The organism is Dactylosporangium cerinum, assembly GCF_042653625.1.
In the GTDB taxonomy this organism is placed as follows: Bacteria; Actinomycetota; Actinomycetes; order Mycobacteriales; family Micromonosporaceae; genus Dactylosporangium; species Dactylosporangium cerinum.
Window position 1 is genome coordinate 144778 of sequence record NZ_JBHSIU010000009.1, and the last position, 107861, is coordinate 252638.

The following is a 107861-nucleotide window of genomic DNA, read 5'->3' on the forward strand; positions in this document are numbered from 1 at the left end:
CGGATGGCGGTCGCGTCGGCGACGGCGTGCGCCACCGCATCGGCCTGGCCCTGGTCCGCCGGGCTGAACGTGACGCCGCCGCCGGTCCGCCGGTGCGCCACCAGCGCCGCGATCCGGCTCCAGCCGTCGTCGAGCAGGTCCTGGCCCCGGCGCAGCAGCGCGGCCATCGCCTCGTAGCGGGCCGCCGTGGCCGGGGCGAGCCGGGCCACCGTGTCCAGGTCACGGCCCAGCCGGCCGCGGTGCCACTGATAGCTCTCGGCGGCGTCGCCGGTCCACGCCGCGCCGGTCACCGGCCGGGCCGCCGTGTCCAGCAGCGCACGTGCCGCGGCGGCGTCCTGACCCGTCGCCCGCCACACCCCGGCCGCCGCGTCGAGCCGGTCCGGCCGCGCCTCCAGCCGCCACAGGTCGCCGACCGCGACCGCCTCCACCATCGCGGCCGTGGTCATGCCGACGCTCCCCGGGATCCGCCCATGCGCAGGTCGGCGTGCCGGTCGGCCTCGCGATACGCGAACGCGGTGCGCAGCAGCCGCTCGGCGTCGCCCTCCAGGACCGCGACCAGTTCCGTGACCGCGGCCTGCACGTCCTGCAGCACCAGCGTGCAGGTGCCGTGGATCGCGGCGGCGCCGCCGAGGGTGCCGAAGACCGACACGGGCACCGGCAGATGCCGGTAGCCGGTGCGGAAGTGGTCGCCGAGGCGCTCGGCCGCGGCCAGGTTGGCATCCGCCAGATCGCTCAGCGCGCCGGGATCGGCCCGGATCTCCTTCGCCATATCGCGCAGGGTAGCCACACGGGAACGATCAGGTGGTCCCGTCAGCCGGAGTAGTCAAGACCGACCTTTACCCGTACAACATCCAGAACGGTCAAAATGTCCAGCGTTTCGGCAAGGGGGACCAGCGGGCTCTCGGTGCGCCCCTCCCGCAGGCAGCGGTGCACCTCGGCGGCCTCGAAGTGGTAGCCGGCACCCTCGAACGGCAGGTCGATCTGCTCCGCCTCGTCGCCGTGCCAGACGGTGAACCCCTGCGGGTGGAAGAAGTCGCGGGCGACCTCGATCCGGCCGGTCGTGCCCGTGATCGTCGCCCGGCGCGCGGTGTCACCGACCAGCCCGCAGGTCAGGGCCGCGACCGCGCCCGAGTCGTAGCCGAACAGCATGCCGGTGTTCTGGTCGACGCCGCCGTCGGTCATCCGCGCCCACGCGTGCACGCTGGACGGCGCGCCGAGGAACAGCTGCGCGAACGTCACCGGGTAGATCCCGACGTCATAGAGCGCGCCGCCGCCGAGGGTCCGCGACCACAGCCGGTGCGACTCGTCCCGGGGCACCTGCATGCCGAAGTCCGCGTGCACGGCGGTCGGCTCGCCGATCGCGCCGCCCTGGACGAGCTCGACCATCCGCCGGACCGCCGGGATGCAGCGCATCCACATCGCCTCCATGAGGAACACGCCGGCGGCGCGGGCGGTGTCCACGAGGACCTCCGAGGACGCGACATCGAGCGTGAACGGCTTCTCGGTCAGCGTCGCCTTGCCCGCGGCCAGGGACAGCATCGTCGCGTCGAAGTGCGCCGTGTGCGGGGTCGCCACGTAGATCGCGTCGACCTCGGGGTCGTCGACCAGCGCCTGCCATGAGCCGTGCGCCCGCGGGATGCCGTGCTTCGCCGCGAACCGTTCCGCGGAGGCCGACGTCCGCGAGCCGACAGCGCTCACCACGGCGTCCGGCAGCAGGCGCAGGTCTTCGACGAACGTGCTCGCGATGCTGCCGGTGGACAGGATGCCCCAGCGAATGCGGTCGGCCATGACGTTCAATCTAGTGCCGCGCGGGGTACCCGACGCGGGTGGGATCTGATGCGCAACACCGCAGGCCGGACGGGGTTTCCGGGGCCACCGTCGAGGCGCTGGGCAAGCTCAGCGAGGCGCTGGAGACCGTCGAGCGGGCCCGCGGGCGCCTCTATGATCTGCACCAGCTCGTCGGTCACGCCGACCTGATGCTCGACGAGGCAGTCCAGCTCTTCCGCGACGCGGGCCACGCCACGCTCGCCGAGCGCATCCAGACCGAGCTCGTGGGCCGCAACGTGATCGCCGGCCGCTGGACGTTTCAGCTCGTCGAGGAGTTCGACGACGGCTACTACGCCCTGTTCAAGGAGATCGACCGGACCGCCCGGGACGACCTCGCCCAGGGCCGCCGGCACCTCTTCGAGGCCGAGATGAAAGAGCGCCGCCGCACCCACGGCCACCCCGGCCACGAAGCCACGCCCTAAGGTGACGTGATGGTCGAGTTCCGTCTGCCGCCCGCTCTGGCCGAGCAGGCCCGCCGGTTCGCCGCGGAAGGTGGTGTGCCGGTGGAGCCCCGCCTTGCCAGCACCGTCGTGCTGCTGCGGGAGCCCTTCGAGGTGTACCTGCTGCGCCGGGTCCCCACGATGGCGTTCGCCGCGTCGATGTATGTCTTTCCCGGCGGGGGCGTCGACCCGCGGGACGCGGCCGTCCAGCCCGACTGGGCCGGGCCGTCGCCGGCGCAGTGGGCGTCCCGGCTGCGGCTGGAGGAGTCCGTGGCGCGGTCGGTCGTCTGCGCGGCGGTCCGGGAGGTGTTCGAGGAGTCGGGGGTGCTGCTGGCCGGCGCCGACGTGGACACCGTCGTCGGTGACGTCAGCGGCCCTGACTGGGAGCGGGCCAGGCTGGCGCTGATCGCCCGGGAGCTCGGCTTCGCCGAGTTCCTGACCCGCAACGGCCTGGTGCTGCGCTCGGACCTGCTGGTGCCGTGGTCGCGCTGGATCACGCCGGAGTTCGAGCCGCGGCGCTTCGACACCTACTTCTTCCTCGCCGCACTGCCCGAGGGGCAGGTCACGAGGGACGTCGGCGGCGAGGCCGACGACACGGTCTGGTGCGCGCCGGCCGAGGCCGCGGACGGCCGCTTCACGATGCTGCCACCGACCACCTGGACGCTCACCGAGGTGGCCGAGGCGGGCAGCATCGAGGCGGCCCTGGCGGCGGCGTCGGGCCGGGATCCGGCCGACGCCATCCGCCCTGTGTGACGCTCAGCCGAAGCGGCCGGTGATGTAGTCCTCGGTCTTCTTGACCGACGGGTTCGTGAAGATCTTGGCGGTGTCGTCGTACTCGATGAGCCGGCCCGGGTCGCCCGTCTTCTCGATCGAGAAGAAGCCGGTGCGGTCCGAGACGCGGGCCGCCTGCTGCATGTTGTGCGTGACGATCACGATCGTGTACTGGTTCTTCAGCTCGGTGATCAGGTCCTCGATCGCGAGCGTGGAGATCGGGTCGAGCGCCGAGCAGGGCTCGTCCATCAGCACGACCTGCGGCTCGACCGCGATGGCGCGGGCGATGCACAGGCGCTGCTGCTGACCGCCGGACAGGCCGGCGCCGGGGCGGCCGAGCCGGTCCTTGACCTCGTTCCACAGGTTGGCGCTGCGCAGCGCCTTCTCGGCGATCTCTTCGAGCACCGACTTCTTGCGCACGCCGTTGAGGCGCAGGCCGGCGACGACGTTGTCGAAGATCGACATGGTCGGGAACGGGTTGGGCCGCTGGAAGACCATGCCGATCATCCGGCGGACCGCGGTGACGTCCACGTCGCGGTCGTAGATGTTCTGCCCGTCGATGAGGAGCTGCCCCTCGATCCGGGCGTTGGGCAGGACCTCGTGCATCCGGTTGATCGACCGCAGGAACGTCGACTTGCCGCACCCGGACGGGCCGATGAGCGCGGTCACCGACTTCGGCTCGATCGTCATCGAGACGCTGTCGATCGCCTTGAACGATCCGTAGTACGAGGTGACACCGTGGGCTTCGATGCGCTTTGCCATGTGAGGCGCTCCAGTGAGGGTCATCGGGCGAGCTTGTTTCGGCGGGCCAGGAGCTTCGCCGCGACGGTCAGGACCAGGACGAGGACGACCAGCGTGAGCGCCGCCGTCCAGGCGCGGCCAGGGGCGAACTTCGAGGCGACGCCGGCCTGCTCGAACACGAACAGCGACAGCGACGACTGGTTGCCGCTGAACACGTTGAAGTTGATCGAGTTGAGACCGCCGGCGACGAGCAGGACCGGCGCGGTCTCACCCGCGGCCCGGGCGACCGCCAGCATGACGCCGGTGACGATGCCGGGGCCGGCGGTCGGCAGCACGATGCTGACGATCGTCTTCCACCGCGCCACACCGAGCGCGTAGGCGCCCTCCCGCAGCGCGCTGGGCACCAGCCGCAGCATCTCCTCGGTCGAGCGCACCACGGTCGGCAGCATCAGGACGCTGAGTGACAGCGCCGCGGCGAAACCGGAGTAGCGGGCCTGGCCGTTGTTGAACAGCGGGGTGACCGTGAAGACCCAGAAAGACAGGATGAACAGGCCGGAGACGATCGAGGGGATGCCGGTCATGACGTCGACGAAGAAGCGGATCGCGTTGGCCAGGAAGCCGCGGCCGTACTCGACGATGTAGATCGCGCCGAGGATGCCCAGCGGCACCGTGATCAGCGTGGCGATCCCGGCCTGCTCCAGCGTGCCGATGATGGCGTGGTACGCGCCGCCCTTCTCGTCGAACGCGCCGATGTTGTTCATCGACGTGCCGAAGAAGTTGCCGTCCAGGCGGGTCGTGCCCTTGCTGATCAGCGTCCAGGCGACCGAGATCAGCGGCGCCAGGGCCAGCAGGAACGCGCCGTAGATCAGCGTGGTGGCCATCCGGTTGCGGGCCGACCGGCTGCCCTCGACGATCGTCGCCGCGATGCCGAGGAACACCACGAACAGCACGGCCGCGACGACGCCGGTGAGCACCGCGCCGCCCCAGGACGTCAGGTACACCAGGACGAACGACACGACCAGTGCCGCCGCCGCGACCGCCCACGGCGACCACGACGGCAGGGTCTTGGTGCGCAGCTGCTGGGCGTTCTGCAGGCCCACCCGCTCGGTGGTTTGCACGCTCATCATGCGCTCCCGACGAACTCGCGGCGCCGGTACACGATCGCGCGGGCGGCCATGTTGACGACCAGGGTGATGGCGAACAGCACCAGACCGGAGGCGATGAGGGCGCTGCGGCCGAACTCGTCGGCCTCGCCGAACCGGTTGGCGATGTTGGAGGCGATGGTGATGCCGCCGGGGCCGAGGAAGTCCCAGTTGATGGCGAAGACGCTGCCGAGGGTCAGCGCGAGGGCGATCGTCTCGCCGAGCGCGCGGCCCAGGCCCAGCATGACCGAGGCGATGATGCCCGCCTTGCCGTAGGGGATCACGGCGGTGCGGATCATCTCCCACTTGGTGGAGCCGAGCGCGAGCGCGGCCTCCTGGTTCTCCCGGGGGGTCTGCAGGAACACCTCGCGGGACAGCGACGTCACGATCGGCAGGATCATGATCGCCAGGACGATCGAGCCGAGCAGGACCGACTTGCCGTAGGGGCCCTCACTGCCGAAGATCGGCAGCCAGCCCACCGTGTCGTGCAGCCACTTCGACAGGTTGGTGACCGGCTCGTAGAAGTAGTCGCGGCCCCAGAGGCCGAACACGACGCTGGGGACCGCGGCGAGCAGGTCGATGATGAAGCTCAGGGTGGTCGCGACCCGGCGGTGCGCGTAGTGCGAGAGGCACAGCGCGATGCCCAGCGCGACCGGCACCGCGATCAGCAGTGCCAGCGCGGCCGTGAGGACCGTGCCGAAGGCCGTCGCCGCGATGCCGAACCTCGGCGTGTCGCCGTCGGTGAACCACTCTTTGAAGGTGAAGAAGTTCTCGGTGTCGTCCTGGAAGGCGGGGATGGCCTTCACGACGAGGAAGACGGCGATGGCGGCGATGATGATGAGCACCATCGAGCCGGCGAACGTCGCGGTGCCGCGGAACAGCATGTCGGCGCCGAGTCGGCGGCGCCTCGGAAGACCGCCACCTCCGCCGGGCGAACCGGCGGAGGTGGCAGGCAGAGTCTGCTGGCTCAAGGAGAGTCCTGTCAGGCCAGGTTCTTGATGGAGGCAGCGACCTTGGTCTGGACCGACTCGGGCAGCGGGGCGTAGCCCAGCTTGTCGAGGACGGCCTGGCCCTCGGTGCTCGCGGTGTAGCCGAGGAAGCCCTTGACCAGCGCGAGCTTGTCAGCGGCGGTGCCCTTGCTGCAGACGATCTCGTAGGTCACCAGGACGATCGGGTAGGCCCCGGCCTCCTTGGTGGCGTAGTCGATCGACAGCTTCAGGTCGTCGCCGGTGCCGGTGATCTTGGCGCCCGCGACGGTCTTGCCGGCCGCGGCACCGGTCAGCGCGGTGAACTCACCGGCGCCGTTGTAGATCTTGGCGGTGCCGAGCGAGTTGGCCTTGGCGAACGACCACTCGACGTAGCCGATCGAGCCGGCGGTCTTCTTGACCGCGGCCGCGACGCCGTCGGAGCCCTTCTCGGCCTGGCCGCCGGTGGCCTTCCAGACCTTGTCCTTGCCGAACGTCCAGGCGCCGGCCGAGGCCTTGTCCAGGTAGCCCGTGAAGTTCTCCGTGGTGCCCGAGGAGTCCGAGCGGTGCACGGCGAGGATCGGCGTCGACGGGAGCGTCGCGCTCGAGTTGTCGGCCTTGATCGCGGCGTCGTCCCACTTGGTGATCGAGCCGGCGAAGATCTTGGCCAGGGTCTCCGGCTTGAGCTGGAGGTCCTTGACGCCGTCGAGGTTGTAGGCGATCGCGATCGGGCCCGTGACCATCGGCAGGTTGAGCGCCGGGTTGCCGCCGCAGCGCGCGGTGGCCTTGGTCGTCTCGTCGCCGTCCTTGAGCGCGGAGTCGGAGCCGGCGAAGTCGGCCGTGCCACCCGAGAAGGCGGTGATACCGGCACCGGAGCCGGTGCCCTGGTAGTCAATCTTGGCGTCGGTGCACTTCTGCTGGTACGCCTTGATCCACTCGTCCATCGCGTTCTTCTGCGCGGACGAGCCCTGGGCCGTCAGTGAGCCCTTTGCGCAGGTGATGGCGGAGGCCGGGGCGCTGCCGCCGTTGCTGCTCGTCGTGCTGGGGGTCTCGTTATCCGAGCCGCACGCGGTGAGCGCCAGCGTCGCGGTGAGCGCGATGCCGGCCATGATGCCGTGCCGCTTGAAGTTCACTGCGGTCCCTTCGTCGGGGTGCTGCCGACGGGGGTCGTCGACTGAGAGGGACGCTAAGAGCGCCAGGTAACCGGTCCTCCGGGGACGGGTGAACGAGGGGTGAACAGGTCCCGGGAGAAAGGTGACGCCTGGTCGGAGGCCAGTTTGCCAATGGGTGAACTGCCCATTGGAGATAGCCGGTGCCCGTTTTGTGTCAGCCGCCGCGGCGGAAGTTCACATCGGTCGCCCAGCGCACGAAACCGAGCCGCTGATACAGCGCCACCGCGCGCGGGTTGTCCTCGTCGACATAGAGCATGACCTGCGAAAGCCCGCGCGATCGGAGGTAGCGGAGGCCGGCCAGGGTCAGCGCCCGGCCCAGCCCGCCGCCGTGCGCGCCGGGTGCCACGCCCAAGACGTACACCTCGCCGATCGGCTCATGCGCATGATCCCCGAGGTCGCCATGGATCTTGGTCCAGTGAAAGCCGATGAGCTCGCCGCCGCGGATCGCCAGCAGGAAGCCCTCCGCGTCGAACCACGGCTCCCGCAGCCGGACACGCAGGTCGTCGAGGGTCCACCTGCCCTGCTCGGGATGATCGGCGAACGCGGCCGCGTTGACCGCCAGCCAGGCGGCGTCGTCCTCGCCCGGCCGGAACGCCCGCAGGGTCACCCCGTCGGGCAGCGCGACCTCGTCCAGCGGCGTGAACAGCGACCGCCGCAGCTGCAGCAGCACCCGCGCGCGGTCGAAGCCGAGGCTGAGGGCGAGCGCCGAGGCCGAAGGGTGGTCGCCGTGCGCCCACAGCCGCAGCCGGCCGCCGGCGCGCTCGTCGGCGACCGCGATCGCCGCCGTGGCGAGGGCGCGGCCGACCCCCCGGCGCCGGTGCAGCGGATGCACCACCAGCTCGGCGGCGGCACCCGCGACCGCCTCGGTCGTGTCCACGTGGGCATAACCCACCACCGTGCCGCCGGCGTCGCGCGCCAGCAGATGGACAGCCTGCGTCTCGCCCCCGTGCCGCAGGTGCAGCACCACGTGCTCGGACAGAGGCAGCGCACCGTCGGTGTCGCCGGCCGCCTGGCTGATGGCGAGCACCTGGTCGACCTGATCGGCAGAAAGGTGGTCCAGATGCTCGATGGTCACGGGTGAATTCTAGGTCAGACCCTTACCGGCTCGGACTCGTGCAGCGGGCGGGACGGCGGAACGACGAACTTGTAGCCGACCTGGCGGACCGTGCCGATCATCGACTCGTACTCCGAGCCGAGCTTCGCGCGCAGCCGCCGGACGTGCACGTCGACCGTGCGGGTGCCGCCGAAGTAGTCGTAGCCCCAGACCTCGCGCAGGAGCTGGTCGCGGGTGAAGACCCGGCCGGGGTGCTGCGCCAGGAACTTCAGCAGCTCGAACTCCTTGTAGGTGAGGTCGAGCGGGCGGCCCTTGAGCTTGGCCGCATACGTGTCCGGGTCGATCGTCAGCTCGCCGGCCTTGATCATGCCGCCGCTCGCGGCGGCGGCGGAGTTGAGGCGGCCGACGGCGAGGCGCAGGCGGGCCTCGATCTCGGCGGGGCCGGCGGTGGCCAGGATGACGTCGTCAAGGCCCCAGTCGGCGTGCAGGGCGACCAGGCCGGCCTCGGTCACGACGGACAGGAGGGGGACCCCGAGTCCGGTGGCGTGCAGCATGCGGCAGGTCGCGCGGGCGTCGGCCAGCTCGGTGCGGGCATCGACGATGACCGCGTCGGGGCTCGGTCCACTCACCAGTGTGCGGACGTCACGGGGGGCGGTGCGCACCGTGTGGGGCAGCAGGTCCAGACCTGGCAGGACCACCTGGCCCGCGGGAGCCGCGGTCAGCAGCAGAATCTCCACGAGTCACCTCCGTGGCCGCGGCGCACCTCTCGCAATGGGCGCTGTGGCGCCCCTTGGAAGGGCGGCGGCTCTGTTACGTCCCGGCCACACTGACGGGAGGGGTTGTGGGTGTATCTGAAGCAGAAGAATATCTGAGTATTCACGTTTTGCGGCTGGCGGGAATCCATTTCGAGACAGTCGGGTGAGCCACACCCCACCGTTTCCGCCAGCGTGCTATGCGGTTTCCTCATCCCGGTGCTGTCCGGGTCGGGGGCGTTCTGGCACCATCGGGGCGTGCCTCCTACCCCGCCCTCCGCCGAGGATCCCGGCGCCTGGCCCCCGGCCGCCGACCAGGCGCCCCGCCGCCGGCGCCGGGAGGAGGCCGACCCGGTCGACGTCGCGGACGACGGGGAGGTGCCCGACCGGTCCGAGTCGTGGCCGCCCGTCCGGCGGCTGGTCTCCCTGGGCATCGCCGGGTTCGCCGCGCTGCTGACCGTCGGCCTCGTCGTCGGCGCGCAGACCAGGCACGAGTCCTACGCCGTGGTGATCTTCGGCGTGCAGGTGCTGTTCGTCGCCGTCTGGGTGGTCGCCAGCCGCCCGCCCGCCCCGCGTGTGGTCGCCGCCGTCGGCATCGCCGTCGCGATCGGCACCGACGTCGCCGCCGTGCTCACCCGGCCGGCGTCCCTCGCACCGTTGGCGTACGTCACCGCCGCCGGGTTCATCGTCGGCGTGGTCGGCCAGCTCACCCGCCCGGCCGGCCGGCAGCGGGTCACCGAGTCGCTCGGCTCGTCGCTGGTCGTCACCCTCGGGGTGGTCGCCTTCGCCAGCGTGGTCGTCCTCAGCCGGGAGGTGCGCGGCACCCAGGCGATCGTCGCCTGCATCGCCGCGGCCGGCATCGCGATCCTCGTCGCCCGGCTCACCGACGCCGTGGTCGCGCTGCCCCGCATCGCGCCGCAGGTCCCACGCGGTGGTGCCGGCGTGGTGCTCGGTGCGATGGTCGGCACGGCCGCCGCCGGCGCCATCGGCAACCTGCTCGACGGCATCACCCCGCTGTGGAGCGCCCTCGCCGGGCTGGCCACGGCCATCGTGGCGCTCATGGCCGACCTGTCCGTCGGCTACGCGGAGGCCAGCCGCCGCATCGACGGTGACGAGCCCGCGCTGTATCTGGCCCGGCACATCCAGGGCCCGATGGGCGCCTTCGCCTTCGCCGCCCCGGCCGCCTACGTCGCGAGTGTGCTGTTGCTGCTGTGACCGCCTTCGAGCTTCGGGGGTTGCCAGGGTACGAAATCCTGGTGGTTGGGTACGTTCGGTAACAACCCACCCGGGTGCGGAAGGAGTGCTGTGGCGGCGAGTCGAGGGGCCAAGATCGGCATTGTCCTGGTCGTGCTGGCGGTGGTCCTGGTCGGTGTGCTCTTCGTCGCGGACCGTATCGCCGCGAGCACCGCGCAGGACCGCATCACCGAGGAGACCCGCAAGCAGCTCGCGGCCAACTCGGTCACCTACGAGGGCGACCCGTCCGTGAAGATCGCCGGCTTCCCGTTCCTGACCCAGGTGATCGCGGGTGAGTACGAGAAGATCACGATCGGGCTGACCAGGCCGCAGATCGAGAAGGTGAACCTCGAGACGCTCACCGTCGACGCCAAGGCGGTCAAGGCCGACGCGCGCGACCTGATGAACGGCAAGGGTGAGGTCGTCGCCGGCGAGGTCACCGGCCAGGCGACTATGACCTGGGACAACGTCCGCAAGCTGCTGGAGTTCACCAACCTGCCGCAGGGCGTGGACCCCTCCGCGGTGGACGTCAAGGTCGTCAACAACAAGATCGTGCTGCGCATCCCGTTCCAGTACCAGGGCTTCAAGGCCATCATCATCGCGAACGGCAGCATGGTCGTCGAGTCGGGCAAGGTCCGGCTCAAGCTGGAGTCGGTCACCACCGACCAGGGTGACCTGCCGAAGATCGTCAACGACCTGGTCCAGGCCAACAAGGGCCGCCTCCAGGTCACCGTGAAGCTGCCCGGCCTGCCCTACAACCTGGTGATCAACTCGGCCGAGACCACCGACTCGGGCCTGCGCGTGATCGCCTCCGCCAAGGACGTCCCGCTGTCGAGCCAGTGACACCCCGCCGCCGGGCCGGTGGCGTCCCAGCATGTGGTTGGGCCGTCCCGCGCGGAGTCGTCCATAGGTGCATAAAGCCGCCGCAGAAGGATGCAGTGACTCAGCGGACCCTGGGCCGGTCCGCGCGGCGGTGCTAGGCTGCCTGACCATGAGCATGCTGCTCACCAGACGGCGCGCGGTCGACCTGTGCCGCGTGGCCACCTGCCTGTGTTGCCGCCCCTAATGGTGCGGCCCTGCAGCGTGCTCTTCTAACGGCTCGAGGCAGCGGCGCCCCAGACCGATGGGTCTGGCGGGCGATTTCCAGTCCGCGGCAGTTTCCAGACCCATCGCCGAAACCGTGATCCGTCCCCTCGGGTCGCGCGCGGCGTGGTGCACACCCCGACCCGTGTGTCGACTCGACCCGCCCCAAATCGTTCCCTGGGAGAGAAAACACTCATGAGTCGCGAGAGCGCCCTGGTCACGGCCGACTGGGCCGAGCAGAACATCGGTGCCGACAACGTCGTCTTCGTCGAGGTCGACGAGGACACCGCCGCCTACGACGGCGGGCACATCGCCGGTGCCGTCAAAATCAACTGGAAGACCGAGCTGCAGGACCAGGTCCGCCGGGACTTCGTCAACAAGGAGCAGTTCGAGGCGCTGCTGTCCAGCAAGGGCATCGGCAACGACGACAAGGTCGTGCTCTACGGCGGCAACAACAACTGGTTCGCCGCCTACGCGTACTGGTACTTCAAGCTCTACGGCCACGGCGACGTCAAGCTGCTCGACGGCGGGCGCAAGAAGTGGGAGCTCGACGGGCGCCCGCTGACGAAGGACGAGGTCAGCCGCCCCGCGACCACCTACGTCGCGGTGCACGACCAGGACCTGTCGATCCGCGCGTTCCGCGACGACGCCGTCAAGGCGATCGGCGTGCAGAACCTCGTCGACGTCCGCTCGCCCGACGAATACGCCGGCCGCCTCCTCGCCCCCGCGCACCTGCCGCAGGAGCAGGCGCAGCGTCCGGGCCACATCCCGACCGCCGTGTCGGTGCCGTGGAGCAAGGCCGCCAACGAGGACGGCACCTTCAAGTCCGACGACGACCTGCGCGAGCTCTACACCGCTGCCGGCCTCGACGACAGCAAGGCGACGATCGCCTACTGCCGCATCGGCGAGCGCTCCTCGCACACCTGGTTCGTGCTGAAGGAGATCCTCGGGCACAGCGACGTGCGCAACTACGACGGTTCCTGGACCGAGTACGGCTCCCTCGTCGGTGTCCCCGTCGCCGTTGGCGACGAGCCCGGTAACGCGTGAAAGGCAGACCATCATGAGTGCTGTTGACAGCTGCGGCGCGCCCGAGCAGAGCGCACCGATCCCGGCCTCCGTGGACGTGGAGAAGGAAACCGTCATCACCGGCGTGGTCAGCTCCGGCGACGGTCCCGTCGGCGGCGCCTACGTGCGCCTGCTCGACTCGACCGGCGAGTTCACCGCCGAGGTCGTCACCTCGCCGGCCGGCCAGTTCCGGTTCTTCGCCGCGCCCGGCAACTGGACCCTGCGCGCCCTGTCCCGCCAGGGCAACGGCGACGCCAGCCTGGCCGCTGACCGGGGCATCAACGAGATCGCCGTCGCGGTCGCCTGACCTCCGCCCGCAAGTGACGCCGCCCTCCGGGCCCAACCCCGGAGGGCGGCGGCGTTGTCCGTGGCTGCGAGGATGTCGGCCGTGAAACGTCGCTGGATCATCGCCGGAACGGCCGCCTGGGCGCTCGTCGTGGGCGGATTCGCCTACTACTCCTCGCGCAACGATCCGCCGACGTCCCGCGACCAGACCACGATCGCCGACGGCCTGCCCGTGGTGGACGAGGCGCTCGGCAGGGTCGCCGCCGCGCTGGACCCGGCCACCTCCGTCGCGGCCCTCGGCGGCTACACCCGCACCGACAACAGCTGCCGGGTCACGTCGGCACGCGAGGGCACCCGTTTCGAGCGGGTGTTGCTGGTGTACGTCAAAAAGGACGCCGAGTCCGCCGTTCTCGAGCGGGTCCACGGTGCGTTGCCCCCGGCGTACGAACCCCACCTGGTGAGCGGACCGAAGACCAACCTGATGACCGCGGACGCCGGCCACTTCGTCACACTGCGCGGCGCCGTCGTGCAACCAGGACAACTGCGCTTCACCGCCGACACCGGCTGCCGGGTCCAGAACGCCGCCGTCGAGGAGGCGACCCCGCAGTCGCAGACCGCCAACCGGGCTCCCGTCCAGGCGGTCCTGGACACCCTCAAGCAGACCGCGTCGCAGTGGCGGACCCACCGCCTCACCTGCCCGTCCGGCGGCACCCTGTGGACCGTCGAGGCGGTCACCACCGGCGACGGCGCGGCGTCACGCACCACGGTCCCCGCCACGGCGGTGATCCTGGACGAGCCGAAGGTCTTCGCCTTCCGGGCCGGCGAGGCCGGTGTCGCCCTGCGCGCCGACGGCGACGAGCTGCACATCACCTCGACCGTCGGCTGCTAGCGCCCTTTCCCATGATCCGGAAGACCTCGGGTACCCCTGGGTGCGCGAGGTCTTCCGGATCATGGGAAAGGTCAGTAGACCAGCGCCTGGGCGCCCTCCTGGAGGGACTCTTCGACGAAGACCGCGGCGCCGGCGATCCGGATGCCGGGGATGACGTCGTCGGGGCCGATGTCGCGGCGGGCCGCGCACTGGGTGCACAGGGTCACCGTGCCGCCGGCCAGGATCGCCTCGAGGAGGTCGGCGAGCGGGGCCGCGTGCGGCAGCTCGAACTGCGCGGCCCGGCCCGGCAGCGCGAACCACGCCGACTCCCCGGTCAGCCACAACGAGGTGACCACCCCGCCGGCGAGGGCCGTCGCGGCCACGGTGAACGCCTGCGAGCAGCGCTCCGGTGCGTCCGCACCGGCGGTTGTCTTGACGACCAGAGAACGTGCCATACGTCGCAGCATAGGATTCAGGGGATGGTTACCGAGATCGGGTTCGTGAGCTTGCTGGTCGCCGGTATGGGCGCCCTTGCCGGCGGCCTGATCTACGTCGCGGTGAGGGTGTCGAGGGGGCGTTGGTGACAGAGGTGCAGCCACCGTGGGCGGGATTGGCCCAGGTCGGGGAGTATCCGTATGAGGAGACGCACGACCTGCGGGTCGGCCCGGATCTCCACCCCGCGCTGCTCGGCCTGCTGCCGCTGGTCGGGGTGTGGCGCGGGCGCGGCCAGGGCGACTACCCGACGATCGAGGGCTTCCACTACGCGCAGGAGATCCGGTTCAGCCACGACGGCCGGCCCTTCCTGTTCTACGAGTCGCGCGCCTGGGTGATCGACGTCGACGGCAACCCGATCAAGCCCAGCAACCGGGAGACGGGCTGGTGGCGGCCGGTGCTCGCGGACGGCAAGGCGACCGACGAGGTCGAGGTGCTGCTCAACCAGCCGACCGGGATCATGGAGCTCTACATCGGCCAGGCCAAGGGCACCACGCAGTGGCAGATGGCCACCGACGCGGTGGTCCGCACGTCGACCGCCAAGGAGGTCCGCGGCGGCCAGCGGCTCTACGGCATTGTCGACGGTGCGTTGCTCTACGCGTTCGACCTCGCCGCGGTCGGCGAGAAACTCCAGCCGCATCTGTCGGCCCGGCTGGAGCGTGTCGGGGGATAGGCGGCCCGCGCTCGGACAAGGATTTTCCGAGGTCGGGATACGATATTCATCGTGGGTTTCGATGATCTGGCCGCAGTGCTCCGGTCGCGGGGCCTGCGGCTGACCGCGCCCCGGCAGCTCGTGCTCGAATCGGTCTACCGGCTGCGGCACGCGACACCGGACCAGATCCACGCCGACGTCAGCGAGCGGGCCGCGGGGGTCAACATCACCACCGTCTACCGCACGCTGGAGCTCCTCGAGGATCTCCAGCTCGTGACGCACGCGCATCTGTCGCACGGCGCGCCCACCTATCACCCGCTCGGCGAGCACCAGCACGCCCACCTGGTGTGCCGGGGCTGCGGCGACGTGCAGGAGCTGCCGTCGCCCATGCTCGAGGGTCTCGCCGGGGACCTGCGCACGACCCGCGGCTTCCGCCTCGACATCGGCCACGTGGCCCTGTTCGGTGTGTGCGGCAAGTGCGGCACCGAAGAGGAGTAACCGCTCGTGAATCCCGTCTCCGTGGCGTCCATAGATCCCTCGTCCGTCGACGCCGGCGCGGTCGCGCACTACGGCGACCCCAGCCGTGAACAGAAGATCCTCGACACCGAGGCCGGCCTGGTCGACCGCTCGCACCGGGACGTCCTCGCGGTGCCGGGCGTGGACCGGCTGACCTGGCTGCACAGCCTCACCACCCAGCACCTGACCGGCCTGCCCCCGATGACCGGCTCGGAGCTGCTCGTCCTGTCGCCGCACGGGCACGTCGAGCACCACGCGGTGCTCGTCGACGACGGCACGACCACGTGGCTGGACCTGGAGCCCGGCGCCGGGGCGGGGCTGCTGACCTTCCTGTCGCGAATGATCTTCATGACGCGGGTCGACCCCGCCGACGCGACCGCCGACCGGGCGGTCCTGTCGATCGTCGGGCCGCAGACCGACGAGGCGCTCCGAGCGCTCGGGGTCGGCGCACTCGCGCCCGCTGACGTCGTGCCGGTGCCGCCGGCGAAATTCGCGACCGGTGTCGTGCCGCCCCGTCCGACCGCGAAATATGCCGCCGCGGCGCTGCCCGGCTTCGACGGCCTCGTCCGGCGGGTCGAGGGCGGCGCGGACCTGCTGGTGCCGCGCGCCGCGGTGCCCGACGTCATCGCCGCCGCCGCACTCCCGCCGGCCGGGATCTGGGCGTATGAGGCGATGCGGGTGGCGGCGCGGCGGCCCAGGTTCGGCTTCGAGACCGACCACAAGACCCTGGCGGCCGAGGTGGGCTGGACGGCGCAGGCCGTGCACCTGGAAAAAGGCTGCTACCGGGGGCAGGAGACGGTCTCCCGGGTGCATCACCTGGGCCGGCCGCCACGCAAGCTGGTCCTGCTGCACCTCGACGGCATCGCCACCGACGAGCTTCCCGCGCCGCACACCGAGGTCGTCAAGGACGGCCGGGCGGTCGGGTTCGTCGGCACCGCCGTCCGGCACTACGAGCTCGGCCAGATCGCGCTCGCCGTGGTCCGGCAGAACGTCAAGCCCGACGACGGCGGTCAATTGCAGGTGGGCCCGTCCACCGCCGCGATCGACCCGCTGTAGAAAGAGCCATGACAACAGCGACGTTGATCACGGTGGCGCCCACCGGCGCCGAGTCCCGCAAGTCCGACGTGCCAGCCCTGCCGGTGACCCTGGCCGAGCTGGTCGCGACCGGCAAGGAATGCCAGGCGGTGGGTGCCAGCGTCATCCACGTGCACCTGCGCGACGACGACGCCGAGCCGACCCTGGACCTGGGCCGGCTCAAGGAGGCCGTCGCCGCGCTGCGGGCCGAGACCGACCTCATCGTCCAGCTCTCCAGCGGCGGCGCGGTCACCGACCCCGAGGACGACCGGCTCCGGGTCCTGGACGCCGGGCCCGACATGGCCTCCTGCACGATGGGCACGGTCAACTTCGGCGACGACGTGTTCCTCAACCGGTGGGCGTTCGTCGTCGAGCTGCACACCCGGATGCGCGACCGCGGGATCGTCCCCGAGTACGAGATCTTCGACCTCGGCCAGCTGACCACCCTGCGGCGCCTGCTCGACCGGCACGGGCTGCCCTTCGGCGGCCACGTCCACCTCGACCTCGTCATGAACGTGCCCGGCGGGATGCCCGGCACCGCCGAGGCGCTCGTCGCGTGCGTCCAGGCGATGCGCGACCTGCCCGAGGGGACCACGTTCTCGGCGACCGGCATCGGCCGCGGCACGCTGCCGGTCCTGCTCGCGTCGCTGTCCGCCGGCGGGCACCTGCGGGTCGGCATGGAGGACACCGTCACCTACGCCAAGGGCGTGCCGGTGGAGAGCAACGCGCAGCTCGTCGCGCGTGCCTCCGCCTTCGCCCGGCTCGCCCAGCGCCCGCCGATGACCCCGGCCGAGGCCCGCGCGCTGCTGGGGATCGCCGCATGAGCGGCCAGCGGAGCGGCTCGGGCCGCTCATCATGTGACGGGTTTGGCTCGGGCCGACGCCGGAGCGTAGCGGAGGTGGCGGCGTGAGCGGCCAGCGGAGCGGCTCGGGCCGCTCATCGTGTGACGGGTTTGGCTCGGGCCGACGCCGGAGCGTAGCGGAGGTGGCGGCGTGAGCGGCCAGCGGAGCGGCTCGGGCCGCTCATCGTGTGACAGGTTTGGCTCGGGCCGACGCCGGAGCGCAGCGGAGGTGGCGGCATGAGCGACCGCTATCTGGGCGGCGAGCCGCTCGCCGAGGTGGTCCGCAGCGGGTTCGTGGAGAGCCGGCACAGCGGGTCGGTCGTGGTCCTGGACGCGGACGGGGAGGTCACGGCGTGGGCCGGCGACGTGCTCGGCCCGGTCTTCCCGCGCTCGTCCAACAAGCCGATGCAGGCCGTCGGGATGCTGGCGGCGGGGCTCGTCGCCGCTCCCGCCGAGCTGGCGATCATTTCGGCCAGCCACCGTGGTCAGCCGGTGCACCTGGACGCGGTCCGCGGCGTCCTCGGCCCGCTGCCGGTCACCGCGCTCGGCTGCCCGCCGGACTATCCGCTCTCCGACGACGCACGCGACGACCTGGTCAGGGCGGGTGCGTCGCGGCAGCCGCTGTTCATGAACTGCTCCGGCAAGCACGCCGGGATGCTGCGCACCTGCGCCGCGAACGGCTGGCCCCTCGCCGGGTATCTCGACCCCGCACATCCCGTGCAGGTCGCGATCCGGCACGGGGTCGAGTCCCTCGCCGGCGAGCCGGCCGCCGCGGTCGGGGTCGACGGGTGCGGCGCGCCGCTGCTGGCGGTGTCGCTGCGCGGGCTGGCGGCGGCGTTCCTGCGGCTGGTGTCCGCCGCGCCGGGAACCGCCGAGCGGCGGGTCGCGGACGCGATGCGGGCACATCCCGAGCTGGTCTCCGGCACCGATCCGGACGGGCACGACACGCACCTCATGCGGGCGTTCCCGGGGCTGCTGTCGAAGGTCGGCGCCGAGGGGATCCTGGCGGTCGCGGTCCCCGGTGTCGGCGCGGTGGCGCTGAAGATCGACGACGGCGCGGCGCGCCCCAGGCTGCCGGTGCTCGGCGCGGGGCTGTCCCGGCTGGGCTTCTCCTTGGGGACGTACGTCGATATGCCAGTTTTGGGGGGCGGTTCCCGGGTAGGTTCGGTGCGCGCGGTCTGGTGACCCGGTTCACGCTAGCTCCTGTTAGCGTTTTGCTTGCAAGAGTTAGCAGGGCGAGCTACCGTCGGTAACGTGACTGAAGAGCCGCGCGACCTGGGTGGGTTCATTCGTGACCTGCGCCGCAACGCGCGCATCTCGCTCCGCCAGCTCGCCGAGCAGGCCGGGGTCAGCAACCCATATCTCAGTCAGATCGAGCGTGGCCTGCGCAAACCGAGCGCCGAGGTGCTCGCGCAGCTCGCCGGTGCGCTGCGGGTGTCGACCCCGCTGATGTACCTGCGGGCCGGCCTGCTCGAGCGCGAAGGGCACGAGGTGCTGGCCGCGATCGCTGCGGACAGTGATCTCACCATGGCCCAGAAGCAGTCGCTCACGCAGATCTACGAGACGTTCCGGCGCGAGAACACGCGCAACGACCTGGACGGCGCCGCCTCGGGGGCGGGGCTCGACGCCGATCCGGAAGCCACGACGAAGTCAGAGGAGTCACCATGACCACCAGCACCACCACCCGCAAGATCCCCACCCCGCTCTACGCCGCGGCCGGCGCCGGTGACCTGGCCTACCAGCAGCTGCGCAAGCTGCCCGCGCAGGTCGCCCAGCTGCGTGCCCGGGTCGAGGAGTTGCGCCCGGCGGTGACCGACGCGGTCACCGAGACCAACCTGCGCGCTGACCTGACCGTGGCCGCCGACCGGCTGCGCAACGCGGCCCGTCGCAACACCAGCTCGCTGCTCGCCGGCGCCCAGGTCGCCCAGGACAAGGCCGTCGCCGTCTACACCGAGCTGGTCAACCGCGGCGAGAAGGTCGTCGCCGGTGGCCGCACCGCTGAGGCGAAGATCGAGATCGAGCCGGCCACGAAGACTGTGACCACTGAGGTCGCCGTCACCCCGACCCCGGCCGACGTCGCACCGGCCGTCACGCCGAAGCCGTCGACCACCACGCCGGCCGCCGCCGGGACGCCCGCGAAGAAGACCACCGCGGCGAAGAAGACCGCGGCCGCGAAGAAGTAACCGGGAGTTTGTCGGGAGCCCTCCGGCACCGTCTCGCACGGGCCGGGGGGCTTCGGAATAAGCTCGTGGGATGGTGACTGCAGTGCCAATGTTCTACGAGACGGTCGAGCTCTACATCGACGTGGCGGTGTGGATCTTCTGCCTGGTGCTCGGCGCCGCGGCGTTGCTGCATTGCCTCGTCCAGCGGGCCGACGCGTTTCCCGCCATCGGCACGATGTCGAAAACGGTCTGGCTCGCCCTGACCGGCGGTGGTTTGCTGCTCACCGCCCTGGCGCCCCAGCTGCGGATGGGCTACCTCAGCATCTTCCTGCTCATCGCCGCCGGCATCTTCGCCGTGTATCTGCTCGACATCAGACCCGCGCTGCGCGACGCGGTAGACGGCCACGGCTCGTGGTGATGGCGGTTCGTTGATGGACTTCCGCTGGCCGCCGCCGCCCGACGGCAGGCCCGACCGGTTCCGCCCGCCCGTGACCCGCGGGCCGCAGACCGGCCGGCCAACCCTCCCCGCACCGCCGACGGAGCAGATCGCCACCCCGCACGGCGTCGAGCTGGAATGGCTCATCACCGGCGACGGCAACCCCGTCACGGTCTTCGCGCACGGATTGGGCAGCGGCATCGCCGAGACCCGCCCGCTCGGCAGCGCCGTGTCCGGCCGCAAGGTCTTCTTCCAGTTCCGCGGGCACGGCCACTCCGCCTCGCCAGGTGGCGTCTGGACCTACGCCGACCTCGCCCGCGACCTGCGCGCCGTCGCGGACCTCTCCGGTGCCACCCGCGCGCTGGGCGTCAGCCTCGGCGCCGGCGCCCTGTGCCGGCTGCTCGCCGACAACCCGGGCCGCTTCGAGCGCGCCGTGTTCTTCCTGCCCGCCGTCCTCGATACGGCGCGGCCGGCCGCCGCGCAGGAGCGTCTCACCGCGCTGCTCGAAGCGATCGAGGCCGGAGACGCCGCCGCCGTCGCCGACGTGATCTCCATGGAGGTCCCCACCCAGGTCCGCAACTCACCGCCGGTCTGGGCCTTCCTGCGCCAGCGACTCGACCAGCTGATGCGCGACGGCCTCGCCGCCGGCCTCGGCAGCCTGCCGGCCCAGGTCGCCGTCGAGGACCGGTCCGACCTCGCCAAGGTCACCGCGAAGTGCCTCGTCATCGGCTCCCGGGGCGACGAGCTGCACCCCGTCGCCGTCGCCGAGCAGCTGGCCGAGTCCCTCCCGGATGCCGAGCTGCACATCTACGACCGCCCCGGCGTCGTCTGGACCCAGCGGGCCGACCTGCGCACCCGGATCTCCTCGTTTCTGAACTGAACGAGCCGTTTGCCCGGTTCCCGACCCCAGTTCTGACCGAACGGCTGATGCTCGCTGCGTATCAAACACCGCCGCCGGAGCGTCTGTCCTACCGAAGGTCTTTTTCTACGAGCTGCTTGGGGGGATCGGACCATGACCGCGCTGCGCCGCTGGGCCGGACCGACATAGAGTTCCGGACATGGGTGTCACGCAACACGGCAGGACCGCCCGTCTCGACCTCGCGGACCCGACACTGCGCGAGTGGACGTGCGTCGTCCTGCACGCCGATGCCACGGACGGCATCGTGCTCGACCGCTCCGCCTTCTACCCCGGCGGCGGCGGCCAGCCACCAGACCACGGCGTGCTGCTGTGGCAAGGGGTACAGACCCGGATCGCCGGCACGCGCAAGGGCGAGGACCTCTTCCTCCTGCCGGCCGAGGGCGACCCGCTGCCGCCCGTCGGCACCGAGGTGATCGGCGCCGTCGAGGACGACCGCCGCACCAAGCTGATGCGCACCCACTCCGGCCTGCACGTCCTGGGCGGGGTGGTGTTCCGCGACTTCGGCGCCCTCGTCACCGGCGGCTCGATGGAGCCCGCCGAGGCCCGCATGGACTTCAACCTGCCCGAGGTCCCGGCCGACTTCAAGGCCAGGCTCGAGGAGCTCATCAACGCCGAGGTCGCCGCCGACCGCAAGGTCGTGACCAAGGTCCTCGGCCGTGACGAGGCGCTCGCCCTGCCCGACATCATCCGGACCCAGTCCAACCTGATCCCCGCCGACGAGCAGGAGATCCGCATCGTCGACATCGTCGGCCTGGACGCGCAGGCCGACGGCGGCACGCACGTCGCGTCGACCGCGCAGATCGGGCGGATGCAGGTCGTCAAGGTCGAGAGCAAGGGCAAGGCCAACCGCCGGGTGCGGGTCCGTCTCAGCGACTGACCCGTGGCTGGTTGCCGCGGGTCCGCCGCCAGCGCCGCCAGTGCCGTCGGTGGCCTCAGGGGCCGACGCGCAGCTGGTGGGCGCCGGCGGTGAAGATCTGCTGCTGCCCGCCGGCCCGGGTCACCTCCAGGATCGGCTCGCCCGGGTCGATCCCCAGGTCCCGCCGCTCCGGATCGGTCGGCATCCGCCCGATGACCTCGTCGCCGGGCCGCAGTTCGACGACCGTGCGCTCCAGGACGGGCCGCACCTGCGTCCGCGCGCCCCGGGCCGAGACGACGAGCCCTTCCTGCCGCAGCACCGACACCGCGTTGCGGACGGCGGGGCGCCCCAGGGCGTACTCCTGCATGAGGCTGCTCTCCGACGGGACGAACGCCCCCGGCGCCAGCTGTCCCGTCTTGATCTGCTCACGCAGCAGGTCCGCCAGCTGCTGGTACAGCGGCCGATCCGAACTCCGGTCGATCATGCGACAACCGTAGATAGGCCCCCGATCTTGTCATCTTGCCGCCCTATGCGCACAAGGTTGCACGCGGCCCGGCGCGCGGTTCCGGGGTCGGCTGCCTGTGGGCTCCCGGGATCATGAAAAATGGCGGAGTGGCGCCGCTGAGGACGATGTGGGACGAGTTCGCCGAAGGTGCGCGGCTGCTCGGCCGGGGGCTCGCGATGTACGGGCGCAGTCCGCGCCTCCTCCTGCTCGGGCTGATCCCGGCGGTGATCTCCTTCCTGCTGCTCGGCACGGCGTGGTTCTTCCTGCTGTGGTTCATCCGGGACCTGTCGGCGGCCGCGACCTGGTTCGCCGACGACTGGGGCGCACCGTGGCGGGGGCTCACCAGGTTCGGCGCCGGCGCCGGGATCGTGATCGTGTCGGCGCTGGTGTCGGTGTTGACGTACACGGCGCTGACACTGCTCATCGGGGACCCGTTCTACGAGGTCATCTCCGAGCGGATCGAGGAGCGCCTCGGCGGCACACCCGGGATGAGTGACCTGCCGTGGTACCGCACGATCCTGAAGAACGCCGCCGACTCGATCAGGTTGATCGCGCTGGGGATCGTGGTGGCCGTGCCGCTGTTCGTGCTCGGCTTCGTGCCGGTGCTCGGCCAGACGGTCGTCCCGGTCCTCGACGCGGTGGTCGGCGGCTGGCTGCTCGCGGTCGAGCTCACCGGCGTGCCGTTCAACCGTCGCGGCCTGCGGTTGAAGGACCGCCGCGCCATGTTGCGCGCCAACCGGCCGATGGCGCTCGGCTTCGGCATGCCCGTGTTCGTGATCCTGCTGATCCCGTTCGCCGCGATCCTGGTCGTGCCGGCCGCGGTCGCCGGCAGCACGCTGCTCACCCGCAAGCTGTTCGGCCTCCCGGTGGACAAGCCGGCCCCCCTTGCCGGCAAGCCGCCGGTCGTCGTGCGCGGGTAGGCCCCAGCCGCTGAGGTTCACCGCCGGCCGGTCCGGCCCTCCGTCCCGCTGCGGCTCCCCAGATCCGCGTCTCCGATCGTGATCGGGCTGATCCAGGTCGTTCCGTGGTCGTGTGGGTGGCCGGTGGGCGACTTCGATCACGAGGACCGCGAGGACCGCGAGGACCGCGAGGACCGCTGGATCGCGCGTGGTGTGGGGGCGCGGTTCAGCCGGCGCGGAGGCCTTCGAGCAGGCCGGTGTCGCCGCTGACCAGCAGGGTGTCGAAGGCGACCCGCCCGAACAGCGCCAGCACCAGGTCGCTGGCCGGGCCGCTGGCGGTGGCGCGTTCGTGGTGGTCGTCGGAGTCCAGCAGGGTGTCGGTGTCCAGGAGGGCGACCCCGGCACCGCGGAGGCGGACATACCAGACCTGGTCGACGTCGGTGGCGTGCAGGGCGATCATGCCGGCGCGGTTGGCGGGGCCGCTGCGACGGCCGGCGGGCAGCCAGCTGTCGAGGACCTCGGTGACGCCGTCGCTGGCGAGTTTCGGCTCGATGGGCTCGCTGAGGCCGCCGGCCATCTGGGCGTCCCAGCGGTGCACCGAGGTCTCGTGGGCCATGCGGCGGTGCCAGAAGGAGGCCTTCTTCGCCTGCGGGGCCCAGTTGAACGCGGGCAGGTCCGGGTCGACGGCGTCGAGGGTGGCGAGCAACTCGGTGAAGGCGTCGGTCCAGGCGGCCACGGGGTCGACGCCGGCCGGGAGGGGCTCGTCGGGGCGCGGGTCGGGGCGGTCGGTGACGCCGCGGGGGACCAGGGCGTTGACCCAGACGTAGACCTGCGTGAGGTGCCAGGCCAGGTCGCGCAACTGCCAGCCGGGACAGGTGGGCACCGGGGCGTCCAGCGGCGTCTCGCCGCTGAGCGCGGCCCGGAAGGCGTCGCCCTCGGTGCGCAGCGCGGTGAGCCAGAACTCCTTGGTGAGCTGAGGCTTGCTCATCGGTGATCCCTCTTCCGGTCCGGACGCTGCACGTCCAACATTAGGCCACGCCTTACTCTGGTGCGGTGCCCGAAGCAGCCACGCCAGTGTCCCGCCTTGCCGAGCTCACCACCCTGCGCCTCGGCGGCCCAGCCGATCATCTGGTCGAGGTGACCTCGGATGAGGAGGCCGTGGCCGCGGTGCGCAGCAGCGGGAAGCTTCTGATTCTGGCGGGTGGCAGCAACGTCGTCATCGCCGATGAAGGATTCCCGGGGACGGTGGTGCTGCTGCGGCAGCAAGGCATCACGGTCACCGAAACGCCGGCCGGGAAAGGGCTGACCGTCGCCGCGGGACACCCGTGGGACGACGTCGTGGCGACCGCGGTCGCCAACGGCTGGTCGGGGATCGAGTCGCTGTCGGGCATTCCGGGGTCGGCGGGCGCCACCCCGATCCAGAACGTCGGGGCCTACGGGCAGGAGGTCGCCGAGACCATCGCCGAGGTGCGGGTCTACGACCGGGTCCGGGACGAGATCGTGGTCATGCCACGGGACGCGTGCGGGTTTGCGTACCGGACGAGCGTCTTCAAGCACAACGAGCGGTTCGTGGTGCTGTCGGTGACGTTCGAGCTGGCCGAGTCGCCGGTGTCGACCCCGATCCGCTACGCGGAGCTGGCCCGGACGCTGGGCGTGGAGCAGGGCGGGGCGGCGCCGCTGCAGGAGGTCCGCGACGCCGTGTTGCGGCTGCGGGCCGGCAAGGGCATGGTGCTGGACCCCGCGGACCGGGACACGTTCTCGGTCGGGTCGTTCTTCACGAACCCGGTCGTCGCCGCCGAGGCGGTCGACGCGGTGCGTGCCGCCGCCGGCGAACCCCCCGCCTGGCCGGCGCCGGACGGCATGGTCAAGCTGAGCGCGGCGTGGCTGATCGAGCGGGCCGGCTTCGGCAAGGGCTACGGCGACCCGGCCGGCGGCGTCGCGCTGTCCAGCAAGCACACCCTCGCGCTGACCAACCGCGGCACCGGCACGACCACCGCGCTGCTGGATCTCGCGCGCGAGATCAGAAACGGGGTCCAGGCGAAGTTCGACGTCGAGCTCCATCCGGAGCCGGTCCTCGTGAACTGCGAGATCTAGACCAGGCAGGAGTAGGGGACGGTCAGCTCGCCGAGGCGCCAGCGGGCCGGGCGGTCCAGGACCGGCCAGCCGGCCGCCCTGGTCGCCTCGACCGCGTGCCGCCAGCGCTGGCGCGGCCCGAAGGTCGACAGCGGCGCCGCGGCGCGCCAGGCGGTGTCCAGTGTGGACAGCAGGGCGTGGATCGGCCGGCCGGGCACGTTGTGGTGGATGAGGCATTTCGGCAGGCGCTCGGCCAGGGTCGCGGGGGTGTCCAACGTGGACAGCCGGCTGGCGAGCGTCAGCGTCTGCGGGACGCCGGCCGAGACGGTCACCCACGACGCCAGGCGGCCCAGCTCGTCGCAGGTGCCCTCGACGAGGATCGCGCCGGTCGCGGTCATCGCGGCCCACGCGCCGGGGACGGCGTCGAGGTCGTACTGGCGCAGCACGTTGAACGCCCGCACCACCGTCGGGGCGAGCCCGGCCAGCTCGAAGCCGCCCCGTTGAAAGGAAAGCCCGGGCGGGTCGGCAAACGGCTGGGCGACCGCGACGCGCTCCGGGTCGATCTCCAGGCCGACGACCCGGACCCGGGGGCCCGGCAGCCGGAGCAGGCGGCGGCGCAGTTCGAGGGTGGTGACCGGCGAGGCGCCGTACCCGAGGTCGACGACGAGCGGGTCCTCGGCCCGGGCGAGCACCGCGCCGAGGGTCACCGCGATCCAGTTGTCGACCCGCCGGAGCCGGTTGGGGTTGGTGGTGCCCCGCGTGATGGCACCGAGCGGCCGCATCACGTCACCCGGTGCACCTTGTGCTGGGCGGCCTGGGCCAGCGGGCGGACGACGATCCGGTCGATGTTGACGTGGTGCGGCCTGGTGGCGGTCCACGCGACGCAGTCGGCGATGTCGTCGGCGACCAGCGGGAACTCCACGCCCTGGTAGACGGCCGCGGCCTTGGCGGCGTCCCCCTCGAAGCGCTTGAGGGCGAACTCGTCGGTCTTCACCATGCCGGGGTCGATCTCGACCACGCGGATCGGGCGGCCGTTGAGCTCCAGGCGCAGGGTCTCCGCGACGGCGGTCTGCGCGTGCTTGGCAGCCGTGTAGCCGCCGCCGCCCTCGTACACGATGAGCCCGGCGGTGGAACTGATCACGACGATGGTGGCCCGGCCCGACGCTGTCAGCAGTGGCAAGAGCGCCTTGGTGACCCGGACCGTGCCCAGGACGTTGACCTCGAACATCCACTGCCAGTCGGTGAGGTCGGCCTCCTCGACGGTCTCCGCGCCGATCGCCCCGCCGGCGTTGTTGACCAGCAACTCGACCGGCCCGCCCAACGCGGTCACCTCAGCGACAAGTCGTGAAATGTCGGCATCCGAAGTGATATCAGCCACAACGGCGGTGGCCGCGGGGAGGGAGGCAACCAGCGCGGAGAGGTGTGCGGCGCGCCGCGCAACGGCCACCACATGGAAGCCCTCAGCGCCGAGCCGGCGGGCGGTGGCTGCACCGATGCCACTGGAGGCACCGGTCACCACGGCGATAGGAGAAGACATGGGACCAATCCTGCCGTAAACCTCAACCGGCGCAGTGACCAACGCAACGGTGGGTAGATGGCCGCCGGCGAGGGAACATGGACGGTTGGGAAGATGTAACCGTCCGGCAACAGCTGAAGGAGCACCGACGTGGCGCGGGTCGACTCGCTGCACAGGCACACCCCGCAGTCCCGTCGCTCCCTTCCTCGGAGGGTCGCGACGCTGTCGGTGCACACCTCCCCGCTGGATCAACCGGGCACCGGTGACGCCGGCGGCATGAACGTGTACATCGTCGAGGTCGCCGAGCGCCTCGCCAGAGCCGGTGTCGAGGTGGAGATCTTCACCCGGGCCACCTGCAGCGAGCTGCCGCCGGTCGTCGAGATGGCGCCGGGCGTGCTCGTGCGGCACGTCATCGCCGGCCCGTTCGAGGGGCTGGCGAAGGAGGACCTGCCGGCCCAGCTGTGCGCGTTCACCAACGGCGTCCTGCGGGCCGAGGCGTCGCGGGCGCCCGGTTGGTATGACCTCGTCCATTCCCACTACTGGTTGTCCGGTCAGGTCGGCTGGCTGGCCAAGGACCGCTGGGGCGTGCCGCTGGTGCACACCGCGCACACCCTGGCCAAGGTGAAGAACCAGCTGCTCGCCGACGGTGACAAGCCCGAGCCGATCGCCCGGGTCATCGGCGAGGAGCAGGTCGTCGCCGCGGCCGACGGCCTGGTCGCCAACACCCCGGCCGAGGCCGCCGACCTGATCGAGCTGTACGCCGCCGACCCCCGCCGGGTCAGCGTGGTGCCACCGGGCGTGGATCTGGACACGTTCACCCCCGCGGAAAGCCGCGTGGGAAACCCGAGGCGCCGCAACAGGAAGAAGTTCGGGCTGCCCGAGGACGCGCTCGTGGTCGCGTTCGTCGGGCGGATCCAGCCGCTGAAGGCCCCCGACGTGCTGTTGCGCGCCGCCGCCGAGCTGCGCGCCCGCGACCCGGAGCTGGGCGCCAGGCTGATCGTGGCGGTCTGCGGCGGCCCCAGCGGCTCCGGGCTGGACCGGCCGACCGCGCTCATGGACCTCGCCACCGAGCTCGGCATCGCCGACTGCGTGCGGTTCCTCGCCCCGCAGCCGCGGGAGGACCTGGCCGAGCTGTTCCGCGCCGTCGACCTGGTCGCGGTGCCGAGCCACAACGAGTCGTTCGGCCTCGTCGCGATCGAGGCGCAGGCGTGCGGCACGCCGGTCGTCGCGGCCGCCGTCGGTGGCCTGGTGACCGCCGTGCGCGACGGGGTCTCCGGGATCCTGGTGGACACCCACCGCCCGGCGGACTGGGCCGCGGTCCTCGGCGACCTGCTCGCCCACCCGGCCCGGCGCGAGGAACTCGCCAAGGGCGCGGTGCGGCACGCCCACGAGTTCTCCTGGAGTCACACCGCGAGCGGCCTGCTCGCCGCCTACCGGGACGCCTCGATCACGCACCGCGAGACCGAACTGCTGGCGGCGATGTCATGAGCGGGGACGTCGAAGATGTCATGAGCGCGGACGTCAAAGGCCTGATCGAGCGCGTCTGCGCCGAGCGCGAGATCGTCTGGGAGAAGACCGGCGACAACGGCTACGTGGTGGTCCTGCCCGGCACCCACAAGCAGAAGACCAACTGCAACCTCATCGTCGGCGAGCACACGCTGCGCGTCGAGGCGTTCGTCATGCGGCACCCCGACGAGAACCGCGAGGAGCTGTGGCAGTGGCTGCTGCAGCGCAACGCCCGCATGTACGGGGTCGCGTTCAGCGTCGACAGCGTCGGCGACGTGTACCTGATGGGCCGGCTGCCGCTGCACGCCGTGACCGAGGAGGAGCTCGACCGGCTCCTCGGCGCGGTCCTGACCTACGCCGACGAGAGCTTCGACCCGATGCTGGAGATCGGTTTCGGCTCCGCGATCCGGCGCGAATGGGCGTGGCGGGTCAAGCGCGGCGAACCCCTGGACAATCTCAAGGCGTTCACGGCCTTCGTGGAGCGGACCAGCTAGCTACCCTGTGCGGGTGATCGATGGATCGCCCAGCATCCAAGAGGCCGGCGTCGAAGCGCCCGACGGCCAGAAGTTCGCGTGGAAGCCTGTCGGTGCGGTGGCGGCCACGGCCGCCGTCGCGCTCCTGCTGACGATCAACCGCTACGACTACCACCGCGACGAGCTGTACTTCCGCATGATCGGCGCGCATCCCAAATGGGGCTACGTCGACCAGCCGCCGTTCACGCCGTTGCTGACCCGCGCGTGCGTCGAGGTGTTCGGCGACTCGGTGTGGGCGATCCGGTTGCCCGGTGTGCTGTTCCTGGTGGCCACCGTCTTCCTGCTCGCCCTCATCGCCCGGGAGGCCGGCGGCGGCGCCGTCGCCCAGACCCTCGCCGCCACCGGTGCGATCACCACGTTCGCCCTGGTCTCCACGCACCTGGCGCTGACCACCGGGCCCGATCTCGTGGTCTGGCTGCTCGTCGTCCTGCTCATCATGCGGGCCATGCTGCGGGAGCGGCCACGGTGCTGGCTGCTGGCGGGCCTCGTGGTCGGGCTCGCGCTGTACAACAAACACCTCGTGATCCTGTTGCTGCTGACGTTCGCGGCCGGGGTGCTCATCCTCGGGCCGCGCAAGATCCTGCTGTCGCCGTGGCTGTGGGCCGGGCTCGGCATCGCGGTCGTCGTCGGGCTGCCGAACCTCCTGTACCAGATCACCAACGACTTCCCGCAGCTCGACATGGCCGCGGCGCTCGCCGAGAACAAGGGCGACGACGCCCGGATCACGATGATCCCGTTGCAGCTGGCGTGGCTGGGCCCGTTCTTCGTGCCGGTGTGGATCGCGGGGATCGTGACCCTGCTCCGGAACCCGGCACTGCGGCCGGTCCGCGCGCTCGGCCTGGCGTATCCGCTGATGCTGGTCCTGTTGTTCGTCGTCGCCGGCCAGCCGTACTACACGGTGGGCCTGCTGTCCGCGCTCTTCGCGGTCGGCGCGGTGCCGGTCGAGCGGCGGGTCACCCGCCGCTGGATCCTGGTCGCCGGCGCGGCCGTGAACGCGGGGTTCGCGATCCTGACCTCGCTGCCCGTCCTGCCGGTGGACGTCGTGGGCAGGACCCCGATCCCCGCAATCAACCAGGGCATCTCGGATCAGATCGGTTGGCCGCGGTACGTCCAGCAGGTCGCCGCCGTCTACGACGCCCTTCCGGCGGCGGACAAGCCGCACACGATCCTGCTCACCGGTAACTACGGCGAGGCCGGCGCCCTGGACCGGTACGGCCCGGGGCTGGGCCTGCCGCCTGTCTACAGTGGACAGAACGAGCTGTGGTGGCTCGGCCCGCCGCCGCCGTCCGCGACCGTGGTCGTGCTCGTGACGCAGGGCGACCCGGCCCGTTCCACGGCGTTCGGATCGTGCGAGCACAAAGCCGATCTCGACAACGGTTACGGCGTCGAGAACGAAGAGCAAACAGCTCGCGTCTTCGTCTGCCGGGAGTTGACCGGCACGTGGTCCGACCTGTGGCCGAGCTTTCAACATTTCGATTGATTTCAATTATTTCAGTTGTGTGAGCGAGCCGACAGTCCCGTTACTTGTCGCTGCATTTCCTCGCCGCGTACCGTCAATGACGGATCCGGCGATTCCTGAAGTTGGGGAGCGACGGGGGTGTTTCTGGGCCGTTCGCGGCCCACTCGCGGTGGCCTGTCCGGGCGGGGCGGCCACTGCAACCGGCGGCACCGCGCGGTCGAAAGACTGCAGCAGAGCGGGTGGTCGTGGACTGGGGGTGCACGCCACCCGCTGCCGCCGGCACGAGACCCCAAACTTAAGTCGCGCGTAAAGACGCGTGAGGTCGCAAAGCCGTAGTTTCCTCGCATGCGGATGCGGGGCGCTGTCGCCGGTCTCCTACTCGTCGTCGCATTGACGGGTTGCGGCGCTAAATCTGACACAACGGATCAGCGGTCCGATGTCGCGGCGACCGAGCAGGCATCCGGCGACCCGGCCGGCACCGCGGACGCCGACTCGGCGCAGGCCGCGCTCGCCGCCGCCGGAGCGGCGCCATCGGCATCCGCTTCGAAGAGCGCCGCGCCACCCGCGGTCAAGGCGCCCACGCAGACCTTCGCCGTCGGCGTCAGCTCGTTCATGTTCACCCGGTCCGGCCGGACGCTGCGCACCCTGGTCTTCTACCCGGCGACCGGTTCGGCCGGCGGCTCGCCGAAGAGCGGCGCGGCCGTCGCCGCCGGCCGGTTCCCCCTGGTTCTGTGGAGCCACGGGCTGCACGGCTCGCCCGAGGGATACCAGGGCGTCAGCGCGAAGATCGCGGCGGCCGGGTTCGTCGTGGCGGCGCCGGCGTATCCGTTCACCAACGACAAGGCGAACCCGTTCAACCAGAACGACATGGGCAACCAGCCCGCCGACGCCTCCGCCGTGATCACCGAGGTGCTGAAGCTCGACACGAAGGCCGGCGCGCCGCTCGCCGGGCACATCGAGACCAGCCGGGTCGCCGCCGGCGGCCATTCGGCGGGCGGCTACACGACCGCTGGCCTGCTGTCCGGCTCGGGCCGCGACAGCCGCCTCAAGGGCGGCATCATCGTGTCCGGCGGCGGCATGGGCGGGAAGTTCAGCGGCGCGGCCACCCCGGTGCTGTTCGTCCACGGCGACGCCGACGGCACCGTGCCCTACAGCAGCGGGCGCTCCCTGTACGACGGCTGCACCTGGCCGAAGGCGTTCCTGACCCTGCTCGGTGGCGATCACGGCGGCGGGCTGTTCGGCTCCGCGCCCGCGAACCAGGCGGTGTCCAGGACGATGCTGGACTTCCTGCGCTTCGCCCTCTACAGCGACGGCGCGGCGAAGGGCCGGCTGCGCGCCGACGCGACCGTCAGCGGCGCCGCCAAGTACGACGGCACGCTCTAGACCGTTTCCGCGAGCGCGAACACGTCCAGCAGTCCGGTCAGCCGGAGTTGGGCGTAGGCCAGGGGACGCGGGTTGCGCAGGCGCAGCGTGCAGTTGTGGTCCTGGGCCAGCTTCCAGCAGCCGACCAGCGCGCCGATGCCGGCCGAGTCGAGCACCGACACGCCGGCCAGGTCCACGATGAGCACCTCCGGCCGGAAGATCGGCAGGACCGCCCACACCGCTTCGGACAGGTGGTCGCGGGTGGCGAGGTCGAGCTCCCCGTCGAGCCGGATGACGACCGTGCCGGAATCCGGCGCCTCCAGCCTCGCCGACAGACCGTCCACTTCGCCCCCTGTCATGTCGAAAGGCGGCGTCTACCCCGCCACGGGGATTTCTAACCTCTCCCGTTCCGCGCTGACCCGGCGCTCCCGGGCCGGCTGGATCAGCAGGTGCCCGGCCGCCGCGACGGCGCCGAGCCCGCCGCAGATCACCCAGTGCCAGTCGCCGAGGAACTCCAGGCTCGCTCCGCCGGCCGCGGGTGCGATGAAGCTGGCCGCCGGGAAGATCAGGTAGAAGACGCTCTGGTACCGCCCGCGCAACGCCTCCGGCGACAGTTCCGCGATGACGGCCGCGTTCGGCGGCGCGGCGAGCATCGAACCGACCGTCCACACGGTCGCGGCGAGCAGGTAGCCCGGCACGTCGGCGGCGAGCGCCACGCAGGCGAACCCGAGCCCGAGGAACACGTTGGCGACGGCGAGGGTGGTGCCCTTGCGCCACCGGTCGATGAGTTTCGGCACGAACAGCTGCCCGGCGACGATGAGCAGCCCGGCGTACGCGACGACCGAGCCATACACGGTCGGGCGCAGCCCGTCGGCGGTGATGGCCAGCGGCAGGATCGTCGAGCTCTGCAGGGTGACGATCGCGAGGAGCAGGCTCAGCCCGACGAACGACAGGAACGCGCGGTCGGTCAGCGCCGTGTGCAGCCCGCCCTGCGGCTCCTCCGCCTCCTCCGGTGCCGCCGGCCGGGCCGGCGGTTTCGTCTCGTGCACCTTCCACAGCAGCAGCACCGCGGTGACCAGGGTGCCGGCCGCGTCGACGGCGAACAGCAGCGCGAAGCTGACCTCGGCGAGCAGCCCGGCGATGAGCGACGCCGCGGCCATGCCCAGGTTGAACGCCCAGAACTGCAGGTTGAACGCCCGGCTGCGGTCCCGGTCCGGCACCACGTCGACGATCGCGGCCACGAACGCGGGCCCGGGCATGGCGTGCATGAGGCCGAGGAGCGCGGCGAGGGCCGCAATCGTGGGGATGTGCGTGGTCAGGGCGAGCCCGGCGAGGAACACCACCGCGCCGAAGTGCGCGAGCAGCAGCGTCGGGCGGCGCCCCCACCGGTCGGCCAGGACGCCGCCGAGCAGGACGCCGGCGATGCCGCCGATGCCGTAGAGGCCCACGACGAGCCCCGCCGCGCTGGGCTTCAGGCCGCGGTCGGAGGTCAGGTACAGCGACAGCACCAGCGCGACGAACCCGCCGACGCGGTTGATCAGCATGCCGGTCCAGAGGAACCAGTACATCTTCGGCAGACCGCCGATCGTGGAGCGGTACCAGGTGCGCAAGCGTTGCTCCAGGATCGGTAAACGTTCTTAACAGTTAGATCGTAACCAGGTCTTCCCGGGCCTCGGCGGCGGCCGTCACGGCGGCCACCCGGCACTCCCTGGCGCGCGCGGCGAGCAGGCCCCACGCGGCCGAGGCGAGGGCCAGCCCGAGGCAGCCCAGCCACAGCGCGCTGTTGCCGGCGAGCTCGCGCACCGCGCCGCCCAGCGTCGGCGCCAGGAACGCCGCGGCCTGCCACGACAGCCCGTACGCGCCCTGGTAGCGCCCTCGCATGTCGACGGGGGACAGCCCGGCCAGCAGTGCCGCGTTGGACGGGGCGCTGAGCATCTCGCCGACAGTCCAGAGCAGCACGGTGGCGCCGTACCAGACCGGGGTGTGCGCGAACGCGGTCAACCCGAAGCCGATCCCCACCACCACCGCGGCCACCGGCGCGACCAGGGCCTCGCGTCGGGTGGCCAGCAGCCGGGTGACGAGTGGCTGGCCGAGCACGATGAGCACCCCGTTGAGCGCGATCACGACGCCGAACGTCTTCGGGCTCAGATCGTCGTCGATCATGGCGAGGGGCAGCATCGCCATGTGCTGCAGCAGGACCAGCGCGATCAGCAGGTTGCACAGGACGAAGCCCAGGAAGACCCGGTCGCGGGCGAGGGTGCCCAGCCCCGAGCGCTCCAGGGTCTTCGTCGTCACGGCCGGCCTGGTCTCGCGGGTCTTCACAGCGAGGAGCACCGCCGCGGCGGCGGTCGTCGCGGCGTCGGCGATGAACAGCGTCAGGTAGCCGCTGCCGGCGGCGAAGCCGGCCAGGACCGCCGCGGTCGCGAAGCCGAGGTTGATCGCCCAGAAGTACACGGAGAAGGCCCGGCCGCGGTCGGTGGCCGGCACCAGGTCGGCGATCATCGCGCCGAGCGGCGGGCGGGCTGCCTCTGTCGCCATGCCGAGCGCCAGCGTGCCGACCATGATCGCGGGGCGGCCGTGCGCGAGCCCGAGGCACACCATCAGCACCGACGCGGATCCCATCGCCAGCAGCACGGTCGGCCGCCGCCCCCACCGGTCGGTCAGGTGGCCGGCGACAGTGACGCCGATCGCACCGCCCAGCCCGTAGAGGCCGAGGACCAGGCCGGCCGCCGCCTCGCTGAACCCCCGCTCCGTCGACAGGTAGATCGTCAGGAAGATCCCGACGAAGCCGCCGGCCCGGTTGATCAGCGTGGCGGTCCAGACGATCCAGAACTGGGATGGTAAGCGGTGCTGCACGCCTGCATCCTTACATCGGAGGTCCGGTGCTGTCGAAGTGATTCGGTGCGGGAAGATTGCGGCATGAGTGAAGTCGGGACACTGGTGCTCTTGCGGCACGGTGAGAGCGAGTGGAACGCCAAGAACCTGTTCACCGGCTGGGTCGACGTGGACCTCAGCGCCCAAGGAGAGGCCGAGGCCCGTCGGGGCGGCGAGCTGCTCCGTGAGTCCGGTCTGCTGCCGGATGTGGTGCACACGTCAGTGCTGCGCCGTGCGATCCGCACCAGCGAGATCGCCCTGCACGCCGCCGACCGGCACTGGATCCCGGTCCAGCGCAGCTGGCGGCTCAACGAGCGGCACTACGGTGCCCTGCAGGGCAAGAACAAGAAGCAGACCCTGGAGGAGTTCGGCGAGGAGCAGTTCATGCTCTGGCGCCGCTCCTACGACGTGCCGCCGCCGCCGATCGCCGACGACGACGAGTGGTCGCAGGCCGCCGATCCGCGCTACGCCAATCTGCCGCCGGACATCCGTCCCAGCACGGAGTGCCTGAAGGACGTCGTGCAGCGGATGCTGCCCTACTGGTACGACCAGATCGTGCCCCAGCTGCTGGCCGGCACGACGGTGCTGGTCGCGGCGCACGGCAACTCGCTGCGCGCGCTGGTGAAGCACCTCGACGGCATCTCCGACGAGGCGATCGCCAAGCTCAACATCCCCACCGGCATCCCGCTGCGCTACGACCTCGACGCGGCGCTGCGGCCGGTCACGGCCGGCGGCACCTACCTGGACCCGGAGGCGGCCAAGGAGGCCGCGGCCGCGGTCGCCAACCAGGGCCGGTAGTTCCGACGAAGAGGGGGCCGCTGTCGCGGCCCCCTCTTCCGTGCGGTGTCACGCCTGTTTCGTGCGGTGTTATGCCTGGGCGGTGTCGAACGCCTCGCCCGTGACGAGGAACACCACGTGCCGGCCGGCGTTGACGGCGTGGTCGGCGTAACGCTCGTAGAAGCGGCCGAGCAGCGCCGTGTCGACCGCCGCCTGGGTGCTTTCGGTCCACTTCGGCCCGAACATGGTCTCGAACAGGCTGGTGTGCAGCCGGTCCATCTCGTCGTCGTCACGGTCCAGCTGCCCCGCGGCGACCACGTCGAGGTTGGAGATCGCGCGCGAGATCTTGCCCGCGATCCGGTCGGCGACGACCCCCATCTGCTCGAACGTCTCGGTCAGGATTGGCGGCACGGCCACCTCGGGCAGCCGGCGCAACGCCGTCTTCGCGACGTGGTCGGCGAGGTCGCCCATGCGCTCGAGATCCGTCGCGAGGTGCAGGGCGGTCAGCACCACCCGCAGGTCGGAGGCCACCGGTGCCTGGCGGGCGCACAGGTCGTACACCTTGTCCTCGACGAGCCGGTAGAGGGCGTTGACCTCCGCGTCGCGGGCCACGACCTCCTCGGCCTCGGTCTGGTCGGCGGCGAGCAGGGCCTTGGTGGCCCGGATCATCGCGCTGCGCACAGCGTCAGCCATCGATACCAGCAGACGGTTGACCTGCAGCAGGTCGGCACGGTATTCGTCGCGCATAGTTCTCCTATCGTGGTGTCCCTCACGGTAGGTCGCTCATCGACGCGCCCGGTGAACTTCATCCCGCCTGAGGGTGAACACTGGATGATGTGAGCCCGTTTCGTGCCCTGGACCACCGTCCGTCGGGTAAGCGACCTCCTACGATCAGATCGTGGATTGGAAGTTCCGGCAGTCGAAGGCCGACAGCGCGACAGCGGGGGCGGCGATGACCGAGATCCTCGACGCGCTGCTCGTCGGGGTCGTCGTCCTCGACGACACCGACCGACCCGTGCTGGTCAACGCGGCGGCCCGCGAGATGGGCCTCATCCGGCAGCGCCAGGGCGCCGAGGAGGAGGCGCACACCATCGTGCGCACCCTCGCCGGCCAGGTCCGGCGCAGCGGGCTGACCCGGGTGGTCGAGCTCGACCTGCCGCGCCTCACCCACGGCGACCCGCTCGGCGTCAACGTGCGGGCGGTCGCCCTCGACGGCGGCCGGGTCGCGATCGAGGCCGCCGACGTCACCGAGGCACACCGGGTCGCCCGGGTTCGCCGCGACTTCGTCGCCAACGTCAGCCACGAGCTCAAGACCCCGGTCGGCGCGCTGCAGCTGCTCGCCGAGGCGCTGCTGGACGCGACCGACAAGGACCCCGCCGCGGCGATCCGCTTCGCCGAGCGGATCAAGCACGAGTCCGCCCGGCTCGGCCGGCTCGTCTCCGAGCTCATGGAGCTGTCCCGCCTGCAGGGCGCCGAGCCGCTGCCCGAGCCGGAGCCGGTCGACGTCGACAAGATCGTCGTCGAGGTGCTCGACCGCACGAAGACGCCCAGCTCCGCCAAGCACATCGACGTCGCGTCGCTCGGCCCGCACGGGCTGGTCGTCTACGGCAACGAGAACCAGCTCGTCACCGCCGTGGTCAACCTGGTGGAGAACGCGATCGCCTACTCGCCCGAGTCGACCACGGTCAGCATCACGACCAGCATCTCGGCCGGGGACGAGACGGGCCACGAGGCCGGCTACATCGAGATCGCCGTCGCCGATCAGGGCATCGGCATCGAGCCCCGTGATATCGACCGGATCTTCGAACGGTTCTACCGGGCCGACCGGGCGCGGTCCCGGGCGACCGGCGGCACCGGCCTTGGCCTGGCCATCGTCAAGCACATCGCCACCAATCACGGCGGCCGGGTCGACGTGGCCAGCACCGTCGGAGTTGGCTCGACGTTCACCTTGCGGCTGCCCGCACGTCCAGCGGAGGCCGCCATGGCGCTACCGCCGTCCGTTGAGATCGGAGGCACCCCATGATTGTGACCCAATCGCAACATCAGACCCGCGGTTCGCAGCGCAGTGCGGCTCCCCGGCAGCTACGAAAGGACAGCACGTTGGCGCGCGTACTCGTGGTCGAGGACGAAGAGTCCATCTCCGACCCGTTGTCGTACATGCTCCGCAGGGAGGGCTTCGAGGTCTCCATCGCGGCCACCGGCACCGAGGCCCTCACGGAGTTCGACCGGACCGGAGCGGACATCGTCCTGCTCGACCTGATGCTGCCGGAGATGTCGGGCACCGAGGTCTGCCGCCAGATGCGGACCAAGTCCAACGTGCCGATCATCATGATCACGGCCCGGGACAGCGAGATCGACAAGGTCGTCGGCCTGGAGATCGGTGCCGACGACTACGTCACCAAGCCGTATTCGCCCCGCGAGCTGGTCGCCCGCATCCGCGCGGTGCTGCGCCGGCAGGTCGACGCGGTCGGCGAGCTCGCCCCGCCGACCCTGTCCGCCGGCCCGGTCCGCATGGACGTCGACCGGCACGTGGTCACCGTCGCGGGCGACGCCGTCCAGCTGCCGCTGAAGGAGTTCGAGCTGCTCGAGCTGCTCCTGCGCAACGCCGGCCGGGTCCTCACCCGCGGCCAGCTGATCGACCGCGTCTGGGGCGCCGACTACGTCGGGGACACCAAGACCCTCGACGTGCACGTCAAGCGGCTGCGCTCGAAGATCGAGCCGGAGCCGTCGGCGCCGCGCTTCATCGTCACCGTCCGCGGCCTGGGCTACAAGTTCGAGCCGTAGGAGTTATCCGGCATTGGCCACGGACTCCCGGGCTCTGCGGCGCTCTTCCATCTCGCGCCGCAGGACGTAGCCGCGGATGGCGCGGCCCATGCCCTCGGTCGTCTCGTACGTGATGATGACGTCGAACGAGGCGTTCTCCGGGTCGCGGCGGACGAACAGCACCGTGCCGCGGATCGCGATCGTCTCCTCGTTGAGCGCGATCCGCAGGTCGACCCGGTCGTCGCGGTCGAAGCGGTCCTCGTGCATCCGGCAGCGAACCCCGCCCTCGGAGAGGTCGATGACCCGGCCGCGGAACGCGGTGCCGTCCTTGGTGACCTCGACGCCCTCGCCGCCCCCGCCGCGCACGTAGTTGCGGCGGGTCTGCAGCCGCACCGACCCGACCGCTTCGAGGGACCAGCGCGGCGGCTGCTCCTTGCTAAGCCCGACCAACCTGACGTCGACGGCCTGCCGCCGGTCGCCCGCGACCCAGGCCAGCTCGACGGAGGTGCCGATCCGGGGCATGTCGGCGCTGTTGACACCGAACGGCGCGGCGACGGTCAGCCGCTTGCCGGTCATGTCCTCGACGCGGGACTGATAGGCCTCGCCGTCCATCAGCACCACGTCGACCAGAGCGTTGATCGCGGGCAGGGTCACGCCTACACGTTCGGCCGATCGCCCGCCGACTTGAGACCCCCTGCCGTCAGGAGTCGAGTGCTTCGCGCCACTCGTACGGCTTGGCGAAGTGCCCCGGCGCGCACACCAGCTCAGACGTCTTGCGCTTCTCCCGCGCCGGGCTGCCCGCGACGACGGTGTCCGGCGCCACGTCCCGGGTCACCACCGACCCCGCCCCGACCAGCGACCGGGCCCCGATCCGCACGCCCGGCAGGATCGTCGCATTGCCCCCGATCGAGGCGTCGTCCTCGACCGTGGCGCCGCCGACGCACTCGTCGTAGCGGGGGCACGGCGGGTGCGGGTCGTCGGTGAAGACCACCCCGGGCCCGAGGAACACCCGGCGCCCCAGCGTCACGTTCTCCAGGAAGCAGTGCGAGTGGACCCTGGTGCCGTCCCCGATCCGGTTGCCCGGCTCCAGCACCGCGTTGGTGCCCACCGAACACCCGTCGCCGATGACGTTGTTCTCGCGGATCATCGCCCCGTGCCCGGACTGGAACCGCGCCCCGATCCGCGCACCCGCGTAGATCACGGTCCCGGACCGGATCCTGCTGCCCGGCCCGATGATCGTCGGCAACTCGCCGGGCGCCGCGCCGCGCGGCGGCACCCCGATCCGTGCACCGGGCTCAACCACGGTGCCCTCACCCAGTTCCACCCCGGGGAAGATCTCTTCGGTCACCGCATGAACCTATTGCACCGCGGGGCGGTTGCACGGCCGGGTTCCCGCGTTGTCACACACTCGACACCACCGACCCCGTAGCGTTTCCGGGGGTGCGCAGCTTCAACTCCGGCACGGCCGGGACGCTCATGATGCTGATCGGCGTGCTCCTCGCCGCCAGCTCGACCTGGACCGCGATCTTCCGCGCCCGGTGGCCCGAAGCGCTGCCCAGCATCCTCATCGGGCTGTCCTTGACGGCGGTCGGCTATTCGCTGTTCGCCCGGTCCCGTCGCACCCGCGCCGACCCCCGCGACGGCGAGTCCTGACCCCCCGGCCACCTTTTCCATGATCCGGTAGGGCTTGTGCAGCTATAGGTACACAAACTCTACTGGATCATGAAGAGTCAGGCGCGGCGGGTGGGCAGGAGCTTCAGGGCGACCGTCGTAGCCGGGTGAGGAGCGATCATCCCCTGCTTCGCCCGCTCCGCGCACAGCTCGGCCAGCTTCGTGTAGGCGGCCTGGCCGATGAGGGCGATCAGCTCCGGCGCGTATTCCTGGTAGAGCCGCTTCGCGCCGACGTGGGCGTCGGGGGACGACGTGCACCACCAGTGCAGGTCGTGACCGCCTTCGCCCCAGCCGCGGCGGTCGAACTCGCCGAGGGTGGACACGAGCACCTTGGTGCCGTCGGGGCGCTTGCGCCAGTCCTGGTCGCGGCGCACGGGCAGCTGCCAGCACACGTCCGGCTTGTATTCGAGGGGGTGGACACCGTCGCGCAGGGCCTGGCCGTGCAGGGCGCAGCCGCCGCCGCCGGGGAAGTCGGTGTCGTTCTGGAACACGCAGCCGGCGCCGGGGCGGGTGGCGGTGCGCAGGGCCTTGGACTCCCCGTCGATGGTGTCCCATTCGGTGTACTGCTTGAAGCCGCGACGGTAATGCTGCCAGTGCTCGGGGGAGAGGCGCTTGGCGGCGGCGCGGACCCGCTTCTCGTCGTCGTCGTCGGTGAAGAACGCGCCGTGGGAGCAGCAGCCCTCCTCCGCTTTGCCTTCGATGATGCCGTGGCAGCCCTGGCCGTACACACACGTCCAGTTGGACAGCAGCCAGGTGAGGTCGGCGCGGACCAGGTGGTCGGCGTCGGCGGGGTCGGAGAACTCCAGGAACTCACGCGGGAAGTCGAGGTCGACCTCGCGGTCACGCGGCGTCTCGGGGTCGCTGATGCTGTCGACCGCGACGTGAATGTCCATCTGACGAAGGGTACGCGTGCAGCCGCGGCATTACGGTGAAGGGATGCGGCTCGGTGTGCTGGATGTGGGTTCGAACACGGTCCACCTGCTGGTGGTCGACGCACATCACGGGGCCCACCCGTGGCCGGCGCATTCACAGAAGGCGGAGCTGCGGCTCGCTGAGAAGATCGGCAAGGACGGCGAGCTGAGCCGGGCCGGCGCGGACAGCCTGGTCGCCGCGTGTGCCGAGGCCCGGGACGCGGCGGCGGCGCTGGAGACCGAGGACCTGCTCGCGTTCGCCACGTCGGCGGTGCGGGACGCGAAGAACTCGGCCCGGGTGCTGCGGCGGGTCCGCGACGAGACCGGCGTCGACCTGCAGGTCCTGTCCGGCGAGGCCGAGGCGATCATGACGTTCCTGGCGGTGCGCCGCTGGTTCGGCTGGTCGGCCGGGCGGCTGCTGGTGATGGACATCGGCGGCGGTTCGCTGGAGCTCGCGACCGGCATCGACGAGGAGCCCGACGTGGCGCTGTCGGTGCCGCTCGGCGCAGGGCGGCTCACCCGGGAGCGGCTGGACGGCGACCCGGCGAGCAAGGCGTCCGTCGACGCGCTGTGGGAACACGCGGAGGCCGAGGTGGCGAAGGCGGCCAAACGCCTCATGGACAGCGGCTGGGACCGGCCGGTGGCCACCTCGAAGACGTTCCGGACCCTGGCCCGGCTGGCTGGCGCCGCGCCGTCGAGCGCGGGACCGCGCGCGCCGCGGCGGCTGACGCGCACGGGGCTGCACCAGGTGCTGTCGTTCATCCGCAGGATGCCGTCGGCGGCCCTCGCAGAGATCGACGGGGTCAGCCCGGGGCGGGCGCATCAGATCCTCGCCGGGGCGGTCGTGGCCGAGGTCACGATGCGCAGCCTGGGCATCGACGAGGTCGAGATCTGCCCGTGGGCGCTGCGCGAAGGGGTGATTCTTCGCCGGCTGGAGGTGTTGGAGTCGAGTTGATCGACAGGAGACGCTAGGTCCCGAGGGCTAGCCTGGTGGAGTGAGCCCACGAGTGCCGGTCCTGTTGTCCACCTCGTCCGTCTTCCCCGAGCCGACCGCGGCGGGGTTCGAGATGGCCGCCGCGGTCGGCTATGACGGCGTCGAGGTGATGGTCTGGTCCGACGCGGTGAGCCAGGACGCGGGCGCGCTCGCCGGGCTGTCGAAGCACTACGGCGTGCCGGTCCGCTCGGTGCACGCGCCCTGTCTGATGGTGACCCAGCGGGTGTGGAGCCCCGACCCGTGGGAGCGGCTGCGCCGGGCCGCGGTGCTCGCCGACACGCTCGGCGCGCCGGTCGTCGTGGTGCACCCGCCGTTCGCCTGGCAGCGGGACTACGCCCGGACGTTCGAGACGGGGCTGGCCCGGCTGGGCAAGGCGTTCCCCGGGATCCGGTTCGCGGTGGAGAACATGTTCCCGCTGCGCGGGGTCGGGCGGGAGTTCGTGCCGTACGCGCCGGGCTGGGATCCGACGATCACCGGCTTCGACTCCTACACCCTCGACCTCTCCCACTGCGCGGCCTCACGGACCGACGCGCTCGGCCTGGCCGACACGATGGGCGCGGGCCTGGCCCACGTGCACCTCGGCGACGGCACCGGCAAGGGCCGCGACGAGCACCTGGTCCCCGGCCGGGGCACCCAGCCGTGCGCGGAGCTGCTCGAGTCGCTGGGGCGGCGCGGGTTCACCGGGTCGGTCGCGGTGGAGGTCGGCACCCGCAAGGCGAGCAGCAGGGCGGAGCGGGAGGCCGACCTGGCGGAGTCGCTGCGCTTCGCCCGCCAGCACCTCACGACGCCGTCGAAGGTGTGAACCTCCGGCCCCCCGCGAGCGCGCCCGGGACGTGAAGAAAGCCCGGCACGCGAGCGCGCCGGGCCGTGAAGTCGACGGCTAGATCTTGCGGACGGACTCGGCCTGAGGACCCTTCGGACCCTGCTTGACCTCGAATTCGACGCGCTGGTTCTCGTCGAGGCTGCGGTAGCCGTCCTCGGCGATGGCGGAGAAGTGGACGAAGACGTCGTTGCCGCCGTCGACGCTGATGAAGCCGAAGCCCTTCTCAGCGTTGAACCACTTCACGGTTCCCTGTGCCATGGTGCTGTTTCTCCTTCGTAGGGCGTTGTGATCCGGCGCGGTGCCCGGTGCCGAGGGCCGTGCACGATCGCCACGACCCGACATCGCCCTGAACCACACAACCGACTTGTCCGAAATTTCGGGCATGCCGGGTGCGCAGCTAAGCGAACCACACCACGCAAGATATGCCGAAGTCGGCCGTGTCCGTGGCCGTTTCCAGCACTTACGCGGTAACGACCGCCCGATCGGCCTCGCCCACTCCGACCTGCGCCGGTGCGAGGGTGGCGCTCGTTTCGGCGGCCCGCTTCCGGGCCCGGTGCGCCGCGACGTGCGACCTGGTCGCACACCGCTCCGAGCAGAACCGGCGGCAACAGTTGGACGACGTGTCCAGATAGACGTTGCCGCAGCGCTCATCGGCGCAGACACCGAACCTGGAGCTGCCGTGCTCGCACAGCCACACCGCCAGGCCCCACGCCGCGCCCGCCAGGAGCTCCGAACTGACCGACGACCCGCGACCGGTGACGTGCATGTGCCAGTCATGGGTGTCGTGACCGGAGATCCGCGGCTGCATCGGATAGGCCTCCAGCAGCGCGTTGAGCTCGGCGACCGCGGCCATGTCCCGGCCGGAGGAGCCGTGCTCGAACACCTCCCGCAGCCGCTTCCGGGCACGACGGAACGCGATCAGATCGCGCTCCGTCGCCTCGGCGGTCTGCCAACTGTCCTCGCCGAACAGTGCGGCGAGATCCTGCATGCTTTCGAGCGGCGCGTTGACGATGTCGACAGCGGTCCGCGCATACGCGTCGAAGTCCACCCGACCAAGGTAGTCAAGAAATGCCACACTGGCGACCAGGCGTCACCGATGGCGAGTGGTTCTGTCTACGCTCGGCACATGCTCAGATCGGTCATCCTCGCCGCGGCCCGCTCACATCGGGTCGAGCGGATCGTAGAAACCGCCCCGGTCAGCCGGAGCATCGTGCGCCGGTTCATCGCCGGCGAGCACGCGGAGGACGCGTTACAACGCACCCGCGAACTCGTCGCCGACGGACTGGCCGTCACCATCGACCACCTGGGGGAGGACACCACCAACCCCCAGCAGGCCGAGGCGACCCGAGACGAATACCTGCACCTGCTCGACGCCCTGCACGCCGCCGAGCTGACCCCCGCCGCCGAGGTCAGCCTGAAGCTCTCCGCACTCGGTCAGGTCTTCGACGAGAAACTCGCCTACGAGCACGCCCGCGCGATCTGCGCCAAGGCGAGCGAGTCCGGCACCACCGTCACCCTCGACGCCGAGGACCACACCACCACCGACTCCACGCTCGAGGTCCTCGGCCGGCTCCGCGCCGACTTCCCGACCACCGGCGCCGTGCTGCAGTCCTACCTGCGCCGCACCGAGGCCGACTGCCGCGAGCTGGCCGTCAGCGGCTCCCGGGTCCGCCTGTGCAAGGGTGCGTACAAGGAGCCGGAGTCGGTGGCGTACCAGTCCCGCCTCGACGTCGACAAGTCCTACGTGCGCTGCCTCAACGTGCTCATGGCCGGCACCGGCTATCCGATGCTCGCCACGCACGACCCGCGACTGGTCGCGATCGGCGAGGACCGGGCCAAATGGTTCGACCGCAACCCCGACGAGTTCGAGTTTCAGATGTTGTACGGGGTACGCCCCGACGAACAGCTCCGGCTCGCCCGGCTCGGGTACACCGTGCGGGTCTACCTGCCGTACGGGACGCAGTGGTATGCGTACATGATGCGGCGCCTCGCCGAACGCCCCGCCAACCTCGGCTTCCTCGCCCGGGCGGTCACCTCCCGCGGCTAGACGGACACATCGGGAGGTTACGGGCTAACACTGCATCTCGTCCGTACGGGCGACGCGCCACCTTGACCGCGTCGCGTACGTTCCGGCAGTGATGCAGGGGGATGAGTCTGACGCGACCCGGCACACGGGACCGGACGCCGCGCCGGACCCCGTGGCGCCACCGCGCGCGCCGCTGCCCCGCCAGCGCCCGGCCACGGAGGCCGAACCCGTCGCGGCGCCCGCTGCACCACCGGTGATCCCGGTGCCGGTGCCGCAGGCGCCGCCACCGGTCGCCGACCCGATCGCCGTCCACGAGCCGATCCCGACACCGACGCCGCTACCCGCGCGGGCACCGCTGCCGACGCCGGTGCCGCTGTCCGTGCACCGCCCGGCACCACCGCGGCCCCTGCCGTCGCCGTCACTGCCGTCGCCGTCAACCGCATCGTCGTCACTGCCGTCGCCGTCACTGCCGTCGCCGTCGCTGGCATCGCCGGCGACGGCGGAGCGGTCGTCGTTGCCGCCGTCGTCGGCCCCGTCGCCGGAGCCTTCGCCGGACTCGCCGTCGTCGGAGCGGTCGTTCCCGTCGCCGGGCTCGCCGTCGCCGGAGCGGCCGTTGACGTCGCCGGAGCCGGTGGCGCCGTGGCCGCCGGCCGGGCCGTTCCCGCCGCGGATGGGTAACACCGGCCAGCACCCGATCGTCCAGCCCCGGACGTCCGCCGAGAACCAGCCGCCGCGCCAGCCGATGCCGGGCGAGCCGACGGGATTCGTGCCGCCGGACAGCCCCCCGTCGCCGCGACCGCAGCCCTCGACGGGCCAGTTCCCGGTCGTGCCGCACCAGACCGGAACGTTCCCGGGGCACGCCCCGACCGGCCAGTTCCCGCCGGTGCCGCCACGGACCGGCCAGTTCCCCACCGGGCAGTTTCCCACCGGCCAGTTCCCCGCCGGCCAGTTGCCCACCGGTCAGTTCCCCGGATCCGGTCCGACCGGGCAGTTCCCGTCCGGCCCGCACCTGGGCGTACCGTCCCCGTCCGGCCCGCAGATGTACGTCCCGCAGCAGCAGCCGTACCCCGGACCGCCGTATCCGCCGCAGCACCATCCCGGACAGTTCGGCTACCCGCCGTTCCCGCCGCCCGCCCCGCCGCGGCGATCCAGGATCACCGGACTGCGCGCCGCCCTGCTCGTCGCGCTCGCGTTGATCCTGGTCACGCCCCCGGCGGCGATCGCGTTCGAGACCGTGCGGCGGGAGCGGACCGCCAGCGGCTCCGCCCAGGGCGTCGACCCGGCCGGCCGCAACCCCGGCCAGGCCAACGGCAGACCCGGCACCAGCGGCAGCCCGACGGCATCCACCCCGCCGTCCGTCGACGGGAAGGTCAAGCAGGCCCTCGCCGACCAGGGCGCGGCGCTGCTCAAGGGCGACGCCGAGGGGTTCGTCGCCGCCGTCGACCCGTCCGCGGCCACGCTGCGCGAGGACCTCACCAGACGGTTCAACTCGCTGCGCCAGCTGCAGGTGAAGGTGTGGGAGCCGAGCGTCCTGGACGCCGTCAAGGTCGGCACCGACAACACCGCCGACGTGATCGTCTACGTCAGGTACTGCTACGTCGTGACCACCTGCGACCCGATGAACCTCGAGACGAAGACGAAGTGGAGCGTCACCGGCGGCACGGTGAAACTGCTGGAGTTCGGGGTCGCCGAGGACCTCGGCCCGCGCCCCTGGGAACGCAGCGAACTGCGGGTCGCGGTCGGCAAACGGGTCGTCATGGCCACCACCCCGAAGTACGCCGGCCGCCTCACCACGATGCTCAACGCCGCCGAGAAGGCCGCGGAACTGGCCGACCGCTACTCGAAGTGGAGCCCGACACCGTCGCGGTACGTCGTCTACCTGGCCGGACCCGAGGAGTGGTCCACCTGGTACGGCATCAAGCAGGAGAGCTGGGTCGCCGGCTTCGCGCTGCCACTGACCGCCGACGCGACCGAGATCGTGCTCAACGCGAACCGGGTCGACGTCAAGGAGACCCTGGACGTCCTGCGGCACGAGTTCACGCACGTGGTGACCCTCGCCAACGTGTCCCGGGCCTACGACCAGACCTGGTGGCTGGTCGAGGGCATCGCCGAGTACGTGCGGGTCCAGGGCCTCGGCGGCCGCTTCGACGACGTCGCCTCGGTCCGCAAGTACGTGCAGAGCGGCCGCTGGAACAACGAGATCGCGATGGACGACCCGCCGGAGGGCACCAGCTCCGCCGACGTCAGCGGCCGGTACGGCGTGGCGTACCTGGCGGTCCACCGCATGGCGGAACGCTTCGGCGAGGCGAAGATGCTCGAGTTCTTCAACCTGACCGCCCGGCAGGGTGAGCCGCTGCAGGACGCCGCCACGAAGGTCTATGGCGTGTCGTGGGACGACGTCGCCACCGACTGCGTGAAGTACGTGCGCAACCACGTCTGACCGGGGCCGGTGACCGGCGTGGCAGACTTGCGGGCGTGAATCGCGTCCCCCCGCGTGTTCAGCTCCTCGTGGCCGTCCTCACCCTCTTCTCGCTCACCGGTGCGTCCTGCGCCGACGAGCAGGACGACATCGGACTCGGCACCGCCGGTCGCGGTGACGTCGTCGAGGTCGTCGATGCCCCGGCCACCGTCACCGCGCGGGCCGCCGCGACCCTGACCGCCGCCGCGGACGGCACCCTCGCGTCCCTCGCGGTGCGCCCCGGCGACACGGTGACCGCCGGCCAGGTCCTGGCCGTCGTGGACTCCCCGTCCGCGCAGCAGCGGCTGCGCAGCGCCGAGGAGGCCCTCGACGCGCTCAAGGGCGCCGGCGGCGGGGGCGGCGGGGTCAAGAACCTGTCGGCGACGCAGAAGAAGACCGACGACGCCGCCGCGAAGGCGTTCGGCGAGGCCCGCAAGGCCGCCCAGGTCATCGCGGACACCGGGGTGCGGGCCGGGCTCCTCGCGCAGATCGACTTCGCCGAGAAGTCCTACCAGGAGGCGGCCGCGTCGGCCCGTGCGGTGATCGCCGCGGTCCAGCGCGGCCTGGCCAGCGTCACGAAGGCCATGGCCGCCCTCACCGCCGCCCAGCGCAGCCAGGCGCAGGCCGCCTACGACCTGGCCAGGTCGACCGTCGACGCGTTGACGCTGCGGGCCCCGGTCGCCGGCGTCGTCCAGCTCGGCGGCACCTCCGCGGCGGCGGCACCGTCGATCACGGACCTGCTCGGCGCCGCGACCGGCGGCCAGGCACCCGCCGCGGCCGGGGCGGGCACCGGCGCCGGCGCCGGGCCGGGCGTCGACCCGGCCGTCCCCGTCGGCGGCCAGGTGACCGCCGGCACCGCGATCCTCACCGTCGTCGACGTGTCGCAGCTCGGGCTGATGGCGGAGATCGACGAGACCGACGTCCTGCTCGTCCAGCCCGATGTCACCGCGCGGGTCGAGCTCGACGCGGCACCCGGCGCCACCTACGAGGCGACCGTCACGTCCGCGGACGTCCTGCCGACCACGTCGGCGCGCGGCGGGGTGTCGTACCGGTCGCGGCTCACCCTGGGCAAGGGCACCTTCGCCGACGGCCGGCCCGCCCCGGCGCCCCGCCCCGGCATGAACGCCGTCGCGCACCTGCAGGTCCGCCAGATCCGCGACGCGGTGACGGTGCCGGCGGCGGCGGTGTTCAACGTCGGCGGCAAGGACGTCGTCTGGCTCGTCCGCGACGGCAAGGCCGTCCAGGCGCCGGTCACCGTCGGCGTCTCCGGCCAGGACCGGGTCCAGGTCCTCAGCGGCGTCGCCGACGGCGACCGGGTCGTGGTCCGCGGCACCGACAAGGTCAAGCAGGGCATGGGTCTGCCCAGATGAGCGCGGCGCTCGTTGCGCAGGACGTGACCCGGGAGTATGCCCTGGACGGGGTGACCGTCCCGGCGCTGCGCGGGGTCACCTTCACCGTCGACGCCGGCGACTACGTGGCGATCATCGGCCCGTCCGGGTCGGGCAAGTCGACGCTGATGCACCTGCTCGGCGGCCTGGACCGGCCGACCACGGGCAGCCTGCGCATCGGCGGCCGGGACGTCGCCGGCCTCGACCCGCAGGCCCTCGCGAAACTGCGCAACGAGACGATCGGGTTCGTCTTCCAGTCCTTCCACCTCCTCGCCCGCACCACCGCCGTGGACAACGTCGCGCTGCCGCTGGTGTACCGGGGGATGCGGGCCGGTGAGCGGCGCCGCCGCGCGGTCGCGATGCTGGAACGCGTCGGGCTCGGGCACCGCCTCGACCACCGGCCCAACCAGCTGTCCGGCGGCGAGCAGCAGCGGGTCGCGATCGCCCGGGCCCTGGTCACCGACCCGCAGGTGCTGCTCGCGGACGAGCCGACCGGCAACCTCGACACCCATAACGGCCAGGCGGTCCTCGCCCTGCTGGAGGCGCTCAACCGCGAGCAGGGCGTGGCCCTCGTCGTCGTCACCCACGACCACGAGGTCGCCGACCGGGCCCACCGCAAGATCGTCATGCGGGACGGCGTGATCGTATGAGGTTCGCCGAGGCGTGGCGGGTCGCCATCGACGCACTGCGGGCCAACCGGCTGCGCTCCACCCTGACCATGCTGGGCGTGATCATCGGCGTGGCCGCCGTGGTCGTCCTCGTCGCCATCGGCACGGGCACCAAACAGCAGATCGAACGGCAGGTCGAGGGGCTCGGCTCGAACCTGCTCATCGTCCTGCCCGGCCAGGTCAGCCTCGGCTCGGCGCCGTCGGTGTCGCGGATGGACCTCTCCGACGTCGACGCCGTGTCGAAGATCGTGGGAGACCGCAGCCGGGTCGCCGTCACCGTGGCGTCCGGGGAAACGGTCGCCGCCGGCAACGTCGACACGTTCGCCACCATCAACGGCGTCATCGAGACCACCCCGCAGGTGTTCGTGCGCAGCCTGGCCCGCGGCACGTACCTGAGCCGCAGCGACGTCGACACCCAGCGCCGCGTCGCCGTCCTCGGCTATCGCGTCGCGCGCGACCTGTTCGGCGAGCGCGACGCCGTCGGTCAGCAGATCACCATCGCCGGCGTGCGCTTCCGGGTGATCGGGGTCTTCGCGCAGCTCGGCCAGAGCCTCGGCGTCGACCGCGACAACGAGGTCCACGTCCCCATCACCACCGCCCAGCGGCTGCTCGGCACCAACCGCGTCGACGGGATCGCGATCAAGGCGCCGAACCGCGAGGAGATCGACGACCTCAGCGCCCGCATCCTCGCCGAGCTCGGCCGACGCCACCCCGGCACCGAGTTCAGCGCCGTCACCCAGGAACAGATCCTCGGCGTCCTCGGCGACATCCTCGGCGTGCTCACCGGCGTCCTCGCCGCGATCGCCGGCATCTCCCTGCTCGTCGGCGGGGTCGGCGTCTCCAACATCATGCTCGTCTCCGTGCGGGAACGCACGAAGGAGATCGGGCTGCGCAAGGCGGTCGGCGCCAGACCCCGCGACATCGGCGTGCAGTTCCTGCTCGAGGCGGTCCTGCTCACCACCCTCGGCGGGTTCATCGGCATGGGCCTGGGCATCGGCGCCGCCCTGGTCGTCGCCGCGCTGTCACCGGTGCCGGCCGCGATCACCTGGTGGTCCCTCGCGCTCGCCTTCGGGGTGTCCGCCGCCGTCGGCATCATCTTCGGCGTCGTGCCCGCTCAGCGGGCCGGGCGCCTGGACCCGGTGGTCGCGCTGCGCACCGAGTAGGCACCGGGCAGGCACCGGCAGGCACTGACTTGACCTTGCTTGCAAAGAATCCGACGAAGCCAAAGCGCAAGTCACAGCAGTACCGTTACCGTACTGATAACACGCTGATTCATCAGCTTGGCGAGCACGCTGGTCGGAGGTCGCGATGTCTAGCACGCCACACACCACCGAAGGCCGGTTGGGCGAGGTCAGGTTTCTCACGGTCGCCGAGGTGGCAACCCTGATGCGAGTGTCCAAGATGACCGTGTACCGCCTGGTTCACGCCGGGGATCTCACCGCGGTGCGGGTCGGCCGGTCGTTCCGGGTGCCCGAGCACGCGGTCGACGCATACCTCCGCGAAGCGTTCCGCGAGACGGCGTAGCCGCCGTTGCGGTGCACCCGCTTTACCGATCACGCGGGGGTGCGGCTACGCTGGAGCCGCTAACCATGTCTTCGGCGTGCCAGCGATGGCACGCGTTCCGCTGTATCGAGGAGATACCCGTATGGGCTCGGTGGTCAAGAAGCGCCGCAAGCGTATGGCCAAGAAGAAGCACCGCAAGCTGCTGCGCAAGACCCGCGTCCAGCGTCGTCGTCTCGGCAAGTAGCAGCGCGCCGGCGGTCCGCCCCGGCTCGCTCGCACTCGTTTCTAGGGAAGCCCTGGCCGCTTCCGCCTGCCGGGACCCCCTTTCACGGGAGCCTTCGGCGAATCTAGAGGAGTTGTGTGAGCACGCCACGGGTTGTCCTGGTGACAGGGGTGGGCCGCTATCTCGGCGCACACTTGGCCGCCAGACTCGCCGCTGATCCACGGATCGAGCGGGTCGTCGGCATTGACAGCACGGCACCGTCGAGTGACCTCGCCGCGGTGCTCAAGGACGTCGACGTGCACCAGATTGACCTGCGCACCCCTGGGGTGCTGCGGGTGCTGGTCGACGCCCGGGTCGAAGCGGTGGCGCACCTCGCGGTGACCACCGCGGTCGACCAGCACGGCGGTCGCGCCGCGATGAAGGAGCTCAACGTCATCGGCTCGATGCAGCTGCTCGCTGCCTGCCAGCAGGCGCCCCGGCTGCACAAACTGGTGATCCGCTCCTCCACCGCGGCCTACGGCGCGTCCTTCCGCGACCCGGCGATCTTCACCGAGGACACCGAGCCGCGGGAGATCCCGCGCGGCGGCTTCGCCAAGGACGTCCTGGACATCGAGGGCTACGTCCGTGGCTTCCGCCGCCGGCGCCCCGACGTCGGTGCCACCGTGCTGCGCTTCGCGCCGTTCATCGGCTCGACCGTCGACACCAGCCTGACCAGGCACTTCGCCGCACCCGTCGTCCCGACCGTCTTCGGCCGCGACCCGCGCCTGCAGTTCCTGCACGTCGACGACGCGTTCGAGGTCCTGCACCGCTCCGTGGCCGAGTCACACCCGGGCACGTTCAACGTCGCCGGCGCGGGGACCCTGACCCTGTCGCAGGCCGTCCGGCGGGCCGGCCGGATCACCATGCCGGTCCTCGAGCCCGGCCTGGGCATCGCCGCAGGCCTCGGCCGCGGCACCGTGTCCCTCGACCAGCTCGACCTGTTCGTGCACGGCCGGGTCGTCGACACGACCAAGCTCATCCGGGAGTTCGGCTTCACCCCCCGGACCACCGCGGAAGCCTTCGACGAGTTCGTCCGCAGCCGCCGGTCCGGTGAGGTGCTGCCGGCCGACCGCATCCGCGCCCTCGAACAGACCCTGCTCGAGGGCTTCCGACGGACCCGTGCGGCGCGCGCCGCGTTGGAGGCGGGCACATGACTGACCCTGGTCTCCCCGACCAGTGGGACGACCGGGTCGCCGGCGCGCTCGCATTCCTCCGCGAGCGGCTCACCGGCGACTACGAGGTCGACAACTTCGGCTTCGACCGCCACCTCACCGACGGTGTGTTCCTGCCGCTGCTGCGCCCCCTGTACAACCAGTGGTTCCGCACCGAGGTCTTCGGCGTCGAGCACCTGCCGAAGGAAGGCCCCGCCCTCGTCGTCGCCAACCACTCCGGCACCGTGGCGCTGGACGCCCTCATGCTCTCCATCGCCGTCCACGACGAGACCTCCGCCCGCCGCCACCTGCGCCTCCTGGGCGCCGACCTGGTCTTCCGCCTCCCGGTCCTGTCCGAGATGGCCCGCAAGTCCGGCGCCACCCTCGCCTGCAACCCCGACGCCGAACGCCTCCTCGGCGAGGGTGAGCTCGTCGGCGTCTTCCCCGAAGGCTTCAAGGGCATCGGCAAGCCGTTCGCCGAGCGGTACAAACTGCAGCGCTTCGGCCGCGGCGGCTTCGTCTCCGCCGCGGTGCGCACCGGCACCCCGATCGTCCCGGTCTCCATCGTCGGCGCCGAGGAGATCTACCCGCTGATCGGCAACCTGCGCCCGCTCGCCCGCCTGCTGGGCGCCCCGTACTTCCCGATCACGCCGACGTTCCCGTGGCTCGGCCCGCTCGGCCTGGTGCCGCTGCCGAGCAAGTGGCTCATCGAGTTCGGCGAGCCGATCCCGACGGTCGACTTCGTCGACTCCGCGGACGACCCGATGGTGGTGTTCAACCTCGCCGACCAGGTCCGCGAGACGATCCAGCAGACCTTGTACAAACTCCTGGACCGCCGCCCCGACGCCTTCTCCAGCTGACCCCCGGTGCGCCTGTCACGGAGAGTGGTTGCGCGGTAGGCGGTTTGGAGATCAATTTCCATGGGTCGGGTACCGTGTGGGTGAAACGGTGCGGCCGGCACGATCGAGGTGCGAGCTGCCGACCGGCCCGACCGGGATGCGTCCGGCGGCGGCGGAGACTGACGGCCGTGGTCGCGCTTCGCACGACCGAACGGCCATGGTCGCGTTTCGCGCGAAGACGGCCATGGTCGGGCTTCGCGCGACGCAGCACGACCGAACGGCCATGGTCGCGCTCCGCGCGAAGACGGCCATGGTCGACCGAGGTGTGAGCTGTCCCGACCGGGGTTGGGCTACCTGACCGGGGTTGGGCTACCCGACCGGGGTGCGCCGGCGGCGGCGGAGCGCGGCGGCCGTGGCGACGCCGCCCATGAGGACGCCGGTCGCGAGGGCGGCGGGCACCACGATCTTCGCCGCCTTGCGGCCGGTGCGGAAGTCGCGGATCTCCCAGCCCCGCCTGCGGGCCTCGCGGCGCAGGGCCGGGTCGGGGTTGACGGCGACGGCGTAGCCGACGGTGGACAGCATCGGGGTGTCGTTGACCGAGTCGCTGTAGGCCGCGCACCGCTGCAGGTCCAGGCCTTCGACGGCGGCGAGGGCGGTGATGGCCGCCGCCTTCTCGGGGCCGTGCATGAGGTCGCCGACGAGGCGGCCGGTGTAGACGCCGTCGCAGATCTCGGCGACGGTGCCGATGGCGCCGGTCAGCCCGAGGCGCTGGGCGATGATGCGGCCGAGCTCGACGGGGGCCGCGGTGACCAGCCAGACCCGCTGGCCGGCGTCGAGGTGGAGCTGGGCGAGGGCGCGGGTGCCGGACCAGATCCGGTCGGCCATCAGCTCGTCGAAGATCTCCTCGCAGAGCCGTTCCATGTCCTCGACCTGCCAGCCGGCGATGAACGCGAGGGCCGCGGACTTGGCGTTGGTGACGGTGCCGGCGTGTTCGGAGGCGAGGAGGCGGAAGCGGGCCTGATGGTAGGCGAAGCGGACCAGGTCGCCGCTGCTGAAGTACTTGCGTTTCGCCAGGCCGCGGGCGAAGTAGTAGATCGAGGCGCCCTGCATCATCGTGTTGTCGACGTCGAAGAAGGCGGCGGCGGCCGGGTCGGCGGGGACTTCGAGGGCGGCTTCGACCTCGGCGACGGCCCAGCCGGCCGGGGACGTCACGATACGGCCGGACTGCCTGCGGCGGCGTAAGGCGAGCGCGGCGGTCGAAGGTCGGATCGGCATGCGCGGAAAACCCCCTCTGTGTTCGCCCAACCGTACCGGCATGAACAACGAGAAGGGCCCGGTGTCAGACACCGGGCCCCTTCGTAGGAAAAGCTCTCAGTCGAACAGCCAGTCCAGGAGGCCCTGGTCCTTCGTGGGGGAAGGCGTGGGGTTCCCGGTGGGCTCCGCCGGCGCGGACTCGGTCGCCGAGCCGCCGGTGCCGGCCGAGCCGCTGGGGACGGGACGCTGGCCGGTGGGGGTGCCGGTCTGGCCCGGGTTGTTCTGCTGCTGGGTGTTGCCCGGCTGCTGGGTGTTGGACCCGGAGGTCTTCTGACCGGCGGGCTTGCAGGCGGTGCTGTTGGGCACCGGTCCGAGCTGGTCGGCGGCGGAGACCGCGGCGGAACCGCACTTGATCAGCGGACGGATCGCCTTGGAGCGGCGGTCGATCTCGTCCAGCAGGGTCACGGACTTGGCGGACCGGGCCCGGGCGTCGCCGTTGACCCCGTCGCGGAGCTTCTCGGCGCCGGCCCGCTGGGTGCTGGTGAACGCGTCGATGGCATCCAGGGCGGCGGCGTCCTTGCGGCCGACGGCGGTCGCGGTCAGCAGGCGCACACCTTCGAGCGTCTCGCTGTCCATGTCGTCGAGGACCGCGGCCAGACCCGCCGGGTCCTTCACCGCCTGGGCCTCGTCGAGCCGGGTCCGGGCGAACTCCAGGTACAGCTGGCCCCGGCTGATGTCCGAGCCGGCGAGTGCCAGCTGGGCCTTCTCCGTGGACCGTTTCACCGAGTAGAGGGCGTCGCCGGGAATGGCGTCGCCGCTCGCCGCGGACATGCCCGACAGTGCGAGGGTGCCGGCGGCGAGGCCGACGACGATCGCGCCGCGGGTGCGGGTCCGGCGGCTGACCGCGGGCCGGCTGCCCGCCGGGCGGCGCAGGGAACGCAACCCTCTGCGGGACACCTCGGGCTCGGGATCCTTGGCGGTGATGCCGATGCCTTCTCGTTCTGCTGTGGCCAGGAGCATGGCCCGCAGTCCGTCCTTGAACTCCTGCTGCGTCTCCACCTTGACCGGGAGGTCGGTCAGCCGTTGGCTGACTGAGACCAGTCCGGTCAGGGAGTCGTCGAGCGTGGACCTCAAGCGGTGCCTGCGGGCTCCTGCTGCCTCGTCCATGAGCTGTGCGAAACGCTCAGCCCGACGACGGTGGAAGACGGAGCCGATCACCTGAGGCACCCCCCTTCGCTGATCGCGTCACTCAGGCGCGGCAGGGTAGCGGGATGGTGTGCCACCGCGTCCGCCGTGCGCCAAGCCAACGGTCGCACCCGGACCAACGGTGCAGAGCGGAGGCTGGTTACGGCGCTGGAGGAGGGACTGTAACGGAAGGTGACAGCGGTCACGGCTGGAATCCGTCGGGGAGCAGCCGCGCGAGGGCCCTGACCGCGCGGTACTGCAACGCCTTGATCGCGCCCTCGTTCTTGCTCATGGCCTGGGCGGTCTCGGCGACGGAGAAGCCGTGCAGGAAGCGCAGCACGATGCACTCCTGCTGTTCCGGGTTGAGCTGCTTGACCGCCTTGAGCAGGTCGACGTTCGTGATGTGGTCGATGACCGCGGCCTCGGGGCTGCCTTCCGGCCCCCGGTCCGGCCGGTCGGCGTCCAGCACGTCGCCGGTGGTGACCTCGAGGCGGTACCGGCCGGACTTGAAGTGGTCGGCGACCAGGTTCCGGGCGATCGTCACCAGCCAGGCGCCGAGGTCACGGCCCTGCCAGGTGAAGCTGCCGATGCGCTTCAACGCCCGCAGGAAGGTGTCGGCGGTCAGGTCCTCGGCGAGCTGCCGGTTGCCGACGCGGAAGTACACGAACCGGAAGACGGTGTCGAAGTACCGGTCGTAGAGCAGCCCGAACGCCGCGCCGTCGCCGGCCTGGGCGCGTTCGATGAGCGCCCACACCTCCGACGCCGGGTCGCTGCGGTCCGGCCGGGCCGGCTTGGCCGGTTCCTGGGAGCCGGGTGGACCGGTGTCCACGAGAGGCTCGGTGAGGGTCCCCGCCACCGCGACCTGCGAGATCGGGACGGTGTCCTCCTCGATCAGGCCGGCCCCGGGCGACGGCTTGGCGCCAGTGTTCGGTCTGACGTTTGTGCCGGCACCGCCGCCGGAACCCTGACGGGTGGGTGCCTCGTTGGTGTGTGGGCGGCCCCGCGTCCGGGGGACGCTGCCGCCTTCACCGCGGATCACGGTGCTGAGCATGTCGCGCAGTGACTCGCGGACGGAGTCGCGCAGCAGGTACAGCCCATCGGCGAGTGCGTGCTCGGCGTCGAACACGTGCTGGATCGCGGTCATGCGTCGCAATCCAGACCACACGGCCTATTCGGCGCGATCACGGGCACTTCGGCCTCCTCGGGGTGAGGGGTGTCAACTCGCAACAAATGGGGTGAGCTGACTTGGGTGATGATAGGTCCGGCGTCACCCGCATGTGGGCAGTCTTTGGCGTGAGGGCACAATTCTTCCCACAGAACGGGGCCGTCCCGGCGCACATGCTGTCCGTCACTTCGTAACGACACGCCGTGCAACACGCCGAAAACTTGGGCAAACGGGACGTAGGCACGCCGCACTTACTTGGGCACGACACACCGGACGCACACGATCGAGTGGACCTTTACTCAGTCGGCGTGTCGGGCGCGTAAGCACCCTGGCATACGAGCGGGTGATCGGTGACGGGTGATCTCTCGGTTGACAGCAACCCACCCTCGGCGTGGCAGACTGATCGATCGTGCAGGACGTCACCAACTTCGCCGATCTGGTCCGGCGCGCCGCCGCCTCCCACGGCGCCCGACCGGCGCTGCGATCACACGCCACCCTGATCACCTGGTCCGAGCTCGACCAGCAGGTCGACGCGGTCGCCGCCAACCTGGCCGCCCTCGGCCTGCCCGGCGACGAGCACGGACCCGCCCGGGTCGCCGTCGCCCTGCCCAACGTGCCCGAGTTCGCCGCCGTGTTCTTCGGGGTGCTGCGTGCCGGGCTCGTCGCGGTCCCGGTCAACCCCGCGTACACCGAGCGCGAGCTGACGCACGTGATCACCGACTCCGGCGCCGCGGTCGTCGTCGGCACCCGGTCGGTGACCGGCGCGGTCAAGGACGCCCGCCGGTACACCCTCGGCGACAACCTGCAGGAGCTCTTCACGGCGGGCAGGGCGGACCCGGGGAACAGCGATCTCGCGATCCTGCTCTACACGTCCGGCACCGCCGGCGCCCCGAAGGGCGCGATGCTGTCGCACCGGGCCCTGCTCGCCAATCACGAGCAGCTCGCCGCCCTCGACCCGCCGCCCGTGCGCCCCGACGACGTGCTGCTGCTCGCCGTGCCGCTCTTCCACGCGTACGGGCTCAACAGCGGCCTCGGCGCGGTCGCCTACCACGGGGCCTGCGGCGTGCTCGTCGAGCGGTTCGACCCGGCGGACTCCCTCGAGGTGATCGAGCGGCACGGCGTCACCGGCGTGGTCGGCGTCCCGCCCATGTTCATCGCCTGGTCGCTGATGGGGGAGCGGCTCACCCGCGCCTGGGCCGGGGTGCGCCTCGCCGTCTGCGGCGCGTCCCCGCTCGACGCCGCGGCCGAGCGCCGGTTCGTCGAGGCGACCGGTCAGCCGGTGCATCAGGGGTACGGGCTGACGGAGGCCGCCCCCGTCGTCACCAGCACGCTCGCCGGTGCGACGGTGAAGCCCGGCTCCATCGGCCGGGCGATCCCCGGGGTCGAACTGAGGCTCGTCGACGCCGGCGGCGAGGAGGTCCTCCTCGACGAGGACGACGAGGTCCGCACCGACCCCGGCGAGATCGTCGTGCGCGGCCGGAACCTGTTCGACGGCTACTGGCCCGGTGGCGAGGGCGCGCCCGACGCCGACGGCTGGTGGGCGACCGGCGACGTCGCCTACGCCGACGAGGACGGCGACCTGTTCATCGTGGACCGGCTCGGCGAGCTGATCCTGGTCAGCGGTTTCAACGTGTACCCGCACGAGATCGAACTCGTCCTCGCCGCGCACCCGGCGGTCGTGGAGGCGGCGGCGCTGGGCGTGCCCCATCCGTACACCGGCCAGACCGTCAAGGTCGTCGTCGTGCGGCGGCCCGGGTCGCAGGTCACCGCGGAGGAGCTGATCGCGCACTGCGAACGCAACCTCGCCCGGTTCAAATGTCCGACCGCCGTCGAGTTCGTCGACGAGCTGCCGCACTCCGCGACCGGCAAGATCCGCAAGGCGGCACTGCGATGAGGCTCACCCTGTACACCCGGCCCGGCTGCCACCTGTGCGACGTCGCCAAGGAGGCCATGGCCCGGGTCGCCGCCGCGACCGGCGAGGAGTGGACCGAGATCGACATCACCGGCGACGACGCGCTGGAGGACGAGTACGGCTTCCGCATCCCCGTCGTCCTCCTCGACGGCAAGGAGCACGGCTACTGGCGGGTCGAGGAGGACCGGCTCCGGCGCGACATACAGCTATCCTCACCCGGGTGAAGCACCTGGTTTGGGACTGGAACGGAACCCTCCTGGACGACCTGAAACTCGTCGTCGACGCCACCAACGTCTGCCTGGCCACCGTCGGCGGGCCGGTGATCACCGCCGAGGACCACCGCCGCGACTTCCGCCGGCCGATCCTCGACTACTACGCCCACGTCCTGGCACGGCCCGTCGACGAGGTCGAGTTCCAGCTGCTCGACGACGCGTTCCACGACGCGTACCGGCTGGGCATGGCCGACGTGAAGCTCGCACCCGACGCCCTTGAGGCGATGGCCCACTGGACCGGCACCCAGTCGCTGCTGTCGATGTTCTTCCACGACGAGCTGCTCATCGAGGTCGAGCGGCACGGCCTCGGCGCCCACCTGGTGCGGGTCGACGGCCTGCCCGGCACCGTCGGCGGCCACCGCAAGGCCGCCTACCTGGACCGGCACCTGCAGGCCCTGCGGATCGACCCGGCGGAGGTGGTGCTGATCGGCGACTCCGTCGACGACGGCGAGGCCGCCACCTCGCTGGGCGCGACCTGCGTGCTGTACGCGGGCGGCTTCACCGACGTGACCCTGCTCAAGGCGACCGGCCTGCCAGTGGCGTACACACTGCGGGAAGCGGTCGAGACGGCGAGCGCGGCATGACCGGCCCGGAACGGAGTGAAGTCGCATGACCAGCCTGCGGGTCGTCGTGGCCGACGACGCGGTGCTGCTGCGCGAGGGCCTCGTCCGGTTGCTCACCGAGAGCGGCCACACCGTCGTCGCCGCCGTCGGGGACGGCCCGAGCCTCGTCGAGGCGGTCGTGGAACACCGGCCCGACGTCGCGATCGTCGACGTGCGGATGCCGCCGTCACACACCGACGAGGGGCTGCGCGCCGCGGTCGAGGCCCGCCGGCAGGTGCCCGGCACCCCGATCCTGGTCCTGTCGCAGTACGTCGAGGTGTCCTACGCCGACGACCTCCTCGCCGACCGGGCCGGCGCCGTCGGCTACCTGCTCAAGGACCGGGTGTCGGACGTCGCCGACTTCCTCGACGGGATGCAGCGCGTCGCGACCGGTGCCACCGTCCTGGACCCGGAGGTGGTCGGGCAGCTGCTGGTCCGCCGCCGCCGCGACGACCCGCTGCGCAGCCTCACCCCGCGGGAGCGGGAGGTGCTGGGCCTCATGGCCGAGGGCCGGTCCAACACGGCGATCGCCCGCAAGCTGGTGGTCACCGACGGCGCGGTGGAGAAGCACGTCAAGAACATCTTCACCAAGCTCGACCTGCCCCCGGACGACGAACAGCACCGCCGGGTGCTGGCGGTGCTGACGTACCTGCAGAGCTGACCGGTGGTCCCGCCGGCGCCGCCGGCGGGACCCTTCAGGTGGGCAGGATCGCGGTGAGGCGGGTGCCGCCGCCGGCGGGGCTGGTGACGGTCATCTCACCGCCGGCGGCCTTGACCCGGTCGGCGAGACCCGTCAGGCCGTGGCCCTTGGCGAAGCTGGCGCCGCCGGCCCCGTCGTCCTCGACCGTGACCAGCAGCCCGTACGCGGAGCGCTGCAGCCGCACGGTGGCCTCCTCGGCGCCGCTGTGCTTCGCGACGTTCGTCAGCGCCTCCGCCACGACGAAGTAGGTCGTGGTCTCCAGGCTCTCCGCGAGCCGCTCGTCCAGCTCGGGCAGCTCCAGGTCCACCGGCACCGGCGACCGGCCGGCGAGCGCGGTCAGCGCCGCCCGCAGCCCCCGGTCGACCAGGATCGGCGGCGCGATCCCCCGCGACAGCGCCCGCAGCTCGTCGAGCGTCTCCCGGGTCTGGGCGAGGGCCTCGGCGACCGTCGCGCGGGCCGCCTGCGGGTCCGACTCGAACTGCAGGTCGGCGCGGCCGAGGTCCATCGCGAGGCGCACCAGGCGCTGCTGCGGGCCGTCGTGGATGTCGCGTTCGAGCCGGCGCAGGGCGGTCGCCTCGGCGGACACGGCGGCCTCCCGCTGTGCCCGGGCCGCGTCCCGGCCGGCCTCGGCGGCCGCGACCTGCTCCCGCAGCTCGTTGACCCCGTTGAGCAGCGCCCGGGCGAACTGCGCCTCCAGCTGGGCCGCGCCCCGCACGACCGGCAGCAGGGTGAGCGCGAAGATGATGCCGATGCCGGTGTACAGCAGGATCCGCACGTTGTCGCCACTGCCGAGGCCGATGAGCTCGTTGAGGTCCTTGTTGTCCGGTGGGCGGGGGATCGACCAGTCCCATAGAATGGTGGTGACACCGCCGAGGGCGCCGGCCCACCAGGTGACGACGAATGCGAACGCGATCGTGCTCGGGATGAACCGCAGAATGCCGTGCAGCAGGTCCAGCCACGACTGGCCGTCGCTGAGGGGCACCAGCATCTTGCGCCAGAAGCCGTCGTCCGGGTCGGGTTTCTTGTAGTACGGATGTGGTAGCCGTGTCCGCAGGACCGGTCCGATCCGGGCGCGTTCGACGGTGGCGAAACCGCGGGCCTGGAAGAGTGTCGCGACCAGGATCGGGAAGCCGAGCACGGTCACGAGCAGGCCCAGTCCGAGGCTGAACCCGACGAGGAACAGCACCACGGTCACGAGGCCGAGAGGGAAGCCGAGCAGCACGTACTGCGTGTCGACGCCGAGCTGACGGAAGATGCCGCGGTGGCGAGGAGTGATGGTCGTTGTCATGTCATCGACGCTATGCACGACGCCTCTCCCATCCCATCCCGCGGCCCGGCCACTCGCTGGTAGGGGCAACCCTACCGGCACGTGTAGGCTGGCTACCGGTGGGAAAACGGCGTCAGCGTGTCGGCGGCGCTATGCCCGATTTTGTGGAGATACTCAATCGAGCGCCCGCCCGCTGCCGGCCTGGTCCGGGAAAGGGGCACACAGGTGCCGCGGGGGCATTCCACGGGAACGTGGGCCGCACGGGCGGGCGCTGACCTCTGCATGGTTGGCGTGGACGCTTCAAGATCGCGATTTGTGCACGGCTTCACAAGCGCCTACTCTGTTGCAACGACGAACCCCGCTAGCACAGGCGGTAACAGCCATCGCAAGCGGCCTCCTTCCGGTGCCACCGGATCGGGCTGCGGGCAGGGGCGCCGTCACAACCCGTCGTCGTCACGGAGACTCATGAGCCAGCAGCGCACCGGCCCCACCGACGGACCGGACTTTCCGGACCTTCCGGAGGCGACCGTCGCCAGGCTTCCGGAGTACCTACGCGCCCTGCACCACCTCGCAGAGGACGGGCACGACACGGTCTCCTCGGAGGGCCTCGCAGCGGCCGCCGGCGTCAACTCCGCCAAGCTCCGCAAAGACCTCTCGCACCTCGGCCGCACCGGCACCCGCGGCGTCGGCTACGACGTGACCCTGCTCATCGACCAGATCGAGCAGGTCCTCGGCCTCACCCACCGCAGGGCCGTCGCCCTCGTCGGCGTGGGTAATCTCGGTCACGCCCTCGCCGGCTACGCCGGCTTCGGCACCCGCGGGTTCCGCATCGCCGCACTCTTCGACGCCGACCACGGCCGCGTCGGCGAACACATCAACGGCCTGGTCGTGCGGCACATCGACGACCTGCCCGAAGTGGTCGACCAGGAGTCCATCTCCATCGCCGTGATCGCCACCCCGGCGCACGCCGCCCAGCACGTCGCGGACCGTCTTGTCGAGGCCGGCGTGACGAGTGTCTTGAATTTCGCACCCTGTGTCTTGAACGTTCCCGACGGCGTCGACGTGCGTAAGGTCGACCTGGCCATCGAACTGCAAATCCTGTCCTTCCACGAGCACCGCAAGTCAGCGCTCACCGCGCTGCCGGCCGCGGTGCAGAAACCCGGGCGGGTCGGCATGGCCAACCGGCTCGGCGGGGAGGCGGTGGCTACGTGAACGGTTCGGAGCGCAGCAGAGAAGCCGTGCACCAGAAGCGCAGTGCCGGTTCAGGCCGGCGCCGCAGTGCTGCGGAGGTGACGGCGTGAACCTGCTTGTCGTCGGCATCTCACACCGGACCGCAGGGGTGCCCCTGCTCGAGCGCGTCGCCGTCGCCGGCGATGCAATGCCGGCCGTCCTCGCCGACCTCGTCGCCCAGCCGTACGTCGACGAGGCCGTCATGCTCTCCACCTGCAACCGGGTCGAGATCTACGCCTCCGTCACCGCCTTCCACGGCGCCCTCGCCGACATCGGCGGCATGCTCGCCGCCCGCTCCGGCACGACCGTCGGCGACCTCGCCCCGCAGCTGTACGTCCACTACGAGGTCGACGCCGTCCGCCACGCCTTCCGCGTCGCCGCCGGCCTCGACTCGATGGTCGTCGGCGAGGCGCAGATCCTCGGGCAGCTCCGCGACGCGTACGGTGTGGCCGCCGAACAGGGCACCGCCGGCCGGGTCCTGCACGAGCTGCTCCAGCAGGCGCTGCGGGTCGGCAAACGCGTGCACGCCGAGACCGAGATCGACCGGGCCGGGCAGAGCGTCGTCAGCGCCGCCCTCGCCTACGGGCAGGGCGCCACCGGCACCGTCGAGGGCCGGCCCGCGCTGGTGATCGGCGCCGGCGCGATGGGCGCGCTGTCCCTGGCGACGCTGCGCCGCTCCGGCGCGCACCCGCTGTACGTCACGAACCGCAGCGCCGCACGCGCGGAGCGCCTCGCCGAACTGCACGGCGCTATCGCGGTGCCGTACGCCACCCTCCCGACGGCGCTCGAGCAGGTCGACGTCGTCATCAGCGCCACCGCGTCACCCGGACCCGTCCTGGACGCCGCCCTCGTCGGCGCGGCCGGCCACCCGCTGCTGGTGCTCGACCTCGCGCTCCCGCGCGACGTCGCCCACGGCGTCGGTGACCTGCCCGGCGTCACCCTCGTCGACATCGAGCTGCTGTCGGAGTCGCTGTCCACGACCGCCGACGCCGAGCAGCGCGCCGCCGAGGACATCGTGGCCGGCGAGGTCGAGGCGTTCCTCACCTGGCTGCGCGGCGCCGACGTGGCGCCCACCGTCGCCGCCCTGCGCGCCCGGGCCGACGAGGTCGTCGAGGCCGAGCTCGGCCGCCTGGCCCAGCGCTGCCCCGAACTCACCGACAACCACCGGGCCGAAGTGGCCCACAGCATCCACCGCATCGTCCAGCGTCTGCTCCACCAACCGACCGTCCGGGTCCGGCAACTCGCCGCCGAGCCCGGTGGCGAGGCATATGCTCAGGCGCTCCGCGAGCTGTTCGACCTGCAGATCCCCACCGCTGACATCGACCCGGCCGCCGCAGGCGAGGTGCACCCATGACGCTCAGACTTGGCACCCGGGGCAGCGCCCTGGCGATGGCGCAGTCCGGCACCGTCGCCCAGGCCGTCCGGGACCGGACCGGCCGCGACGTCGAGCTCGTCGAGATCGTGACCACCGGCGACCGCTCCAGCGCGCCCATCCAGACCCTCGGCGTCGGCGTCTTCGTCTCCGCCCTGCGCGACGCGCTGCTCGCCAACGAGATCGACTTCGCGGTGCACTCCTACAAGGACCTGCCCACCGCACCGGCCAAGGGCCTCGCCATCGCGGCGATCCCGCAGCGGCACGACCCCCGCGACGCGCTCGTCGCCCGCGGCGGCCTGACCCTCAACGAGCTGCCCGTCGGCGCGCGGATCGGCACCGGCGCGCTGCGCCGCATCGCCCAGCTCAACGCCCTCGGCCGCCGGTTCGAACCGCTGCCGCTGCGCGGCAACGTCGACACCCGCCTGCGCAAGCTCGCCGAAGGCGAGTTCGACGCGATCGTCCTCGCCCAGGCCGGCCTGACCCGCCTCGGCCGCGCCGGCGAGGCCACCGAGGTCCTCGACCCGCTGCTGATGCTGCCCGCCCCCGCGCAGGGCGCACTCGCGGTCGAGTGCCGGGAAGACGATGCCGAGCTGCGCGAGCTCCTCGCCGCGCTCGACGACGAATACACCCGCGCGGCGGTCACCGCCGAGCGGGCGCTGTTGGCCGAGCTCGAGGCGGGCTGTTCCGCCCCGATCGCGGCACTGGCCGAGGTCGCAGAAGGCGACGACGGACCGGAGATCTATCTGCGCGGTGCGGTCTTCAGCCCGGACGGCGGGTTCGCCCTCCGGCTGTCACGCACCGGAACGCTCGCCGACGCCGCGGAGGTGGGCCGAGCCTTGGCCCGCGACCTACGCGAAGAAGGCGCCGACAACGCACTGGGAGTGCAGCATGACCCGCACCCGTAAGGGCAGCACCGGCCGGATCGCCTTCGTCGGGGCAGGCCCCGGCGATCCAGGCCTGCTGACGCGTCGCGCCCATGAGGCGCTGGTGTCCGCCGACCACATCGTCTACGACCGCAACGTCCCCGAGTCGCTGCTCAGCGTGATCCGCGCCGACGCCGACCCCGAGGCGCAGTTCTCCCCGGCCGAGGGAGCGCCCGGCGACGTCGCCAAGGTGCTGCTGTCCGCGGCCCGGTCCGGGCTGCGCGCCATCCACCTTGTCGGTGGCGACCCGCTCGCCCACGACACGGTCCTCAAGGAGGTGCAGGCCGTCGCCCGCACCGCCGTGCCGTTCGAGGTCGTGCCCGGCATCGGGCAGGCCGCGGGCGTCGCCACGTACGCCGGCGTCCCCCTCCCCGGGGTCCGCGTCACCGCCGACGTCGACGACGTCCAGTCGGTGGACTTCGAGTCGATCGCCGCCGCCGTCAGCCGGGGCTCCTCGGCCCTCGCCGTCGACGCCGGTGACCTCGCCGCCGTCCGCGACGGGCTCCTCGCCGCCGGGGTCGACGCCACCACGCCTGTCTCCGTCACCGGCGACGGCACCGGCGAGACCCAGTACAGCTCCGCCACCACCGTCGACAGCATGGTCGCCGCCGCCCTCGGGTTCGCCGGGCGGGTCGTGCTCTGCCTCGGCGCCGGCGTCGGCCAGCGGGAGAAGCTCGGCTGGTGGGAGAACCGGCCCCTGTACGGGTGGAAGGTCCTCGTCCCCCGCACCAAGGAGCAGGCCGGCGCGATGAGCGAGCGCCTCCGTGCCTACGGGGCGATCCCGTGCGAGGTGCCGACGATCGCCGTCGAGCCGCCCCGCACGCCCGCGCAGATGGAACGCGCCATCAAGGGCCTCGTCGACGGCCGGTACGCCTGGACCGTCTTCACCTCCGTCAACGCGGTCCGCGCCGTCTGGGAGAAGTTCGCCGAGCACGGCCTGGACGCCCGCCACTTCGGCGGTGTCAAGGTCGCCTGCATCGGCGAGGCGACCGCGGAGGCCGTCCGCGGCTTCGGCATCGTCCCCGAGCTCATCCCGGCGGGCGAGCAGTCCTCCGAGGGGCTCCTGGCCGAGTTCTCCCCGCACGACGAGATCCTCGACCCCGTCGGCCGGGTGCTGCTGCCCCGCGCCGACATCGCCACCGAGACGCTCGCCGCCGGCCTCACCGAGCTCGGGTGGGAGGTCGACGACGTCACCGCATACCGGACCGTCCGCGCGGCCCCGCCGCCGGCCGACATCCGCGACGCCATCAAGTCCGGCGGGTTCGACGCGGTCCTGTTCACCTCGTCCTCTACCGTGCGCAACCTCGTCGGCATCGCCGGCAAGCCGCACGCCCGCACCGTCGTGGCCGTCATCGGCCCGAAGACCGCGGACACTGCGGTCGAGTTCGGGCTGCGCGTGGACGTCCAACCGCCGCACGCGTCCGTCCCGGACCTGGTCGAGGCGCTCGCCGGCTACGCCGTGGAACTGCGCGAGAAGCTCGCCGCGATGCCGGCGAAGCAGCGCCGCGGCTCCAAGGTCCAGGGTCCGACCGCACTCAGGTTCCGTTAGAGAGGTTTGCATCATGGCTGGTTTCCCGACCGTCCGCCCTCGTCGGCTGCGTCGTACCCCAGCGATGCGACGGCTCGTCGCCGAGACACACGTCGAGCCGTCCAACCTCATCCTGCCCATGTTCGTGAAAGAGGGACTCGCCGAGCCGCGACCCATCTCGTCGCTGCCCGGCGTCGTCCAGCACTCCCGCGAGTCCCTGCGTAAGGCCGCCGCTGAGGCGGTCCACGCGGGGGTCGGCGGGATCATGCTCTTCGGCATCCCGGAGACCCGGGACGAGACCGGCTCGGCGGGCGCCGACCCCGACGGCATCCTCAACGTCGCCATCCGCGACGTGGTGGCCGAGGTCGGCGACGCCACCGTCGTCATGAGTGACCTGTGCCTCGACGAGTTCACCTCGCACGGGCACTGCGGCGTCCTCGCCCCGGACGGCACCGTCGACAACGACGCCACCCTCGCCGCGTACGCCGAGCTGGCGATCGCACAGGCCGCGGCCGGCGCCCACGTGCTCGGCCCGTCCGGCATGATGGACGGCCAGATCGGGGTCGTCCGCCGGGCCCTCGACGAGGCCGGCTACCCGGAGGTGGCGCTGCTGGCGTACGCGGTGAAGTACGCGAGCGCCTTCTTCGGCCCCTTCCGCGAGGCCGTGGAGTCCGCCCTCGTCGGCGACCGCAAGGCCTACCAGCAGGACCCCGCCGGCAACATCCGCGAGGCGCTGCGCGAGGTGGCCCTCGACATCGAGGAGGGCGCCGACATGGTCATGGTCAAGCCGGCACTGCCGTACCTCGACGTGGTCACCAAGGTCGCGGCCGCCGTCGACGTGCCGGTCGCCGCCTACCAGGTCTCCGGCGAGTACGCGATGGTCGAGGCCGCGGTCGCCAACGGCTGGCTCGACCGGGACAAGGTCGTGCTCGAGACCCTGACCTCGATCCGCCGCGCCGGCGCGTCCATGATCCTCACCTACTGGGCCGTGGACGCGGCCCGCCTGCTGCGCGCCTGACCGCTCTTCTGTCAAACTCCAGCGGTTACAACGGGTGACGATCCCGTCGGACGATTAGGTCGGCTGGGGTACGGTCTGATGAAGCAGAGCGCGCCACCGACGCCGCACCCGTGCCGCTCCTGCCGTCAGGCGGCGACGCGGTCCCGGCCGGCGCTCAGGCGGCGACGTGGTCCCAGCCGCCGCGTTTGCCAGAGCGCGCCACCGACGCACCCGTGCCGCTCCTGTGCTCAGGCGGCGACGCGGTTCCGGCCGCCGCGTTTGGCGGCGTACAGGTTGCGGTCGGCCCGGTCGTAGAGCTCCCGGCCGTCCATGCCGTCGTGCAGCGCCGCGACGCCGATGCTCAGCGTCACGCGGAGGCCGAACGCGACCTGGTTCCAGTCCCGGCCGGTGACGACGTCGCGGATGCGTTCGCCGATGCGGGCGGCGGTGGGCAGGTCGGCGCGCAGGAAGTGCAGCCGGCCGAGGCTGATCAGCGCGTACAGCCGGCCCTGGCGGATCATGCCGACGGAGCGGTCGTCGCCGAGCAGGCCGACGACGTGTTCGAGCCGGTCGGCGAGCGCCAGGGCCTCGCTGTTGCGGCCGTGCACGGTCAGCTCGTGCACCTGGAGCGTCAGCGGCTGGAACGGGCCGAACGGCCACAGCGGGATGGGCAGCCGAGCGTCAGGCATGTGCCTCCCCCGTCCGGTAGTCGTCGTCGCTGCGCCCCTGTTGTCGGCAGCGGGCCGGCGGGGATGAGCGTTGCGACCCGGCTCACCACCGCACGACGTACATTTCGGGCATTTTTGGCGTGTTCGTAAACCTGCTGGTCGGGTCGTCGGCCACACTGGGTTACGGGACCCGTGGAGGGACTTCGGTCGGACTTTCGGGTGTTCGTTCTGTCAGGAAAACGACAGTTGCCCGATTCGTAGTGATAGACCCTCGTTGCCCCCAACGTGAGATGGCTTGTCACTGGAGGCGCCGGGTACATCGGCGCGCACGTCGTCACCGCCCTCGGCGAGTCCGGAGTCGAATCGGTCGTCGTCGACGACCTGTCGACCGGGCGCGCCGCCCGCCTGCCGCTCGGGGTCCCGCTGGTGCGCGCCGACGTGCGCGACAGCACCACCATGCGCGACCTGTTCCGCCGCCACCAGCCCGACGGGGTCATCCACCTGGCCGCCCGCAAGGACGTCGCCGAGTCGACCGCCCACCCGCTGCGCTACTACCAGGACAACCTCGACGGCCTGCGCAGCGTCCTCGCCGCCGTCGCCGCCACCGGCACCCGGTCGGTCCTGTTCAGCTCCAGCGCCGCCGTCTACGGCACGCCGGCCGGGTCCCCGGTCACCGAGCTCGACCGGACGGCACCCGAGAACGCCTACGGCCGCACCAAACTCATCGGCGAGTGGATGCTGCGCGACGCGGCCGCCAGCGCCGGCTTCGGCTGGACCGCGCTGCGCTACTTCAACGTCGCCGGCGCCGGCGCGCCGAACCTGCGCGACCACGGCGGCACCAACCTCGTGCCGCGCCTGCTGCGCGCGGCCGCGGCCGGGATCCCCGCGACCGTCTACGGCGACGACTACCCGACCCCGGACGGCACCGCCGTGCGCGACTACATCCACGTCGAGGACGTCGCCGGCGCGCACGTGAAGGCGGCCCTGGCGCTGCACCACCGGCAGATCCACGACGAGGTGCTCAACGTCGGCCGCGGCGAGGGCGCCTCGGTGCTCCAGATGATCGACGCCGTCGGGCGGGCCCTGCAACGGCCGCTGCCGTTCGCCGTCGCCCCCCGGCGGGCCGGCGACCCCGCCGCGGTCGTCGCCTCACCGGCCCGCATCGAGGACCTGCTCGGCTGGCGCGCCCGCCACGACCTCGACGAGATCGTCCGCAGCGCCGCCACGACCCCCGTCCCGGAGACCCAAGCCGCATAACCGCAACGCAACCTGCAACTTCCCCCCGAAGGAGCACCACGTTGAAGTTCCGGATCCGCCGGCGAGTCCTCGCCGGAGCCCTGGCACTCGTCGCCGCCACCGGCGTCCTCGTCGCCACCCCCGCCCTCGCCGCCGAACCCAGGCAGCGCATCGACCTGCGGGTCCTCGTGCTCGACGACGGCAGCACCGGCATCGACATGCTCCGCGCCCAGCTCGACCGGGAGGGCGTCCCCTACGACACGCTCGCCCTCGGCGACAGCGCCCGCCCGGCGATCACCCCCGCGTTCCTCGCCGACTCCGTCAGCGGCGTGCGCCGGGCCAAGTTCCAGGGCGTGATCGTGCCGAACGAGGGCGCGGTCACCGGCACCGAGGCGACCGCCCTCGCCGACTTCGAACGCGAGTTCAAGGTCCGCCGGCTCGACGCGTACACCTGGGCCAACCCGAACGTCGGCCAGGACCTCGCGTGGAGCGGCGTCCTGGACGGCGCCGCCATGAACGTCACCGACGCCGGCAAGGCCGCCGGGTTCGGCTACCTCGACGGCACCGTCCGCATCGACGACCGCGACCCGGGCGTCATCGAGTCCTACGGATACTTCGGCGTGCCCGCGAGCACCCTGCCGGCCGGCGCGACCTTCACCCCGCTCGTCACCGGCACCACGGCGGGCGCCGGCGGTTCCCTCATGGGCGTCTACACCCACGACGGCCGCGAGGAACTCGTCGTCACGCTCGCCGCGAACCGGTACCAAACCCACGCCATGGAACTCGGCCACGGCCTCGTCACCTGGCTCACCAAGGGCATCCACCTCGGCATCACCCGCAACTTCTTCAGCGTCCACGTCGACGACGTGTTCCTCCCCGACGACCGGTGGGACACCACGCACAACTGCACCGTCGGCGACGACTGCGGGGCCGGGACCCCGGCCAACACGCCGATCCGGATGACGCCCGCGGACGTGCAGGCACTCATCGCCTGGCAGCAGGCCAACGCACTCAAGCTCGACGTCGTCTTCAACGGCGGCGGCAGCGTCGAAGCCGGCGCCGGCGACCCGCTGACGACCGCGATGGTGAACAACCGAACCCAGTTCCGCTGGATCAACCACACCTACGAGCACCCGTACCTCGGCTGCGTCCAGGACCTCACGGTGGCGCCGTGGAAGTGCGCGACCGACGGCTACGGCGCCACGAAGTGGACGTCGCAGGCCGACATCACCGCCCAGATCAAGACCAACACCGACTGGGCCAAGGGCAAGGGCATCACCGTCGACGCCGCCGAACTCGTCACCGGCGAACACTCCGGGCTCAGGACGCTGCCGCAGATGCCGGCCGACAACCCGAACCTGGCGCCCGCGCTGAACGCCACCGGCGTGAAGTACATCGCGTCCGACGCGTCCCGCGAGCAGACCACCCGCGCCGTCGGCAACGCCGTCACCGTGCCCCGCTACCCGATGAACATCTACTACAACGTGGCCACGAAGGCCGAAGAGGTCGACGAGTACAACTGGATCTACACCAGCCAGGCCGACGGCGGCAGCGGCATCTGCTCGAACAACCCCGCCTCCACCTGCATCACCCCGCTCGGCGCGAACGGCTTCGACACCTACATCGTGCCGATCGAGGCCCGCATCGCCTACGACCACCTCGTCTCCACCAACCCGGCCCCGCACTACGCGCACCAGTCGAACCTCGCCGAGGACCGCATCCTCTACCCGGTGCTCGACGCGGTCCTCGCCCGCTACGCGGCCACCTACACCACCGCCACCCCGATCGTGAACCCGAAGTTCGCCGAGACCGCGCTGCAGAACAAGCGGCAGGCGGCGTGGGCGGCGGCGCTGCAGGCCCGGTCCGTGGAGGCCTACACCCTCGACGGCAAGGTCACCGTCGTCAACCGGGGCAGCGGCACCCTCGACGTGCCGGTCACCATGCCCAACGGCACCAAACTCATCACCATGTCGGTGCTCGGCATCGAGGTCACCGGCGGCAACTTCGGCGACCCCTACGGCGGGGAGCGCTCCGCCTGGCGGAGCCTGAACCGCAACGCCTCGCAGCTGCTCCGCCTGGGCAGCTGAGGTCCGCGCCGTGCGTGTCGTGCTCGTCAACGAAGGCACCTACCCGTACGTCACCGGCGGCGTCAGCACCTGGTGCGACCAGCTGGTGCGTGGACTGCCCGACGTCGACTGGGACCTCGTGGCCATCGTCGGCACCGAACCGGACCGGCCCGCGGTGCAGCTGCCCGGCAACGTCCGGTCGCTGACCCCGGTCCCGGTCTGGGGCACCGCCCGGCCGGCCCGCGGCAAGCCCGAACGGGCCGCCGCGAGGCTGTGCCGGGGGATGCTCGGCGACACCGCGGCCGACCTGGTCGTCTTCACCGAGGGGCTGCGTGAGCTCGCCGAGCTCGCGCGGCCCCGCCCCGGCCGGTTCCGGCCCGCCCGCACCGGCCGCCACCCCCTCGCCGGCGTCGGGCTGGCAGACATCCTGGTCGACGCGTGGGCCCGGGCCAGGTTCGACGGCATCCACCTGCCCCGGCTCACCCTCCGCGACGCCGACGTGGCCGGGGTGCTGCTGGAGCACGCGCTGCGTCCCCTGGCCGCCGAACTCCCCGCCGGCACGGACCTCGTGCACGCCAACGCCAACGGGCTGTCATCCATGGTCGCCCTGGCCGCGAAATGGCGCACCGGGGTGCCGTTCCTGATGACCGAACACGGCGTCTACCTGCGGGAACGGTACCTGTCCGCGGGCAATCAGACGCCCGGGGTGAAGACCGCGCTGCTGCGGTTCCACCGGGCCCTGGCCCGGCTGTCGTACTGGGAGGCGAACCTCATCACCCCGGTCAGCGGGTTCAACTCGCGGTGGGCGGTGCGGCACGGCGCCGACCCGGCGAAGCTCGCCGTCATCGGCAACGGCGTCGACCCGGCCCGGTTCCCGCCGCTGACCACCGAACCCGCCGAACCCGTCATCTCGTGGGTCGGGCGGATCGACCCGCTCAAGGACCTGGAGACGCTCATCCGGGCCCTCGCCGTCGTCCGGGCCGCGGTCCCCGACGCCCGGCTGCACCTCGCCGGTCCCGTCCCCGCGGGCAACGAGGCGTACGCCGCCGACTGCCGCGCCACCGCCGCCGAACTCGGCCTCACCGACGCCGTCACCTGGGCCGGGCCGTGCACGTCCAGCCGGGACGCGTTCGCGGCGGGTCAGGTCGCGGCACTGTCCAGCATCTCCGAGGGCATGCCCTACACGGTGCGCGAGGCGATGATGTGCGGCCGGCCGACGGTCAGCACCGACGTCGGCGGCGTCGCCGAGGCGGTCGGCGACGCGGGACTGGTCGTGCCGCCGCGCGACCCGCAGGCATTCGGCGAGGCGTGCATCGCACTGCTCACCTCACCGGACCTGCGGGCCGGGACCGGACACGACGGCCGGCAGCGGGCGTTGCGTGAGCACACCCTGGACCGCTGCCTGACCGCCTACCGCGGCCGGTACGAGGACCTGACGGACAGCCGCGTCCCGGCGCCCGAGCCCGTGCTGGTCTTCTCGTGATCCGGAGGACCTTGTGCACCCCTGGGTACACAGGCTTTTGCCGGATCATGGCGAATCCAGCACGGAGGGCGACATGAGTGCTGATTCGCTCGTCGTGGTGCCGATGCAGCGGCGGGCCCGGCTGTCCGCGGTGGGACGCGGCGAGTCGCTGCGGTTCGTCGGGCGGGTCTCCACCGACCCGGTCGCGGCGCTCGCCGACCGGATGCGCGAGGACTGCGCCGGCGCCGTCGACGTCGACGAGGTCGCCGCGATCCTGGAGGCCAACGGCATCAACGACCGCGTCGCCGACCGGGAGTACGGCATGCCGTCGGTGTTCGCGCTGGCCGGGCGGGTCGTCGCGCGTACCCTCGACACCGCCGAGACGGCCGTGCACACCGCCCTGATCGACCGGGGGCCGACCGCCCGCGCCGTCGTCACCGACACCGTCACCCGGGCCACGATCTACCTGACCCCGCTCGCCATCGGCCTCGGCGCCGTGTCTGAAGTGGACGGTGTCGCGCCGCTCGCCACGACCGGGACGCTGCTGCTCGGCTGGGGCGGCGGGCAGGCCCTGTCCTACCTCGGCTACCGGACCCTGTCGGAGCGGGGCGTCACCGCCGCCGCCCGGCTGCTCGGCGCGGGGTTCCTCGGCCTCGCCGGCCTGTGGGCGCTCGCGCTCACCGGGACCGGGGCGCGGGCGTACACGGTCGCCGCCGTGCAGCTGGCGCTGTTCGCGGTCGCCGCCGTCGCCCTCGTCACCGGCCGTGAACGGGTCGTGCTCGCGGCGGCCGTCCCGTGCTGGCTGGCGACCGCCGGGCTCGCCGCCGGGCTCGGCCCCTGGGCGGCCACCGCGCTGCTGTGCGGGGTCGTCGCCCTGGTCGCCGTCGCGTTCCGGCCCGTCGTCGGCGCCGACGTCAGCGGCCGGATGCCGTGGCGGCGGTGGCGGTCCTGGCGCGGCGACATCGGCTACGCCCTGCTCTACGGCCTCGTCGGCACCGGCCAGGCGGCGCTGCTGCGGGCCGTCGCCCTCGACGGGATCGCGCCGCACCGGGTCCCGGTCGAGGCGGTCCCGCTGCTCGTCGGGGTGCCGCTCATCGAGCTGACGCTGGTGTGGCATCAGCGGCGCATCGCGTACGCGCGGGCCGTGCTCGCCGACCGCGGCGCCTTCGACCGGCGGCTCGCCCGGATCAGCAAGGGCACCGTCGCCGTGTTGTGCGTCCCGGTCGGGCTCGGCGCCGCGATCGCCGGTGCCGTGTGGGTCGGCCTCAGCGGCCCCGGCGGGCAGGCGCTGGCCGCCGCGATCCTGCTCACCGGCGTGTACGCGCTGTGCCTGGTCCTCGCTGCGCACGGCCGGGCCGGCACCGCGGCCCTCGTCGTCTGGTGGCCGACGCTGCTCGTCGCGGGCGTCGGGCACTGGGCCCCCGCCCTGGTGCACGTGGCGCCCACGTTCACCGAAACCCTCGCCGTCGCGACCCTGCTCGGAGCCGGCCTGCCGGGTCTCGCCGTCGCGGCGCTCGTCCTGCGTGACCCGGAGAGTTACCGATGATGCTCCTGCCGCTGTACGTCCACCCGCTCGTCGACCCCGACGCGTGGGAGTCGCTGTGCCGCAGCACCGAACGGCCGACGACGATCGTCAACGTCCACAACGGACCCGGCGGTGCCGGCCGCGACGAGGTGTACGCGGTGGCGATCGCCCGCCTGCACCGCTCCGGCGTGCGGATGCTCGGCTACGTCGACCTCGACTACGGCAACCGCGCCAACGGCGAGGTGTGGTGCGACATCGTCGGCTGGGCGCAGTACCCGGTCGGCGGTATCTTCTTCGACCAGGTGCTGGCGGACGCGGCCGGCCTGGCCTACGTGACGCAGGTGGTGCGGGCGGTGCGCGGATCGGTGGTGCTCAACCCGGGGACCAGGTGCCTGCCCGGCTACGCGGACCTGGCCGACGTCGTGTGCACCTTCGAGGGCTCCTGGGGGTCCTATGTGGACGCCCCGCCGGCGTACGGGCTGCCCGACGGCCGCGACTGGCCGAACGCGGCGCACCTCGTCTACGGCGTGCCGACCGAACGCGTCGGCACCGCGACCGCGCTGCTGCTGTCCAGGGCGCCGCACGGACTCGTCACCGACCTGCCCGCGCCCCTGCCGTATGAGGGGATCCCGACGGTCGTGCGCGAACGGGCGGCGGCCCGGTGACCGACCGCCGGCTCCGATTCGCCCTGTGCGGCCTGATCCTGCTGACCGTCCTGTACGCGGCCGCCTGCACGAACTCCGGCGACGGCGACGACGGTCCGGGCGGGGGCCGCGGCACACCGCGGACGGCCGCCGTGCCGCCGTCCGGCTTCGGCGGCCTCGGCTCGGCGTCGCCGTCGGGCGCCGCGTCCGTTTCACCGTCCGGCGCCGTTGCCGGTGGCTGGTGGAAGCCGGCGGTCGGGGCCACCTGGCAGTGGCAGCTGACCGGCACCCTCGACACGTCCGTCGCGGTCGACGTGTACGACGTCGACGCGGTCACCACCTCCGCCGCGGACGTCGCCCGCCTGAAGTCCGCCGGCCGCCGCGTCATCTGCTACGTCAACGTCGGCGCCCACGAGGACTTCCGCGCCGACGCCGGCAACTTCCCGGAGTCGGTGCGCGGCAAGGGCCTGGAGGGCTGGCCGGGGGAGAAGTGGCTCGACATCCGCCGCTGGGACACCCTCGCACCCCTGCTGGAGGCCAGGTTCAAGGTCTGCAAGGACAAGGGCTTCGACGCGGTCGAACCCGACAACGTCGACGGCTACGCCAACAACAGCGGCTTCCCGCTGACCGCCGACGACCAGCTGACCTTCAACCGGCGCGTCGCCGACCTCGCGCACCGCCTGGGCCTGGGCGTCGGCCTGAAGAACGACGTCGAGCAGGCGGGCGCGCTCGAGCCGGCGTTCGTCTTCGCCGTCAACGAGGAGTGCGCCCACTACGACGAGTGCGACACCCTCAAGGTGTTCATCGCCGCCGGCAAGCCCGTCTTCCACGTCGAGTACGACGTCGACACCGGCAAGTTCTGCCCGAAGACCACCGCCCTGCGCTTCTCGTCGATGAAGAAGAAGGAAGATCTCGACGCCTGGCGCCAGGCCTGCTGAGCACACAGGACCAGGCCGGTGAACGCCACCGTATCCCCACCTTACACCCACCGACCAAATTTCTTGTCGGTGCTGTCACCCATCGTAGCCGTCGTCCGCCGGCGCTGCGCGACCGCCATCGAGCGGTGACTTTTGGTTAACAAGACGAAAGTTCATGCCAACGCATCGGAAAGTGTGGACAGGTTCGTTCGAAGCTCCTAGTGTGTCCTGCACGACACTGGAGTGTTTCATCAATGTATCCGCCGGCAGCGGTGACATCGATGGACATGGAAGGTGTTGCGGAGGCATACGGCATCCGGCGCGGCGGCGCGCGCCCTGCCTGGCACGTTCAGTCAGGAAGGGACACAGTGAACCAACAACCCTCACGTCATCGATGGCGGCCGATGGGTGCCGCCCTGCTCCTTGTCTCGGCGAGCATCAGCGCCCTCGTCGTCCAGGCCGGCCCCGCGGCGGCGGCGATCAACGCCGCCGACTTCCAGCAGGTCACCCTCGCGAAGGGCGAGCCGGAGGTCGGCGAGCCGCTGACCATCTCGGTGCTGCCGGACCGCTCGGTGCTGCACACCGCCCGCAACGGCACGCTGCGGCGCACCGACGCCAACGGCACCACGTCCGTGATCGCCAACATCCCGGTCTACCAGCACGACGAGGAAGGCCTGCAGGGCGTCGCGGCCGACCCGAACTTCGCCACCAACCGCTACATCTACCTGTACTACGCGCCGCCGCTGAGCACCCCCGCGGGCGACGCGCCGGCCACGGGCACGGACGCTGACTGGGCCACCTGGACCGGGGTCAACCGCCTCTCCCGGTTCACCCTCAACGCGAACTTCACCGTCAACATGAGCAGCCAGGTCAACATCCTGGACGTGCCCGCGAACCGCGGCATCTGCTGCCACGTCGGCGGCGACATCGACTTCGACGCGGCCGGCAACCTGTACCTGTCCACCGGTGACGACTCCAACCCGTTCGACTCGGCTGGCTACTCGCCCCTGGACGAGCGGACCAACCGGAACCCGGCCTACGACGCGCAGCGGTCCGCCGGCAACACCAACGACCTGCGGGGCAAGATCCTGCGGATCAAGGTCAACGCCAACGGCACGTACAGCATCCCGTCGGGCAACCTGTTCCCGTCCGGGACCGCCAACACCCGGCCCGAGATCTACGCGATGGGCTTCCGCAACCCGTTCCGGATGAGCGTCGACAAGGCCACCGGCATCGTCTACGTGGGCGACTACGGCCCGGACGCCGGCACCACCGACGCCAACCGCGGCCCGTCCGGCCAGGTCGAGTTCAACCGGATCACGTCGCCGGGCAACTACGGCTGGCCGTACTGCACCGGTGCCAACACCACCAGCGAGATCTACAACGAGTGGAACTTCTCGAACGGCACGACGGGCGCGAAGTTCAACTGCGCCGGCGGGCCGACGAACAACTCGTTCCGCAACACGGGCCAGGGCACCCTGCCCGCGGCGCGGCCGGCGTGGATCAAGTACGGCGGCGACTCCGGCACCCCGACCGAGTTCGGCGGCGGCTCCGAGTCGCCGATGGGCGGCCCGGTGTACCGGTACGACGCGGCGAACACGTCGGCGACGAAGTTCCCGGCGAGCTTCAACGGCATGTTCTTCGCCGGTGAGTTCGGCCGCGGCTGGATCAAGCCGATCGTCGTCAACAGCGACGGCACCCGCGGCGCGATCGACACGTTCCCGTGGGGCGGCAAGCAGGTCATGGACATGCAGTTCGGCCCCGACGGCGCGCTGTACGTCCTGGACTACGGCACCGGCTACTTCAACGGCGACGCCAACTCGGCCCTGTACCGCTACGACTACGTGGGTGGCGGCAACCGCGCGCCGACCGCGGTCGCAAGCGCGAACAAGACCTCGGGTGCGGCACCCCTGGCCGTGACGTTCTCCTCCGCCGGGTCCAGCGACCCGGAGGGCGGGCCGCTGACCTACTCGTGGGACTTCGACGGCAACGGCACCCAGGACTCGACCGCGGCGAACCCGTCGTACACGTACACCGTCAACGGCACCTACAACGCGACGTTGACGGTGCGGGACAACCAGAACGCCCCGGCCACCTCCAGCGTGCTGATCAGCGTCGGCAACACCGCGCCGACGGTCACCATCAACGCGCCGGCGTCCGGGCAGCTGGTGTCCTTCGGCGACAGCGTGCCGTGGAGCGTCACGGTCACCGACCCCGAGGACGGGGCGATCAGCTGCTCGCGGATCACCATGACCTACGTCCTGGGCCACGACCAGCACGCCCACCAGATCACCTCGCAGACCGGCTGCACCGGCACGATCAACATCCCGGTCGACGGTGAGCACGACGACGCGGCGAACATCTTCCCGATCTTCGACGCGTCGTACACCGACAACGGCGGGCTGACCGTCCACGCGCAGAACATCCTCCAGCCGCGCAAGCGGCAGGCGGAGCACTTCAAGACGTCGTCGGGCATCAACACGTTCACCAAGACGACGGCCGAGGGCGGCAAGACGGTCGGCGACATCAACAACGGCGACTGGATCCAGTTCGACCCGTACAAGCTGAACAACGCCACCTCGGTCGCCGTGCGGGCGTCGTCCGGCGGCACCGGCGGCACCGTGCAGTTCCGCACGGGTTCGCCGACGGGCACGATCATCGGCTCCGCGACCATCCCGGTGACGGGCTCGTGGGAGACGTTCACGACGGTGACCGCACCGATCAGCGGCGCACCGGCCGGCACCACGTCGCTCTACGTGACGTTCGCCGGCACGGGCACCGCCGCGCTGTTCGACGTGGACAGCTTTACGTTCACGACCAGCAGCAGCGGCATGGGGCCGCTCAAGGGCCTCGCGGGCAAGTGCCTCGACGTGCGCAGCGCCGCCACCGCCGACGGCACGCAGATCCAGCTGTACACCTGCAACGGCACCAACGCGCAGACCTGGACCCGATCCGGGCAGACGCTGCAGTCGCTGGGCAAGTGCCTCGACGTGTCCGGCGGCGGCAGCGCCGACGGCACGAAGATCCAGCTGTGGACGTGCAACGGGTCCGGCGCGCAGAACTGGGCGCCGAACGCGGACGGCACGCTGCGCAACCCGCAGTCGGGCAAGTGCCTGGACGTGTCGGGCAACAACTCCGCGGACAGCACGGTCGTGCACCTGTGGACCTGCGTCAGCCCGGCACCCGCAAACCAGAAGTGGACCCTGCCCTAACGAGGTGATCGGGCGCCCGTGCCGCCACACGGGCGCCTCCCTCCCTGCTAAGGAGATTTCGTGCGCAGAATCCTCGCCGGTGCGGGCGCCGCCATCGCCCTCACCGCCTGCACCCTGACCGCCGCGTCCCCGGCCGTCGCCGCCGACGCGCCCTACGACGTGCTCGTGTTCTCCAAGACCGCCGGGTTCCGTCACGACGCGATCCCGGCCGGCATCACCGCGATCCAGCAGCTGGGCGCGGCGAACAACTTCACCGTCACCGCCACCGAGGACGCCGCCGCGTTCACCACCGGCAACCTCGCGCAGTACGAGGCCGTCGTCTTCCTCAACACCACCGGTGACGTGCTCAACGACACCCAGCAGACCGCGTTCGAGTCCTACGTGCGCGGCGGCGGCGGTTACGTCGGCGTCCACGCGGCCGCGGACACCGAGTACAGCTGGCCGTTCTACGGCAACCTCGTCGGCGCGTGGTTCGCCTCGCACCCGGCGATCCAGCAGGTCAACTCGAAGACCGAGAACCGGGCCCACCCGGCGACGGCGCACCTGCCGCAGACCTGGACCCGCACCGACGAGCTGTACAACTACCAGACCAACCCGCGCGGCAGCGCGCGCGTCCTGGCGACCCTGGACGAGTCGTCCTACACGGGCGGCTCGATGGGCGCGGACCACCCGATCACCTGGTGCAAGACGATCGACAGCGGCCGCTCGTTCTACACCGGCTTCGGGCACACGCAGGAGTCGTACAGCGACGGCAACTTCCGCAACGAGCTCCTCGGCGGCATCCGGTACGCGTCGAAGCGCGCCAAGGCCGACTGCCGTCCGGAGAGCGGCTACACCGCGATCTACAACGGCTCGACGACCGGCTGGTCGCAGGCCGGCCCCGGCAGCTTCACCAACAGTGACGCGACGCTGACCTCCACCGGCGGCATGGGCCTGTTCTGGTACAGCGCGAAGCAGTACACGTCGTACTCGCTGAAGGCGGACTGGCGGCTCACCGGCGACAGCAACTCCGGCATCTTCGTCGGCTTCCCGAACCCCGGCACCGACCCGTGGGTCGCGGTCAACCAGGGGTACGAGATCCAGATCGACGCGACCGACGCCGCCGACCGCACCACCGGCGCCGTCTACACGTTCAAGTCCGCGGACATCGCGGCCCGGGACGCGGCGCTCAACCCGGCCGGCGAGTGGAACACCTACGAGCTGCTGGTCGAGGGCCAGCGGATCCGGATCTACCTCAACGGCTCGCTGATCAACGACTTCACCAACACCGACGCGGCCCGCAACCTCGACGGGTACATCGGCATCCAGAACCACGGCAGCGGCGACACCGCCTCGTTCCGCAACGTGCGGATCAAGGAGCTCGGCACGCCCACCAGCGACGTGACCGTCCAGGCCGAGTCCTTCAGCTCCGTCAGCGGCGCGCAGGCGTTCACCAAGGCCGGTGCCAACAACGGCCAGACCCTCGGCTACATCGACCCGAACGACTGGGCCGGCTACGCAGGCGTCAACGTCGGCGGTGCCACGTCCTTCCGGGCGCGGGTCGTCTCCGGCGGCCCCGGCGGCCAGATCCAGATCCGCAACGGCTCGCAGACGGGCACGATCCTCGGCACCGTCAACGTGCCGAACACCGGCAGCTGGGACACCTACGCCAACGTGACGACCACGCTGTCCGGGGTGCCGACGGGCAACGCGAACATCTTCCTCACGTTCACGGGCACCGGCACGGGGCTCTTCGACGTCGACGACATCACGTTCGTCAAGACGTCGACGCCGCCGACCGGGGTCGGCCCGATCAAGGGTCTGGCCGGCAAGTGCCTCGACGTGCGCGCCAGCGGCACCGCCGACGGCACGCAGATCCAGCTGTACACCTGCAACGGCTCGGGTGCGCAGACCTGGACCCGCAACGGTCAGACGCTGCGGGCCCTGGGCAAGTGCCTCGACGTGTCCGGTGGCGGCTCCGCCGACGGCACGAAGATCCAGCTGTGGACCTGCAACGGCTCCGGCGCGCAGAACTGGGCGCCGAACGCCGACGGGACGCTGCGCAACCCGCAGTCCGGCAAGTGCCTCGACGTGTCCGGCAACAACTCCGCGGACAGCACCGTCGTGCACCTGTGGACCTGCGTCGCCAACGCCGCCAACCAGAAGTGGACCCTTCCGTAGGTTTGCGACAAAGGGGGCCCCGGGCAGTGCCCGGGGCCCCTTCGCGTGCGGGGATTGACTAGGCTGCCCGGGTGCTGGGGACACGGGTGGGCTTGACGTTGGCGTTGGTGGTCACTTTCGGATTGACCGCATGTGGCGAAAAGTCCGACAAGTCCGATGCGGTGGCAGCGGCGCCGAGTCTCGACGTCCCGGTATCGTCCGCGCCAGCGCCGGTCGCCGCGCTGTCGTCCCCTTCCGCCTCGCCGTCGGCCAAGACGAGCAAGAAACCCACGCCGAAACCGTCGACGACGCTGAAGAAGCAGGTCCCGGCCGGCGGCGACACCGGCGGGGCGAAACCCGCGTCACCCGGCAGCGACGGCGTGCCGGCCACCGCCGCGGGCACGTTCGCCGTCGCGGCCGGCGGGACCGGGATCGTCGGCACGGGCACGACCCTCGTCAAGTACCGCGTCGAGGTCGAGAACGGCATCCAGTGGGGTGCCAACCCGGTCTGGACCACCGACAAGACCGCCGCCGAGGTCGAGCGCGCCATCGGCGCCGAACTCGGCTGGACGATGTCGGCCGAGCATCCGGTGACGTACCCGTCCAACAAGCTCACCGACGCCAGCTGGTCCTTCCAGCGGGTCAGTGGCGAGGACTACAGCGTGCGGCTGCGGCTGGCCACCCCGGGCACCGTCGACAAGCTGTGCAAGGCCGTCGGCGTCAACACCCAGGGCATCTACTCCTGCCGGTACGGCCAGACCATCCTGCTCAACCTGCGCCGCTGGCTCAAAGGCATCGACGGGGCGCCGGGCGTGGACTTCCACGCCAACACGATCAACCACGAGATGGGCCACTTCCTGGGCTTCGACCACATGAAGTGCCCCGGCTCCGGCCCCGCGCCGATCATGCAGACCCAGACGATCGCGTTGAACGGCTGCGCCTACAACTCGTTCCCGTTCACCGCGGAAGGGACCTTCGTCCAAGGTCCCTGGGCACCTAGCTGAGCCGACTATTTGAGGCGGCGCAGCAGGTCGATGACGTCCGCGTCGTACTCGCGCCACTCGCGGTCCGGCTTGAAGCCCAGCTCCGCGTTGACCTTCAGCAACGGCTCGTTCTCCGTCGCGTTCCAGGTCTGCACGTCCAGCAGGTGCGGCTCCGCCGCGCGCAGCTCGAACAGCATCCTGGCCTTGATCGCCCGGCTGATTCCGTAGCCGCGGTGGGCGGGGACCTCGATCGTGTCGTACTGGTCGGCGCGGGTCGGCCGCTGCGCGGGCACCACGACCTCGGTGAGCCCCGCGATCGTGTCCGACGACTCGTGCACCGCCAGGACGATGTACGGCTGCAGGCCGCGCGCGTGCAGCGTGGCCAGGCTCGCCCGGAGCCGCTCCGCGTCGTAGGAGCTCGGCCGCAGCGCCAGGTCCTCCACGACCGACGCCCTGGCCGCCTCCTTCGCCGCCGCGTACGCCGCGTAGTGCTGCTCCGGCGGGCCGCCCGGGTGATACTCGACCCGGTAGCCGGCGCCGATGCCGGCGGCCATCTCGCCCAGCCGCAGCCAGTCGACGCCGCCCAGGTCGAGCAGGTTGCGCTGCTCGATGAACGCGCACTCGAAGCCGAACGACTCGAAGAACTTGCCGCTCGGTGTCCCGCCGATCACCTCGACCCCGACCGACTCGAACCCCTCCTCGGCGGCCCGGCGGGCCACCGCCGCGAGCAGCGCCGTGCCGACGTGACCGCGGCGCGCCGCCGGGCGCACCGACAGCTCCAGCACGCCGATCTCCTCCAGCGCGAGCAGGCTCGCGTGGCCGAGCACCGCACCGGACTCGTCGACGGCCAGCCACGACGTGCGCCGCTCACCGGGCATCGTCACCGCGAGATATTCCCGGAACTTGATGTCGCGCCACGGCGGATCTTCCGGCACGTCGAACGCCACGATCTCGTTCAGGGCCCGCAGCACCGCCTCGATCTCGGCCGCGGGCGCGGTCCCTGGGTCCCACTCGCGCACCATCACGGAGTCAAGCTTGCCTACCTTTGTGGCTCAGCGGAAGTACCGCGGCGCAGAGCGTGGCCTTCATCTGCCCGGTCCGGGCCCGTCTCCGCCCGGTTCGGGCCCGTCTCCGCCCGGTCCGGTGCCGTCTTCTACCCGGTCCGGTCCCGTCTGCCGTAGTCGTTCGTGGCGTTGAACACCGCCGTGCGGTACACGTCGGGGACGTTGTACGCGCGGATCGCGGCGTTCCAACCCTCCACCGTGGACAGGTCACGGCCGCCGGAGCACAGGTAGGCGGCGGCGGTCAGCGACGCGTCGTCGATGTCGTTGACGTCGGTCACCCCGTCGGCGTCGGCGTCGACGCCATACTGCTTCCACGTGCTCGGCAGGAACTGCATCGGCCCGACCGCGCGGTCCCAGGTCTTGTCGGTGTCGATCGCGCCGCCGTCGGTGTCCTTGATCGACTGGCGGTCGCTCTGCCCGTCCAGCGGCGGCCCGACGATCGGCGGCACCGACTTGCCGTCCTCCTGCACCAGCGAGCCGTTGGTCCGGCCGTGGTCGGACTCGACCTTCGCGATGCCGGCGAGAGTGGTCCAGGTCAGTTTGCACCCTGGCGTGGTGCGGGCGGTGATCAGCTCCGCATAGCCATACGCCTGCATGGCCACCGCCGGGATGCCCAGCTTCACCGCGCGCGGGCCGGCCCACGCGGCCAGGACGTCCGACGGGCGCTCCCGGGTGCCGGCCGGCGGGCTGAACGTGGCGGTCGGCGGCTGCGGCACGGGTGCCTCGCCGGTCTCGACCGCGCCGGGGGTCGTCGACGGCGGCGCGGCCGACGTGCCGGCCCGCGGCTTGGAGACCGCCGGGACCAGATACTGGCCAGCCGCGAACGCCGCGCCGAGCACCAGCGTGATGACGATGCCGGCGACGACGGTGCGGCCGGCGGGGCGGCGCAGCCACAGCCGCAGGCCCTCGAACCGGGGCGGCCGGCTCTGCAGGATGTCGACGCCCGCCGGTGGAACGGGCCCGCCGGGCACCGGCCCGCTGGGTGCCGGCTCGCCGGGCTCCTTCGCCGCGTGCTTCGGCACGTGCCGCTGCGGGGGCACGCCCGACGGAGCCGTCCAGCCGCTCTCGGCGGCCGGGTCCTGCTGCGCCGCTCTCCTGCCCGGCGTCGGCGGCTCCGCCGGTGCGGGTGACGGTGCGGGTGACGGTGCGGGGGATCCGTCCGGAACTGGTGGACGGATCGCGGTCACCGAGAGTGTGTCCACTGTGGTGGGTCGCTGCTCGTCGGGTTCGGGACCGCGCTTCTGTGCCACCCGTCGAGTATTCCGCAATTCCCGTGCAGGTGTCACCGTCGCCTAACCTGTGGGGATGCCTCGTTATGAGTACCGGTGCCGGGCCTGCGGCGACACGTTCGAAGTCCAGCGGCCGATGAGTGAAGCCAACGCGAACGCCGCGTGTCCCGCGGGCCACGACGACACGGTGAAACTGCTGTCGACCGTCGCCGTGGGCGGTGGCAACCAGGGCGGCGCCGCACCGCGTCCTTCCGGTGGTGGATGTTGCGGAGGATCCTGCGGTTGTTGATGCATTGTTACGCGCCGGTTTCGTAATAGTCGCCGGACGGCTTTGATGTTGTGGCCTCGCGTGCCACAACTCCCTGGGTCACGTTGTCGTTACGTCACGCGAAACCCACTCGAGCTTCATCCCCGTATGCTTGCTGACCTGCTCGGACAAAGCACAGACCAGCGTCTCATCGACCTTGAGGGTTGCTGGTGGGGACCGTTTCTACGATGCGCGCGACCCCTGGGTGGGGAAACATGGGTCACGCCTGAAAAGGGAGGCGGAGGTTTCACGTGTCGGCGCGGACGCATCTGCCCAGCGGGCTGGTGACTTTCCTGTTCACCGACATCGAGGGCTCGACTCGACTGGCCCAGATGCTCGGCACAGGGTATCGGTCGGTGCTCCAGGAGCACCGGCAGGTGATCCGTTGCGCGCTGTCCAAAGCGGACGGTGTCGAACTCTTCACTGAGGGTGATTCTCTCTTCGTTGCGTTCGCCGACGCCACCGCCGCGCTCGCCGCCTGCATCGAGGCGCAGCGGCAACTCGCCGCGCACGACTGGCCAACCACCGCCGACGGCGCCGACGCCCGGCCGAAGGTCCGGATGGGCCTGCACACCGGATTCGCCGAGCCGTACGGCGGGGAGTACACCTCACCCGAGGTGCACCGCGCGGCCCGCGTCGCCGCCGCCGCGCACGGCGGCCAGGTGCTCTGCTCCGCCGCGACCGCCGCCCGGGTCGGCGAACTCGTCGGCGACGCGTACCTGCTCGACCTCGGCCTGCACCGGCTCCGCGGCTTCGACGGCTGCGAGCGGATCTTCCAGCTGGTCGCGCCCGGCCTCGACCGCCAGTTCCCCCGGCCACGCACCATCGACGCGCCCGCCCACAACCTGCCGGTGCAGACGACCAGGTTCATCGGCCGCGCCACCGAACGCGCAGCGGTGCGTGACCTCATCGGCACGCACCGCATCGTCACCGTCGTCGGCGCCGGCGGCGCGGGAAAGACCCGCCTCGCCGTCGAGGCCGCCGGCGAGCTGGTCGAACAGTTCCGGGACGGGGTCTGGTTCGCCGACCTCAGCGCCGTGGCCACCAGCGACCTCGTCGACGTCGCCGTGGCCGCCGCCGTCGGGCTGCGGCCCGAACCGGGCCGGCCCGTCATCCAGACCCTCGCCGACCACGTCCGCGACCGGCGGATGCTGATCCTGCTCGACACCTCCGACGCGCAACTGCCGGCCGCCCGGCGGCTCGTCTCCCGGCTGCTGTCCGCCGGCCCGGCGATCACCGTCCTGGCGACCAGCCGCGAGCCGCTCGGCCTGGCCGGCGAGGTCGTCTGGCGGATCCCGCCGCTGTCGGTCGAGCGGGCCAGCGCCGGAGGGTTCAGCGACGCCGTCGCGCTCCTCGTCGACCGGGCCGCCGCGGCCCGTGGCGGGCGCCCCGTCGAACCCGGCGACATCGCCCAGCTCACCAGGGTCGCCGAGGCCCTCGAAGGGCTCCCGCTCGCGCTGGAGCTCGCCGCGGCGCGGCTACGGCTGCTGTCCGCGGCGCAGCTCGCGACCCGCATCGACGACGTCCTGGGCATCCTCGACGCGGGGAACGGCGGTTCGGTCGAAGCGTCCGACCGGCACCGGACGATGCAGGCGGCGGTGGACTGGTCGTACCGGACGCTCGACGACCGCGCCGCCCGGCTGCTGCGCTGGCTGTCGGTCTTCGCCAGCCCCGTCGACCTGCCCGCCATCGAGTGGCTGCACGACGGCGATCCCCTGGACCCCCTGGCGACCCTCGTGGACAAGTCGCTGCTGCAGGCCGAGGCCGGCACGGCCAGCGCGACCTACCGCATGCTCGACCCGATCCGCGCCTATGCCGCCCGGCTGCTCGTCGAGGCCGGCGAGGAGGAGTCCGCTCGGGAACGGCACGTCGCCTGGTGCCTGCAGGCCGCGCACGACGCGTACCTCGACACCGACGGCCGGCCCGTCACGCTGTCCCTCTACACCCTCGACCCGCTCGCCGACGAGCTGCGGGCCGCCCTGCACTGGACCGTCACCCGCGGCAGCGCCCGCCAGGGCCTCGCCGTCGCGGGCGCGCTGGACCAGTGGTGGCGCGAGCGCGGCCTCGTCCGCGAGGGCCGCATGTGGCTGTTCCGCCTGTACGAGCGGATCAGCGCCACCGGTGAGCCGGTCCCCGACGCGGAGCTCGCCGCGGCGTACCACATGCATTCCCTGCACGCGGGGGCCGACGGGGAGACGGTCGAGGAGCTGCGCTTCTCGCAACGCGCCGAGGCGGCCGCCCGGCGGGCCGGCGACCCCGGCCTCATCGCCCGGGTCCTCGCCGGCCGGGGCGCGCCGCTGCTGGACCTGGGCCGCTTCGACGAGGCCGAGCGGACCTGCCGGGACGTCATCGCCCTCGCCGAGGAGCAGGGCGTGGCGGGCGAGACGCTCTTCGCCGTGTACGCCCTCGCGCAACTGCTGTGGCGCCGCGGCGCGCTGGACGAGGCCGCCGACCTCCTCGCCTCGGCCCGGACCCTGGAGAACTCACGGCCGATGGAACGCGGCCGCCGCCACGTCGACATGCTGCTCGGCCTCATCGCCCTGTCCCGCGGCGACCTGGTCGCGGCGCACGACCACCTGATCGTGGCGCTGCGGTCCCGGATGAGCTTCGGGTTCCACCTGCGGGTCTGCGAGACCCTGATGGCCATCGCGGTGCGCTGCTCCCTGGCCGGCGAGACCGGCACCGCGGCCCGCCTGTTCGGCGCGGCCCAGGCGGCGCGGGTGCGGCTGCGCTGCTCGCCCGGCGGGTTCGGCACGTACTGGACCGACCAGCAGGCCGCGCTGCGCTCCTCCGTGGGCGACGCCGACTTCGACGAGGCCTACGCCGCCGGCGGCGCGCTGGGCCTGGAGGAGTCGGTGGCGCTTGCGCTCACGATCGAGCACCCGGACCTGGTCGCCGGCTCGATCCGCTTCTCCGCCGTCGAATAGCCGCCGCTTCGTCCGTGCGCGAGCCGCATCACCGTTTCAGGATTGCCGCTGCTCCGCCGGCGGAGAGCCGTTCGAAGGACGTGACGTCGGGGTGTCGCCGCACCGCTTCATCGACACTACACTTGCCGAAGAAATTGATCTCCAACCGGTATTCGGTGCCACTACCAGCCGTAGTTTTCGCTGGTGAAGGTGCTTGGCCCAGATGGAGTGGCAGGGTTTCGGAGGGTTACCCCGTCGCGCTGCCACCCCACCTCAGGGAGGGCTCACCGACGTGATCGGTGTGCTACCTCTTCTGACGCATCGGATCCGTCGCTGGTTGCGTACCCGGGACCGCTCAGAGAATGGTCCAGGTGTCGCCGCTGTTGAGCAGGGCGCCGAGCTCCTCTTCCGGGGTGCCCTTCGCCTTGGCCTTCGCGGTGGTGAGCTGGTCGCGGACGAGGTCGTCGTAGGCGGGCCGGTCGACGGAGCGGAACACCCCGATCGGCGTGTTGCGCAGGTCGAGGCCCGGCAGCCGGGACAGCGCGAACGCGTACGCCGGCTCGGCGACGGACTGGTCGTGCACGACGATCTCCCCGGCCGGCACCGACGCGGTCGGCACGACGGACAGCCCGAACCCGCCGGGTGGGTGGGTCACCGCCCATTCGCCGTCCTTGCCGAACGTGATCGGCTGCCCATGCTCCAGGCGGATGGTGTAGTCGTCGCGGGTCGACGGGTCCTTCAACACCTCGAACGCGTTGTCGTTGAAGATGTTGCAGTTCTGGTAGATCTCCACGAACGCGGACCCGCGGTGTTCGGCCGCCGCGCGGAGCACCGACTGCAGGTGTTTGCGGTCGGAGTCGACGGTCCGGGCGACGAAACTCGCCTCCGCGCCCAGGGCCAGGGAGATCGGGTTGAACGGCGAGTCCGCGGACCCCGCCGGCGTCGACTTGGTGATCTTGCCGATCTCCGACGTCGGTGAGTACTGACCCTTCGTCAGGCCGTAGATCTTGTTGTTGAACAGCAGGATCTTGAGGTTGACGTTGCGGCGCAGCGCGTGGATGAGGTGGTTCCCGCCGATGGACAGGGCGTCACCGTCGCCGGTGACGACCCACACGGACAGGTCGGGCCGGGACACGGACAGGCCGCTGGCGATGGCGGGGGCACGGCCGTGGATGGAGTGCATGCCGTAGGTGTTCATGTAGTACGGGAAGCGCGACGAGCAGCCGATGCCGGAGACGAACACGATCCGTTCGCGGGGGATGTTGAGTTCGGGCATGAACGACTGGACCGCGGCGAGGATGGCGTAGTCGCCGCAGCCGGGGCACCAGCGCACTTCCTGGTCGGACTTGAAGTCCTTCATCGTCAGGTTGAGCGCTTCAGGCATTCTTGACCACTTCCTCCAGCACCGACTCCAGTTCCGCGGCGGTGAACGGCAGGCCGCGGACCTGGTTGTAGGCGATCGCGTCGATCAGGAACTTCGAGCGGATGACCCCGGCGAGCTGGCCGAGGTTCATCTCCGGGATGACGACCTTGTCATACGCCGCGAGGACGGCGCCGAGATTCTTCGGCATCGGTGACAGGTGCCGAAGGTGCGCCTGGGCGATGGGCAGGCCGCGTTGGCGCAGGGCGCGGGCGGCGGCGCCGATCGGTCCGTACGTGGACCCCCAGCCCAGCACCAGGACCCGGGCGCTGCCGTCGGGGTCTTCGACCTCGACGTCGGGGACGTCGATGCCGTCGATGCGGGCGGCGCGGGTGCGGACCATGAAGTCGTGGTTGGCCGGGTCGTAGGAGATGTCACCGGTCTTGTCGGCCTTCTCCAGACCACCGATGCGGTGTTCGAGGCCGGGGGTGCCGGGGACGGCCCACGGCCGGGCGAGGGTGACCGGGTCCCGCAGGTACGGCAGGAACGTCGTACCGTCCTCACCGTTCGGTTCGGTCGCGAACTCCGTCCGCAGGTCCGGCAGCTCGGACACTTCCGGGAGCCGCCAGGGTTCGGAGCCGTTGGCGATGTAGCCGTCCGACAGCAGGATGACCGGGGTGCGGTACGTCAGGGCGATGCGGGCGGCTTCGATCGCGGCGTTGAAGCAGTCGGCAGGGGAGCGGGGTGCGATGACCGCGACCGGCGCTTCGCCGTGCCGGCCGTACAACGCCATGTTCAGGTCGGCCTGTTCGGTCTTGGTCGGCAGACCTGTGGACGGCCCCGCGCGCTGCACGTCGATGATCAGTAGCGGCAACTCCAGGGCCACTGCCAGGGAGATCGTCTCACCCTTCAACGCGACACCGGGCCCGGAGGTGGTGGTGACACCGAGGGCACCGCCGTAGGACGCGCCGAGGGCGACGCCGATCGCGGCGATCTCATCCTCGGCCTGCACCGTCGTCACACCGAACTTCTTGTGCTTGGACAGTTCGTGCAGGATGTCCGACGCGGGGGTGATCGGGTACGCACCGAGGAACACCGGCAGTTCCGCGCGGACACCAGCGGCGACGACACCCAGAGCCAGGGCCGCGTTGCCGGTGATGTTGCGGTAATTGCCCGCGGCCATGCGAGCCGGCTTCACCTCGTAGCGGACGGCGAAGTTCTCGGTGGTCTCGCCGAAGTTCCAGCCGGCCTTGAACGCGGCGATGTTGGCGGCGACGAGTTCGGGGCGGGCGGCGAACTTGCGTTCCAGGAACCGCAGCGTCGATTCGTGCGGCCGGGAGTACATCCAGGACAGCAGGCCGAGCGCGAACATGTTCTTGGCGCGTTCGGCGTCCTTCTTCGACACGCCGTGCGACTCGAGGGCCTTCACCGTCATCGAGGTCAGGCCGACGGGTGCGACGGCCCACCCGTCGAGGGAGCCGTCCTCCAGGGGGTTGGCCGCGTAGCCGACCTTCGCCAGGTTGCGTTTGGTGAACTCGTCGGTGTTGACGATGATCGAGGCGCCCTTGGGCAGGTCGGCGAGGTTCGCCTTCAATGCGGCAGGGTTCATCGCCACCAGGACGTTCGGCGCGTCACCGGGGGTGAGGATGTCGAAGTCGGCGAAATGGACCTGGAAACTCGACACGCCGGGCAGGGTGCCGGCAGGCGCGCGGATCTCCGCGGGGAAGTTGGGCAAGGTCGAGATGTCATTGCCGAGCTGCGCGGTTTCCGAGGTGAACCGGTCACCGGTGAGCTGCATGCCGTCGCCGGAGTCGCCAGCGAACCTGATGACCACTCGATCCAGCTGGCGGACCTGCTTGGTCACGTGAGCTGACCTCCTGATAAAAGCCGGCGGAACGGCGGATGCGGTGGTGCGACCACGTCGTCGAGCCGGCCCGATCCTTCTTGACATTCCGAGGGTACGTCCAGAGGGTACGTCGAAGGTTCGCGCCTACCGCCGCCGCCGGTGCCGGTGTGGGTCGGATCCCGGATTTGTGCGGCTGATGTGAAACCACACAATTCCCACTAACCTGCTTTTACTCCTCAGGTTCGCGGAACCCTGACCCGGCGACGGGGCCGCTGGGCAGCCTCGGCAGGGTCAGTGAGCGGGGGATCGGCGAGCGCTGGGGCAGCGCCGGTAGATCTTCGTCACTTCTGCGCGGCGCCGGCACGGTCACCGGCTCCTCCACCGCCGCCGCCTCCGCGTCCGGCGCTTCGGCCTCGTCGCGCAGGCGGCGGCGCAGCGAGAGCACCACCAGGAAGCCGACCAGGGCGACCAGGCCGATGATCCCGCCCACGAACGGCAGGCTGGACAGCCGCTCGCTGGTCAGCAGGCCGCCCGAGGCCGGCTGTTGCGGGTCGGCGGTCCCGGCGACCACCGCGACGGGTGACGGCGGGGCCGCGGTGGGCATCGCGGACTCCCCGACGGGCGGCGGCCCGAGGATGGTGTAGTCGGTGCGGGTCTCGATCGCCGCCAGGCCGGCGGGCGTGAGGTAGCCGTGCACCGCGCCGGTCAGCGGCAGGTCCGCGTGCGCGGCCGCGCTGACGCTCAGCCCGAAGCTCGCCACGACGTCCTTGCCGGCGGCGATGTCGCCGACCTCGCAGCGGTCCCGCTCGGCGGAGAGCTTCTTCTTGACCTTGCAGACGGCCGGGAAGGAGACCACGTCGACGCCGGGTGGGGTGACCACCTCGATCGCGCCGCCGGCCTTCGCGCTGCCGGTGTTGCGCAGTTTGACCGCGAGGGCGGTCTGCTCGACGGCGGGGGTGGGCTGGGCCGGCAGCGACGGCCGGTCGGTGGTCAGCTCGATGCCCGGCACCGGCGGCGGCGTGAACGTGAGGGCGAACGTGCGCAAGCGCATCAGGGAGTTGTCCGGCAGCGCGGAGACGGTGACGGAGCCGGTGCCGGTCACCTTCCACGCGTCCGGCCCGACGGTGACGGTGACGACCAGGTAGCCGAGCCCGCCGGGCGGCAGCATGCAGGTGAACTTCGGCGGGCCGTCGGGGGTGCAGCCGTCGGTGCCGTAGGCGTCGGCCACGGTCACGTTCTGGTCGCCGCCGGGGAACGTGTAGGAGCCGGTGACCTTCTCCCGGACCTCGCCGCTGTTCTGCACCGAGATGACCAGCTTGGCCTTGCCGTCGCCCTGCCAGTAGGCGCCGCCGAGTTCGACGTTGCTGGCGCCCAGGGTGAGCTTGCGGACCTTCGGCGCCTGCGTCGCCGGCGGCTCGGTGGTGGCCGGCGGTGGCGGCTGGGTCGTCGGGGCCTCGGTCGTCGGGGCTGGCGGCTCCGTGGTCTCCGGCGGTGGCGGCGGCTCCGTGGTCTCCGTCGGCTCCGACGGTTCGGCGTGCGCTGCGGGGGATAGCGTGAACGCCAGCGAGCAGGCCGTGGCCAGCGCGACGAAGGCAGCAAGAAGCCGGGCGCGGCGGCGCGCGGGTGCTTCCATGGGGGTCCTCGTATCTCGGCGGCGGTCTGCTGGCTGGTGGGGTGCTTGCTTGCCGGAAGGCAAGGAAGCTCATTATCTAGACAAGTCCAGGATTTCGGCATGTCGGAGAACGTGTTTATGCGAGTACGGTGCGTGCTGTGAGTGGATATCTGGGTGGTTATGCGACGCTCGGCCTACTCCTTCTGGTCGGAGCGGGCGTTTTCGTCGCTGCCTTTACGGCCGCTCGGCTGCTGGGACCGCGCCGATCGGCCGACAGTGGGGCCACGGCGGCCAAGTTCGACACCTACGAATGTGGGCTTGACCCGGTGGGTGGCGACTGGGCGCAGGCGCAGATCCGCTACTACGTGTACGCGTTCCTGTACGCGCTGTTCGCGGTCGAGAGCGTGTTTCTCTTCCCCTGGGCGGTGATCTTCGACCGGCCCGAGTTCGGCGCGGCCGCCGTCGTCGAGATGGCGATCTTCGTCGCGGTCCTCGGGCTCGGAATCCTGTACGCGTGGCGCAAGCGCATCCTGCGCTGGACCTGACCTGACCTGACCTGACCGGCCGCCGGCGCTCGGGCCGGCCCGAGCCGGCCCGAGCCGCTGAGGCTGAGCCCCAGGCGTCAGGCCAGCCCGCGCCGGGAGACGGCCGGCTGGCGGTCGCCGCGGATCGCCGCGACCGTGTCCAGGACCCGGCGGGTCGCCCGCACCTGGTGCGCCCGGAACACCCGCGCGCCCAGCCACGCCGACACGGCCGTCGCCGCGAGGGTGCCCTCCAGGCGCTCGCCGACCGGCAGGTCGAGGGTCTCGCCGATGAAGTCCTTGTTCGACAGCGCCACCAGCACCGGCCAGCCGGTCGCCGTCATCTCGCCGAGCCGGTTGGTGATGGCCAGGGAGTGCCGGGTGTTCTTGCCGAAGTCGTGCGCCGGGTCGATGAGGATGCCGTCCCGGCGCACCCCGAGCGACACCGCCCGCTCGGCAAGGTCCGTCACGGTGCGTACGACATCCTCCACCGGATCCGTGAAGGCGGCCCGGTGCGGCCGGGTTCTCGGGGTGAGCCCACCCGCGTGGGAGCAGACCAGTCCGGCGCCCGTCTCCGCGGCGACGACGGCCAGTTGCGGGTCGGCGCCCGCCCAGGTGTCGTTGATCAGGTCCGCGCCGGCCGCGATGATCTCCCGGGCCACCTCGGCCCGCCACGTGTCGATGGAGATGACCACGTCGGGGAAGCGCTCCCGGACCTTGACGACCGTCGGCAGCGTCCGGCGCAGCTCCTCCGCGGCGTCCACGGTGCTGCCCGGGCCGGCCTTCACCCCGCCGATGTCGATGATGTCCGCGCCCTCGCCGACCGCCGCCTCGACCGCCCGCAGCGCGGCGTCCTCCGCGAACGTCGCGCCCCGGTCGAAGAACGAGTCGGGGGTCCGGTTCACGATCGCCATCACCGCGTAGTCACCGTCGGTGAACTGCCGGCCGCCCAGCCGAAACATCATGGATCCTCCGTCTTTCCTTCAGATGGGTGTGCCGGGGTCGCCCGCGCCCAGTCAGCGTGCCACGATTCCCCCTATGGCTGAGTTCCTCCTGGTGTTGATCGCCGCCGTGGTCGTCGGGGCCATCGGGTTCGGCGTGTCCTTGTTGATCACCGGCGATGACCCGGGGATCGAAGGTCACGAGCCCGACGGGCGCGCGGTGCCGCTGCCCTCGTCCCGGCCGCTGGTCGAGGGCGACGTCGGGCACGTGCGCTTCGACACCACCCTCCGGGGTTACCGGATGGCGCAGGTCGACGCGGCGCTGCGACGTGCCGGCTACGACATCGGGTACAAGGAGGAGCTGATCCAGGTCCTCGAGGCCGAGGTCAAGGCCCTGCGCGACGGGCGCACCGAGGACGCCGACGCGCTGCGCGACGCCCGCGAGGCCGCGATCACCGGCGCCGGCGGCTCGAACGTCACCCTGGAGAAGGCGCCCCCGGCCGCCCCCGCGGCCGACGCCGACGCCGACGTCATCTCCGACACCGATGCCGCCGGGACCTCCGAGGACGGCACCGCCAACAGCTGGGGACTGCCCAGCGACGAGACGTGGGGCAGCCCTTCCCCGGTGGTGAAGTGACCGATCCGTCGTTCGACGACGCGGTCGCCCAGCCGGGCACCGGCGAGGTGACCGCGACGGTGATCGTCCGGGCGCCCGCCGAGCAGGTCTTCGCCGCGCTCATCGACTGGCCGCGGCAGAGCGACTGGATCCCGTTCACCAAGGTCCGGGTGCTGTCCGGCGACGGCGGCGAGGGCAGCTCCATCGAGGCGGTCACCCGGGTCGGGCCGGCCGCGCTACGCGACCTCATGCGCGTGGTCAAGGTCGACCCGCCGTTCGAGGTCCGGGTCGTGCACCACGGCAAGGTGCTGCGCGGCCCCGGAGTGCTGCGCTGCACGCCGCTGGGCGCCGCCCGGACCCAGGTGGTGTGGCACGAATGGTTCCACCTGCCGGCCGGGGTCGCCGGGAAGGCCGCCTGGCCGGTGCTCTGGCCCGGCTCCAAGGTCAGCCTCACCGGCGCCCTGCGGCGCTTCGCCCGGCTCGTCGAGGCCGGGAAACTGTCGTAGGGCTGCAGTACATTCCGTGGCGTGGTTGATGTGGTCATCGGTGACGACGGGCTCGCCAGATGCGCGTGGGGCGGCTCCACGCCGGACTATGCGGTCTATCACGACACGGAGTGGGGACGACCCGTCCGCGACGACGACGGGCTCTATGAGCGGCTCACCCTCGAGGCGTTCCAGTCCGGCCTGTCCTGGATCACGATCCTGCGCAAGCGGCCCGCGTTCCGCGCCGCGTTCGCCGGCTTCGACATCGCCAAGGTCGCCGAGTTCGGTGCGGCCGACGTCGAGCGGCTGATGGCCGACGCCGGCATCGTGCGCAACCGGGCGAAGATCGAGGCCGCGATCGCCAACGCTCGCGCCGCCGCCGAGGTCCCCGAGGGGATCGCGGCGCTGCTGTGGTCGTTCGCGCCGGCGCCGCGGGCGGCCCGCCCGGCCGGTTTCGCCGAGGTTCCGGCGGTCACCGAGGAGTCCAAAGCCCTGGCCAAGGCGCTGAAGAAGCGGGGGTTCCGGTTCGTCGGCCCGACCACCGCCTATGCGCTCATGCAGGCCACCGGCATGGTGGATGATCACCTCGCCTCTTGTTTTGTGCAGCTCGACCGGCCATGATCCGGACGGACGATCACCCGGGGTGCGACGGGAGTGTGGACGGATGACCGCCGAGTTCGCCGCCGACTACGGAGGTCCCCTCGACCTGGTCGACTACGACCAGGGCTGGCCGGCGAAGTTCGCCTACTACCGCGACGAGCTGGCCGACGCGCTCGGCCCGGTGGCGTTGCGCATCGAGCACATCGGCTCCACGGCCGTGCCCGGCCTCGCCGCGAAGAACGTCATCGACATCCTCGTCGTCGTCGCCGACGAGCACGACCGGGAGGGCTACCGGGCCGCGATCGAGTCGACCGGGATGGCCCTGGCGCACCGCGACCAGGCCGCGTCCTGGTCGTTCTACCGGCCCGCCGCGCCGCCGCGCACCCGGCACGTCCACGTCACCTCCCGCGGCTCCTCCCACGAGCGGGTCCAGCTGCTCTTCGTGGACTTCCTGCGCAACCACGACCTCGCCGCCGACGCGTACGCACAGGTGAAGCGGCGCCTCGCGATCCGGTTCGCGGACGATCGGGAGCGTTACACGCGGGCGAAGACCGAGTTCATCTTCGACATGCTGGACCGCGCCGAGCAGTGGGCCGACCAGACCGGATGGACCGTCGAGCAGCGCTGAGACCACCGGATGATCCAATGGGGTCATGGCGAAGTGGGCGGTGGTCGTTGCCGAGGAGCGGTATTCGCAGGAGCGTCTCTACGCGTCACAGTTCGTGCCGGATGCCGAGCTGCCCGCCGGTGACGAGGCGCTGCTGGTCGCGGCGCTCGACCCGCCCGTCGTCTTCGGCATCGCCCGGGCCGACGCGGAGGGGCGCCTGCGGTACACCGTCAACCTGATCGACGCGCCGCTGCCGTTCGGCGCCACCCTGGAGCCGGGGCCGCACCCGGTCGACGAGGCGGCGTTCACCGCGGTCACGAGCGCGGCCCGGACCGCCCGGGCCGGCAAGCGGACCTGGCTGGTGAGCGTCGACCTGCCGATCGAGGCGGCGTCGCCGGGCGAGGCGGTCCGCGAGTTCTGGGCCTACGTCCGCGACCTCGGCCCGGCCGAGCTGCCCGCGTACGTCTGGCCGGTCGGCGACGAGCTCGCCATGCAGGCGTTCGTGCTCGGCGCCGAGGCCAACCAGGACCCCGAAGAGGAATGATCCCTACAGCAGCCCCGGGAACGTCCGGTCGTAGCCGAGGACCTGCTGCGGGTCGGCGTCCAGGACGTCCCTGAGCAGGGTCGCGTAGACGGACCGGAAGTCGGTGGTGAACTTCAGGTCGCCGTTGTCGAGGTCGGACAGGCTCGGCTGCTCGCCGTACAGGCCGCCCCTGACCGGGCTGCCGAGCAGGAACATGTTCGACGCCGTGCCGTGGTCGGTGCCGTCGGAGCCGTTCGCGGCGACCCGCCGGCCGAACTCGGAGTAGACGGCCACGACGACCCGGCGGCCCGCCTCGGTCTTCGCCATCCGTTCCGCGAACCCGGTCAGCGCCTCGTCGAGCCGCTTGAGCAGGCTCTCCTGCGAGTCGCGCTCCTCGGCGTGCAGGTCGAACCCGCCGAGCGACACGGAGAACACCCGGGTCGCGACGTTCGCCTCCACGCAGCGGGCGACCAGGTCCAGCTGTGCCTTCAGGTCCGAACGGCCGCCGGTGCCGGTCCCGCCGGCCTGCTCGTCCGGCTCGTCGCCGGTGTCGCTGTCCACGCTGTGGATCAGCGTGTCGACGCTGATCAGGTCAGCGAACGCGCGGGCGGCCCGCGCCTGCAGCGCCGGCTCACCGGCGGAGGTCGCGCCGAACTTCTCCAGCGTCGCGGTCTGCACCCCGTTGGGCAGGGCCAGACCCGTCACCGGCACCGCCGCGCCGGCGCTCGTGGCCCCGGCCAGCAGCGGCGGCAGGACCGGCTCGAAGGAGACCGCATGCCTGGGGTCGCCGCCGAACGTGTCCAGCCAGCGGCCCAGCCAGCCCGTGTTGCCGGGGCGGTCCGGCTGCGCGGTCTGCCAGATGTCCATCGACCGGAAATGGCTGTGGTCCGGTTTCGGGTAGCCGACGCCGCGGATGACGGCGAGCTTCTTCGCGTCGAACATGCGCTTGAAGCCGGCCAGCCCGGGGTTCAGCCCGACCGTGTCGTTGAGCTTGATGACCTCTTCGGCGCTGTACGCGAGCTCGTTGCGCGCCTCCCGGTAGCCCTTCTCCGCGAACGGGATGACGTTGGCGAGGCCGTCGTTGCCGCCGTACAGGGTCACCAGGACCAGCGTCTTCGCGTCCCCGGGCCGGTCGTCCCAGGTCGCGGTGTCGAAGACGTCGCGCAGCGTCCACGCGCTGCCCGCGGCCAGGGCGGCACCGCCGACGACGCCGCTGGTGATCAGGAACTTCCGCCGGGTCACGGTGTTCATGTGCGCCTCCTACTGGATCGCGTACTCGGGGCTGGCCAGACCCAGGGCAAGCAGCTTGCGGGGGTCGCCGGCGGCCGGGGTGAGCGCCGCGCGGGTCCGGTCGGTGAACGCGTCGACGACGAGCAGCCGGGCGAGCGCGTCGACCCGCTGCCCCTGCGACGCGGCGCCGAGGCGGTCCAGGAACGGCTGCGGCGCCTTGCCGGCCAGCAGCTGCGCCAGCTTCAGCCGGGCCTGCGTCGCCGACGTCGTCAGCCACGCGGCGCCCGCGGGCCAGCCGCCGACGCTCGGCGGTCGCAGCGGCACCTGACCGAGCTGGTTGAGCCCGCTCTGCAGCTGCTTGCGCTGGTTCTCCGGCAGCTCCCCGGGGCGCAGCCCGAGCTGCCGCAACGCACCGGCGAGCCACTCCACCGGCTGTTTCACCAGCTCCGCGTGGCCGCCGGCGAGCAGCAGCACCCGCAGCACCGCGGCCGTCGTCGGCTGCCGTTTCGCCTCGTCCAGGGTCGCCGATGGGATCGGGGCGTCGCTGCAGTACCGCAGCCACAACCGGCGCACGACGAACTCCGCGCTCGCCGGCTGGTCCAGCAGCAGCGCCGCGAACCCGTCGGCGTCGAAGTCGCCGGTGCGGCCCAGGATGGTCTTGGGTTTCGCGTCGTGCCGCTTCGGGTTGAGGCTCGCCGTGCCGGTCTTCGTGTCGACGACCCAGCCGGTCAGCGCCCTGGCGCCCTCGCGGACGTCCTGCTCCGTGTAGTGCCCGACGCCGAGGGTGAACAGCTCCATCAGCTCGCGGGCCAGGTTCTCGTTGGGCGCCTTGACGGTGTTGCGCTGCCCGTCCAGCCAGATGATCAACGCCGGGTCGCGGAGCATCGCCCGCACCATCGTGCCGAAGTCGCCGAGCCCGGTGCGGGCGAGGGTCTGCTGGTGTCCGAGCATCAGCGGACCGGACTTCACCTTGTCGGCCGAGGTCGCCCAGTGCCCGTGCCAGAAGAACGTCAGCTTCTCGTGCAGCTGGTGCTCGGCCTGGACCATCCGGTCCAGCCACCAGTAGCCCACGGTGCGGATCTGCGCGGCCCGGTCGGTCTTGTCGTTGAGCACGACCGGCAACTTGGGCACGGGGGTACGAGCGGCGCCCGCGTCCTCGGTGGCCGGGTCCAGCAGGGCGTCGAGGGTCGCTTCGAGGCCGGCCCGCTCCGCCGCGTCGACCTCCTCGACGGTCGGTCCGAAGGTCGCGCGGCGCAGCAGGTGTGCGAGGGCTTTCCGATCGGCCATGCGGCCACAGTAGGACCGGCGTGTTCGAGCCAGGTAAAGCCGCGATCAGGCCCCGTTGAAAACCGGCTTCTGTTTCTGCACGAAGGCGGCCGTCGCCTCCTGGTGGTCCGTGGTCCGGCCGCAGATGCTCTGCGCGTCGGCCTCGACCTCCAGGGTCTCGCTCAGTCCGGCCGATCCGCCGGTCGCGAGCTGGCGCTTGATCTGCGCGTACGCCACGGTGGGGCCGGCGGCCAGCCGCGTCGCGAGCGCCAGCGCGGTGGGCAGCACCTGCTCGTCGTCCTCGACCAGCCTGGACAGCATGCCCAGCCGGTCCGCGGTGGCCGCGTCGACGGGCTCGGCCAACATGAGCAGCTCCGTCGCCTTCGCGTGGCCGATCAGCCGCGGCAGCGTCCACGACACGCCGGTGTCACCGGCGAGCCCCACGTTGGCGAACGCCATCAGGAACTTCGTCCCGGGCCCGCCGATCCGGAAGTCCGCCAGCAGCGCCAGGGACGCGCCGGCACCCGCCGCCATGCCCCGCACCGCGGCGATCACCGGCTTCGGCATGCCCACGATCAGCTCCGCGACCGGGTTGTAGTGCTCCCGGACCGTTGACAGCGGCGCCGGGTCATCCGCCGCCAGCAACGTGACGTGTTCGCGGAGGTCCTGGCCCACGCAGAACGCCCGGCCCGCCCCCGCCAGCACGACCGCCCTGACCTTGGCGTCGTCCGCCAGCTCGCGCAGCGTTTCGCGCAGGGCGACCTTCGTCGCGGTGTCCAGTGCGTTGAGGGCGTCGGGACGGTTCAGGGTCACCACGGCGACCGCGTCGTTGCGCTCGACCTGCAGACTCATGCTTCACCCTTTCTCGGTGCTGGTCAGCTGTGCAGACACTGGTCAACGTATCGGTCCGCGGCCGGGCGCAGCCGACCGGCGTGCCGGTCGAAGAACGCCGCCGCTGCCGTGCCCGGCCAGCGCTGCGGCAGCAGCTCCGGCGGCAGCTGCGGATCCCGGAACAGGAACGCCCGCCAGGCGTGCACGAGCGTGAATCTGGCCGCGTACGCCTGCTCGTCGTCGGTGCCCGGGCCGACGGCGGACACGAGCGGGGTGAGTCTGGCGACGAACTGCTCATACGCGGCGCCGATCTCGTCCAGGTCCCAGGCCCGCGACACGAGCGACCCGCCGCCGGCGACGTGGGCGGCGCTGAACCGGTCGAACCGGACCCCGGCCTCGGTCAGCAGTGCGTCGACGCCCTCGCCGGGGCGCGGGGCGATCCAGGTGGAGGCGTCGATCGCGCCGTAGCCGAGAAATCCGAGGTTGGCGACGAGCCGTGCCCGCGCGCCTCGGTGCTGCGGCGGGTCCAACGTGATGAGATCAAACCGGCCGCTCCAGGTGGTGTCGCCCTTCGGCGTGCGGTAGATGCGGGCACCCGCCGCATCGAGCCGCCGTGCCGCCTTCGGGGTGATGCCGTAGCCCGGGCCGGTCGGCAACCGTAAAGGGTGCAGCCAGCCCTGCCGCACCATCCGCGACACCGCTGTCCGGACGGCGGGCGCGGCGATGCCGAGGGGCGCCAGCAGGCGCACGAGGGCCGCTACGGCGGCCCGTCCACCGCGGGGACGGAGATGGTCGCCATAGAGATCAAAGAGGGCGGACCGGGCCTGCATGGCCGCTTATTGTGACAGTTGACCGGCATTCACCGCCAGGAGTTGTCACATGGTTCGCGTCCCAGTTTGGGTCTTGGGGCCATCATCAGGGAAAATCATCTGTTGGTGCGTTCATCACGAGTCGGAAGGCCGGGAGGCAGGTCCCGGTCGACGCTGGTGAGAAGGCGTGCGGGCATGCGGGGACGGCTGTGCCACCTGGTGTCTGGGACATCAGGGAGCGAAGGGAGACAACATGGCGGCCATGAAGCCGCGGACAGGCGACGGTCCGCTGGAGGTCACCAAGGAGGGCCGGGGCATCGTCATGCGGGTCCCGCTGGAAGGTGGTGGGCGGCTCGTCGTCGAGATGACCAAGGATGAGGCCAACGAGCTCAGCGAGGCGCTGAAGACCGCCACTGGCTGACGCTTTTCGTTCATCCGGCACGACCCCGCGTAACCGAGTGGCCCCGAGGCGGTCGCTCCCCGAAGTGTGCGCGGAAACTTCTCATGGGAGGCACGCTCTTGCTGGACATACGGTTCGCTACGGCCCGCAACGCCTCCGGCGCGGTCGCCGTCGTCGTGCCGGCCGGCAGTGCCAACGCAGACGCCACAGCTGACGATCTCTCGCCGGCGGAGCTCGAGGCGGCACGGTTCGCCGCCGTGCGGCTGTCGCTGACGAGACTGAAGCTCGGACCGGCCGACCTGGACGACGTGACGGCGTTCCTCGCCGACGTCGAGCACTCCGGGTCGGCCGGCACCATGCACAAGCTGCCGCGGCCCGGACGCCGGCCCGACAAGCTGCTCTTCGTCGGCGTCGGGCCCGGCGACGAGGCCGGCTGGCGCGTCGCGGGCGCCAAGCTCGCGAAGTCCGCCGGCAAGGAGCCCACCCTCACGATCCTGCTGCCCGACGACGTCACCCCGGCGGCGGTGCGCGGGCTGGGGGAGGGGCTGTGGCTCGCGTCGTACCGGTTCCGCCTCGGCGCCGACGAACCACCGGAGCTGCGCCGGGTCGTGCTGGCCTCCTCCGCCGGTGCCGTCGCCTCCGCCGCCGACCTGGCCGGCGGGCTCGCCCTGGCCAAGGTCGTCGCCGAGTCGACGATCCTGGCCCGGGACCTCACGAACATGCCCAGCGACGAGAAGACCCCGGCCTGGTTCGCGAAGCGGGTCGAGAAGGCCGCCGCCGGGATCCCTGGCGTCACCACGACCGTCCGCGACCCGAAGAACCTCGCTGAGCAGGGGTTCAACGCGATCCTCGCCGTCGGCGGCGGCTCCACCCGCGGCCCCCGCCTCGTCGAGCTGTCCTGGCGTCCCCGCGGCGCCCGGCGGCACGTGGTGCTGGTCGGCAAGGGCATCACCTTCGACACCGGCGGCGTCTGCATCAAGCCGCTGTCCGGCATGAAACTCATGCGCAAGGACATGGCCGGCGCCGCCGCCGTCATCGGCGCGACCCTCGCCGCGGCCGCGCTGCGCCTGCCGCTGCGCATCACCGCGCTGGCCCCGCTCGCGGAGAACGCGCTCGGCGCCGACTCGTTCCGCCCCGGCGACGTGATCCGCCACTACGGCGGCACCACCAGCGAGATCCACAACACCGACGCCGAGGGCCGCCTGGTCCTCGGCGACGCCATGGCCTACGCGGTGCGGCGGCTGCGCCCCGACGCGATCATCGACCTGGCGACCCTCACCGGTGCGCAGGGCGTCGCGCTCGGCAAGCGGACCGCGGCGCTCTACAGCCACAGCGACGCCCTCGCCACGTCGCTCGCCGAGGCGGCCGCGGTCGCCGGCGAGTCCATGTGGCGCATGCCGCTGCACGACGACTACGTCGAGGCCCTCGACAGCGACGTCGCCGACATCGTCAACTCCACCGACGTCGGCGCGGGCTCGCTGATGGCGGCGCTTTACCTGCGCGAGTTCACCGGCGGGCTGCGCGAGCAGTGGGCGCACCTGGACATGTCGTCGTCCGCGTGGGCCGACTCCGCCGACGGTGAACTGACCAAGGGCGCCACCGGCTGGGGCGTCCGCACTCTGACCCGCTGGCTCGAAGCCACCGCCTGACCGCCGTGTTGCCCGTGTCGGCGCTCTGTCTCACAGACACTAGCACAACCGAAAAAATATTTTGTCGGTCATCCACGCATCGTAGCGTGCACCACACAAGTCGTGTTCGCAGGTCGCGCTGGTCGTACCGCAGCCGCTTTTTGGCCTTTCAGCGTCCGGCAGGCTTGAGGCCGAGGGGCTTGCCGACGAGACTCTCCCGCCGGACCGCGAGCCGGTCGGCAACAGTGATCAGGGCGGCCGCGGCCGGCGCGGCGGCGTCCGACAGCACGAGCGGGACACCGGCGTCGCCACCCTCGCGCAGGCGGGTGTCGAGGGGGATCTGGCCCAGCAGCGGCACCGGCGCGCCGACGAGGCGGCTGAGCGACTCCGCGACCTGCGCGCCGCCGCCGCTGCCGAAGACCTCCATGCGCTGGCCGTCGGGCAGCTCCAGCCACGACATGTTCTCCACGACGCCGACGATGCGCTGGTGCGTCTGCAGCGCGATCGACCCGGCCCGCTCGGCCACCTCCGCGGCGGCGGCCTGCGGCGTCGTCACCACCAGGATCTCCGCCGACGGCAGCAACTGTGCCAGCGAGATCGCCACGTCGCCGGTGCCCGGCGGCAGGTCCAGCAGCAGCACGTCCAGGTCGCCCCAGTACACGTCGGCGAGGAACTGCTGCAGCGCCCGGTGCAGCATCGGCCCGCGCCACACCACGGCCGCGTTGCCCGGGGTGAACATCCCGATCGAGATGACCTTCACCCCGTGCGCCGACGGCGGCATGATCATCGACTCGACCTGCGTGGGCCGGCCGTCGGCGCCGAGCATGCGGGGCACCGAGTGGCCGTAGATGTCCGCGTCGACGACACCGACCTTGAGGCCCTTCGCCGCGAGCGCCGCGGCCAGGTTGACCGTCACGCTGGACTTGCCGACGCCGCCCTTGCCGCTGGCCACCGCGTAGACCCGGGTCCGCGAGCCCGGCTGGGCGAACGGGATGACCGGCTCCTGCGTGTCGCCGCGCAGGCTGCTCTGCAGCTCCTTGCGCTGCTCGGCGGTCATCACCCCGAAGTCGACCTCGACCCCGGTGACCCCCTCGACCGCGCCGACCGCCGCGGTGATGTCGCTGCGCAGCTTGTCCTTCAGCGGGCAACCGACGACCGTGAGCAGCAGGCCGATCACGGCGACGCCGTCGGGGCGCAGGACGACGTCGCGGACCATGCCCAGGTCGGTGATCGGGCGACGGATCTCGGGGTCGTCGACGGTCGACAGGGCGGCGGCGATCGCGGCTTCGACGGTGGTTGCCGGGGCTGACATGTCCGCTATGGTACGTCGGTATTCCCGCCTGTTCAGGAGGCCTGCCGCGGGCGGTAACACATCACACGAACGATGACGGGCTTGTCCCACGTCCTCGGCGATGGGACCATCGTTTGGTAACGCCGCGCGCCTCGCCCCTTGAGGCACGCGGCTTTTTTGTCGTACCCCTGTTCGAAAATCGGGGCATGACCGAACTCGGCACCACCACTGCCACCGTCCTGCGGGCGACCGGCCCGTTCAACTTCGCCTGCTCGCTGCGGGCCATGGAGTCCTTCGCCCCGTGCAGCGGCGACCAGCTCGTCGTCGACGGCCGGGTCCGCCGCGCGTTCCTGCACCCCACCGACCCGACCCGGGCCGTCGTCGCCGAAGTCGTCGGCCGCGACGACGGGGTCGCGGTCACCGTCTTCAGCGACGACGTGCTCACCCCGGCGCAGACCGCGGCGGTGGGCGACCGGGTCAGCGACTGGCTCAGCCTCCGCGACGACCGCGACACGTTCCTGGGGCTGGCCCGAGCCGACCCCGCGATGGCCCCGATCCTGGCCGTCGCCGAAGGCCTGCACCAGGTCCGCTTCGCCTCCCTCGCCGAGGGCGCCGTCTTCTACACGCTCGTGCATCACTCCAAGCACTGGTTCGCCACAGCGCGCAAGCGCCGGCTCCTCGCCGACCACGGCCCGCACGGCGTCGTCGACGGGGTCGCCTATGCCGCGTTCCCGCCGATGTCCACGCTCGTCGCGCTCGGTGTCGCGGGCCTCAAGCCGTATGCGAGCAACATGCTGAGCGCCAGACGCCTGCATGCGGTCCTGACGGGCCTCAGCGCCCTCGACGAGCACTGGCTGCGCACCGGCCCGGCCGAGGAGGTCTATGCGGCACTGCTGTCGCTGCGCGGCGTCGGCCCGTTCACGGCGCACGCGCTGCTCCTGCGGGTCCTCGGCCGCCCGGACCGGGCGCCGCTGGAGCTGCAGCAGTATTTGAAGGCGGCCACGAGCATCTACGGCGCACCGCCGCCGTCCCCGGCTGAGCTGCGGGAGTGGTATCGGGAGACGGTCGGGTGGTGGGCGTATACGGCGCGGACCGGGTTGGACTGGATCGAGCGTGAGCAGCGGGCGTTCGCGCGGGCGACGGCGGCTGAGGTCCGGGCGGGCTGAGGTCGAGGGGCGGTTCCGCCCCGCGCCGGTTTCCGTCCGGCGCGGGGGGCGGCTCCTCTCCGTGATCCGGAAGACCCTGTGTACCCGGGGGTGCATGAGGTCTTCCGGATCACGGGAACGGACATGCGTCGCGCCCTGGAGCACGAACGAACTGCCACATCCGCGGTGGAGAGTCGTGTTCCGGCAGCTCGGCGCGGTGTGAAGCGCGAGGGGCGCAGACCTGTTCACGGGTTCCCGCGACCGTCACTCCCGGAGCGCCCTCGCCGATGCTGTTGCACACGCGGACCTCGGCCGACGGGCGGCCCGGGGCAGTGGTCTACGTGCGCACCTCGGCGGGCCGGGGCGCTGGCCTGCGTGCGCGGACCTCGGCCGACGGGCGGGCCGGGGCAGTGGTCTACGTGACGTCGTCCCAGGACGGGCGGGCGGCTGCGGCGGGCTTGGTCAGCGGGACGGGGGCGGGGTCCGGGGTGGGGGTGCTGTTGACCACCGCCTGGGCGTCGCGCTTCACGGTGTCGGCGACGCCCTTGACCTCGCCCATGATGTCCTGCAGGGGGCGGCGCAGTGCGGCCTCGTCGGCCTCGCTGAGCAGGTGCTTGCGGAGGAAGGCCTTCGGATGCAGGTCTTCGAGCTGGATGTCGGTGCCGAGCTCGCGGCTCAGGTCGCCGGTGGCGTTGCGGGCCATCTGGCGGACGTTGCGCAGCATGCGCATGCCGTCGCTGATCGCCTTCGGCAGCCGGTCGGGGCCGAAGATGAACAACCCGACCAGGATGATGACGATGAACTCCCAGCCACCGAGGTTTTCCAAGCCCATTTTACCGGCCCTCCCTGCTCTCGCCCGCCAGCCTACGCACCCTCGGGGCGGATCCGGGAGGGCCTGCCGGTCACTTCGCGTCGGCGACGAGGGTCACCGAGGCTTTTTCCTTGGTGGTGCCGCGCAGGTACTGGACCTCGACCACGGCGCCCGGAGCGTACTTGCGGATGAGCGCGGTCAGGTCCCAGAACTCCTCGACGGGCTTGCCGTTGACGGCCAGGATGACGTCGCCCGCGTGCAGGCCGGCGCCGGCGGCTGGGCCGTTGGCCTCGACGGACGCGAGGCGGGCGCCGCCGGCAGGGTTGCGGTAGCTGGGGTCTGGTGAGACGCCCATCACAGTGCGGCGGGCCTTGCCGGTGTTGATGACGTCCTGGGCGACGCGGCGGGCGTGGTTGATCGGGATGGCGAAGGCGAGACCGACGTTGCCGGCGGTCGCCTGGTCCTCGGACAGGGTGCCGATGACGGAGTTGATGCCGACGACCCGGCCGGCGCCGTCGAACAGCGGGCCGCCGGAGTTGCCCTGGTTGACCGCGGCGTCGGTCTGGATCGCCGAGTAGTAGCGGGCGGTGCCGCCCTCGCTGGTGCGGATGGGCCGGTCGAGGTAGCTGACCACGCCGAACGTGACGGTGCTGGTCAGGCCGAGCGGCGAACCGATCGCGACGACCGGGTCGCCGACCTGGAGCTGGTCGGAGTCGCCGAACTCGACTGGCTGGAGCTTGTCGTCGGGCAGGCCCGCGGTGTCGATCTTCAGCACGGCGATGTCGGACTCGTCGTCGCCGCCGACGACTGTGGCCGGGGCGACGGAGGCGTCGGAGAAGCGGACCGTGGCCGATCCGTTGCCGCCCTGCACGACGTGGTTGTTCGTGATGACGTAGCCGTCGGTGGAGACCACGAAGCCGGAGCCCAGCGACGTGCCGGCGCCGACCCGCATGCTGATCGTGACGACGCTCGGCAGGACCTTCTTGGCCAGGGCGGCGACGGTGTCCGGTGCGCGGCCGTTGAGTGGCGGGTCGCTGCCGAGCGGCGAGTTGCCCAGGATGCTGCCCCCGCCACCGGCGAAGACGTAGCCGAGGGTGCCGCCGAGCGCGCCGGCGAGCAGGGCGGTGATGATCGACACGATCAGCACCAGGCCGATGCCGACCCGGGTGCCCGGCCCGGGCGGTGGCGGTTTCTCCAGCTCCGGTGGCTCCTCGGCGGGGGTCTTGACCACGACGACCTGCGCGTCCGGGTCGCGCCACGGGTCGGCGAGGGCGTCGGACCACCAGCTGCTCGCGGCGGGCTGCGGGCGCGGCTGCGCGGGCGGCACCGGCCAGCCAGCGGGGCTGGTCGATGCGCCGTGGCCGGGCTGACGCCAGGCCGAACCGTCTGTCACGATCGGCTCCTCCGTCCGTTTCGCATCCAGCATTACACGGGCCGGCATCCCACACGTGAGGGCGAGGTCTCCTAGGCTTGCGGGGATCGACTTCTCCTGGAGGTGCGACATCCCCCCGTCCGTCAGAGCCGCACAACAGTTCGCCGACTTCGTCGACGGCTACGTGCTGGAGGATCCGGTGCTCACCGCCGCCCGTGAGCAGGCCGCCGAGCTGGGCATCTCCAGCGTCAGCCGGGGCGAGGGCGCGGCGCTGCGGGTCGTCGCCGCGGTCGGCAACGCCAAGGCCGTCGTCGACGTCGGCACCGGCACGGGGGTGAGCGGCGGGTGGCTGCTGCGCGGCATGCGCCGCGACGGGGTCCTCACCACCATCGACCTCGAGCCGGAGCACCAGCGGGTCGCCCGGCGGGTCTTCGCCGCGGCCGGCAACCCGCCGTCGCGGACCCGGATCATCAGCGGGCGGGCGCTGGACGTGCTGCCGCGGCTCGCGGACCGGGCGTATGACCTGGTGTTCGTCGACCACGACCCGAGCGAGTACGTGGCGGTGACCGCCGCCGCGGAGCGCCTCCTGCGACCCGGCGGGACCCTCGTGCTTGCCGGCGCGCTCGGCGGGGGGCGGGTCAGCGACCCGACGATCCGCGACGTGGAGACCGTCCTGCTGCGGGAGGCGGTCAAGGCGCTGCGGGACAGCGACGCGTGGGTGCCGGCGATCCTGCCACTCGGCGAGGGTCTGCTGGTGGCGGCCAGAGCGCAGTAGCGGGCGGGAGGCGGCCGGCGCGCAGCAGCCGACGCAAAGACGGCCGGCGCGCCAGGGGCCAACAACAAGGCCGACGCAAAGACGGCCGGCGCGCCAGGGGCCAACAACAAGGCCGAC

At 71.6% G+C, this 107861-nt stretch carries 109 protein-coding genes and 3 pseudogenes (1 of these 112 running past the window's edge); 70 read left to right on the top strand and 42 right to left on the bottom strand.

The window, feature by feature from the left end; genetic code table 11:
- The 3 genes in view from ACFPIJ_RS05785 to ACFPIJ_RS05795 are tightly spaced (at most 41 nt apart) and all read right to left on the bottom strand, a layout consistent with a single transcriptional unit that may run on beyond the window.
- On the bottom strand, nucleotides 1-446 hold the start of the coding sequence (locus ACFPIJ_RS05785; RefSeq protein ID WP_380113559.1) for a M91 family zinc metallopeptidase. 1573 nt of this gene lie to the left of the window's left edge; 446 of the gene's 2019 nt are visible here — the first part of the coding sequence; the start codon lies at nucleotides 444-446; its stop codon lies off the left edge, out of view.
- On the bottom strand, nucleotides 443-769 hold the full coding sequence (locus ACFPIJ_RS05790) for a hypothetical protein (RefSeq protein ID WP_380113560.1): 327 nt from the start codon (nucleotides 767-769) through the stop codon (nucleotides 443-445). The genes ACFPIJ_RS05785 and ACFPIJ_RS05790 overlap by 4 nt, the downstream gene beginning before the upstream one ends.
- A 41-nt stretch (nucleotides 770-810) precedes the next feature.
- Nucleotides 811-1788: a Gfo/Idh/MocA family protein gene (locus ACFPIJ_RS05795; RefSeq protein WP_380113561.1), complete on the bottom strand. Its 978-nt coding sequence runs from the start codon at nucleotides 1786-1788 to the stop codon at nucleotides 811-813.
- A 38-nt stretch (nucleotides 1789-1826) separates the two neighbouring features.
- Here ACFPIJ_RS05795 and ACFPIJ_RS05800 point away from each other — a divergent pair, with 38 nt between their 5' ends.
- Together ACFPIJ_RS05800 and ACFPIJ_RS05805 are read left to right on the top strand one after the other, a co-directional pair.
- Nucleotides 1827-2249 carry a hypothetical protein gene (locus ACFPIJ_RS05800; protein ID WP_380113562.1) on the top strand — a complete coding sequence of 141 codons (423 nt, stop codon included), beginning with the start codon at nucleotides 1827-1829 and terminating at the stop codon, nucleotides 2247-2249.
- Between the two features lie 9 nt (nucleotides 2250-2258).
- The gene (locus ACFPIJ_RS05805; protein WP_380113563.1) at nucleotides 2259-3020 is read left to right on the top strand and encodes an NUDIX hydrolase; all 762 of its coding nucleotides are present in this window, start codon (nucleotides 2259-2261) and stop codon (nucleotides 3018-3020) included.
- A 3-nt stretch (nucleotides 3021-3023) separates the two neighbouring features.
- Here ACFPIJ_RS05805 and pstB read toward each other — a convergent pair whose 3' ends face one another.
- The 6 genes from pstB to ACFPIJ_RS05835 all read right to left on the bottom strand — a co-directional run bounded on the left by pstB (nucleotide 3024) and on the right by ACFPIJ_RS05835 (nucleotide 8849).
- Nucleotides 3024-3800, bottom strand: coding sequence for a phosphate ABC transporter ATP-binding protein PstB (pstB, locus tag ACFPIJ_RS05810; protein WP_203852121.1), 777 nt, complete (start codon nucleotides 3798-3800; stop codon nucleotides 3024-3026).
- Between the two features lie 20 nt (nucleotides 3801-3820).
- Nucleotides 3821-4903 carry a phosphate ABC transporter permease PstA gene (pstA, locus tag ACFPIJ_RS05815; RefSeq protein WP_380113564.1) on the bottom strand — a complete coding sequence of 361 codons (1083 nt, stop codon included), beginning with the start codon at nucleotides 4901-4903 and terminating at the stop codon, nucleotides 3821-3823.
- Nucleotides 4903-5892: a phosphate ABC transporter permease subunit PstC gene (gene pstC, locus ACFPIJ_RS05820; protein WP_380113565.1), complete on the bottom strand. Its 990-nt coding sequence runs from the start codon at nucleotides 5890-5892 to the stop codon at nucleotides 4903-4905. The genes pstA and pstC overlap by 1 nt, the downstream gene beginning before the upstream one ends.
- Nucleotides 5893-5903: 11 nt before the next feature.
- On the bottom strand, nucleotides 5904-7019 hold the full coding sequence (gene pstS, locus ACFPIJ_RS05825; RefSeq protein ID WP_380113566.1) for a phosphate ABC transporter substrate-binding protein PstS: 1116 nt from the start codon (nucleotides 7017-7019) through the stop codon (nucleotides 5904-5906).
- Between the two features lie 193 nt (nucleotides 7020-7212).
- Nucleotides 7213-8133 (bottom strand): mycothiol synthase, encoded by a 921-nt coding sequence (gene mshD / locus ACFPIJ_RS05830; RefSeq protein ID WP_380113567.1) that lies wholly within the window; start codon nucleotides 8131-8133, stop codon nucleotides 7213-7215.
- A gap of 14 nt (nucleotides 8134-8147) precedes the next feature.
- Entirely contained in the window at nucleotides 8148-8849 is a 702-nt protein-coding gene (locus tag ACFPIJ_RS05835) for a winged helix-turn-helix transcriptional regulator (RefSeq protein ID WP_203852117.1), read from the bottom strand.
- A gap of 273 nt (nucleotides 8850-9122) precedes the next feature.
- Between ACFPIJ_RS05835 and ACFPIJ_RS05840 the strand changes: the two genes are divergently transcribed.
- From ACFPIJ_RS05840 to ACFPIJ_RS05865, 6 genes are all read left to right on the top strand, one after another.
- Entirely contained in the window at nucleotides 9123-10079 is a 957-nt protein-coding gene (locus tag ACFPIJ_RS05840; protein ID WP_380113568.1) for a hypothetical protein, read from the top strand.
- Nucleotides 10080-10169: 90 nt separating this feature from the next.
- Nucleotides 10170-10940, top strand: a complete 771-nt coding sequence (locus tag ACFPIJ_RS05845) for an LmeA family phospholipid-binding protein (protein WP_380113570.1) — start codon at nucleotides 10170-10172, stop codon at nucleotides 10938-10940.
- A gap of 148 nt (nucleotides 10941-11088) precedes the next feature.
- Nucleotides 11089-11163 carry an Ms5788A family Cys-rich leader peptide gene (locus tag ACFPIJ_RS05850; RefSeq protein WP_345006453.1) on the top strand — a complete coding sequence of 25 codons (75 nt, stop codon included), beginning with the start codon at nucleotides 11089-11091 and terminating at the stop codon, nucleotides 11161-11163.
- A gap of 212 nt (nucleotides 11164-11375) precedes the next feature.
- Entirely contained in the window at nucleotides 11376-12227 is an 852-nt protein-coding gene (locus ACFPIJ_RS05855) for a sulfurtransferase (RefSeq protein ID WP_380113571.1), read from the top strand.
- Between the two features lie 13 nt (nucleotides 12228-12240).
- Nucleotides 12241-12552 (top strand): DUF1416 domain-containing protein, encoded by a 312-nt coding sequence (locus tag ACFPIJ_RS05860; protein ID WP_203852114.1) that lies wholly within the window; start codon nucleotides 12241-12243, stop codon nucleotides 12550-12552.
- An 81-nt stretch (nucleotides 12553-12633) separates the two neighbouring features.
- Entirely contained in the window at nucleotides 12634-13419 is a 786-nt protein-coding gene (locus tag ACFPIJ_RS05865) for a hypothetical protein (RefSeq protein WP_380113572.1), read from the top strand.
- Nucleotides 13420-13490: 71 nt separating this feature from the next.
- Here the strand turns inward: ACFPIJ_RS05865 and ACFPIJ_RS05870 are convergent, their stop codons facing one another.
- Nucleotides 13491-13865: a DsrE family protein gene (locus ACFPIJ_RS05870; RefSeq protein WP_380113573.1), complete on the bottom strand. Its 375-nt coding sequence runs from the start codon at nucleotides 13863-13865 to the stop codon at nucleotides 13491-13493.
- Between the two features lie 12 nt (nucleotides 13866-13877).
- On the opposite strand from ACFPIJ_RS05870, the gene mtfM reads away from it, so the two are divergent.
- The 11 genes and pseudogenes from mtfM (at nucleotide 13878) to ACFPIJ_RS05925 (ending at nucleotide 21367) form a co-directional block, all read left to right on the top strand.
- Nucleotides 13878-13982 (top strand): small membrane protein MtfM, encoded by a 105-nt coding sequence (mtfM, locus tag ACFPIJ_RS05875; RefSeq protein ID WP_275423458.1) that lies wholly within the window; start codon nucleotides 13878-13880, stop codon nucleotides 13980-13982.
- A complete protein-coding gene (locus tag ACFPIJ_RS05880; protein ID WP_203852111.1) occupies nucleotides 13979-14563 on the top strand; it encodes a heme-binding beta-barrel domain-containing protein in 585 nt (194 codons plus the stop codon). Before mtfM ends, ACFPIJ_RS05880 begins: the two co-directional genes overlap by 4 nt.
- A gap of 48 nt (nucleotides 14564-14611) precedes the next feature.
- Nucleotides 14612-15040 (top strand): Fur family transcriptional regulator, encoded by a 429-nt coding sequence (locus ACFPIJ_RS05885; RefSeq protein ID WP_380113660.1) that lies wholly within the window; start codon nucleotides 14612-14614, stop codon nucleotides 15038-15040.
- Nucleotides 15041-15046: 6 nt separating this feature from the next.
- Complete coding sequence (ygfZ, locus tag ACFPIJ_RS05890) at nucleotides 15047-16114, top strand: CAF17-like 4Fe-4S cluster assembly/insertion protein YgfZ (protein WP_380113574.1); 1068 nt, start codon at nucleotides 15047-15049, stop codon at nucleotides 16112-16114.
- 8 nt (nucleotides 16115-16122) lie between these two features.
- Entirely contained in the window at nucleotides 16123-16956 is an 834-nt protein-coding gene (locus tag ACFPIJ_RS05895) for a beta-keto acid cleavage family enzyme (protein WP_380113575.1), read from the top strand.
- Nucleotides 16957-17210: 254 nt separating this feature from the next.
- Nucleotides 17211-18158: an asparaginase gene (locus ACFPIJ_RS05900; protein WP_380113576.1), complete on the top strand. Its 948-nt coding sequence runs from the start codon at nucleotides 17211-17213 to the stop codon at nucleotides 18156-18158.
- Nucleotides 18159-18227: 69 nt separating this feature from the next.
- Nucleotides 18228-18560, top strand: a pseudogene (locus ACFPIJ_RS05905) (helix-turn-helix domain-containing protein); the annotation flags it as partial.
- Between the two features lie 77 nt (nucleotides 18561-18637).
- Nucleotides 18638-19156: a hypothetical protein gene (locus ACFPIJ_RS05910; RefSeq protein ID WP_380113578.1), complete on the top strand. Its 519-nt coding sequence runs from the start codon at nucleotides 18638-18640 to the stop codon at nucleotides 19154-19156.
- 70 nt (nucleotides 19157-19226) lie between these two features.
- A complete protein-coding gene (locus ACFPIJ_RS05915) occupies nucleotides 19227-19553 on the top strand; it encodes a DUF2516 family protein (protein WP_380113579.1) in 327 nt (108 codons plus the stop codon).
- 10 nt (nucleotides 19554-19563) lie between these two features.
- On the top strand, nucleotides 19564-20451 hold the full coding sequence (locus ACFPIJ_RS05920; protein WP_380113580.1) for an alpha/beta fold hydrolase: 888 nt from the start codon (nucleotides 19564-19566) through the stop codon (nucleotides 20449-20451).
- A gap of 178 nt (nucleotides 20452-20629) precedes the next feature.
- Nucleotides 20630-21367 carry an alanyl-tRNA editing protein gene (locus ACFPIJ_RS05925; protein WP_380113581.1) on the top strand — a complete coding sequence of 246 codons (738 nt, stop codon included), beginning with the start codon at nucleotides 20630-20632 and terminating at the stop codon, nucleotides 21365-21367.
- A gap of 55 nt (nucleotides 21368-21422) precedes the next feature.
- Here the strand turns inward: ACFPIJ_RS05925 and ACFPIJ_RS05930 are convergent, their stop codons facing one another.
- The gene (locus ACFPIJ_RS05930) at nucleotides 21423-21830 is read right to left on the bottom strand and encodes a GntR family transcriptional regulator (RefSeq protein WP_380113582.1); all 408 of its coding nucleotides are present in this window, start codon (nucleotides 21828-21830) and stop codon (nucleotides 21423-21425) included.
- A gap of 146 nt (nucleotides 21831-21976) precedes the next feature.
- Here ACFPIJ_RS05930 and ACFPIJ_RS05935 point away from each other — a divergent pair, with 146 nt between their 5' ends.
- Nucleotides 21977-22771, top strand: a complete 795-nt coding sequence (locus ACFPIJ_RS05935; protein ID WP_380113661.1) for an EI24 domain-containing protein — start codon at nucleotides 21977-21979, stop codon at nucleotides 22769-22771.
- Between the two features lie 205 nt (nucleotides 22772-22976).
- Here ACFPIJ_RS05935 and ACFPIJ_RS05940 read toward each other — a convergent pair whose 3' ends face one another.
- Nucleotides 22977-23738 (bottom strand): maleylpyruvate isomerase family mycothiol-dependent enzyme, encoded by a 762-nt coding sequence (locus ACFPIJ_RS05940; protein ID WP_380113584.1) that lies wholly within the window; start codon nucleotides 23736-23738, stop codon nucleotides 22977-22979.
- Nucleotides 23739-23803: 65 nt separating this feature from the next.
- Here ACFPIJ_RS05940 and ACFPIJ_RS05945 point away from each other — a divergent pair, with 65 nt between their 5' ends.
- Nucleotides 23804-24844, top strand: a complete 1041-nt coding sequence (locus tag ACFPIJ_RS05945; RefSeq protein WP_380113585.1) for a UDP-N-acetylmuramate dehydrogenase — start codon at nucleotides 23804-23806, stop codon at nucleotides 24842-24844.
- Here ACFPIJ_RS05945 and ACFPIJ_RS05950 read toward each other — a convergent pair.
- Both ACFPIJ_RS05950 and ACFPIJ_RS05955 read right to left on the bottom strand, forming a co-directional pair.
- Nucleotides 24841-25605: a class I SAM-dependent methyltransferase gene (locus tag ACFPIJ_RS05950; protein WP_380113586.1), complete on the bottom strand. Its 765-nt coding sequence runs from the start codon at nucleotides 25603-25605 to the stop codon at nucleotides 24841-24843. The two genes, ACFPIJ_RS05945 and ACFPIJ_RS05950, sit on opposite strands and share 4 nt — an antisense overlap.
- Nucleotides 25605-26360, bottom strand: a complete 756-nt coding sequence (locus ACFPIJ_RS05955) for an SDR family oxidoreductase (protein WP_380113587.1) — start codon at nucleotides 26358-26360, stop codon at nucleotides 25605-25607. Before ACFPIJ_RS05955 ends, ACFPIJ_RS05950 begins: the two co-directional genes overlap by 1 nt.
- A gap of 129 nt (nucleotides 26361-26489) precedes the next feature.
- On the opposite strand from ACFPIJ_RS05955, the gene mshA reads away from it, so the two are divergent.
- The 3 genes from mshA to ACFPIJ_RS05970 are packed head-to-tail and all read left to right on the top strand — an operon-like array spanning nucleotide 26490 to nucleotide 29858.
- Nucleotides 26490-27827, top strand: a complete 1338-nt coding sequence (mshA, locus tag ACFPIJ_RS05960; RefSeq protein WP_380113588.1) for a D-inositol-3-phosphate glycosyltransferase — start codon at nucleotides 26490-26492, stop codon at nucleotides 27825-27827.
- A 20-nt stretch (nucleotides 27828-27847) separates the two neighbouring features.
- Nucleotides 27848-28339, top strand: a complete 492-nt coding sequence (locus ACFPIJ_RS05965) for a type III secretion system chaperone family protein (protein ID WP_380113589.1) — start codon at nucleotides 27848-27850, stop codon at nucleotides 28337-28339.
- A gap of 13 nt (nucleotides 28340-28352) precedes the next feature.
- On the top strand, nucleotides 28353-29858 hold the full coding sequence (locus tag ACFPIJ_RS05970) for a glycosyltransferase family 39 protein (protein ID WP_380113590.1): 1506 nt from the start codon (nucleotides 28353-28355) through the stop codon (nucleotides 29856-29858).
- Between the two features lie 404 nt (nucleotides 29859-30262).
- Here the strand turns inward: ACFPIJ_RS05970 and ACFPIJ_RS05975 are convergent, their stop codons facing one another.
- Nucleotides 30263-30451 carry a hypothetical protein gene (locus tag ACFPIJ_RS05975; RefSeq protein ID WP_380113591.1) on the bottom strand — a complete coding sequence of 63 codons (189 nt, stop codon included), beginning with the start codon at nucleotides 30449-30451 and terminating at the stop codon, nucleotides 30263-30265.
- Here ACFPIJ_RS05975 and ACFPIJ_RS05980 point away from each other — a divergent pair.
- Nucleotides 30450-31220 carry an alpha/beta hydrolase family protein gene (locus ACFPIJ_RS05980; protein WP_380113592.1) on the top strand — a complete coding sequence of 257 codons (771 nt, stop codon included), beginning with the start codon at nucleotides 30450-30452 and terminating at the stop codon, nucleotides 31218-31220. The genes ACFPIJ_RS05975 and ACFPIJ_RS05980 overlap by 2 nt on opposite strands.
- On the opposite strand, the gene ACFPIJ_RS05985 is transcribed toward ACFPIJ_RS05980, so the two are convergent.
- The 3 genes from ACFPIJ_RS05985 to ACFPIJ_RS05995 are packed head-to-tail and all read right to left on the bottom strand — an operon-like array spanning nucleotide 31217 to nucleotide 34055.
- Nucleotides 31217-31558, bottom strand: coding sequence for an STAS domain-containing protein (locus ACFPIJ_RS05985; protein ID WP_380113593.1), 342 nt, complete (start codon nucleotides 31556-31558; stop codon nucleotides 31217-31219). The two genes, ACFPIJ_RS05980 and ACFPIJ_RS05985, sit on opposite strands and share 4 nt — an antisense overlap.
- A 15-nt stretch (nucleotides 31559-31573) precedes the next feature.
- Complete coding sequence (locus ACFPIJ_RS05990; RefSeq protein ID WP_380113594.1) at nucleotides 31574-32809, bottom strand: MFS transporter; 1236 nt, start codon at nucleotides 32807-32809, stop codon at nucleotides 31574-31576.
- A gap of 34 nt (nucleotides 32810-32843) precedes the next feature.
- Entirely contained in the window at nucleotides 32844-34055 is a 1212-nt protein-coding gene (locus tag ACFPIJ_RS05995; protein ID WP_380113595.1) for an MFS transporter, read from the bottom strand.
- Between the two features lie 63 nt (nucleotides 34056-34118).
- Here ACFPIJ_RS05995 and ACFPIJ_RS06000 point away from each other — a divergent pair, with 63 nt between their 5' ends.
- Nucleotides 34119-34871 (top strand): phosphoglyceromutase, encoded by a 753-nt coding sequence (locus tag ACFPIJ_RS06000; RefSeq protein ID WP_203852091.1) that lies wholly within the window; start codon nucleotides 34119-34121, stop codon nucleotides 34869-34871.
- A gap of 69 nt (nucleotides 34872-34940) precedes the next feature.
- Here the strand turns inward: ACFPIJ_RS06000 and phoU are convergent, their stop codons facing one another.
- Nucleotides 34941-35597, bottom strand: coding sequence for a phosphate signaling complex protein PhoU (phoU, locus tag ACFPIJ_RS06005; protein WP_380113596.1), 657 nt, complete (start codon nucleotides 35595-35597; stop codon nucleotides 34941-34943).
- Between the two features lie 205 nt (nucleotides 35598-35802).
- Between phoU and ACFPIJ_RS06010 the strand changes: the two genes are divergently transcribed.
- Together ACFPIJ_RS06010 and ACFPIJ_RS06015 are read left to right on the top strand one after the other, a co-directional pair.
- A complete protein-coding gene (locus ACFPIJ_RS06010; protein WP_380113662.1) occupies nucleotides 35803-36873 on the top strand; it encodes a sensor histidine kinase in 1071 nt (356 codons plus the stop codon).
- Nucleotides 36874-36950: 77 nt separating this feature from the next.
- Nucleotides 36951-37634, top strand: coding sequence for a response regulator transcription factor (locus ACFPIJ_RS06015; RefSeq protein WP_203852089.1), 684 nt, complete (start codon nucleotides 36951-36953; stop codon nucleotides 37632-37634).
- A gap of 3 nt (nucleotides 37635-37637) precedes the next feature.
- Here ACFPIJ_RS06015 and ACFPIJ_RS06020 read toward each other — a convergent pair whose 3' ends face one another.
- Both ACFPIJ_RS06020 and ACFPIJ_RS06025 read right to left on the bottom strand, forming a co-directional pair.
- Nucleotides 37638-38267, bottom strand: a complete 630-nt coding sequence (locus tag ACFPIJ_RS06020; protein WP_380113597.1) for a PilZ domain-containing protein — start codon at nucleotides 38265-38267, stop codon at nucleotides 37638-37640.
- Nucleotides 38268-38313: 46 nt separating this feature from the next.
- Nucleotides 38314-38961 (bottom strand): acyltransferase, encoded by a 648-nt coding sequence (locus tag ACFPIJ_RS06025; RefSeq protein ID WP_380113598.1) that lies wholly within the window; start codon nucleotides 38959-38961, stop codon nucleotides 38314-38316.
- Nucleotides 38962-39053: 92 nt separating this feature from the next.
- Between ACFPIJ_RS06025 and ACFPIJ_RS06030 the strand changes: the two genes are divergently transcribed.
- Nucleotides 39054-39266, top strand: a complete 213-nt coding sequence (locus tag ACFPIJ_RS06030; RefSeq protein ID WP_380113600.1) for a hypothetical protein — start codon at nucleotides 39054-39056, stop codon at nucleotides 39264-39266.
- Between the two features lie 77 nt (nucleotides 39267-39343).
- On the opposite strand, the gene ACFPIJ_RS06035 is transcribed toward ACFPIJ_RS06030, so the two are convergent.
- On the bottom strand, nucleotides 39344-40177 hold the full coding sequence (locus ACFPIJ_RS06035; protein WP_380113601.1) for a DUF3109 family protein: 834 nt from the start codon (nucleotides 40175-40177) through the stop codon (nucleotides 39344-39346).
- A gap of 43 nt (nucleotides 40178-40220) precedes the next feature.
- On the opposite strand from ACFPIJ_RS06035, the gene ACFPIJ_RS06040 reads away from it, so the two are divergent.
- Together ACFPIJ_RS06040 and ACFPIJ_RS06045 are read left to right on the top strand one after the other, a co-directional pair.
- Nucleotides 40221-41150 carry a Ppx/GppA phosphatase family protein gene (locus ACFPIJ_RS06040; protein ID WP_380113602.1) on the top strand — a complete coding sequence of 310 codons (930 nt, stop codon included), beginning with the start codon at nucleotides 40221-40223 and terminating at the stop codon, nucleotides 41148-41150.
- A 40-nt stretch (nucleotides 41151-41190) separates the two neighbouring features.
- On the top strand, nucleotides 41191-41991 hold the full coding sequence (locus ACFPIJ_RS06045; RefSeq protein WP_380113603.1) for a sugar phosphate isomerase/epimerase family protein: 801 nt from the start codon (nucleotides 41191-41193) through the stop codon (nucleotides 41989-41991).
- A gap of 78 nt (nucleotides 41992-42069) precedes the next feature.
- Here ACFPIJ_RS06045 and ACFPIJ_RS06050 read toward each other — a convergent pair whose 3' ends face one another.
- Nucleotides 42070-42270: a cold-shock protein gene (locus ACFPIJ_RS06050; protein WP_380113604.1), complete on the bottom strand. Its 201-nt coding sequence runs from the start codon at nucleotides 42268-42270 to the stop codon at nucleotides 42070-42072.
- Between the two features lie 202 nt (nucleotides 42271-42472).
- A complete protein-coding gene (locus tag ACFPIJ_RS06055) occupies nucleotides 42473-43060 on the bottom strand; it encodes a CGNR zinc finger domain-containing protein (protein ID WP_380113605.1) in 588 nt (195 codons plus the stop codon).
- Between the two features lie 78 nt (nucleotides 43061-43138).
- Here ACFPIJ_RS06055 and ACFPIJ_RS06060 point away from each other — a divergent pair, with 78 nt between their 5' ends.
- The 9 genes and pseudogenes from ACFPIJ_RS06060 (at nucleotide 43139) to ACFPIJ_RS06100 (ending at nucleotide 52328) form a co-directional block, all read left to right on the top strand.
- Nucleotides 43139-44059, top strand: a complete 921-nt coding sequence (locus ACFPIJ_RS06060) for a proline dehydrogenase family protein (RefSeq protein ID WP_380113606.1) — start codon at nucleotides 43139-43141, stop codon at nucleotides 44057-44059.
- Nucleotides 44060-44147: 88 nt separating this feature from the next.
- Nucleotides 44148-46478, top strand: coding sequence for a hypothetical protein (locus tag ACFPIJ_RS06065; protein ID WP_380113607.1), 2331 nt, complete (start codon nucleotides 44148-44150; stop codon nucleotides 46476-46478).
- Nucleotides 46427-47866 (top strand): efflux RND transporter periplasmic adaptor subunit, encoded by a 1440-nt coding sequence (locus ACFPIJ_RS06070; RefSeq protein WP_380113608.1) that lies wholly within the window; start codon nucleotides 46427-46429, stop codon nucleotides 47864-47866. Before ACFPIJ_RS06065 ends, ACFPIJ_RS06070 begins: the two co-directional genes overlap by 52 nt.
- Nucleotides 47863-48531: pseudogene (locus ACFPIJ_RS06075) on the top strand (ABC transporter ATP-binding protein); the annotation flags it as partial. The gene ACFPIJ_RS06070 and the pseudogene ACFPIJ_RS06075, both read left to right, overlap by 4 nt.
- A complete protein-coding gene (locus tag ACFPIJ_RS06080; protein WP_380113609.1) occupies nucleotides 48531-49715 on the top strand; it encodes an ABC transporter permease in 1185 nt (394 codons plus the stop codon). The pseudogene ACFPIJ_RS06075 and the gene ACFPIJ_RS06080, both read left to right, overlap by 1 nt.
- A gap of 145 nt (nucleotides 49716-49860) precedes the next feature.
- Complete coding sequence (locus ACFPIJ_RS06085; protein ID WP_033363444.1) at nucleotides 49861-50076, top strand: helix-turn-helix domain-containing protein; 216 nt, start codon at nucleotides 49861-49863, stop codon at nucleotides 50074-50076.
- A gap of 121 nt (nucleotides 50077-50197) precedes the next feature.
- Nucleotides 50198-50299, top strand: coding sequence for a 30S ribosomal protein bS22 (locus ACFPIJ_RS06090; RefSeq protein ID WP_007465623.1), 102 nt, complete (start codon nucleotides 50198-50200; stop codon nucleotides 50297-50299).
- A 116-nt stretch (nucleotides 50300-50415) separates the two neighbouring features.
- Nucleotides 50416-51471 carry an NAD-dependent epimerase/dehydratase family protein gene (locus ACFPIJ_RS06095; protein ID WP_380113610.1) on the top strand — a complete coding sequence of 352 codons (1056 nt, stop codon included), beginning with the start codon at nucleotides 50416-50418 and terminating at the stop codon, nucleotides 51469-51471.
- Nucleotides 51468-52328, top strand: coding sequence for a lysophospholipid acyltransferase family protein (locus ACFPIJ_RS06100; protein ID WP_380113611.1), 861 nt, complete (start codon nucleotides 51468-51470; stop codon nucleotides 52326-52328). Before ACFPIJ_RS06095 ends, ACFPIJ_RS06100 begins: the two co-directional genes overlap by 4 nt.
- 348 nt (nucleotides 52329-52676) lie before the next feature.
- Here ACFPIJ_RS06100 and ACFPIJ_RS06105 read toward each other — a convergent pair whose 3' ends face one another.
- The 3 genes and pseudogenes from ACFPIJ_RS06105 to ACFPIJ_RS06115 all read right to left on the bottom strand — a co-directional run bounded on the left by ACFPIJ_RS06105 (nucleotide 52677) and on the right by ACFPIJ_RS06115 (nucleotide 55881).
- Complete coding sequence (locus ACFPIJ_RS06105) at nucleotides 52677-53582, bottom strand: HAD family hydrolase (protein WP_380113612.1); 906 nt, start codon at nucleotides 53580-53582, stop codon at nucleotides 52677-52679.
- A gap of 333 nt (nucleotides 53583-53915) precedes the next feature.
- Nucleotides 53916-54728: pseudogene (locus tag ACFPIJ_RS06110) on the bottom strand (DUF5667 domain-containing protein); the annotation flags it as partial.
- Between the two features lie 220 nt (nucleotides 54729-54948).
- Nucleotides 54949-55881, bottom strand: coding sequence for a sigma-70 family RNA polymerase sigma factor (locus ACFPIJ_RS06115; RefSeq protein WP_380113663.1), 933 nt, complete (start codon nucleotides 55879-55881; stop codon nucleotides 54949-54951).
- Nucleotides 55882-56320: 439 nt separating this feature from the next.
- On the opposite strand from ACFPIJ_RS06115, the gene ACFPIJ_RS06120 reads away from it, so the two are divergent.
- Genes ACFPIJ_RS06120 through ACFPIJ_RS06135 form a run of 4 tightly spaced genes read left to right on the top strand, consistent with a single transcriptional unit; the run spans nucleotide 56321 to nucleotide 59358 of the window.
- Nucleotides 56321-57805, top strand: coding sequence for an AMP-binding protein (locus ACFPIJ_RS06120; RefSeq protein WP_380113613.1), 1485 nt, complete (start codon nucleotides 56321-56323; stop codon nucleotides 57803-57805).
- Nucleotides 57802-58047: a glutaredoxin family protein gene (locus ACFPIJ_RS06125; RefSeq protein WP_380113614.1), complete on the top strand. Its 246-nt coding sequence runs from the start codon at nucleotides 57802-57804 to the stop codon at nucleotides 58045-58047. Before ACFPIJ_RS06120 ends, ACFPIJ_RS06125 begins: the two co-directional genes overlap by 4 nt.
- Nucleotides 58044-58679 carry an HAD family hydrolase gene (locus tag ACFPIJ_RS06130; RefSeq protein WP_380113615.1) on the top strand — a complete coding sequence of 212 codons (636 nt, stop codon included), beginning with the start codon at nucleotides 58044-58046 and terminating at the stop codon, nucleotides 58677-58679. The genes ACFPIJ_RS06125 and ACFPIJ_RS06130 overlap by 4 nt, the downstream gene beginning before the upstream one ends.
- Before the next feature lie 34 nt (nucleotides 58680-58713).
- Complete coding sequence (locus ACFPIJ_RS06135) at nucleotides 58714-59358, top strand: response regulator (RefSeq protein WP_380113664.1); 645 nt, start codon at nucleotides 58714-58716, stop codon at nucleotides 59356-59358.
- 34 nt (nucleotides 59359-59392) lie between these two features.
- Here the strand turns inward: ACFPIJ_RS06135 and ACFPIJ_RS06140 are convergent, their stop codons facing one another.
- Complete coding sequence (locus ACFPIJ_RS06140) at nucleotides 59393-60685, bottom strand: sensor histidine kinase (RefSeq protein WP_380113616.1); 1293 nt, start codon at nucleotides 60683-60685, stop codon at nucleotides 59393-59395.
- Between the two features lie 444 nt (nucleotides 60686-61129).
- On the opposite strand from ACFPIJ_RS06140, the gene ACFPIJ_RS06145 reads away from it, so the two are divergent.
- The 5 genes from ACFPIJ_RS06145 (at nucleotide 61130) to hemB (ending at nucleotide 66738) form a co-directional block, all read left to right on the top strand.
- Nucleotides 61130-61876, top strand: a complete 747-nt coding sequence (locus tag ACFPIJ_RS06145; RefSeq protein WP_380113617.1) for a redox-sensing transcriptional repressor Rex — start codon at nucleotides 61130-61132, stop codon at nucleotides 61874-61876.
- Nucleotides 61877-61961: 85 nt separating this feature from the next.
- On the top strand, nucleotides 61962-63248 hold the full coding sequence (locus ACFPIJ_RS06150) for a glutamyl-tRNA reductase (RefSeq protein WP_380113618.1): 1287 nt from the start codon (nucleotides 61962-61964) through the stop codon (nucleotides 63246-63248).
- Nucleotides 63245-64174: a hydroxymethylbilane synthase gene (gene hemC / locus ACFPIJ_RS06155; protein ID WP_380113619.1), complete on the top strand. Its 930-nt coding sequence runs from the start codon at nucleotides 63245-63247 to the stop codon at nucleotides 64172-64174. The genes ACFPIJ_RS06150 and hemC overlap by 4 nt, the downstream gene beginning before the upstream one ends.
- A complete protein-coding gene (locus tag ACFPIJ_RS06160) occupies nucleotides 64158-65741 on the top strand; it encodes a bifunctional uroporphyrinogen-III C-methyltransferase/uroporphyrinogen-III synthase (protein ID WP_380113620.1) in 1584 nt (527 codons plus the stop codon). The genes hemC and ACFPIJ_RS06160 overlap by 17 nt, the downstream gene beginning before the upstream one ends.
- A gap of 13 nt (nucleotides 65742-65754) precedes the next feature.
- Nucleotides 65755-66738 (top strand): porphobilinogen synthase, encoded by a 984-nt coding sequence (gene hemB / locus ACFPIJ_RS06165; protein WP_380113621.1) that lies wholly within the window; start codon nucleotides 65755-65757, stop codon nucleotides 66736-66738.
- Nucleotides 66739-66965: 227 nt separating this feature from the next.
- Here the strand turns inward: hemB and ACFPIJ_RS06170 are convergent, their stop codons facing one another.
- Nucleotides 66966-67406, bottom strand: a complete 441-nt coding sequence (locus ACFPIJ_RS06170; protein ID WP_380113622.1) for a GGDEF domain-containing protein — start codon at nucleotides 67404-67406, stop codon at nucleotides 66966-66968.
- 264 nt (nucleotides 67407-67670) lie between these two features.
- Between ACFPIJ_RS06170 and galE the strand changes: the two genes are divergently transcribed.
- From galE to ACFPIJ_RS06215, 9 genes are all read left to right on the top strand, one after another.
- Nucleotides 67671-68642, top strand: coding sequence for a UDP-glucose 4-epimerase GalE (gene galE, locus ACFPIJ_RS06175; RefSeq protein WP_380113623.1), 972 nt, complete (start codon nucleotides 67671-67673; stop codon nucleotides 68640-68642).
- Nucleotides 68643-68683: 41 nt separating this feature from the next.
- Nucleotides 68684-70708, top strand: coding sequence for a hypothetical protein (locus ACFPIJ_RS06180; protein WP_380113624.1), 2025 nt, complete (start codon nucleotides 68684-68686; stop codon nucleotides 70706-70708).
- Between the two features lie 10 nt (nucleotides 70709-70718).
- Nucleotides 70719-72170 (top strand): GT4 family glycosyltransferase PelF, encoded by a 1452-nt coding sequence (pelF, locus tag ACFPIJ_RS06185; protein ID WP_380113625.1) that lies wholly within the window; start codon nucleotides 70719-70721, stop codon nucleotides 72168-72170.
- Nucleotides 72171-72243: 73 nt separating this feature from the next.
- Nucleotides 72244-73695 carry a hypothetical protein gene (locus tag ACFPIJ_RS06190; RefSeq protein WP_380113626.1) on the top strand — a complete coding sequence of 484 codons (1452 nt, stop codon included), beginning with the start codon at nucleotides 72244-72246 and terminating at the stop codon, nucleotides 73693-73695.
- Nucleotides 73692-74339: a spherulation-specific family 4 protein gene (locus ACFPIJ_RS06195; RefSeq protein ID WP_380113627.1), complete on the top strand. Its 648-nt coding sequence runs from the start codon at nucleotides 73692-73694 to the stop codon at nucleotides 74337-74339. Before ACFPIJ_RS06190 ends, ACFPIJ_RS06195 begins: the two co-directional genes overlap by 4 nt.
- Entirely contained in the window at nucleotides 74336-75256 is a 921-nt protein-coding gene (locus tag ACFPIJ_RS06200; protein ID WP_380113628.1) for an endo alpha-1,4 polygalactosaminidase, read from the top strand. Before ACFPIJ_RS06195 ends, ACFPIJ_RS06200 begins: the two co-directional genes overlap by 4 nt.
- Nucleotides 75257-75639: 383 nt before the next feature.
- Nucleotides 75640-78447, top strand: coding sequence for a PQQ-dependent sugar dehydrogenase (locus ACFPIJ_RS06205; protein WP_380113629.1), 2808 nt, complete (start codon nucleotides 75640-75642; stop codon nucleotides 78445-78447).
- Nucleotides 78448-78507: 60 nt separating this feature from the next.
- Nucleotides 78508-80607 (top strand): ThuA domain-containing protein, encoded by a 2100-nt coding sequence (locus tag ACFPIJ_RS06210; protein WP_380113630.1) that lies wholly within the window; start codon nucleotides 78508-78510, stop codon nucleotides 80605-80607.
- 161 nt (nucleotides 80608-80768) lie between these two features.
- On the top strand, nucleotides 80769-81590 hold the full coding sequence (locus ACFPIJ_RS06215; RefSeq protein ID WP_380113631.1) for a DUF3152 domain-containing protein: 822 nt from the start codon (nucleotides 80769-80771) through the stop codon (nucleotides 81588-81590).
- A gap of 5 nt (nucleotides 81591-81595) precedes the next feature.
- Here the strand turns inward: ACFPIJ_RS06215 and ACFPIJ_RS06220 are convergent, their stop codons facing one another.
- Entirely contained in the window at nucleotides 81596-82591 is a 996-nt protein-coding gene (locus ACFPIJ_RS06220) for a GNAT family N-acetyltransferase (RefSeq protein WP_380113665.1), read from the bottom strand.
- 131 nt (nucleotides 82592-82722) lie between these two features.
- Entirely contained in the window at nucleotides 82723-83883 is a 1161-nt protein-coding gene (locus ACFPIJ_RS06225; RefSeq protein WP_380113632.1) for a lytic transglycosylase domain-containing protein, read from the bottom strand.
- A 55-nt stretch (nucleotides 83884-83938) separates the two neighbouring features.
- On the opposite strand from ACFPIJ_RS06225, the gene ACFPIJ_RS06230 reads away from it, so the two are divergent.
- Nucleotides 83939-84151, top strand: a complete 213-nt coding sequence (locus ACFPIJ_RS06230) for an FmdB family zinc ribbon protein (protein ID WP_203852053.1) — start codon at nucleotides 83939-83941, stop codon at nucleotides 84149-84151.
- Between the two features lie 269 nt (nucleotides 84152-84420).
- Entirely contained in the window at nucleotides 84421-87096 is a 2676-nt protein-coding gene (locus ACFPIJ_RS06235; protein WP_380113633.1) for an adenylate/guanylate cyclase domain-containing protein, read from the top strand.
- Nucleotides 87097-87430: 334 nt separating this feature from the next.
- On the opposite strand, the gene ACFPIJ_RS06240 is transcribed toward ACFPIJ_RS06235, so the two are convergent.
- From ACFPIJ_RS06240 to ACFPIJ_RS06250, 3 genes are all read right to left on the bottom strand, one after another.
- The gene (locus ACFPIJ_RS06240; protein ID WP_380113634.1) at nucleotides 87431-88459 is read right to left on the bottom strand and encodes a 2-oxoacid:ferredoxin oxidoreductase subunit beta; all 1029 of its coding nucleotides are present in this window, start codon (nucleotides 88457-88459) and stop codon (nucleotides 87431-87433) included.
- On the bottom strand, nucleotides 88452-90299 hold the full coding sequence (locus ACFPIJ_RS06245) for a 2-oxoacid:acceptor oxidoreductase subunit alpha (protein ID WP_380113635.1): 1848 nt from the start codon (nucleotides 90297-90299) through the stop codon (nucleotides 88452-88454). The genes ACFPIJ_RS06240 and ACFPIJ_RS06245 overlap by 8 nt, the downstream gene beginning before the upstream one ends.
- Before the next feature lie 211 nt (nucleotides 90300-90510).
- Nucleotides 90511-91914, bottom strand: coding sequence for a COG1361 family protein (locus ACFPIJ_RS06250; protein ID WP_380113636.1), 1404 nt, complete (start codon nucleotides 91912-91914; stop codon nucleotides 90511-90513).
- 137 nt (nucleotides 91915-92051) lie between these two features.
- Here ACFPIJ_RS06250 and ACFPIJ_RS06255 point away from each other — a divergent pair, with 137 nt between their 5' ends.
- Nucleotides 92052-92438 (top strand): NADH-quinone oxidoreductase subunit A, encoded by a 387-nt coding sequence (locus ACFPIJ_RS06255; protein ID WP_203853918.1) that lies wholly within the window; start codon nucleotides 92052-92054, stop codon nucleotides 92436-92438.
- A gap of 77 nt (nucleotides 92439-92515) precedes the next feature.
- On the opposite strand, the gene folP is transcribed toward ACFPIJ_RS06255, so the two are convergent.
- Complete coding sequence (gene folP / locus ACFPIJ_RS06260; protein ID WP_203853917.1) at nucleotides 92516-93379, bottom strand: dihydropteroate synthase; 864 nt, start codon at nucleotides 93377-93379, stop codon at nucleotides 92516-92518.
- A gap of 73 nt (nucleotides 93380-93452) precedes the next feature.
- Between folP and ACFPIJ_RS06265 the strand changes: the two genes are divergently transcribed.
- The 5 genes from ACFPIJ_RS06265 to ACFPIJ_RS06285 are packed head-to-tail and all read left to right on the top strand — an operon-like array spanning nucleotide 93453 to nucleotide 96207.
- Entirely contained in the window at nucleotides 93453-93992 is a 540-nt protein-coding gene (locus ACFPIJ_RS06265) for a DivIVA domain-containing protein (RefSeq protein ID WP_380113637.1), read from the top strand.
- The gene (locus tag ACFPIJ_RS06270; RefSeq protein WP_380113638.1) at nucleotides 93989-94477 is read left to right on the top strand and encodes an SRPBCC family protein; all 489 of its coding nucleotides are present in this window, start codon (nucleotides 93989-93991) and stop codon (nucleotides 94475-94477) included. Before ACFPIJ_RS06265 ends, ACFPIJ_RS06270 begins: the two co-directional genes overlap by 4 nt.
- Nucleotides 94478-94498: 21 nt before the next feature.
- Nucleotides 94499-95077 carry a DNA-3-methyladenine glycosylase I gene (locus ACFPIJ_RS06275; protein WP_380113639.1) on the top strand — a complete coding sequence of 193 codons (579 nt, stop codon included), beginning with the start codon at nucleotides 94499-94501 and terminating at the stop codon, nucleotides 95075-95077.
- 43 nt (nucleotides 95078-95120) lie between these two features.
- Nucleotides 95121-95684 (top strand): GrpB family protein, encoded by a 564-nt coding sequence (locus tag ACFPIJ_RS06280; protein WP_380113641.1) that lies wholly within the window; start codon nucleotides 95121-95123, stop codon nucleotides 95682-95684.
- Nucleotides 95685-95709: 25 nt separating this feature from the next.
- Complete coding sequence (locus ACFPIJ_RS06285; protein ID WP_380113642.1) at nucleotides 95710-96207, top strand: hypothetical protein; 498 nt, start codon at nucleotides 95710-95712, stop codon at nucleotides 96205-96207.
- Between the two features lie 3 nt (nucleotides 96208-96210).
- Here the strand turns inward: ACFPIJ_RS06285 and ACFPIJ_RS06290 are convergent, their stop codons facing one another.
- From ACFPIJ_RS06290 to ACFPIJ_RS06305, 4 genes are read right to left on the bottom strand one after another with little or no spacing between them, the layout of a single operon-like run.
- Nucleotides 96211-97437 carry a DUF1501 domain-containing protein gene (locus tag ACFPIJ_RS06290; protein WP_380113643.1) on the bottom strand — a complete coding sequence of 409 codons (1227 nt, stop codon included), beginning with the start codon at nucleotides 97435-97437 and terminating at the stop codon, nucleotides 96211-96213.
- A gap of 9 nt (nucleotides 97438-97446) precedes the next feature.
- Complete coding sequence (locus tag ACFPIJ_RS06295; RefSeq protein WP_380113644.1) at nucleotides 97447-98703, bottom strand: DUF1800 domain-containing protein; 1257 nt, start codon at nucleotides 98701-98703, stop codon at nucleotides 97447-97449.
- A gap of 45 nt (nucleotides 98704-98748) precedes the next feature.
- On the bottom strand, nucleotides 98749-99534 hold the full coding sequence (locus ACFPIJ_RS06300; protein WP_380113645.1) for an enoyl-CoA hydratase-related protein: 786 nt from the start codon (nucleotides 99532-99534) through the stop codon (nucleotides 98749-98751).
- 23 nt (nucleotides 99535-99557) lie between these two features.
- On the bottom strand, nucleotides 99558-100343 hold the full coding sequence (locus ACFPIJ_RS06305; RefSeq protein WP_380113646.1) for a PaaX family transcriptional regulator: 786 nt from the start codon (nucleotides 100341-100343) through the stop codon (nucleotides 99558-99560).
- A gap of 232 nt (nucleotides 100344-100575) precedes the next feature.
- Here ACFPIJ_RS06305 and ACFPIJ_RS06310 point away from each other — a divergent pair, with 232 nt between their 5' ends.
- Nucleotides 100576-100743: a DUF3117 domain-containing protein gene (locus ACFPIJ_RS06310; protein WP_081971220.1), complete on the top strand. Its 168-nt coding sequence runs from the start codon at nucleotides 100576-100578 to the stop codon at nucleotides 100741-100743.
- A gap of 83 nt (nucleotides 100744-100826) precedes the next feature.
- Nucleotides 100827-102371, top strand: coding sequence for a leucyl aminopeptidase family protein (locus tag ACFPIJ_RS06315; protein ID WP_380113647.1), 1545 nt, complete (start codon nucleotides 100827-100829; stop codon nucleotides 102369-102371).
- 148 nt (nucleotides 102372-102519) lie between these two features.
- On the opposite strand, the gene ACFPIJ_RS06320 is transcribed toward ACFPIJ_RS06315, so the two are convergent.
- Entirely contained in the window at nucleotides 102520-103662 is a 1143-nt protein-coding gene (locus ACFPIJ_RS06320) for an Mrp/NBP35 family ATP-binding protein (protein ID WP_380113648.1), read from the bottom strand.
- A 185-nt stretch (nucleotides 103663-103847) separates the two neighbouring features.
- Between ACFPIJ_RS06320 and ACFPIJ_RS06325 the strand changes: the two genes are divergently transcribed.
- On the top strand, nucleotides 103848-104807 hold the full coding sequence (locus ACFPIJ_RS06325; RefSeq protein WP_380113649.1) for a DNA glycosylase family protein: 960 nt from the start codon (nucleotides 103848-103850) through the stop codon (nucleotides 104805-104807).
- Nucleotides 104808-105201: 394 nt separating this feature from the next.
- Here the strand turns inward: ACFPIJ_RS06325 and ACFPIJ_RS06330 are convergent, their stop codons facing one another.
- Nucleotides 105202-105618, bottom strand: coding sequence for a twin-arginine translocase TatA/TatE family subunit (locus ACFPIJ_RS06330; protein ID WP_380113650.1), 417 nt, complete (start codon nucleotides 105616-105618; stop codon nucleotides 105202-105204).
- Nucleotides 105619-105688: 70 nt separating this feature from the next.
- Nucleotides 105689-106990 carry a S1C family serine protease gene (locus ACFPIJ_RS06335; RefSeq protein WP_380113651.1) on the bottom strand — a complete coding sequence of 434 codons (1302 nt, stop codon included), beginning with the start codon at nucleotides 106988-106990 and terminating at the stop codon, nucleotides 105689-105691.
- A 163-nt stretch (nucleotides 106991-107153) separates the two neighbouring features.
- Between ACFPIJ_RS06335 and ACFPIJ_RS06340 the strand changes: the two genes are divergently transcribed.
- Nucleotides 107154-107744, top strand: a complete 591-nt coding sequence (locus tag ACFPIJ_RS06340) for an O-methyltransferase (RefSeq protein ID WP_380113666.1) — start codon at nucleotides 107154-107156, stop codon at nucleotides 107742-107744.
- Nucleotides 107745-107861: the final 117 nt, after the last annotated feature.

Excerpts from the sequence above, each read along its gene's own strand:
- ACFPIJ_RS05790 (WP_380113560.1), bottom strand. The coding sequence starts at position 769 with ATGGCGAAGGAGATCCGGGCCGATCCCGGCGCGCTGAGCGATCTGGCG.
- ACFPIJ_RS05795 (WP_380113561.1), bottom strand. The coding sequence starts at position 1,788 with ATGGCCGACCGCATTCGCTGGGGCATCCTGTCCACCGGCAGCATCGCG.
- ACFPIJ_RS05805 (WP_380113563.1), top strand. The coding sequence starts at position 2,259 with ATGGTCGAGTTCCGTCTGCCGCCCGCTCTGGCCGAGCAGGCCCGCCGG.
- pstB (WP_203852121.1), bottom strand. The coding sequence starts at position 3,800 with ATGGCAAAGCGCATCGAAGCCCACGGTGTCACCTCGTACTACGGATCG.
- pstA (WP_380113564.1), bottom strand. The coding sequence starts at position 4,903 with ATGAGCGTGCAAACCACCGAGCGGGTGGGCCTGCAGAACGCCCAGCAG.
- ACFPIJ_RS05855 (WP_380113571.1), top strand. The coding sequence starts at position 11,376 with ATGAGTCGCGAGAGCGCCCTGGTCACGGCCGACTGGGCCGAGCAGAAC.
- ACFPIJ_RS05860 (WP_203852114.1), top strand. The coding sequence starts at position 12,241 with ATGAGTGCTGTTGACAGCTGCGGCGCGCCCGAGCAGAGCGCACCGATC.
- ACFPIJ_RS05870 (WP_380113573.1), bottom strand. The coding sequence starts at position 13,865 with ATGCTGCGACGTATGGCACGTTCTCTGGTCGTCAAGACAACCGCCGGT.
- mtfM (WP_275423458.1), top strand. The coding sequence starts at position 13,878 with ATGGTTACCGAGATCGGGTTCGTGAGCTTGCTGGTCGCCGGTATGGGC.
- ACFPIJ_RS05895 (WP_380113575.1), top strand. The coding sequence starts at position 16,123 with ATGACAACAGCGACGTTGATCACGGTGGCGCCCACCGGCGCCGAGTCC.
- ACFPIJ_RS05900 (WP_380113576.1), top strand. The coding sequence starts at position 17,211 with ATGAGCGACCGCTATCTGGGCGGCGAGCCGCTCGCCGAGGTGGTCCGC.
- ACFPIJ_RS05910 (WP_380113578.1), top strand. The coding sequence starts at position 18,638 with ATGACCACCAGCACCACCACCCGCAAGATCCCCACCCCGCTCTACGCC.
- ACFPIJ_RS05915 (WP_380113579.1), top strand. The coding sequence starts at position 19,227 with ATGGTGACTGCAGTGCCAATGTTCTACGAGACGGTCGAGCTCTACATC.
- ACFPIJ_RS05925 (WP_380113581.1), top strand. The coding sequence starts at position 20,630 with ATGGGTGTCACGCAACACGGCAGGACCGCCCGTCTCGACCTCGCGGAC.
- ACFPIJ_RS05930 (WP_380113582.1), bottom strand. The coding sequence starts at position 21,830 with ATGATCGACCGGAGTTCGGATCGGCCGCTGTACCAGCAGCTGGCGGAC.
- ACFPIJ_RS05935 (WP_380113661.1), top strand. The coding sequence starts at position 21,977 with ATGTGGGACGAGTTCGCCGAAGGTGCGCGGCTGCTCGGCCGGGGGCTC.
- ACFPIJ_RS05940 (WP_380113584.1), bottom strand. The coding sequence starts at position 23,738 with ATGAGCAAGCCTCAGCTCACCAAGGAGTTCTGGCTCACCGCGCTGCGC.
- ACFPIJ_RS05950 (WP_380113586.1), bottom strand. The coding sequence starts at position 25,605 with ATGCGGCCGCTCGGTGCCATCACGCGGGGCACCACCAACCCCAACCGG.
- ACFPIJ_RS05955 (WP_380113587.1), bottom strand. The coding sequence starts at position 26,360 with ATGTCTTCTCCTATCGCCGTGGTGACCGGTGCCTCCAGTGGCATCGGT.
- ACFPIJ_RS05965 (WP_380113589.1), top strand. The coding sequence starts at position 27,848 with ATGAGCGCGGACGTCAAAGGCCTGATCGAGCGCGTCTGCGCCGAGCGC.
- ACFPIJ_RS05980 (WP_380113592.1), top strand. The coding sequence starts at position 30,450 with ATGTTCACCCGGTCCGGCCGGACGCTGCGCACCCTGGTCTTCTACCCG.
- ACFPIJ_RS05975 (WP_380113591.1), bottom strand. The coding sequence starts at position 30,451 with ATGAACGAGCTGACGCCGACGGCGAAGGTCTGCGTGGGCGCCTTGACC.
- ACFPIJ_RS05985 (WP_380113593.1), bottom strand. The coding sequence starts at position 31,558 with ATGACAGGGGGCGAAGTGGACGGTCTGTCGGCGAGGCTGGAGGCGCCG.
- ACFPIJ_RS06000 (WP_203852091.1), top strand. The coding sequence starts at position 34,119 with ATGAGTGAAGTCGGGACACTGGTGCTCTTGCGGCACGGTGAGAGCGAG.
- phoU (WP_380113596.1), bottom strand. The coding sequence starts at position 35,597 with ATGCGCGACGAATACCGTGCCGACCTGCTGCAGGTCAACCGTCTGCTG.
- ACFPIJ_RS06010 (WP_380113662.1), top strand. The coding sequence starts at position 35,803 with ATGACCGAGATCCTCGACGCGCTGCTCGTCGGGGTCGTCGTCCTCGAC.
- ACFPIJ_RS06035 (WP_380113601.1), bottom strand. The coding sequence starts at position 40,177 with ATGGACATTCACGTCGCGGTCGACAGCATCAGCGACCCCGAGACGCCG.
- ACFPIJ_RS06040 (WP_380113602.1), top strand. The coding sequence starts at position 40,221 with ATGCGGCTCGGTGTGCTGGATGTGGGTTCGAACACGGTCCACCTGCTG.
- ACFPIJ_RS06050 (WP_380113604.1), bottom strand. The coding sequence starts at position 42,270 with ATGGCACAGGGAACCGTGAAGTGGTTCAACGCTGAGAAGGGCTTCGGC.
- ACFPIJ_RS06060 (WP_380113606.1), top strand. The coding sequence starts at position 43,139 with ATGCTCAGATCGGTCATCCTCGCCGCGGCCCGCTCACATCGGGTCGAG.
- ACFPIJ_RS06080 (WP_380113609.1), top strand. The coding sequence starts at position 48,531 with ATGAGGTTCGCCGAGGCGTGGCGGGTCGCCATCGACGCACTGCGGGCC.
- ACFPIJ_RS06085 (WP_033363444.1), top strand. The coding sequence starts at position 49,861 with ATGTCTAGCACGCCACACACCACCGAAGGCCGGTTGGGCGAGGTCAGG.
- ACFPIJ_RS06090 (WP_007465623.1), top strand. The coding sequence starts at position 50,198 with ATGGGCTCGGTGGTCAAGAAGCGCCGCAAGCGTATGGCCAAGAAGAAG.
- ACFPIJ_RS06100 (WP_380113611.1), top strand. The coding sequence starts at position 51,468 with ATGACTGACCCTGGTCTCCCCGACCAGTGGGACGACCGGGTCGCCGGC.
- ACFPIJ_RS06105 (WP_380113612.1), bottom strand. The coding sequence starts at position 53,582 with ATGCCGATCCGACCTTCGACCGCCGCGCTCGCCTTACGCCGCCGCAGG.
- ACFPIJ_RS06125 (WP_380113614.1), top strand. The coding sequence starts at position 57,802 with ATGAGGCTCACCCTGTACACCCGGCCCGGCTGCCACCTGTGCGACGTC.
- ACFPIJ_RS06140 (WP_380113616.1), bottom strand. The coding sequence starts at position 60,685 with ATGACAACGACCATCACTCCTCGCCACCGCGGCATCTTCCGTCAGCTC.
- ACFPIJ_RS06145 (WP_380113617.1), top strand. The coding sequence starts at position 61,130 with ATGAGCCAGCAGCGCACCGGCCCCACCGACGGACCGGACTTTCCGGAC.
- hemC (WP_380113619.1), top strand. The coding sequence starts at position 63,245 with ATGACGCTCAGACTTGGCACCCGGGGCAGCGCCCTGGCGATGGCGCAG.
- ACFPIJ_RS06160 (WP_380113620.1), top strand. The coding sequence starts at position 64,158 with ATGACCCGCACCCGTAAGGGCAGCACCGGCCGGATCGCCTTCGTCGGG.
- hemB (WP_380113621.1), top strand. The coding sequence starts at position 65,755 with ATGGCTGGTTTCCCGACCGTCCGCCCTCGTCGGCTGCGTCGTACCCCA.
- ACFPIJ_RS06170 (WP_380113622.1), bottom strand. The coding sequence starts at position 67,406 with ATGCCTGACGCTCGGCTGCCCATCCCGCTGTGGCCGTTCGGCCCGTTC.
- ACFPIJ_RS06190 (WP_380113626.1), top strand. The coding sequence starts at position 72,244 with ATGAGTGCTGATTCGCTCGTCGTGGTGCCGATGCAGCGGCGGGCCCGG.
- ACFPIJ_RS06195 (WP_380113627.1), top strand. The coding sequence starts at position 73,692 with ATGATGCTCCTGCCGCTGTACGTCCACCCGCTCGTCGACCCCGACGCG.
- ACFPIJ_RS06205 (WP_380113629.1), top strand. The coding sequence starts at position 75,640 with ATGGGTGCCGCCCTGCTCCTTGTCTCGGCGAGCATCAGCGCCCTCGTC.
- ACFPIJ_RS06220 (WP_380113665.1), bottom strand. The coding sequence starts at position 82,591 with ATGGTGCGCGAGTGGGACCCAGGGACCGCGCCCGCGGCCGAGATCGAG.
- ACFPIJ_RS06230 (WP_203852053.1), top strand. The coding sequence starts at position 83,939 with ATGCCTCGTTATGAGTACCGGTGCCGGGCCTGCGGCGACACGTTCGAA.
- ACFPIJ_RS06240 (WP_380113634.1), bottom strand. The coding sequence starts at position 88,459 with ATGCCTGAAGCGCTCAACCTGACGATGAAGGACTTCAAGTCCGACCAG.
- ACFPIJ_RS06250 (WP_380113636.1), bottom strand. The coding sequence starts at position 91,914 with ATGGAAGCACCCGCGCGCCGCCGCGCCCGGCTTCTTGCTGCCTTCGTC.
- folP (WP_203853917.1), bottom strand. The coding sequence starts at position 93,379 with ATGATGTTTCGGCTGGGCGGCCGGCAGTTCACCGACGGTGACTACGCG.
- ACFPIJ_RS06265 (WP_380113637.1), top strand. The coding sequence starts at position 93,453 with ATGGCTGAGTTCCTCCTGGTGTTGATCGCCGCCGTGGTCGTCGGGGCC.
- ACFPIJ_RS06280 (WP_380113641.1), top strand. The coding sequence starts at position 95,121 with ATGACCGCCGAGTTCGCCGCCGACTACGGAGGTCCCCTCGACCTGGTC.
- ACFPIJ_RS06285 (WP_380113642.1), top strand. The coding sequence starts at position 95,710 with ATGGCGAAGTGGGCGGTGGTCGTTGCCGAGGAGCGGTATTCGCAGGAG.
- ACFPIJ_RS06290 (WP_380113643.1), bottom strand. The coding sequence starts at position 97,437 with ATGAACACCGTGACCCGGCGGAAGTTCCTGATCACCAGCGGCGTCGTC.
- ACFPIJ_RS06295 (WP_380113644.1), bottom strand. The coding sequence starts at position 98,703 with ATGGCCGATCGGAAAGCCCTCGCACACCTGCTGCGCCGCGCGACCTTC.
- ACFPIJ_RS06300 (WP_380113645.1), bottom strand. The coding sequence starts at position 99,534 with ATGAGTCTGCAGGTCGAGCGCAACGACGCGGTCGCCGTGGTGACCCTG.
- ACFPIJ_RS06305 (WP_380113646.1), bottom strand. The coding sequence starts at position 100,343 with ATGCAGGCCCGGTCCGCCCTCTTTGATCTCTATGGCGACCATCTCCGT.
- ACFPIJ_RS06310 (WP_081971220.1), top strand. The coding sequence starts at position 100,576 with ATGGCGGCCATGAAGCCGCGGACAGGCGACGGTCCGCTGGAGGTCACC.
- ACFPIJ_RS06315 (WP_380113647.1), top strand. The coding sequence starts at position 100,827 with ATGGGAGGCACGCTCTTGCTGGACATACGGTTCGCTACGGCCCGCAAC.
- ACFPIJ_RS06320 (WP_380113648.1), bottom strand. The coding sequence starts at position 103,662 with ATGTCAGCCCCGGCAACCACCGTCGAAGCCGCGATCGCCGCCGCCCTG.
- ACFPIJ_RS06325 (WP_380113649.1), top strand. The coding sequence starts at position 103,848 with ATGACCGAACTCGGCACCACCACTGCCACCGTCCTGCGGGCGACCGGC.
- ACFPIJ_RS06330 (WP_380113650.1), bottom strand. The coding sequence starts at position 105,618 with ATGGGCTTGGAAAACCTCGGTGGCTGGGAGTTCATCGTCATCATCCTG.